Annotated in this window: 92 protein-coding genes, 2 tRNA genes and 1 pseudogene; 54 read left to right on the top strand and 41 right to left on the bottom strand. The window is 66.5% G+C overall.

Annotation, left to right across the window (positions count from 1 at the left end; genetic code table 11):
• Positions 1 to 7,768 (top strand): MBG domain-containing protein (locus A7W11_RS26125; protein WP_066421078.1); only part of this gene is annotated, 7,768 nt, incomplete at its 5' end.
• Positions 7,769 to 7,841: 73 nt separating this feature from the next.
• Here the strand turns inward: A7W11_RS26125 and A7W11_RS26120 are convergent.
• Together A7W11_RS26120 and A7W11_RS26115 are read right to left on the bottom strand one after the other, a co-directional pair.
• Positions 7,842 to 8,237 (bottom strand): hypothetical protein, encoded by a 396-nt coding sequence (locus A7W11_RS26120; protein WP_173678847.1) that lies wholly within the window; start codon positions 8,235 to 8,237, stop codon positions 7,842 to 7,844.
• A gap of 91 nt (positions 8,238 to 8,328) precedes the next feature.
• A complete protein-coding gene (locus tag A7W11_RS26115; protein ID WP_066421061.1) occupies positions 8,329 to 9,309 on the bottom strand; it encodes a Bug family tripartite tricarboxylate transporter substrate binding protein in 981 nt (326 codons plus the stop codon).
• 214 nt (positions 9,310 to 9,523) lie between these two features.
• On the opposite strand from A7W11_RS26115, the gene A7W11_RS26110 reads away from it, so the two are divergent.
• The 8 genes from A7W11_RS26110 (at position 9,524) to otsA (ending at position 28,487) form a co-directional block, all read left to right on the top strand.
• Positions 9,524 to 9,946 carry an HIT family protein gene (locus A7W11_RS26110; protein ID WP_066421060.1) on the top strand — a complete coding sequence of 141 codons (423 nt, stop codon included), beginning with the start codon at positions 9,524 to 9,526 and terminating at the stop codon, positions 9,944 to 9,946.
• 131 nt (positions 9,947 to 10,077) lie between these two features.
• Entirely contained in the window at positions 10,078 to 10,782 is a 705-nt protein-coding gene (locus tag A7W11_RS26105) for an STN domain-containing protein (protein ID WP_156523240.1), read from the top strand.
• Positions 10,779 to 11,366 carry an RNA polymerase sigma factor gene (locus tag A7W11_RS26100; RefSeq protein ID WP_066421055.1) on the top strand — a complete coding sequence of 196 codons (588 nt, stop codon included), beginning with the start codon at positions 10,779 to 10,781 and terminating at the stop codon, positions 11,364 to 11,366. Before A7W11_RS26105 ends, A7W11_RS26100 begins: the two co-directional genes overlap by 4 nt.
• Positions 11,367 to 11,427: 61 nt before the next feature.
• Positions 11,428 to 12,396 (top strand): FecR family protein, encoded by a 969-nt coding sequence (locus A7W11_RS26095; RefSeq protein ID WP_066421051.1) that lies wholly within the window; start codon positions 11,428 to 11,430, stop codon positions 12,394 to 12,396.
• Positions 12,397 to 12,563: 167 nt separating this feature from the next.
• Entirely contained in the window at positions 12,564 to 24,929 is a 12,366-nt protein-coding gene (locus A7W11_RS26090; RefSeq protein WP_066421048.1) for a filamentous haemagglutinin family protein, read from the top strand.
• A gap of 195 nt (positions 24,930 to 25,124) precedes the next feature.
• Positions 25,125 to 26,039: a polyphosphate kinase 2 gene (gene ppk2, locus A7W11_RS26085; RefSeq protein ID WP_066421046.1), complete on the top strand. Its 915-nt coding sequence runs from the start codon at positions 25,125 to 25,127 to the stop codon at positions 26,037 to 26,039.
• A gap of 183 nt (positions 26,040 to 26,222) precedes the next feature.
• Positions 26,223 to 26,999 (top strand): trehalose-phosphatase, encoded by a 777-nt coding sequence (gene otsB / locus A7W11_RS26080; protein WP_066421043.1) that lies wholly within the window; start codon positions 26,223 to 26,225, stop codon positions 26,997 to 26,999.
• Positions 27,000 to 27,059: 60 nt separating this feature from the next.
• The gene (otsA, locus tag A7W11_RS26075; RefSeq protein ID WP_066421038.1) at positions 27,060 to 28,487 is read left to right on the top strand and encodes an alpha,alpha-trehalose-phosphate synthase (UDP-forming); all 1,428 of its coding nucleotides are present in this window, start codon (positions 27,060 to 27,062) and stop codon (positions 28,485 to 28,487) included.
• Between the two features lie 63 nt (positions 28,488 to 28,550).
• Here otsA and A7W11_RS26070 read toward each other — a convergent pair whose 3' ends face one another.
• The 5 genes from A7W11_RS26070 to A7W11_RS26050 form a co-directional block, all read right to left on the bottom strand.
• Positions 28,551 to 29,597, bottom strand: coding sequence for an NADP(H)-dependent aldo-keto reductase (locus A7W11_RS26070; protein ID WP_066421037.1), 1,047 nt, complete (start codon positions 29,595 to 29,597; stop codon positions 28,551 to 28,553).
• A 164-nt stretch (positions 29,598 to 29,761) separates the two neighbouring features.
• Positions 29,762 to 30,223: a hypothetical protein gene (locus A7W11_RS26065; RefSeq protein WP_066421036.1), complete on the bottom strand. Its 462-nt coding sequence runs from the start codon at positions 30,221 to 30,223 to the stop codon at positions 29,762 to 29,764.
• A gap of 193 nt (positions 30,224 to 30,416) precedes the next feature.
• A complete protein-coding gene (locus tag A7W11_RS26060) occupies positions 30,417 to 30,920 on the bottom strand; it encodes a hypothetical protein (RefSeq protein ID WP_066421029.1) in 504 nt (167 codons plus the stop codon).
• Between the two features lie 89 nt (positions 30,921 to 31,009).
• Positions 31,010 to 31,600, bottom strand: coding sequence for a TetR/AcrR family transcriptional regulator (locus A7W11_RS26055; protein ID WP_066421026.1), 591 nt, complete (start codon positions 31,598 to 31,600; stop codon positions 31,010 to 31,012).
• A 625-nt stretch (positions 31,601 to 32,225) separates the two neighbouring features.
• Positions 32,226 to 33,167, bottom strand: coding sequence for a LysR family transcriptional regulator (locus A7W11_RS26050; protein WP_066421024.1), 942 nt, complete (start codon positions 33,165 to 33,167; stop codon positions 32,226 to 32,228).
• Between the two features lie 175 nt (positions 33,168 to 33,342).
• Here A7W11_RS26050 and A7W11_RS26045 point away from each other — a divergent pair, with 175 nt between their 5' ends.
• From A7W11_RS26045 to hutG, 3 genes are all read left to right on the top strand, one after another.
• The gene (locus tag A7W11_RS26045; protein ID WP_066421022.1) at positions 33,343 to 34,341 is read left to right on the top strand and encodes a Bug family tripartite tricarboxylate transporter substrate binding protein; all 999 of its coding nucleotides are present in this window, start codon (positions 33,343 to 33,345) and stop codon (positions 34,339 to 34,341) included.
• A 98-nt stretch (positions 34,342 to 34,439) separates the two neighbouring features.
• On the top strand, positions 34,440 to 35,435 hold the full coding sequence (locus A7W11_RS26040) for a hydroxyacid dehydrogenase (RefSeq protein WP_066421020.1): 996 nt from the start codon (positions 34,440 to 34,442) through the stop codon (positions 35,433 to 35,435).
• 4 nt (positions 35,436 to 35,439) lie between these two features.
• Positions 35,440 to 36,246, top strand: coding sequence for an N-formylglutamate deformylase (gene hutG / locus A7W11_RS26035; protein ID WP_066421017.1), 807 nt, complete (start codon positions 35,440 to 35,442; stop codon positions 36,244 to 36,246).
• Between the two features lie 30 nt (positions 36,247 to 36,276).
• Here the strand turns inward: hutG and A7W11_RS26030 are convergent, their stop codons facing one another.
• Entirely contained in the window at positions 36,277 to 37,221 is a 945-nt protein-coding gene (locus A7W11_RS26030) for a M14 family metallopeptidase (RefSeq protein WP_066421016.1), read from the bottom strand.
• A gap of 116 nt (positions 37,222 to 37,337) precedes the next feature.
• Between A7W11_RS26030 and A7W11_RS26025 the strand changes: the two genes are divergently transcribed.
• From A7W11_RS26025 to A7W11_RS26010, 4 genes are all read left to right on the top strand, one after another.
• Positions 37,338 to 37,577 carry a DUF3820 family protein gene (locus A7W11_RS26025; RefSeq protein ID WP_066421015.1) on the top strand — a complete coding sequence of 80 codons (240 nt, stop codon included), beginning with the start codon at positions 37,338 to 37,340 and terminating at the stop codon, positions 37,575 to 37,577.
• A gap of 189 nt (positions 37,578 to 37,766) precedes the next feature.
• Positions 37,767 to 38,261 (top strand): sigma-70 family RNA polymerase sigma factor, encoded by a 495-nt coding sequence (locus tag A7W11_RS26020; RefSeq protein ID WP_066421014.1) that lies wholly within the window; start codon positions 37,767 to 37,769, stop codon positions 38,259 to 38,261.
• An 83-nt stretch (positions 38,262 to 38,344) separates the two neighbouring features.
• A complete protein-coding gene (locus A7W11_RS26015) occupies positions 38,345 to 39,280 on the top strand; it encodes a FecR domain-containing protein (protein ID WP_235816972.1) in 936 nt (311 codons plus the stop codon).
• A gap of 116 nt (positions 39,281 to 39,396) precedes the next feature.
• A complete protein-coding gene (locus A7W11_RS26010) occupies positions 39,397 to 41,850 on the top strand; it encodes a TonB-dependent siderophore receptor (protein WP_082887487.1) in 2,454 nt (817 codons plus the stop codon).
• 206 nt (positions 41,851 to 42,056) lie between these two features.
• On the opposite strand, the gene A7W11_RS26005 is transcribed toward A7W11_RS26010, so the two are convergent.
• Entirely contained in the window at positions 42,057 to 42,758 is a 702-nt protein-coding gene (locus A7W11_RS26005; RefSeq protein ID WP_066421010.1) for a hypothetical protein, read from the bottom strand.
• A 737-nt stretch (positions 42,759 to 43,495) separates the two neighbouring features.
• Positions 43,496 to 43,677 (bottom strand): annotated as a pseudogene (locus tag A7W11_RS29185) (integrase core domain-containing protein); the annotation flags it as partial.
• A 231-nt stretch (positions 43,678 to 43,908) separates the two neighbouring features.
• On the opposite strand from A7W11_RS29185, the gene A7W11_RS26000 reads away from it, so the two are divergent.
• The 3 genes from A7W11_RS26000 (at position 43,909) to A7W11_RS25990 (ending at position 45,528) form a co-directional block, all read left to right on the top strand.
• Complete coding sequence (locus tag A7W11_RS26000; RefSeq protein ID WP_218188633.1) at positions 43,909 to 44,226, top strand: ArsR/SmtB family transcription factor; 318 nt, start codon at positions 43,909 to 43,911, stop codon at positions 44,224 to 44,226.
• A 61-nt stretch (positions 44,227 to 44,287) separates the two neighbouring features.
• Positions 44,288 to 45,400, top strand: a complete 1,113-nt coding sequence (locus A7W11_RS25995) for an alkene reductase (RefSeq protein WP_066421009.1) — start codon at positions 44,288 to 44,290, stop codon at positions 45,398 to 45,400.
• A gap of 51 nt (positions 45,401 to 45,451) precedes the next feature.
• Positions 45,452 to 45,528 (top strand) — tRNA-Arg (locus A7W11_RS25990).
• 91 nt (positions 45,529 to 45,619) lie between these two features.
• Here A7W11_RS25990 and A7W11_RS25985 read toward each other — a convergent pair.
• From A7W11_RS25985 to A7W11_RS25975, 4 genes are all read right to left on the bottom strand, one after another.
• Entirely contained in the window at positions 45,620 to 46,048 is a 429-nt protein-coding gene (locus tag A7W11_RS25985) for a VOC family protein (protein WP_066421007.1), read from the bottom strand.
• Positions 46,049 to 46,137: 89 nt separating this feature from the next.
• Complete coding sequence (locus A7W11_RS28210) at positions 46,138 to 46,287, bottom strand: hypothetical protein (protein ID WP_156523236.1); 150 nt, start codon at positions 46,285 to 46,287, stop codon at positions 46,138 to 46,140.
• 272 nt (positions 46,288 to 46,559) lie between these two features.
• Positions 46,560 to 47,423, bottom strand: coding sequence for a DMP19 family protein (locus tag A7W11_RS25980; protein WP_066421005.1), 864 nt, complete (start codon positions 47,421 to 47,423; stop codon positions 46,560 to 46,562).
• A gap of 76 nt (positions 47,424 to 47,499) precedes the next feature.
• Positions 47,500 to 48,303, bottom strand: a complete 804-nt coding sequence (locus tag A7W11_RS25975; protein ID WP_066421003.1) for an AraC family transcriptional regulator — start codon at positions 48,301 to 48,303, stop codon at positions 47,500 to 47,502.
• 186 nt (positions 48,304 to 48,489) lie between these two features.
• On the opposite strand from A7W11_RS25975, the gene A7W11_RS25970 reads away from it, so the two are divergent.
• The gene (locus A7W11_RS25970) at positions 48,490 to 49,740 is read left to right on the top strand and encodes an MFS transporter (protein ID WP_066421001.1); all 1,251 of its coding nucleotides are present in this window, start codon (positions 48,490 to 48,492) and stop codon (positions 49,738 to 49,740) included.
• Between the two features lie 15 nt (positions 49,741 to 49,755).
• On the opposite strand, the gene A7W11_RS25965 is transcribed toward A7W11_RS25970, so the two are convergent.
• Together A7W11_RS25965 and A7W11_RS25960 are read right to left on the bottom strand one after the other, a co-directional pair.
• Complete coding sequence (locus A7W11_RS25965) at positions 49,756 to 50,910, bottom strand: aminotransferase class V-fold PLP-dependent enzyme (RefSeq protein WP_066420999.1); 1,155 nt, start codon at positions 50,908 to 50,910, stop codon at positions 49,756 to 49,758.
• A gap of 26 nt (positions 50,911 to 50,936) precedes the next feature.
• On the bottom strand, positions 50,937 to 51,911 hold the full coding sequence (locus tag A7W11_RS25960; protein ID WP_066420992.1) for a Bug family tripartite tricarboxylate transporter substrate binding protein: 975 nt from the start codon (positions 51,909 to 51,911) through the stop codon (positions 50,937 to 50,939).
• Positions 51,912 to 52,150: 239 nt separating this feature from the next.
• On the opposite strand from A7W11_RS25960, the gene A7W11_RS25955 reads away from it, so the two are divergent.
• The 5 genes from A7W11_RS25955 to A7W11_RS25935 all read left to right on the top strand — a co-directional run bounded on the left by A7W11_RS25955 (position 52,151) and on the right by A7W11_RS25935 (position 67,883).
• Entirely contained in the window at positions 52,151 to 52,855 is a 705-nt protein-coding gene (locus A7W11_RS25955) for an STN domain-containing protein (protein WP_066420991.1), read from the top strand.
• The gene (locus A7W11_RS25950; RefSeq protein ID WP_066420990.1) at positions 52,852 to 53,367 is read left to right on the top strand and encodes an RNA polymerase sigma factor; all 516 of its coding nucleotides are present in this window, start codon (positions 52,852 to 52,854) and stop codon (positions 53,365 to 53,367) included. Before A7W11_RS25955 ends, A7W11_RS25950 begins: the two co-directional genes overlap by 4 nt.
• A gap of 97 nt (positions 53,368 to 53,464) precedes the next feature.
• Positions 53,465 to 54,442, top strand: a complete 978-nt coding sequence (locus A7W11_RS25945; protein WP_066420988.1) for a FecR family protein — start codon at positions 53,465 to 53,467, stop codon at positions 54,440 to 54,442.
• Between the two features lie 183 nt (positions 54,443 to 54,625).
• Entirely contained in the window at positions 54,626 to 67,696 is a 13,071-nt protein-coding gene (locus A7W11_RS25940) for a filamentous haemagglutinin family protein (RefSeq protein ID WP_412778756.1), read from the top strand.
• Positions 67,697 to 67,806: 110 nt separating this feature from the next.
• A tRNA-Arg gene (locus A7W11_RS25935) sits at positions 67,807 to 67,883 on the top strand.
• Between the two features lie 49 nt (positions 67,884 to 67,932).
• Here A7W11_RS25935 and A7W11_RS25930 read toward each other — a convergent pair.
• The 21 genes from A7W11_RS25930 to A7W11_RS25830 all read right to left on the bottom strand — a co-directional run bounded on the left by A7W11_RS25930 (position 67,933) and on the right by A7W11_RS25830 (position 82,985).
• Entirely contained in the window at positions 67,933 to 69,114 is a 1,182-nt protein-coding gene (locus A7W11_RS25930) for a tyrosine-type recombinase/integrase (RefSeq protein ID WP_066420984.1), read from the bottom strand.
• Between the two features lie 201 nt (positions 69,115 to 69,315).
• Positions 69,316 to 69,561 (bottom strand): hypothetical protein, encoded by a 246-nt coding sequence (locus tag A7W11_RS25925; RefSeq protein ID WP_066420982.1) that lies wholly within the window; start codon positions 69,559 to 69,561, stop codon positions 69,316 to 69,318.
• Complete coding sequence (locus tag A7W11_RS25920) at positions 69,554 to 70,246, bottom strand: hypothetical protein (protein WP_066420980.1); 693 nt, start codon at positions 70,244 to 70,246, stop codon at positions 69,554 to 69,556. Before A7W11_RS25920 ends, A7W11_RS25925 begins: the two co-directional genes overlap by 8 nt.
• Entirely contained in the window at positions 70,243 to 70,812 is a 570-nt protein-coding gene (locus A7W11_RS25915; protein ID WP_066420978.1) for a hypothetical protein, read from the bottom strand. Before A7W11_RS25915 ends, A7W11_RS25920 begins: the two co-directional genes overlap by 4 nt.
• On the bottom strand, positions 70,805 to 71,068 hold the full coding sequence (locus tag A7W11_RS25910; RefSeq protein WP_066420976.1) for a hypothetical protein: 264 nt from the start codon (positions 71,066 to 71,068) through the stop codon (positions 70,805 to 70,807). Before A7W11_RS25910 ends, A7W11_RS25915 begins: the two co-directional genes overlap by 8 nt.
• A gap of 3 nt (positions 71,069 to 71,071) precedes the next feature.
• Positions 71,072 to 71,368: a hypothetical protein gene (locus A7W11_RS25905; protein WP_066420973.1), complete on the bottom strand. Its 297-nt coding sequence runs from the start codon at positions 71,366 to 71,368 to the stop codon at positions 71,072 to 71,074.
• On the bottom strand, positions 71,365 to 73,080 hold the full coding sequence (locus A7W11_RS28630; RefSeq protein WP_218188632.1) for a hypothetical protein: 1,716 nt from the start codon (positions 73,078 to 73,080) through the stop codon (positions 71,365 to 71,367). Before A7W11_RS28630 ends, A7W11_RS25905 begins: the two co-directional genes overlap by 4 nt.
• Positions 73,077 to 73,472, bottom strand: a complete 396-nt coding sequence (locus A7W11_RS25895; protein ID WP_066420972.1) for a hypothetical protein — start codon at positions 73,470 to 73,472, stop codon at positions 73,077 to 73,079. The genes A7W11_RS28630 and A7W11_RS25895 overlap by 4 nt, the downstream gene beginning before the upstream one ends.
• Entirely contained in the window at positions 73,472 to 73,768 is a 297-nt protein-coding gene (locus A7W11_RS25890; RefSeq protein ID WP_066420971.1) for a hypothetical protein, read from the bottom strand. Before A7W11_RS25890 ends, A7W11_RS25895 begins: the two co-directional genes overlap by 1 nt.
• Positions 73,765 to 75,816, bottom strand: coding sequence for a DNA cytosine methyltransferase (locus A7W11_RS25885; RefSeq protein ID WP_066420970.1), 2,052 nt, complete (start codon positions 75,814 to 75,816; stop codon positions 73,765 to 73,767). Before A7W11_RS25885 ends, A7W11_RS25890 begins: the two co-directional genes overlap by 4 nt.
• Complete coding sequence (locus A7W11_RS25880; RefSeq protein WP_066420969.1) at positions 75,810 to 76,241, bottom strand: hypothetical protein; 432 nt, start codon at positions 76,239 to 76,241, stop codon at positions 75,810 to 75,812. The genes A7W11_RS25885 and A7W11_RS25880 overlap by 7 nt, the downstream gene beginning before the upstream one ends.
• Positions 76,238 to 77,404, bottom strand: a complete 1,167-nt coding sequence (locus A7W11_RS28625) for a dATP/dGTP pyrophosphohydrolase domain-containing protein (RefSeq protein WP_066420967.1) — start codon at positions 77,402 to 77,404, stop codon at positions 76,238 to 76,240. The genes A7W11_RS25880 and A7W11_RS28625 overlap by 4 nt, the downstream gene beginning before the upstream one ends.
• A gap of 7 nt (positions 77,405 to 77,411) precedes the next feature.
• Positions 77,412 to 78,110, bottom strand: a complete 699-nt coding sequence (locus tag A7W11_RS25870; protein ID WP_066420965.1) for a deoxynucleotide monophosphate kinase family protein — start codon at positions 78,108 to 78,110, stop codon at positions 77,412 to 77,414.
• Entirely contained in the window at positions 78,107 to 78,967 is an 861-nt protein-coding gene (locus A7W11_RS25865) for a DUF2303 family protein (protein ID WP_066420963.1), read from the bottom strand. Before A7W11_RS25865 ends, A7W11_RS25870 begins: the two co-directional genes overlap by 4 nt.
• On the bottom strand, positions 78,964 to 79,323 hold the full coding sequence (locus A7W11_RS28325) for a hypothetical protein (protein ID WP_162270312.1): 360 nt from the start codon (positions 79,321 to 79,323) through the stop codon (positions 78,964 to 78,966). The genes A7W11_RS25865 and A7W11_RS28325 overlap by 4 nt, the downstream gene beginning before the upstream one ends.
• Positions 79,324 to 79,353: 30 nt before the next feature.
• Positions 79,354 to 79,578: a hypothetical protein gene (locus tag A7W11_RS25855; RefSeq protein WP_066420958.1), complete on the bottom strand. Its 225-nt coding sequence runs from the start codon at positions 79,576 to 79,578 to the stop codon at positions 79,354 to 79,356.
• Positions 79,579 to 79,581: 3 nt separating this feature from the next.
• Entirely contained in the window at positions 79,582 to 79,863 is a 282-nt protein-coding gene (locus tag A7W11_RS25850; RefSeq protein ID WP_066420956.1) for a hypothetical protein, read from the bottom strand.
• On the bottom strand, positions 79,860 to 80,186 hold the full coding sequence (locus A7W11_RS25845; protein WP_066420953.1) for a hypothetical protein: 327 nt from the start codon (positions 80,184 to 80,186) through the stop codon (positions 79,860 to 79,862). Before A7W11_RS25845 ends, A7W11_RS25850 begins: the two co-directional genes overlap by 4 nt.
• A 116-nt stretch (positions 80,187 to 80,302) precedes the next feature.
• The gene (locus A7W11_RS28620; RefSeq protein ID WP_218188631.1) at positions 80,303 to 80,881 is read right to left on the bottom strand and encodes a hypothetical protein; all 579 of its coding nucleotides are present in this window, start codon (positions 80,879 to 80,881) and stop codon (positions 80,303 to 80,305) included.
• A gap of 903 nt (positions 80,882 to 81,784) precedes the next feature.
• A complete protein-coding gene (locus A7W11_RS27740) occupies positions 81,785 to 82,189 on the bottom strand; it encodes a helix-turn-helix domain-containing protein (protein WP_082887485.1) in 405 nt (134 codons plus the stop codon).
• 418 nt (positions 82,190 to 82,607) lie between these two features.
• Positions 82,608 to 82,985, bottom strand: a complete 378-nt coding sequence (locus A7W11_RS25830) for a hypothetical protein (protein ID WP_066420946.1) — start codon at positions 82,983 to 82,985, stop codon at positions 82,608 to 82,610.
• A gap of 336 nt (positions 82,986 to 83,321) precedes the next feature.
• Here A7W11_RS25830 and A7W11_RS25825 point away from each other — a divergent pair, with 336 nt between their 5' ends.
• The 5 genes from A7W11_RS25825 to A7W11_RS25805 are packed head-to-tail and all read left to right on the top strand — an operon-like array spanning position 83,322 to position 84,855.
• Positions 83,322 to 83,717: a hypothetical protein gene (locus tag A7W11_RS25825; protein ID WP_066420944.1), complete on the top strand. Its 396-nt coding sequence runs from the start codon at positions 83,322 to 83,324 to the stop codon at positions 83,715 to 83,717.
• On the top strand, positions 83,714 to 83,908 hold the full coding sequence (locus A7W11_RS25820) for a hypothetical protein (RefSeq protein WP_066420942.1): 195 nt from the start codon (positions 83,714 to 83,716) through the stop codon (positions 83,906 to 83,908). The genes A7W11_RS25825 and A7W11_RS25820 overlap by 4 nt, the downstream gene beginning before the upstream one ends.
• 10 nt (positions 83,909 to 83,918) lie before the next feature.
• On the top strand, positions 83,919 to 84,140 hold the full coding sequence (locus A7W11_RS25815) for a hypothetical protein (RefSeq protein ID WP_066420939.1): 222 nt from the start codon (positions 83,919 to 83,921) through the stop codon (positions 84,138 to 84,140).
• Between the two features lie 2 nt (positions 84,141 to 84,142).
• Positions 84,143 to 84,451 (top strand): hypothetical protein, encoded by a 309-nt coding sequence (locus A7W11_RS25810; RefSeq protein ID WP_066420937.1) that lies wholly within the window; start codon positions 84,143 to 84,145, stop codon positions 84,449 to 84,451.
• A complete protein-coding gene (locus A7W11_RS25805) occupies positions 84,448 to 84,855 on the top strand; it encodes a hypothetical protein (protein WP_066420935.1) in 408 nt (135 codons plus the stop codon). Before A7W11_RS25810 ends, A7W11_RS25805 begins: the two co-directional genes overlap by 4 nt.
• A 56-nt stretch (positions 84,856 to 84,911) precedes the next feature.
• On the opposite strand, the gene A7W11_RS25800 is transcribed toward A7W11_RS25805, so the two are convergent.
• The gene (locus A7W11_RS25800; RefSeq protein ID WP_066420933.1) at positions 84,912 to 85,094 is read right to left on the bottom strand and encodes a hypothetical protein; all 183 of its coding nucleotides are present in this window, start codon (positions 85,092 to 85,094) and stop codon (positions 84,912 to 84,914) included.
• On the opposite strand from A7W11_RS25800, the gene A7W11_RS28205 reads away from it, so the two are divergent.
• Positions 85,093 to 85,359 carry a hypothetical protein gene (locus A7W11_RS28205; protein ID WP_156523235.1) on the top strand — a complete coding sequence of 89 codons (267 nt, stop codon included), beginning with the start codon at positions 85,093 to 85,095 and terminating at the stop codon, positions 85,357 to 85,359. The genes A7W11_RS25800 and A7W11_RS28205 overlap by 2 nt on opposite strands.
• A 10-nt stretch (positions 85,360 to 85,369) precedes the next feature.
• On the opposite strand, the gene A7W11_RS25795 is transcribed toward A7W11_RS28205, so the two are convergent.
• From A7W11_RS25795 to A7W11_RS25785, 3 genes are read right to left on the bottom strand one after another with little or no spacing between them, the layout of a single operon-like run.
• A complete protein-coding gene (locus A7W11_RS25795) occupies positions 85,370 to 85,945 on the bottom strand; it encodes a hypothetical protein (protein ID WP_066420926.1) in 576 nt (191 codons plus the stop codon).
• A gap of 42 nt (positions 85,946 to 85,987) precedes the next feature.
• Positions 85,988 to 86,230, bottom strand: a complete 243-nt coding sequence (locus A7W11_RS25790; RefSeq protein WP_066420923.1) for a hypothetical protein — start codon at positions 86,228 to 86,230, stop codon at positions 85,988 to 85,990.
• Between the two features lie 60 nt (positions 86,231 to 86,290).
• The gene (locus A7W11_RS25785; RefSeq protein ID WP_066420920.1) at positions 86,291 to 86,518 is read right to left on the bottom strand and encodes a hypothetical protein; all 228 of its coding nucleotides are present in this window, start codon (positions 86,516 to 86,518) and stop codon (positions 86,291 to 86,293) included.
• Between the two features lie 161 nt (positions 86,519 to 86,679).
• Between A7W11_RS25785 and A7W11_RS27730 the strand changes: the two genes are divergently transcribed.
• The 23 genes from A7W11_RS27730 to A7W11_RS25675 all read left to right on the top strand — a co-directional run.
• The gene (locus A7W11_RS27730; RefSeq protein WP_328587238.1) at positions 86,680 to 87,555 is read left to right on the top strand and encodes a DNA adenine methylase; all 876 of its coding nucleotides are present in this window, start codon (positions 86,680 to 86,682) and stop codon (positions 87,553 to 87,555) included.
• On the top strand, positions 87,555 to 87,974 hold the full coding sequence (locus A7W11_RS25780; RefSeq protein ID WP_082887483.1) for a hypothetical protein: 420 nt from the start codon (positions 87,555 to 87,557) through the stop codon (positions 87,972 to 87,974). Before A7W11_RS27730 ends, A7W11_RS25780 begins: the two co-directional genes overlap by 1 nt.
• The gene (locus tag A7W11_RS25775; RefSeq protein WP_066420909.1) at positions 87,967 to 88,668 is read left to right on the top strand and encodes a hypothetical protein; all 702 of its coding nucleotides are present in this window, start codon (positions 87,967 to 87,969) and stop codon (positions 88,666 to 88,668) included. Before A7W11_RS25780 ends, A7W11_RS25775 begins: the two co-directional genes overlap by 8 nt.
• Before the next feature lie 356 nt (positions 88,669 to 89,024).
• Entirely contained in the window at positions 89,025 to 89,417 is a 393-nt protein-coding gene (locus tag A7W11_RS25770) for a hypothetical protein (protein ID WP_066420904.1), read from the top strand.
• A gap of 356 nt (positions 89,418 to 89,773) precedes the next feature.
• The gene (locus A7W11_RS25765; RefSeq protein WP_066420901.1) at positions 89,774 to 90,565 is read left to right on the top strand and encodes a hypothetical protein; all 792 of its coding nucleotides are present in this window, start codon (positions 89,774 to 89,776) and stop codon (positions 90,563 to 90,565) included.
• Between the two features lie 2 nt (positions 90,566 to 90,567).
• A complete protein-coding gene (locus A7W11_RS25760; protein ID WP_066420895.1) occupies positions 90,568 to 91,098 on the top strand; it encodes a terminase small subunit in 531 nt (176 codons plus the stop codon).
• Positions 91,099 to 91,100: 2 nt separating this feature from the next.
• The gene (locus tag A7W11_RS25755; RefSeq protein ID WP_235816971.1) at positions 91,101 to 93,158 is read left to right on the top strand and encodes a phage terminase large subunit family protein; all 2,058 of its coding nucleotides are present in this window, start codon (positions 91,101 to 91,103) and stop codon (positions 93,156 to 93,158) included.
• Position 93,159: 1 nt separating this feature from the next.
• Positions 93,160 to 93,375 carry a phage head-tail joining protein gene (locus A7W11_RS25750; protein WP_066420891.1) on the top strand — a complete coding sequence of 72 codons (216 nt, stop codon included), beginning with the start codon at positions 93,160 to 93,162 and terminating at the stop codon, positions 93,373 to 93,375.
• Complete coding sequence (locus A7W11_RS25745; protein ID WP_066420885.1) at positions 93,372 to 94,883, top strand: phage portal protein; 1,512 nt, start codon at positions 93,372 to 93,374, stop codon at positions 94,881 to 94,883. Before A7W11_RS25750 ends, A7W11_RS25745 begins: the two co-directional genes overlap by 4 nt.
• A gap of 17 nt (positions 94,884 to 94,900) precedes the next feature.
• Entirely contained in the window at positions 94,901 to 96,058 is a 1,158-nt protein-coding gene (locus A7W11_RS25740; protein WP_066420884.1) for a head maturation protease, ClpP-related, read from the top strand.
• 8 nt (positions 96,059 to 96,066) lie between these two features.
• The gene (locus A7W11_RS25735) at positions 96,067 to 96,705 is read left to right on the top strand and encodes a head decoration protein (protein WP_066420883.1); all 639 of its coding nucleotides are present in this window, start codon (positions 96,067 to 96,069) and stop codon (positions 96,703 to 96,705) included.
• A gap of 80 nt (positions 96,706 to 96,785) precedes the next feature.
• A complete protein-coding gene (locus tag A7W11_RS25730; RefSeq protein WP_066420879.1) occupies positions 96,786 to 97,805 on the top strand; it encodes a major capsid protein in 1,020 nt (339 codons plus the stop codon).
• A gap of 8 nt (positions 97,806 to 97,813) precedes the next feature.
• Complete coding sequence (locus tag A7W11_RS25725; protein WP_066420874.1) at positions 97,814 to 98,140, top strand: hypothetical protein; 327 nt, start codon at positions 97,814 to 97,816, stop codon at positions 98,138 to 98,140.
• Entirely contained in the window at positions 98,137 to 98,547 is a 411-nt protein-coding gene (locus A7W11_RS25720; RefSeq protein ID WP_066420869.1) for a hypothetical protein, read from the top strand. The genes A7W11_RS25725 and A7W11_RS25720 overlap by 4 nt, the downstream gene beginning before the upstream one ends.
• A gap of 8 nt (positions 98,548 to 98,555) precedes the next feature.
• Positions 98,556 to 98,759 (top strand): hypothetical protein, encoded by a 204-nt coding sequence (locus A7W11_RS25715; protein WP_066420868.1) that lies wholly within the window; start codon positions 98,556 to 98,558, stop codon positions 98,757 to 98,759.
• Positions 98,756 to 99,688 carry a phage tail tube protein gene (locus tag A7W11_RS25710; protein ID WP_066420863.1) on the top strand — a complete coding sequence of 311 codons (933 nt, stop codon included), beginning with the start codon at positions 98,756 to 98,758 and terminating at the stop codon, positions 99,686 to 99,688. The genes A7W11_RS25715 and A7W11_RS25710 overlap by 4 nt, the downstream gene beginning before the upstream one ends.
• A 25-nt stretch (positions 99,689 to 99,713) precedes the next feature.
• The gene (locus tag A7W11_RS25705) at positions 99,714 to 100,130 is read left to right on the top strand and encodes a hypothetical protein (protein ID WP_066420859.1); all 417 of its coding nucleotides are present in this window, start codon (positions 99,714 to 99,716) and stop codon (positions 100,128 to 100,130) included.
• Positions 100,131 to 100,261: 131 nt separating this feature from the next.
• Complete coding sequence (locus A7W11_RS25700) at positions 100,262 to 100,516, top strand: DUF1799 domain-containing protein (RefSeq protein WP_162270311.1); 255 nt, start codon at positions 100,262 to 100,264, stop codon at positions 100,514 to 100,516.
• Between the two features lie 8 nt (positions 100,517 to 100,524).
• Positions 100,525 to 103,509: a phage tail tape measure protein gene (locus A7W11_RS25695; protein WP_066420854.1), complete on the top strand. Its 2,985-nt coding sequence runs from the start codon at positions 100,525 to 100,527 to the stop codon at positions 103,507 to 103,509.
• Between the two features lie 5 nt (positions 103,510 to 103,514).
• A complete protein-coding gene (locus A7W11_RS25690) occupies positions 103,515 to 104,000 on the top strand; it encodes a hypothetical protein (RefSeq protein ID WP_156523234.1) in 486 nt (161 codons plus the stop codon).
• Complete coding sequence (locus tag A7W11_RS25685) at positions 103,993 to 104,505, top strand: hypothetical protein (protein WP_066420845.1); 513 nt, start codon at positions 103,993 to 103,995, stop codon at positions 104,503 to 104,505. The genes A7W11_RS25690 and A7W11_RS25685 overlap by 8 nt, the downstream gene beginning before the upstream one ends.
• Positions 104,505 to 104,855 carry a hypothetical protein gene (locus tag A7W11_RS25680; protein WP_066420842.1) on the top strand — a complete coding sequence of 117 codons (351 nt, stop codon included), beginning with the start codon at positions 104,505 to 104,507 and terminating at the stop codon, positions 104,853 to 104,855. Before A7W11_RS25685 ends, A7W11_RS25680 begins: the two co-directional genes overlap by 1 nt.
• Positions 104,852 to 107,467, top strand: a 2,616-nt coding sequence (locus A7W11_RS25675) for a host specificity factor TipJ family phage tail protein (RefSeq protein WP_066420840.1), incomplete at its 3' end; no start/stop codon positions are given. The genes A7W11_RS25680 and A7W11_RS25675, both read left to right, overlap by 4 nt.

The raw sequence follows: 107,467 nt of genomic DNA, 5'->3' as shown, positions 1-107,467 counted from the left end.
GGCGGCGGGGGCAACCTCCCCCCGCCTGTTCGGCGGTGACGGCTCGGCGGGCGCGCCCTGGCTGATCGGCGACGTCTACGGCCTGCAAGGCCTGAATGGGCTTGCCGTGACGGGTGGCCCCAATGGCGCGCAGAGCTTTGCGTTGGGCCGCGACATCGACGCCACGGGCACCCGCCTGTGGAACGATGGCGAGGGCTTTGTTGCGATCAGAGGCTTGGTAGGCGCCTTCGATGGCGTGGGCCATGTCATCGACGGCCTGACGATCAATCGTCCGGGCGCCGGCTATCAAGGTCTTTTCTACGACACAACCAACGCCAGCCTTCAGAACTTCGGCTTGACCAACGTGTCCATCGTCGGGGGCCAGACCACCGCAGGCGTTGCCGCAAGAATGAATGCGGGTTCGTTGTCCAATGTATACGTCACCGGATCCGTTTCCGGTGAAGGTTTGAATGGCGCCCTGGTGGGTCTGGCCGACCAGGTCAACTTCACGAACGTCACATCCAGCGCGAGCGTATCGGGCCTGGATGAAGTCGGCGGACTGGTGGGCCGCCTGCGCGCGGGCAGCATGACCAATGCCTACTTCACCGGCGCAGTGAGTGGCCGCCAGGGGGTGGGCGGACTGATCGGCTTCACTGGGCTGGGGTACGGCAATCCCATCCAGGGCGGGATACTGAGCAGCGTGTATGCCTCGGGCGCGGTCTCGGGCATCGCCGATGTCGGGGGACTCATCGGTTACGCGGGCACGGGTACATTGGCTGCCAATGCTTTTTGGGACGCTACCTCCACGGGGCGTGGTGCCGCCCTGGGCGCAGGAGGGGCCATCACCGCCACGGCGCTGAGTACCGCCAATGCCTATAGCCAGGCCAGCTATGCCGGCTTCGACTTCACCAATACCTGGTTCATGATCGACGGCTCGACGCGGCCCATGCTGCGCAGTGAATACTCGACCACGCTGCGCACCGCGCACCAGGTGCAGTTGATGGCGATGAACCTCGGGGCCGCCTACATTCTTGGCAACGACATCGACATGTCGGCCACGCGCTCGCTGTCCGATGTGTGGCGCGCCGACCGGGGCTTCGTGCCGATCGCCGGCTCGGGGGCATTGGTCTTCACCGGCTCGCTGGATGGCGCGGGCCATGTCATCGATGGCCTCTATATCAAGAGCGCGGGCAATGCGAGAGTCGGCTTGATCGGCTCCGGCAACAACGCGACGGTGCGACGGCTCAGCCTGACGAACGTGTCCATCGACGGGGGGGACGGCTCCCAGGTCGGCGCGGTCATGGGGCAGCAATCAGGGGGGGCGATCGAGGACGTCGACGTGACGGGCTCGGTGGTGGGCGGCAACAACACGGGCGGTGTCGTCGGGTATGTCTCCTCCAACGGTACTGTGAGCAACGCGCGCTCTGCCGCGACCGTCATGAACATGGGGGTAGCCGCGTATTCAGCGGGCGGGGTGGTCGGCTATATGTCCTCCGGCCTGGTGCAGGGTTCATTGGCATCCGGCAACGTGACCGCGAGGAACTATGCGGGCGGACTGGCCGGACTGATGCTCGGCAACATCGTGGACAGCGCCGCGACAGGGACGGTCGAAGGGCAGATCGCCGGCGGGCTGGTGGGAGCGATCAGCCTCGGCTCGGTCGTGCAGAGCTACGCCACGGGCTCGGTCACGGCGGTTCAGTCAGGCGGCGGGTTGGTCGGTGTTTTGAGCAGCGGCTTCATCAGCGACGCCTACGCGATGGGCGCGGTCTCGGGCGGCGGGAGTGCGGGCGGGCTGGTCGGGCAGTCCGATGGGACGGTCCAGAACAGTTACGCCACGGGCTACGTGTACGGCAGCGGCGTCAAGGGCGGACTGATAGGGAATGCCACGTCGGGTACAGGCGTCGTCATCTCCTCGTACTGGAACACAGCGACCTCCGGCCAGGCCACTTCGTCGGGCGGCGGCACGGCACTGACCACGGCGCAGATGCAGGGCATATTGCTGCCGGGCTTCGATCCGTCGATCTGGAGTACGGGCGCCGGGCTCTACCCCTACCTGCAATGGCAGTTCGCCGCGGGCGAAACCCCCAAGGCCGTCAGCGGCACCGTGACTGGGGCTGGCGGCGCGGTGGCCGGTGCGGGCGGCAGTGTGATCGTGGCGTCGCAGGGCGCGCAGGCGGGCCAGGGCTCGATCGGCGCCAACGGCTATTTCTATGCCTTGACGACCTCGGATGCCGTGGACAGCAACGTCCTGGCCTATCTGCACGGCACGACGCAGAAGGGGGCGACGTTCAACGACCAGGGCGTGACCACCAACCTGACGTTGAGCCTCGGCGAACTGGCCATCGACACGACTGCCAGCAGCGTATCGAATACCATTGCGGCGATCTCCAGCGCGGCGGGCGATCTGGCCGCGAGCGCCGACCTGGACTTCCTGGGACCGCTGGACGGCAGCGTGCTGGCGGCCGGCCAGAACGTCAATCTGAGGCTGACGGCCGATACGTCATCGTATCTGCTGGACAGCGACATCACGGCGGCCGGCGCCTTGTCGGTGGCTACCACCGGCGCCTTCGGCGTCAGCGGCGACATCGTGCTGACCGGCACGCAGGGGCTGACGCTCAGCGGCAACACGCAGTGGGCCGACGCTTCGTCGCTCTCGCTCGTCGCCCCGCAAGGCCTGACGCTGGCGGGCGCCATCGACGCCGCGGACGGCACCTTCAGTATCGATGCACGACAGGACATCGCACTGGTCGGCAACACGGCAATCAATGTCGATACCTATCGGCAGAGCGGCCCGGGCGCATGGCGCCAGGTGGGCAGCAGTCTGCCCAGCTTCTACGCGCGCGACTTCCAGCTGGACACGGACTCGGGCGCCAGCTTCCTGCGCGCGTTGGACGGCAACGGCGCCAGCGATACGCCGTACCGGCTGTTCGACGTCTATGGCCTGCAAGGCATCGTCGCCGGGGGCGGGGCCTACACACTGGCCAACGACATCGACGCCAGCGGCACCGTCAACTGGAATGCCGGCCGGGGTTTCGTGCCCATCCAGGCCTTCGACGGCTCGCTCGATGGCAACGGCCATGCCATCGATAGCTTGACCGTCGCGGACGGCACGCTCGCCGAGGCCGGCCTGTTCGCCAGCCTGACGTCCGCACAGATCAGCAACCTGGACCTGACCCGTGTCCGGATCGACGGCGGCGATGCCGCCGGTGCGCTGGCCGGGTCGATGGCGGGCGGCACGATCCAGAACGTCAACGTGACGGGCCAGGTGGCCGGCAGCGCAGGCGCCATCGTCGGCGGGCTGGTCGGTATCGCAACCGGGAACGCAAGCATCTCGAACGCGCATGTCCAGGCGACGGTATCCAACGGGGCTTTCGCGGGGGGACTGGCCGGCGTCGTCGCCAGCGCCACGGTGACCGGCTCCAGTGCCGCCGGCACGGTCGAGGGCACCGAGTTCGTGGGCGGCCTGGTGGGCACGTTGCTGAAAGAGGACGGCGTCACCAATCCGGCCCATGCGTCCATCACCGATTCTCATGCCACCGCGAACGTGTCCGGCGGACTCATGACCGGCGGGCTGGTGGGGCACGTCGACGGCGGCATCATCAGCGATACGTATGCAACCGGCACCGTCACGGTGTCCTCGCCGGGTGCCCTGGGCGCCGGCGGCCTCGTCGGCTACCTGGAGAACGGGTCGGTCGCCGACTCCCATGCGACGGGCGCGGTCAGCACCACGCCGGGGGTCGACGTCATCCTGGGCGGCCTGGTGGGATACGCCCTGCAGAGCAGCATCACGGATACCTACGCGACCGGCAACGTGGCGGTCTCGGGCAACGTGTTCGGCTATGCCGGGGGACTGGTCGGGTCCCTGATCGACAGCATGATCGACCGGTCGTTCGCCAACGGCGATGTTTCCGCCACGGTCTCCAGCAGCCTGCCTCCGGGCAGCAGCAGCGGCGTGGCCGCGGGCGGCCTGGTCGCGGTGATGGAGAGCGGGTCTGCCATCCGCGGGTCCTATGCCACCGGGGCCGTGTCCGGCCTTTCCGTTACGGCGACCGATGCGGTGGCGGGCGGGCTGCTGGGCGTGATGACGGGTGGGACCGTCCTGAACGCCTATGCCACCGGGGCCGTGTCCAATGCGGCGAGTTCGGCAGGCGCCTATGCGGGCGGCCTGGCCGGCCTCGTGCTGGACGGTTCCATCGGCAACGCCTATGCGACGGGCGGCGTGTCCGGGGCCGCGGCCAAGGGCGGCCTGGTGGGCGGCGTCGACGCGCTGGATCCGGCGCTTCCCCCCAGCATCACCGCCTCGTTCTGGCTGGACGACGGCAGCGGTACGGACAACGGCCTGGGCACGCGCCTGACGCTGGCCCAGTTCCAGGACCTTTCCACGTTTGCCGATGCCGGTTGGGACATCGACGATGCCGGCGGCACGGGCAAGGCCTGGCGCATCTATGAAGGACATACCGGCCCGCTGCTGCGCAGCTTCCTGACGAGCGTGACCGTCACGGCGGACGATGCGTCCAAGACCTACGACGGGCAGTCCTATCAACTCCCCTTCACTTACAGCCGTTCGGACGTCTCCGCCGTGCTGCAAGGTACGCTGGGCAGCGACCTGACGGATGCCGACGCCGGCACCTACACCATCGCCAATGGCCTGTACTCGGGCCAGACGGGCTATGACATCACGGTGCAAGGCGGTACGCTGACGATAGGCAAGCGCTCCATCACCGTTGCGGCGGATGACCAGTCGCGCGTCTACGGCGATGCCGATCCCACGTTCACCTACACGGTGGGCGGCAGTGGCCTGGTCGGTGGCGACACGTTGACAGGCGCGTTGTCCACCTCGGCCACGCAGGCCAGCGACGTGGGCAGTTACGGCATCCTGTTGGGCACGCTGGGGGCGTCGGGCAACTACGACATCACCGGCTTCACGGGCGGCACGCTGACTATCGGCAAGCGTGCGATCAGCATCGCGGCCGACGATCTGTCGCGCGACTACGGCGATGCGAATCCGGGGTTGACGTACACGGTGGGCGGCAGGGGGCTGGTCAATGGCGATACGCTGACCGGTTCTCTGGCAACGCTGGCGGGCCTGACCAGCAATGTGGGGGCCTACGGCATCACGCAGGGCACGTTGGCGGCGTCGGGCAACTACGACGTGACCGGTTTCACGGCCGGCACGCTGACCGTCGGCAGGCGTGCGATCACGATCACGGCGGACAATACCTCGCGTGACTATGGCGACGCCGATCCCGGCTTCGCCTATACGGTGGGCGGCAAGGGCCTGGTCAACGGCGATGCGCTGACCGGCGCACTGGCCAGCAACGCAACGCAGGCCAGCGGGGTGGGCAGCTACGGCATCCTGCAGGGCACACTGGCGGCCTCGGGCAACTACGACATCACCGGCTTCACGGGCGGCACGCTGACCATCGGCAGGCGTGCGATCAGCATCGCGGCCGACGATCTGTCGCGCGACTACGGCGATGCGAATCCGGGGTTGACATACACGGTGGGCGGCAAGGGATTGGTCAATGGCGATACGCTGACCGGCGCACTGGCGACGCTGGCGGGTCTGACCAGCAATGTAGGGGCGTACGGCATCACGCAGGGTACGCTGGCGGCCTCGGGCAACTACGACATCACCGGCTTCACGGGCGGCACGCTGACCATCGGCAGGCGTGCGATCAGCATCGCGGCCGACGACCTGTCGCGCGACTACGGCGATGCGAATCCGGCGTTGACGTACACGGTGGGCGGCAGGGGTCTGGTCAATGGCGATACGCTGACCGGTTCGCTGGCAACGCTGGCAGGCCTGACCAGCAATGTGGGCGGTTACGGCATCACGCAGGGCACGCTGGCGGCGTCGGGCAACTACGATGTCACCGGCTTCACGAGCGGCACGCTGACCATCGGCAGGCGCGCGATCAGCATCGCGGCCGACGACCTGTCGCGCGACTACGGCGATGCGAATCCGGGGTTGACGTACACGGTGGGCGGCAGGGGGTTGGTCAATGGCGATACGCTGACCGGCGCACTGGCGACGCTGGCGGGCCTGACCAGCAATGTGGGCAGTTATGGCATCACGCAGGGTACGCTGGGGGCGTCGGGCAACTACGACATCACCGGCTTCACGGGCGGCACGCTGACTATCGGCAAGCGTGCGATCAGCATCGCGGCGGACAATCTGTCGCGCGACTACGGCGATGCGAATCCGGGGTTGACATACACGGTGGGCGGCAAGGGATTGGTCAATGGCGATACGCTGACCGGCGCACTGGCGACGCTGGCAGGCCTGACCAGCAATGTGGGCAGCTACGGCATCACGCAGGGCACGCTGGCGGCATCGGGCAACTACGATGTCACCGGCTTCACGGGCGGGACGCTGACCGTCGGCAGGCGCGCGATCACGATCACGGCGGACAATGCCTCGCGTGACTATGGCGATGCCGATCCCGGCTTCGCCTATACCGTGGGCGGCAGGGGCCTGGTCAACGGCGATGCGCTGACCGGCGCACTGGCCAGCAACGCAACGCAGGCCAGCGGGGTGGGCAGCTACGGCATCCTGCAAGGCACGCTGGCGGCGTCGGGAAACTACGATGTCACGGGCTTTACGGCCGGCACGCTGAGCATCGTGCCGCGCGCCATCGTCGTCGATGCCGGCGGCCAGACGCGGGTGTACGGCGACGCCAATCCCGCGTTGACCTACACGGTGGGCGGCAAGGGCCTGGTCAACGGTGATACGCTCAGCGGCCAACTGGCCACGGCGGCGCAGCAGACGAGCGACGTCGGCAGCTACGGCATCACGCAGGGCACGCTGGCCGCTTCGCCGAACTACGTGCTGACCTACAACGGCGCGAGCCTGGCCGTCACGCCGCGCACGATCTCGGCGGTAGTCTCCGCCGATGGCAAGGTGTATGACGCCACCACGGCAGCAACCGGCAACGTCGGCCTGGCCGGCGTGCTGTTCGGCGACGCGGTATCAGCGGATGGGCGCTTCCTGTTCGCCGACATCAACGCGGGCACGGGCAAGCGGGTGGACGTGTCGGATATCGTGCTGGCGGGCGGCAAGGCGGGCAACTACGTGCTGGCGTCCAATACGGCGGCGACCTCGGCGGACATCGCGCCGCGCGTGCTGGTGGTCACGGCCAACGGGCTGAGCCGGCAGTATGGCCAGGCCAATCCGTTGTTGACGTATCTGCTGGGCGGGCAGGGCCTGGCCGGTGGCGATACGCTGGCCGGTGCGTTGGCGACCACGGCTGGCGAGCGCAGCGGCGTGGGCAGTTACGCGATCACGCAAGGCACGCTGTCGGCTTCGGCCAACTACGACGTGCGCTACACGGGTGCGAATCTGGTGGTCACGCCCCGACCGGTGACGGTGACAGCCGGCGACCAGAGCCGCATGACCGGGCAGGCGGACCCCGCGCTGACGTGGATGCTCAGCGGTGGCAGCCTGGCGTCGTGGGACAGCCTGGACAGCGTGTTCTCGGGCCTGCTGGCGCGCGCGGCGGGCGATGCGCTGGGCAGCTACGCCATCGGGCAGGGCACGTTGGCGGCGTCGGGCAACTACGCGCTGGCCTTCGTTCCGGGTACCTTCTCGATCCTGCCGGGAGGGCTGTCGCAGATGCCGGCCCAGCTATTGCGCACGCCTTTCGAGGACGGCAGCCAACCCGTGATCGAAGCGCAGGAGCCTGCCCAGCAGGATGCGGACAGCCAGTGCGGCCAGGGTGTCGCGGGGGGCGGCGTGCATCCCTGCAACCGCGCGCTGGGGGGCTGGCTGCGAATCAGCAGCCGGTAAATGGCCGAAGGCGCGCGGGCCGTTGCCTGACGCCGGATCCGGTACCGATCCGCCGCGACCGCGGCGGGCGGTATCAGATCGCCGCGTCCACCAGCAATTCGCCGGCCAGCGGCCGGACCCGCCGGTCCACGAAGTATCCGCCGCCTTCCACATATCGCAGGAACACGCGCCCGCACGTCGTGCATTCCCACACGTCGCTGCGGTTGGCCGGAAAGTAGCGCGGGGCGATGGGCGCCTCGGGCGACCAGAAATGCGTGCCGGCCGGATGGAATTCCTCGAACGTGGGTTCATCGTAGGCAGACTCGCGCAGCGTGCCGATCTGCCGCAACTGGGCCTCGGGGAACGACACCGGCTCGCTGGTCCATGCGGCGGATAGCGATTTCAGGCAGGCACACGGCTGCGTGACGGCATCGGAGCGGGCGGCCAGCGCGGCGACCGCGGCATGATCGAGAAACGGCTGCATGGAAATCCAGAAGGCGCGGCGCCGTACACCGGCGCCGCAATGAAAAACGGCGAGCCGACTATGCGCCGTCCCGCCGTCTTTCGTCAACCGGCGCGCGTCAGTCCACCGTGGCGCCCGAGGCCTTCACCGCCGCGCCCCATTTCACGATGTCCCGGGCGATGAAGTCCTGGTACTCCTTGGGCGTCATCATCATGGGTTCCACGCCCAGGTCGGCCAGTTGCTTCTTCACGTCCGGCGAGGCCAGCACCGCCTGCACTTCCTTGTTCATGCGCTGGGTGATGTCGGCGGGGATGCCGGCCGGGCCCAGCAGGCCATACCAGGGTTGCGCATCGAAGCCCTGGATGCCGCTCTCGGCCAGCGTGGGCACGTCGGGCAGCGCGGCCGAGCGTTGGGCGCCGGTCACGGCCAGCACCTTCAGGTTGCCCGCTTTGACCTGTTGCATGATGGGCAGCGGGTTCTCGAAGGCCATCGGCACCTGGCCGCCCACCAGGTCGTTGAGCAGCGGACCCGAGCCCTTGTAGGGGATGTGCTGGATCTTCGTCTTGGCGGCCACGTTGAACATCTCGCCGATGATGTGCTGCGGCGTGCCCGAACCGGCCGAGCCGAACGAGAGATCGCCCGTCTTTCCCTTGGCGATGATGTCGTTCAGCGAGGTCAGGCCGGATTTGGCGTTGACGGCCACCACGAAGCTGGTGCGCGCCAGCGGCGAGACGGCGGTGAAGTCGCTTTCCGGCTTGTAGTTCAGCCTGGAATACAACGTGCCCGCGATCACGATGGGGCCGCTGGCCGCCAGCAGGAAGGTGTAGCCGTCGGGCTTGGCCTTGGCCACCAGATCGGTGCCGATGTTGCCGCCGGCCCCCGCCTTGTTCTCGACGATGATGGTCTGGCCCAGCTTGTCGTGCAGGCGGTTGGCCAAGAGGCGCGCCAGGATGTCGGTGGTGCCGCCGGGGGCGTAGGGCGACACGATGGTGATCGGCCGGTCGGGCCATTTGCCTTGCGCGGCATGCGCGGCGGGCAGGGCGGCGCAGGCGAACAGGGTGAACAGCGCGGCCAGGCGGCGCAGGGGGATACGGCTCATGTTGTCTCCTGATGTCGTTGTGATAATGCGTCCCCATGGTACCGAAGCCCTTGGCGAGGGACATCAGGCATTACCCGCCGCCGGCGTCCGAATGGGGGACGCGGTGACGGCCGTGGCGAGCCAGCGGCGGTGCCGGCTTGCTACTATCAGGCCTTCGCGCGGGTGGCCCGCCGCGGGCAGCCTGCCATTCCAGAACATCCCCACAGGAGCAACCATGTCCGGCTACGACGACAGCAACATCTTCGCCAAGATCCTGCGCGGCGAAATCCCGTGCCACAAGGTCTACGAGGACGACAGTACGCTGGCCTTCATGGACATCATGCCGCGCACCGACGGGCATACGCTGGTGATTCCGAAGGCGCCGGCGCGCAACCTCTTCGACATCGCGCCCGAATCGCTGTCCGACCTGATCTTGAAGACGCAGCGCATCGCCATCGCGGCGCGCGCGGCGTTCCAGGCCGATGGCCTGACGCTGCAGCAGTTCTCCGAGCCGGCGGGCGGGCAGGTGGTGTTCCACATCCATTTCCACATCCTGCCGCGCTTCGAAGGCGTGGCGCTGCGCCCGCACACCGGCGAGATGGCCACGCCCGAACTGCTGGCCGAGCACGCGGCGAAAATCCGCGCGGCGCTGGGCTGATCGTGCCGCAATGACGACGGCGGGGCGCGGACGAGCTCCGACCGTCACGCAAGTGTCACCTCGCCGCCCTACCATGCGACACCTTCCGTCCGCCCGGGCACGGCCGCCAAGCGGCCTCGCGCTGCCGATCCGTGTTCTCGCATGGCTTCTCTACCCCCGCGCTGCATGCCTCCGGCCCCGACGTCCAACGACGCGGGCTGGCTGGGCTGATCGCCATGCTGTCGCTGGCCTTGTCGCTGGTGGCGCAGGCGCAGCCGTCCGCGCAGGCCTCCTTCCTGTTTGCGCTGCCCAGCCAGCCGCTGCATGACGCCTTGCTGCAGTACAGCCAGGTCACTGGCCGATCGGTGCTGTATGACACCCGGCACGTGCAGGGACGCATGTCCGCCGCGGTGGCGGGACGCCTGACGCCTGACGAAGCCCTGCGCCGCCTGATCGACGGCTCGGGAATGGAAGCCCACTTCGCCGGACCCGACGCTTTCATGCTGGTGCCCGAAGCCGCTTCCGCGCAGGCCGGCGGCAGGCGAACGGCGGGCAAGACGTCGGCCGAGGCGACGTTGCCGCAGTTCTATGGCCAACTGCAATATGTCATCGGCCGCACGTTGTGCGCGAATGCCGGCCTCTCTCCCGGCGCCTACCGGCTGGCATTGCGGCTGCGCATCGGGCCGTCTGGCGAGCTGGCAGAGGTGGCCGCGCATGCCACCGGCCATCGACAACTGGAGCCGCGCATCGTGCAGACACTGACCGGCATGCGGCTGGGCGTCGCGCCGCCGCCCGAGCTTCCCCAGCCCGTGCTGCTGCTGGTGCGTCCCGACAGCGGCCAGGGGTGCGCACCATGACCGCCAAGGGCTTGAGCGGCGAGTTGCGCCGCCTGTTCGTCGAGCGTTACGACGCCCTGAAAGCGCAACTGGTGCGTCGCTTCGGGTCGACGGAACTGGCGGGCGAGGCCTTGCAGGACGCCTACGTGCGGCTGGCCGAGCGCGAGGATACCGAGTCGGTCCGCCATCCGCAGGCCTATCTGCTGCACACGGCGATGAATGCCGCCATCGACCGGTTGCGGGGCGCGCCACGGCATCTGGTCGAAAGCGAAATCGAGGACCTCTACGACTATGCCGACCCGGCCGCCGGGCCCGAGCAGACCGTCGCGGGCCGCTACGACCTGCAACGCGCCGTGCAGGCGCTGGACGCCTTGCCGCCGCGCCAGCGGGACATCCTGTATTCGGCCCGGATGGAAGACACCACGCTGAAGGAGCTGGCCGACCGCTGGGGAATCTCGACCCGGCTGGTCAGCCGCGAGTTGCAGGTCGCGCACGAGGCCTGTGCCCGTTTCATGGCCGCCGATGGGAAAATTGAAACAAAAGCTGAAACGGGTTCGCAAACAGCGCGTGAAAAACGTCTAGAAAAACAACAGGATCGCGAGTGATCGTTTCTCTTTCCTTCCGCCGGGTGGCCCGGCGCTGTCATCCATGAATGGTCCATCGTCCATGACCGAGTCTGCCGCTGACGAGGCCTTGCTGGCCGAGGCCCGCGCGTGGGCGCGCAAGCTGGCCGTCGGCCGTCCGACCACGGCGGACGCGCAGGCCTTGCGCGGCTGGTGCGGCCAGAGCCCGGCCCACGCGGCCGCCTGGCGCCGCGCCAGTGCCGAGTGGCGCGAGATGGGGACGGTGCTGGCGGCGCATCGCGCGGCGCATCCGGAACCGGCTCGGCCTTCGGCGCGTGCGTCCAGGCGCAATGGCCGTCGCCTTTTCCTGGCGGGCGGCGGCGCATTCGCCACGGCGGTGGGCGCGGTGGCGTTGCTGCATCCCCCATTGGGGCTGTGGCCGTCGTGGTCCGAACTGGGCGCCGACTATCGCACCGCCACGGGTGAGCAGCGCGAGGTCGAGGTCGGCCCCCATATCCGCCTGGCGCTGAACACGCAGACCAGCGTGGCGTTGCGCGGCGGTGCGCGGCAGGCGCCCAGCGTCGAACTGATCGCGGGCGAAGCAGCGGTGCGCACCGATGGCGCGGCGCTGGACGTGCTGGCGCGCAACGGACGCGTGCATCTGGCCGACGGGGCGGTCGAGGTGCGCTGCCTGCCCGAGGGCGGCGCGGTGCGGGTGGTGTGCACCGAGGGGCGGGCCGAGGTGCGGCATGCCTCGGGCACGGCCACGCTGGTCGCAGGCCAGCAGGTGCGGTACGACGCACAGCGCCTGCATACGCCGGTGCAGCGGGACCAGGCGCAATCCGACTGGCGGCAGGGCGTGGTGGTGTTCCGCGACACGCCGCTGGACGAGGCCATCGCCGAGATCAACCGTTATCGGCCGGGCCGGGTGATGCTGATGAGCGACGCGCTGGCGCGGCAGCGCATCAGCGGACGCTTCGCCATCGGGTCGATGGACCAGGCGCTGGTGCTGATCGAACGGCTGTACCGCGCCCAGGTGCGGCAGGTCGGCGATCTGGTGCTGCTGACCTGATCGGTCGACGGGCGATGCGTGATGAACACCGCCCGAATACGCGTTGTAAGAAAAATTTCATCAATCGGCTGTTCCAGGTCGCGCAAGAACTCCCGTCTATACGGACATGGCACCTCGTGCCAGCACCACACCTAGACGTCATCGACCAGCCAGGATCGCCGAAAGCCATGTCCCAGTCTTCTTACGCCCGTTTCCCCGTCAGTCCTGCCCGGCGTCGTCCCGCCGTTCATCGCGCGTTGCGCCTGACGCCCGTGGCGTCGGCGCTGGCCGCGCTGCTGGTGGCGGGTGGGATGGCACTGCCTGGTGCGGCGCGGGCGGGCAATGGGGCCTGGTTCGCCACGCCGCAAGGACCGAATTCCCCTGCGATGCAGCCCGCCGGGGCGCGCCTGCAAGGCGTGGTGCCGGGACAGAGCGCGGCGGCTCGCCAGCAGGCGCAGGCCCGCCAGCAGTTGCAACGGTCGCTGGACAACGTCAACCGCTCGGCCGCCGCAATCGCCGCGGCGCAGTCGGCGCAGGCTGCCGCGCGCACGGCGGCACAGGCCACGACATCCGACGTGCCCGATGGTTACGTCCAGGGCGGGGTGTGGGACAGGGACGCTGCGGGCAATGTGCTGGCATGGACGGGGGCGAATCGCCCCGTGGTGTCGCGCAACGGCGCCAGCCACACGCTATCGATCCAGCAGACCCAGCCCCGCGCCATCCTGAACTGGGATACCTTCAACGTCGGGCGCAACACCACGGTGCAGTTCGAGCAGCAGGCCAGCGATGCGGTGCTCAACCGGGTGGTGGGCGCCGACGCCAGGCCCAGCCAGATCCAGGGCGCCCTCCAGGGCCGGGGCACGGTCATGGTGGTCAACCAGAACGGCGTGGTGTTCAGCGGCACCAGCCAGGTGAACGTGCGCAACCTGGTGGCGGCCGCGGCCAGCATCACGGACGAGCAGTTCACGGCGCAGGGCATCTACAGTCCACAGTCCTTCGGCACCTATACGCCCAGCTTCACCGATGCGCTGGGCGCGGTGCGGGTCGAGGCCGGCGCGCGGATCGCCACGCAGATTCCGGGCACAGTCACGCAGGGCGGTGGCTATGTGTTGCTGTTGGGCAGCGATGCCAGCAACGCGGGCAATATCGCCACGCCGAGGGGGCAGGCGCTTCTGGCGGCGGGGGAGACGTTCACGATCCGCCGCGGCGTGGGCACGGACACCAATCTGTACTCGACCACGCGCGGCAACGAAGTGGTGGCGCAGCCCGGCGCGACCAGCGGCACGGCCGCCAATACCGGCCTGATCCAATCGGCCGAAGGGGATATCACGCTGACCGGCCGCACGGTGCTGCAGGACGGCGTGGCGGTGTCGACCACCACGGTGAACAACCGTGGCACGATCCACTTGTCCACACCGGCCGGCGATGCCCGGGGTTCAGTGACGCTGGGCAGCGGGTCGACCACCGCCATCCTGCTGGACGACAGCGGCGGCACGGCGCTGGACAGCCAGCGCGACGCGCTGATCCTGGCTTCGGCGCAGCAGGACCAGGCGCGGCGCAAGGCCGTGGCGGACATCTTCACGAACCTGTCGAGGCAGGACGACCGGCGCGACCTGTCGCGCATCGAGATCGTGTCGGGCTCGACGGTGCAGTTCGCCGACGGCTCGATGACGCTGGCCACGGGCGGACAGGTGTCCGCCAGCGCCGGCGCGGCCGGCCGCAGCACGCTGGCGAATGGCTCGATCGTCGATGTATCGGGCGCCGTGGGCGTGCAAGTGGCGATGGAAGCCAACAACATCCAGATCAACGTGCAGGGCAACGAGCAGCGCGACGCGCCCGGCGCCCGCGATGCGAAGAACCTGAACAACAGCGACGTCTGGGTCGATCGCCGCACGCTGGTCCATGTATTGGCCGGCGTGGGCGGCTACGACAAGGAGCGCTGGTACACGGGCGGCGGCCTGCTGGAAGTCGGCGGCTACGTCGATCTGCAACCGCACCGCATCGGCGAGTGGGCGGCGCAGGGCGGCAGCGTGACCTTCGACGGCGGCGAGGTCGTGACGCAGCAAGGCTCGGTCATCAACCTGTCGGGCGGCACGCTGGACGTGCAGAGCGGCAAGATCCACATGAGCTGGATGCGCGGCGCCGAAGGCCGGCTGTACGAAGTCTCGACCGCGCCCGGGGACATCGTCTACCAAGGCCTGTACAAGGGCTACGAAGACACTCATGCCCGCTGGGGCGACGACGCCACGCGCTATTTCTACAACCCGGTGCTGGCGCCAACCCGCCGCAACGAACCGGGCTACACGGTGGGCCGCGATGCCGGCAAGCTGATCGTATCGACCACTTCGGCGGTGCTCGAAGGCGACCTGATCACCGACACCTATCAAGGCGCGCGCCAGGACGGCGCGGCCAGCGGCGACTGGGACGGCTATATCCAGTCGCAGACCGCGCTGGCGCGCGGCGCGCAGTTGATCCTGGGCAAGTACCGGACGGCCTACAACACCGATGCGAAGAACGGTCCGGTGGGCGTGTTCCACAACCTGAGCGCGGCGCAACAGCAGATCCTGTTCGGCATGCCCGAGGCTATCGCCGACACGCTGATGCCGCCGTCGCCCGCCGCAGGCGGCAGCGATGGCGCCAGCAGCGGCAGCGGCGAGCCGTCCCGCGCGCCGCTGCCCGAAGACCGCCGCAACACGGCGTACCTGGACAGCGCCGACGTCAACCGCTGGAAACTCGGCGCCATCATCGCCGTGGCCGGCGACGGCATCACCGTGGACGACGCGCTGCAAGTCTCGCCCGGCGGCAGCATCGAGCTGCACGCCCGGCGCATCGACGTCGACGCCGACCTGACCGCGCGCGCGGGCCGCATCGAACTGGGCAATATGCTGACCACGGTGAGCGACACCGGTGTGGCCAACCTGCAGGTGCTGTCGGCCAGCGGCACGGACCGGCCACTGGTCGGCGTGGGCGCGGACGTCACGCTGGACACGCACGGCTTCTGGAGCAACCTGGCCGGCGATCCCGATGATTTCCGTTTCTTGCCGTTCAAGAACGGCGGCTCCGTGGCGATTCTGCACTCCGGCGACGTCACGCTTGCGCAGGGCAGCGCCATCGACGTGTCCTCGGGCGCGGTGCTGAAGGCCGACGGCCCGCTCGACGGTGGCGCCGGCGGCGACGTGACGCTGTCGGCCGGATACTTGACGCAGCAGTCCGTGGGCGCAGCCCAGCAGGATGGCCAACTGACGCTGGGCGCCGAGATCCGCGGCTACGGGGTGGCAGGCGGCGGCACGCTGAACATGGAATCGAACGGCATCATCGTGATCGGCACGGACGCCAACGCCAACGCCAACGCCAACGCCGGGGCCGATGCAGCGATGCGGCAACCCCCGGAAACCGCGGTAATCACGCTGGATACCGGCCTGTTCCAGAGCGGCTTCGCGCATTATCGGGTGTCCGGCTATGACGGCGCCGAGGTGGCCGAGGGCACCGTGCTCGACGTGGCCATGCCCGTATTGCGCGCCAATCGCGATGGCCTGCGCGCCATCGCCACCGGCGCCGATCCGTTGGCCGCGCTGTCGCAATGGTTGCCGCCGCTGTATTTGGAAGATCCGCAGCATGCCGTGCTGACGCAGCGCGCCGGCGCCAGCCTGTCGCTGTCGGCGGGCCGGCAGACCGGGGCGGGCCAGGCGCCGCTGACCATCGGCCGCGGTGCGGTCGTCAGCGTCGATCCGGGCCAGGCCATCAGCCTGCACAGCGAGGGCCAGCTCACCATCGAGGGCCGCCTGAACGCCTGGGGCGGCAGCATCACGCTGGCCAGCATGCCCTTTTCACCGAGCTACGCGCCCGGCCGTTCGGTCTGGATTGGCGGCGACGCGGTGCTGGACGTGGCCGGCCGCGCCTACGTGGCCCACGACGCCTGGGGCCGCGCCTACGGCGTGGCGCCCGACGGCGGCAGCATCACCGCGGGCCAGAGCGATGCCTACCTCATCATCCGCCCGGGGGCGCTGCTGGACGCCTCGGGCGCGCAGGCGACGGTCGACGCGCAGGCGGGCGGCCCGGCCACGGCGGCATCGCAGCCGCTGCTGCTGGCCGGCAGCGGCGGCAGCATCGAATTGCACTCGGACAGCGGCATCGTGCTGGACGGCACGCTGCGCGCGGCCGCGGGCGGCGCCGGCGCGGGCGGCGGCTCGCTGGCCCTGTACCTGGACGACCGCATGTATTTCCAGGGACAGGACGCGGTGGATGCCAGCCTGAATCAGCTCTATACCATCACCGTTACACAGCACGGCGCGCCCAGCGGCCTGGCCGGCGACCTGGCGCCCGGCGAGCGCGACGCGGCCCTGGTGTTCGGCCAGGCGGCGATCAGCGCCGACCAGGTGGCCGCCGGCGGCTTCGACGCGCTGACGCTGTCGGCGCGCGACCGCATCCTGTTCGACGGCGACCTGGACCTGGCGCTGGGCCGCAGCCTGAACCTGCGGCGCGGCATGCTGACCGTGGCCGGCGCCACGCCCGATGCGCAGGTCCATCTGGCCGCGCCGTACATCCGCCTGGACGGCGGCTCCTGGTCGCCGAGGGCCAGCGAAACCCCGCACTTCACGCCCGGCCTGATCAATCCCACGCCCGGCCGGGCGCCCGGCGGCGCCAGCTTCCTGGCGTTGTCGGCCGACCTGATCGACATCTATGGCAAGGTGGTGTCCGGCGCGGCCAGCCAGCAAGGCGAGGGCACTCTCGGTTCGAGCGCATCCGTCAACCTGGACGGCTTCGCCGCCATCCGGCTGGCCAGCCGAGGCGACGTGCGCCTGGCCGGCGGCCTGAACAGCGTGGGCAATATCGAGGTCGACGCCGCGCAGATCTATCCGATGTCGGGCCAGTACGGTGCGATCATCGCCGGTACCCGCGCCGGCGGCATCGCGCCCGACAGCGTGCTGACGATACGCTCCAGCACCGGCCAGGTGCCGGACGTGCCGTACTCGGTGTTCGGCGAGTTGGCCCTGATGGGCGGCACGGTGGACCAGGGCGGCGTGGTGCGCGCGCCGCTGGGCTCGGTCTCGCTCAACAGCACCGGCGGCAACCGCGGCACCGACTGGCAGACCGGCGTGCTGATGCTGAACATAGGCGGTCAGGCGGTGGGGCCCGCCTCGGTGGTGATCCTGCGCAATGGCAGCCTGACATCGGTCAGCGGCGCCGGATTGGCCATTCCGTACGGCGGCACGGTCGACGGCGTGACCTACGACGGCATCGGCAAGTCGGGCCGTGAATACACGCAATATGGCCTGGCCGAAACCACGGTCGCGCGCGGCGACACTACCGGCAGCAAGGATGCGGATAACGGCGTGCTGGTGGCCGGCATCACCATCGATGCGGGGCAACTGGTCGGCGAGGCGGGCGCGGTCATCGACCTGTCCGGCGGCGGCGAATTGCGCGGCGAAGGCTTCGTGTCGGGCCGCGGCGGTTCGGTCAACGTGCTGAAGACGCCGCTGGCCAACGCCAACCCGGCGGTGCGCGGCTTCAGCCAGCCGGACGACGGCGTGTACGCCATCCTGCCGGGCTATGCCTCGGACTACGCGCCCGTGCTGCGGGCCAACGACAAGGGCGCGGGCGATCCGGATGTGGGCCGCCAGATCACCATTGCCGCCGGCGTGCCGGGCCTGCCCGCGGGCACCTACACGCTGCTGCCGGCCAGCTTCGCGCTGCTGCCGGGCGCGTACCGCGTGGAACTGGGCGGCCATGCTCCGCTGCGCCAGCCGGCCGGCGCCACGGCCGCGCCCAATGGTTCATGGGTGACCACCGCGATGCAGAGCACCGCCGGCACCGGCACGCGCGATGCGCTGGCCACGCAGATCCTGTTGACGCCGGGCACGGCGGTGCGCAATTACACGCAATTCAACGAGACCAGCTTCAGCCAGTTCCTGGTGCAGCAGGCCGATACTTTCAACGCGCTGCGTTCGCGCCTGCCCGAGGATGGCAAGCTCCTGCTGCTGCAGTTGCGCGCCAACAGCGACGTCTCCGACCCGCTGCAGTTCGCCGGCATGGTGCGCTTCGGCGGCGCGACCACCGCGCAGGCCACCGGCATGGCCGGCACCATGACGGTGACCAGCGGCAACGCGCTGCTGGAGATCCGCAGCCCGGACGCGGCGGCCACGCCGGGCACGGTGTCGATATCCGATACGTCGCTGAACGCCTTCGCGGCGTCCACGCTGATGCTGGGCGGCATGTGGCATTACTTCGACGGCGCGTCCACGGGGGGCGACAGCGCCCGCATCTACTTCGGCAGCGATGGCGTGGAGCACCCCGGCGTGGCGGTGCGCGGCGGCGCCACGCTGCGGGCCGGCCAGGTGTTCCTGGTGGGCAACGACATCGCGGTCGACGGCGGCGCCGCCGTCGACACGCGCGGCTTCGACAACACCGTCATCGACTCCACCCTGAGCTATGTCTACGCCAATGGCCTGAAATCCGTTCCCAATGGCTATGAGATCGCCGTGCTGGCCGTGGCCAATGGCCGCCTGGACTTCCTGCCTTCGGTCGGGCAGTCGCGCATCGAGATCGCCGACGGCGCCTCGCTGCTGACCGAGGGCACCATCGCCTTTGCGGCGCCGGGCGGGCTGCAGCTGGGCGAGGTGGACCTGGGGGCCCGCTATCTGCAGATAGCGCAGGACCAGATCAACATCGGCACCTCGGACAGCCTGGCCGCGGCCGGGATGGCCGGCGCGCTGCAGCCGGGCTGGCAGCTGACGCAGGCCGTGCTGGACAAGCTGCTGCGGCCCTCGGCCGCCGATGGCGTGCCGGCGCTGGAGCGCCTTACCCTGACGGCCGGCGGCGCGTTCAACTACTACGGTTCGGTCACGCTGGACACGGGCGATTCGCCGGTGCAGATGGTGTTCGCCACCCCGGCTTTCTATGGCTGGGGCGGCAGCGACGACGTGGTGCGCATCGCCACCGCCAATTTCCTGTGGAGCGGCGTGTCCACCGGGGATGGCTCGACCGGCAATCCGTTTCTCAGCCACGCGCCGGCGGGCGTGCGGCCCGGCGGCCCCGGCACGGGCGCCGGCCAGCTGGTGATCGACGCGCGCACGGTGACCTTCGGCTACGACACGCTCAGCCAGCCGCAGCGCCAGATAGCGCTGGACCGCCTGGCGCTGGGCTTTGCCGGGGTGACGATCGACGCGTCCGACCGCATTACCGCCAACAATGCCAACACGCTGACGGTGGGCGGCACGCAGGCCGGCGACGGCACGCGCTCGGGCGGCGGCCTGGCGCTGCGCACGCCGCTGCTGACCGGCGCGAACGGCTCGACGATGACCTACACGGCCGGCGGCAGCCTGAGCGTGGCGCGGCCCGACGGCGCGGCCGCGGCGGACGTCCCGGCCGTGGCCAGCCTGGGCGCATCGCTGACGCTGCAGGGCCGCGACGTGGCCATCGACACCGCGGTGGCGCTGCCCAGCGGCAGGCTCGTGGTCGAAGCCGACGGCAATGTGGCGCTGGGCGAGGGCGCGCAGATCGACCTGTCCGGCCGCACGGTGCAGTTCTTCGACGTGACCAAGTACAGCTGGGGCGGCGATGTCTCGCTGACCAGCAGGGCGGGCGGCATCACCCAGGCCGCCGGCTCGCGCATCGACGTGTCGGCCGCGCACAGCGACGCCGGCACGCTGGCGGCCAACGCCGGGCAGGGCGCGGTGGCGCTGGGCGGCACGCTCGCCGGCAGCGGCGGCGGCGTGGACAAGGACGGCACGCGCTACGAGGACGGCCGCTTCGGCCTGACGGCCGGCACGCTGGGCGACGACGCCTTCGCCGCGCTGAACGCGCAGCTGAACGATGCCGGCTTCTACGGCGCGCGCAGCTTCGCCGTGGAGAACGGCAGCCTGACGGTGCGCGACGGCGTGCGCGCGCACCAGGTCAACATCAGCGTCGATGGCGGCAGCCTGACGGTGGACGGCACCATCGATGCCTCGGGTGACCGGGTGGGCACCATCTATCTGTCGGCGCGCGACGACCTGAACCTGAGCGGGCGCGCCGTGCTCGATGCGCACGGCAACGTGCTGGCCGTCGACAGCTACGGCGCGCCGATCGACGCCTCGAACCGCGCGCGCATTTCGCTGACCGCCGCCAACGGCACGGTGCGGCTGGGCGCCGGCTCGACGATGGACCTGGCGACGCCCGACGGCGTGGCGCGCGGCCACGTGGAAATCAACGCGCCGCGCACCGGCGAGACCAGCGGCGACGTGCGCATCGAGGCGGGTGGCCCGCTGACGATACGCGGCGCGGCCAGCATCGCGGTCAACGCGTTCCAGACCTACCAGCCGCCCGGCGCGGACGGCACGGTGAAGCAGGACAACGGCGATGCCGGCGGCAGCCCGGTGGGCGCCGACGGCGTGATCGGCCTGGACCAGATCGACGCGCGCAACACGCAGTTCATAGCCGCGGCCTGGAACAACGGCGGCCTGACCGGCGCGAACGGCAGGCTGGCCGGCCTGATGGCGTACGGCACGGCCTTCCATCTGCGCCCCGGCGTGGAGCTGCGCGCCACCGGCGACCTGACGGTGGAGGGCGACCTGGACCTGTCGGGCTTCCGGTATGGCCCCCATGCCGATCCGGCGCAGCGCGGCTCGGGCGAGCCCGGCGTGCTGTGGCTGCGCGCCGGCGGCGACCTGAACATCCACGGCAACATCAATGACGGTTTCGGGCTGCCGCCCGGCTCGCCCGACAGCGCCCTGTTCGCGGACCTGCTGCCGCCCGGCACGGGGCTGCAGAGCGACTTCCTGGTGCCGGCCAGCGGCCTGATCCTGGGCACGAACACCCAGTTCAACAATTTCGGCACGCTGGACTTCGACATACCGCTGCCCGACTTCATGACCCTGGTGCTGTCGGACACCGACCCGCTGCCGGCCGACGTGGTGCTCGGCGGCTTCGAGTTCCTGTCCAACGAACTGCTGCCGGGCGTGGCGATCGCCGCCCCGATCATCCTGCCCGACGGCACGGTCTATGCCGCCGGCACCAGCACCGACGCCATCATTGCCCAGATCGGCCTGAACCTGCCGCCGGGCACGACCCTGAAGGCCGGCATGAACAATATCGCCGGCAGTTTCAGCATCTACGGCATGATGCCCGTCGTGAATACGATCTGGCCGGCGGGCGCCAGCCTGTCATTCTTCGAGTCCGGCTTCGGGCTGGGCGTGCCGGTCAACGTGCCGGCCGGGGCCACTGTGCCGGCCGGCACCTGGGTGGCCAGCGCGCAGGCGCAGGTGGGCGACAAGCCTGTCTGGGCGCTGGCGCCCATGCTGGCGCCGGGCAGCCAGTCGTGGTCGATGCGGCTGGTGGCCGGGTCCAACCTGACCAGCGCCGACTCGCGCGCCGTGCGTGCCGAGCGGGGCGCCGGCAACCTGGTGCTGAACGATCCCTATCTCGTCAACCTCGATGGCCATGGCGTGGGCACGCCGACCGCGGGCATCAGCGTGGTGCGCACCGGCACCGGCGATCTGGAGCTGTACGCTGCCGGCGACTACACGCAGCAGACTCCCTATGGCGTCTACACCGCCGGCACGGCCGTGGCCGGTACCACCGGGCGCGACTCGGTGTGGAATGCACCGCGCGAGCTGCAGCTGGACGGCACCGCGCTGGGCGCCGACGTGCTCGACCGCAGCTATCTCGACGCCATCAATGACCAGCGCATGTGGTACACGACCGACGGCGGCGATTTCACGCTGGCCGTGGGCGGCAACATCACCGGCCATGAGGATTCGATGTCCGAGATGGTGGGCAACTGGCTGTGGCGCCAGGGCGGCGCCGAGATCGGCCAGGCCACCGGCTGGGGCATCAACTTCGGCACCTATTCGCTGGACGGCGCCGGCCTGGGTGCGGAAAAGCTCGGCCTGGCGGCCTATTCCGGCATGGGAGCGCTGGGCGGCGGCAACGCGACGGTGCGCGCCGGCGGCGACATCGGCGCCGACGGCAGCGCCCAGCACAGCATCGTGGTGGCGGTGGGCGCCAGCGGCCGCGTGATCGACGGCGCCGTGCAGCAGACCGGCGGCGGCAGCCTGTCGGTGCAGGCGGGCGGCCGCATCTACGGCGGCGAGTACGACGGGCTGCGCGGCGATACCGGGCTGCGCGCCGGCAGCGTGGGCATCGTCAAGCTGGACGACTACGGCGTCAGCATGCAGGACGACCCGCGCCGCCTGGACAACCACATCGCCTACTCGGCGCAGAGCCGCGGCGGCGCCAACTTCGCGCCGGGCGACGGCGCGGTCAGCGTGCGCACGCTGGGCGACCTGGTGATGGGCAGTGTGATGGATCCCGGCCGCGCCGCGGAGCGGGTGGAGACATTGGCGAGCCTGGCCGGCGGCCAGGCCATCAACGCCGCCACCTGGTTCCTGTTGTGGACCGGCGACACGGCGATCGACCTGTACTCGGCCGGCGGCAATGCCTCGCCGCTGGGCAGCGGCGCCAGCCAATCGGCCACGAGTTACCTGCCTTCCACGCTGCGCGTGGTGGCTACCGGCGGCAGCATCTACTATGCGCCGCGCAGCGGCGGCATCGGCGCCGATTTCCTGCTGCCATCGCCTACCGGCCAACTCGAGCTGCTGGCCGCCGACCGCATCTCGGGCGGGACCTACAACAACTCGTCCAACAACGGCGGTGTCTTCGGGCTGGTGGGCGCGCCGGCCTGGACGCTGACCACGCCGCTGACGCCGGCCTGGCGCACCGCGCCGGCCAGTCCGTACGATCCGTCGCCGCTGGCCGCATCGAACTACTGGGCGTCGAACTCATCGATCGACGGCCTGCTGTATGGAGGCATCTACGGCGTGGGCTACTCCGTATACGGCGATCGCTACGGCGGCGGAGGCGGCACGCCGTTCATGTATGGTTCGTTCAACAGGGTCGACGACAGCATGGAAGGCGACGGCACGCCCTCGCACATCTATGCCCTGGGCGGCGACATCCAGAACGTGCAGTTCGGCAACCTGCGCACCGCGGGCAGTCTCACCGACGGCATCGTCCTTACGCAGTACGCGGCTTCCAAGCCGGTGCGCATGATCGCCGGCGGCGACATCATCAACAGCGGCGGCCTGTTCGCGCATGGCAGCGCCGACGACGTGTCCATGATGGCGGCGGGCGGCAATATCTTCTTCACCTCGGCCACCGGTCTTTCCATCGTGGGGCCGGGCACGCTGGAAGTCTCGGCCGGCGGCGATATCTACCTGGGCAATGGCGCCAACTTCACCAGCGTGGGGCCCGTGGCCACGGGCGACAAGCGCCCGGGCGCCGACATCGTGGTGCAGGCCGGCCTGGGCGCGGGCGCGCCCGGGGTGGGGCGGACCGATTTCGACGGATTCGCCCGGCGCTACCTCGACCCTGCCAACCAGGCCGACCTGAGCCCCGGCCATCCGCTGGCCGACCAGCCCGGCAAGGTGGCCAAGACCTACGACGCCGAACTGGCCCAATGGCTGGGCGAGCGGTTCGGCTATACCGGCGGCACGGCGGCCGATGCGCTGGCGGTTTTCCTGGCCCTGCCGGCCGAGCAGCAGCGCATCTTCGTGCGCCAGGTGTTCTACGCCGAACTGCTGGCCGGCGGCCGCGAGTACAACGACGCGGCCAGTCCGCGCCTGGGCAGCTATCTGCGCGGCCGCGAGGCCATCGCGGCGCTGTTCCCCGAGAGCGATGCGCAGGGCCGGACCATCGTCCGTTCCGGCGACCTGACGATGTTCCAGGGCACGATCACCAACGCCGGCATCCGCACCATCGCCGGCGGCGACATCCAGACGCTGACGCCGGGCGGCCAGACCGTGATCGGCGTCGAAGGAGTGACGCCGGCTGTCGGAACCAACTCGGTCACCGGCCAGCCATATCCGCCGGTGGGCCTGCTTACACAGGGCGAGGGCGACATCCGGATGTACTCGCAGGGCAGCGTGCAGTTGGGGCTGTCGCGCATCATGACGACCTTCGGAGGGGGCATCCAGGTATGGTCGGCCGAAGGCGACATCAATGCGGGCCGGGGCAGCAAGACCTCCCAGGTCTATACGCCGCCGCGGCTGGTGTACGACGACCTGGGCAACGTGACGCTGTCGCCGAACGTGCCGTCGACGGGTGCGGGCATCGCCACGCTGAATCCGATTCCCGAGGTGCCGCCGGGCGACGTGGACCTGATCGCGCCGCTGGGCACGATCGACGCGGGCGAGGCGGGCATCCGCGTGTCGGGCAACATCAACATCGCGGCCTTGCAGGTGGTCAATGCGGCCAACATCCAGGTGCAGGGGGAATCCAAGGGCATCCCGGTGGCGGCGGTGGTGAACACCGGGGCGTTGACCTCGGCCAGCGCGGCGGCCACCTCGGCCGCCACGGCGGCGCAGGACGCGGTGGCGCGCTCGCGGGCGGCCTCGCAGAAGGCGTTGCCGTCGGTAATCAGCGTGCAGATCCTGGGCTTCGGCGGCGAGCCGGCTGCGCCCGCGCCCGCCGCGCCCGCGCCGCGCCGCGATCCGGTCAGCTACCGGCCGGACGGTATGGTACAAGTGGTGGACCGTAGCGCGCTGTCCGCCGAAGAGCGGGAGCACTTCGGGATGTAGCGCGGATAGGTCTGCCGGAGGCCGCCAGCCCCCCGATCCCGTTGCGGCGGCCGGCCGATTCACAGGAATGTCATCCCCCCGCCATAAATTGGGCGGGCGCATCATGCCGCCGGCGGACGGGCCCTGTGTCTCCCGCCGGTTTTTCACTCCGCCGGGCGCATGCGCCAAGCCCGGCCTACACGCCTTTCCGACACCATGAGCGACCGCGACAATCTCTCCGAACAGACCCGCCGCCTTTATGCAGAAATGATCGACAGCCTCGACGAAGAGCTGGAGATGGAGCTGGACGATGCGCGCCTGGACGCGCTCACCGGCGCCGCAGGCGAGGGCGACACCGACATCGACCGCCGCATCTATTTCCGCGAGCTGCTGCGCCTGCAGGGCGAGCTGGTCAAGCTGCAGGACTGGGTCGTGCACAAGAAGCTGAAGATCGTCGTGCTGTTCGAAGGCCGCGACGCGGCGGGCAAGGGCGGCGCCATCAAGCGCATCACGCAGCGCCTGAATCCGCGCGTGTGCCGCGTGGCCGCGCTGCCCGCGCCCAACGACCGCGAACGCACCCAGTGGTACTTCCAGCGCTACGTGTCGCACCTGCCGGCGGGCGGCGAAATGGTGCTGTTCGACCGCAGCTGGTACAACCGTGCCGGCGTCGAGCGCGTCATGGGCTTCTGCACCCCCGACGAATACGAAGAGTTCTTCCGCAGCGTCACCGAGTTCGAAAAGATGCTGGTGCGCTCGGGCATCATCCTCATCAAGTACTGGTTCTCGATCAGCGACGAAGAGCAGAACCGCCGCTTCCTGGCCCGCGTGCACGATCCGCTGAAGCAGTGGAAGCTGTCGCCGATGGACCTGGAGTCGCGCCGCCGCTGGGAGGCCTACACCAAGGCCAAGGAAGAGATGATCGAGCGTTCGCACATCCCCGAAGCGCGCTGGTGGGTGGTCGAGGGCGTGGACAAGAAGCGCGCCCGCCTGAACTGCATCCAGCATCTGCTGGAACAGGTGCCGTACGGCGAAGTCGAGCATCCCAGCATCGTGCTGCCCGAGCGCGAGCATCACCCCGACTACATCCGCCAGCCGCTGCCGGGCGACATGTTCGTGCCGTCGAAGTACTGACGGCACGCGGGATCGGCGCCCAGGCTTCGCCATCGCATCCCGGATCCCTCAGGAAGTCGGATACGCCTCGATACGCCTTGGTGGTGGCCAGGGCGTTACCCTGTTACATCAACAGGGCGCGCGACGTCCGCCATCTTGCTGCTGTCGTTCCTCGCGCGCCGTTCATCGACGCGCAGGAACCTCATGCTGGCATCCCCCGAATCCCGCCAATCGGCCGTTTCCGCTCCCCCTCCGTTGCCCGATCCGGCGCGCACCGCTTTGTTCCTGGACGTGGACGGCACCCTCGCCGAGCTGCGTGACCAGCCCTCGCAAGTGATCGTGCCGGCGTCCACCGTGGCCGTGCTGGGGCGCCTGCATACGGCCTTGCACGGCGCCGTCGTCATCCTCTCGGGCCGATCCGGCAGCGGTATCGACGAACTGCTGCGTCCCCTGGCCTTGCCCTACGGCGCCAACCATGGCGCCGAGCGCCGCGATCTGACGGGCCGCATCCATCGTATCGATCCTCCGCCAGGCCTGCCAGCGGCGCTCGAGGCCCTGCGCCAGGGCGCGGCTGGCTGGGATGGCGTGCTGGTCGAACCCAAGCCACTGGGCGTGGCCGTGCACTACCGCATGGCACCAGACCGGGGCGAAGCCGTGCACAAGCTGGTGCAGGCGGTCGCCGCGAGGCATGCCGGCCAGTTCGACGTACAGCCCGGCAAGATGGTCTTCGAGCTCAAGCCCCGTGGGGTGGACAAGGGCGGCGCATTGCGTGAATTCATGCGCGGCACGGTACTTGCTGATCGGATTCCCGTGATGGCCGGCGACGACCTGACGGACGAGTCGGCCTTCGCCGCGGCGCAAGAGGCCGGCGGATTCGGCATCAAGGTCGGGACGGGGGATTCCATCGCGCCTTGGCGATTGAGCGGTCCCGCCGATCTGGCGCGCTGGCTGGGCGCGCTGTGCGCAAAAAGCGGTCTGTGATCCGCCGGGCCGTCCTACCCGCCAGCGCTTTCATCCAAGAACAACGAACGGGAGTGCACCATGAGCAGATTGATCGTCGTATCGAATCGCGTCACTCAGGCCGCCTCGGGCAAGGCCACCGGCGGCCTTGCCGTCGGCGTCTACGATGCCTTGCGCGGTTCCGGCGGCATGTGGCTGGGCTGGAACGGCGAGGTCGCCGAAGACGGCGCGCAGATCGAGGTATCCCAGACCTCGCACGACGGCATCGACTACTGCACCTTCCCGTTGGCCAAGCGCGATTACGACCGCTTCTACCGCGGTTTCTCCAACGCCACGCTGTGGCCCTCTTTCCACTACCGCGCCGACATCAGCAGCTACCAGCGCAAGGATTACGAAGGCTATCTGCAGGTCAACCGCGATTTCGCGCGGCGCCTGGCGCCGCTGCTGAAACCCGACGACATCATCTGGGTGCACGACTATCACCTGCTGGCGTTCGGCCGCTTCTGCCGCGACCTGGGCATCCAGAACCGCATCGGCTTCTTCCTGCACATTCCGTTCCCCGGTCCGGAAGTGTTCCGCACCGTGCCGCCCAGCCGCGAACTGGCGCAGGCGATGTGCGCCTACGACCTGCTGGGTTTCCAGACCGAGGCGGACCAGCAGGCCTTCGGCGATTACTGCGAGCGCTACCTGCAGGCGCAGCGTGCCGGCAATGTGCTGTCGTTGCAGGGCCGCCTGGTGCGCACGGGCGCGTATCCCATCGGGATCGATCCCGAGTCGGTCACCGAGATGTCGCGCGCCAACCGGTCGCGCCAGGTCGTAGCCTTGAAGTCGGGCCTGGCCGATCGCAAGCTCATCATCAGCGTCGACCGGCTGGACTACAGCAAGGGCCTGGTCGAGCGCTTCAACGCGTTCGAGCAATTGCTGGAGCACGGCCCGGGCCATCGCGGGGCGGTGTCCTTCGTGCAGATCGCGCCGTCGTCGCGCTCCGACGTGCTGGGCTACAAGGAAATCCGCCGCGAACTGGAGCGTACCGCCGGCCGCATCAACGGCAAGTGGGGCGAACTGGCCTGGACCCCGCTGCGCTACATGAACCGCTCGTACGAGCGCTCCGTGCTGATGCCGCTGCTGCGCGCCTCGCAGGTCGGTTTCGTCACGCCGCTGCGCGATGGCATGAACCTGGTGGCCAAGGAATACGTGGCCGCGCAGCCGCCCGATGATCCCGGCGTGCTGGTGCTGTCGGAGTTCGCGGGCGCGGCGCGCGAGATGGAAGATGGCGCGCTGCTGGTCAATCCCTACGACATCGAAGGGATGGCGCTGGCGCTGGACCGGGCCTTGCGCATGTCCCTGGCCGAGCGGGCGTCGCGCTACGAGTCGCTGATGAAGCGGCTGAGCGGCTATGACCTGGCGAAGTGGCGGGACAGCTTCCTGGCCGATTTGCGCGACGCCAGGCAGCCGCGCATTCTGCCCGGGGATAGGGCCGCCACCGAGTTGAAGGCGGTGGGGCTGTAGCGAGGGTGGGGTCATGAAGCGCGAGCGCCGCGTGACGCGGCGCTCGCTGCCTTGCCCCCGCGCTTACGGCGCCGGGTTCGGGTACTTCGTGTGAATCGCTTCGATGCCCTTCAGGACGTCCTCGTCCAGCGTCACGTCCACGCTCTCGATGTTTTCCTTCAACTGTTCCAGCGTGGTAGCGCCGATCAGGTTGCTGGTGACGAACGGGCGCTGATTCACCCAGGCCAGCGCCATCTGCGCGAAAGACAGGCCGTGCTGCGTCGCCAGCGCCGCGTATTCTTGCGCCGCCGCCTCCACCTGCGGATTGCTGTAGCGCGTGAAGCGCGTGAACAGCGTCAGGCGGGCGCCTTCGGGGCGCGCGCCGCCCAGGTACTTGCCGGCCAGCACGCCCATCGCCAGCGGCGAATAGGCCAAGAGGCCCACGCCTTCCCGATGCGAGAACTCGGACAGGCCGATCTCGAAGATCCGGTTCAACAGGCTGTACGGGTTCTGGATCGACGCCACGCGCGGCAGGCCGGCTTCGGCATGCTTGATGAACTGGCCCAGGCCCCACGGCGTTTCGTTGGACACGCCCACGTGGCGCACCTTGCCGGCGCGCACGAAGTCCTGCAGCACTTCCAGCGTCTCGGCCACCGGCACGGTGTGTTCATCCTCTACCCACGGATAAGCCAACTGACCGAACGTATTGGTGGTGCGGTCGGGCCAGTGCAGTTGGTACAGATCCAGGTAGTCCGTCTGCAGGCGTTTCAGGCTGGCGTCCAGCGCGGCGGTCAGGTTCTTGCGGTCCAGGAAGGTCTTGCCGTCGCGGATGTGGCCGGGGCGCTTGGGATCGCGCACCGGACCGGCCACCTTGCTGGCCAGCACGATGTCCTGGCGGCGGCCCGTTTTGGCCAGCCAGGTGCCGATGTAGGTCTCGGTCAGGCCCTGGGTTTCGGGCTTGGGCGGCACGGGGTACATCTCGGCCACATCCACCAGGTTCACGCCGCGCTCCAGCGCGTAGTCCAACTGGGCGTGCGCGTCGGCCTCGCTGTTCTGTTCGCCCCAGGTCATGGTGCCCAGGCCGATCAGGCTGACGTCGAGATCGGTACGGCCGAGTTTGCGGTATTTCAAGGGAAGCTCCGGAGGGAATGAGGTAAGGCGTGCGCAGTGGCCACGCCGGTAGCCGGATGGTACTCCCGTCGTCGCAATGGCAACCTGAACGCGGCAGCCGCGCCGTCCATGCCTTGCACACCGCATGCGGCGCGGCTTCGCGTCACGCTCTTTCTGTTATTTGCTCAGAACCCGGCGGCCGTGCGGCGGCGTTGGCGCGCGCGTTCGAAACCGTCGTCCAGGCCGGCGCCTTCGACACGGGGCACGTCCAGGCGCCGCGTCATGGGCGCCAGCATGGCGCCGAAGCTTTCCACGGGCGGATTGCCCACGGCCACGCGATAGGGTTGCAGCGGCAGCAAGGCGTCGGCCGAACCCGATTGCGCGGCGCTGTACTGCGCCGCGGTGGGTTGGTACTCGGCAATCGCGCGATGCATGCGCTCATCCGCGTATTGGTCGCGCAGCAGGTCCTGGTTGATCGGCGCGGTGTCCGAGATGTCGATGGGCGCGGCCACGGCGTTCGTCCGTGCGGCTTCCTCGGCCGCCTGCTGTGCCGCGACGGCGGTGGCGGCATCGGCCGCGGCCGTGCGGCGCACGGCGCGTGTCGCGTGCACGTAGGGGCTTTCCAGTGGAGCGATCGGTGACAGCATGGCGACCTCCTGCTTGGGGTCTGACGCGGGAGGACGGCGTCAGGACCCTGTTTCATCCATGGACAGTAAACCTGAAATGGCGCGGGGAAAACGTTTCATTTTGGAAGCGCGGAATACGGCGCGTCTCGTTGGCGTGTCATGTCCGCTCCGGCGCACAACTGGCCAGGCGGGCGGCATCGTCTGCCTGGCGGCTTCAGCCAAAGGAACGCGCCTTGCGTTGCGACCGGATCCACCACGCCTGCACCGCCGCGCCCAGCACGAAAATGGCCAGCCATGCCAGCAGCGCGCCTTTCACGACTGGCGATTCCGGACTGTCCGCGAACGGATGCGCGGCCGGCAGCCGTCTCAGCGTTTCGCTGATGCCCGGCACCAGCAGCAGGAAGAAACTGAACGACAGCGCGAACGCCGACAGATAGGCCTGGAAGCGGCGCAGGAACGGGATGCGCGACACCAGCAGGCCGCCACAGACGACCAATAGCGCCAGGATGCCCAGCGCATGGCCCGCATTGAAACCGCCGGTGCTGGACAGGCCGAATGCGGTCAAGACCGATAGCGCCAACCCTGCGAGATAGATTCGCCCGGCCGTCGTGGCGCTTTCGATCCTGCGATAGCGGACGAAGCTGTAGAGGCCGGCGGCCATGGGAATCAGGCTGACCAGGGTATGGCCCAGGCCTAGGGCAGAGATGGGATTGGGCATGACGGTGGCTCCTTTGGCAATCAACTAGTTGGTTGATTGTGTGATTCAAAAAAACCGGGCAATGTCCCGGCACGGATAAAGCAGTGTTTTCAGGCGGGCGCGGCAAGCCGCCCGATGGCCGCCTGCGTGATCGTTTCAAAGGTCTCGGGATGGCCGAATGCCCGCGCCGACAGCATCGCGCCATGCACCGTGGCCATGAAGGCGTGGGCTTCGACGGCCGGCGCATCCTTCAGGCGGAACGTGCCTCGTTCCGCGCCCAATGCCATCACGGCGGTCAGCCAGCCGGACAGTTCCTCGAAATACGTGCGGACCTCGTGCGCGATCTCGCTGGGAATGGCGGGCAGCTCGGCGGCCAGCATGGCGCAGATGCAGATGGGCATCGAATTGTCGCGGATGCACTGGGCCCAGTACCCCGTATAGGCGTTCAGCCGGGCCTGCGGGTCGTTCACCTGCTGATTCAGCGCGGCAAGGCCGGCCCTGGCCTGGGCGCGGTGCATCCTGACCACGGTCAGCACCAACTCGGCCTTGCTGGGAAAGTGATGGTGGATGCTGGCCTTGCCGATGCGCACGCGATCGGAAATGTCCGCGTAGCTGAAGCCGTTGTAGCCGCCGGCGGCCAGCAATGCCTTGGCGTGCTCGGCGATTTCTGCTGCGCGGGGGGAGAGTTCGGGGGCTTCCATGGTCTGTTTCTGTTGGCGTGCCGGGGCTTGTCCAGCGGCCGGATGGTCACGGGAAGCGAGTCCGGGCGATGGAAATGTGAAGTCAATCTACTAGTTGGTTGATTGGCTGTCAAGCGCCTTCCCACTTTTCGGGATCGCAGGCCGCCGGGGCCGGATCACCGGGGGCAGCCCAAGGGTCTCCTTGCCGCAGTGGAGGTCAGGGCGGACGCGGGCCGGTATCAGTTGCGATTGACCTGATCCTGTGCTTCTCGCACGAACCAGGGAAGGTTCAGTCTTTCCCCTTCACCCGACTGTATGGTCAGGCGCGGGCCCGATGCCCCTGGCGCGTTGTCCGTATCTTGCGTCGTGGAAGACGAACGACTCCGGTAGTCGATGCCGGTGGGTTGCCGGGGGGACGTGTTCGTGCAGGCCGTGATCGACGCGAAAGCGACCGCGGCCAGAACGGGCCGCAACAGGGCTGATCGAAGTGTCTTCATGATGTCTGCTCTTCATTGCCGCACGGGAAGCGCCTGGCGGCCTCGTCTGGACGCTCTTAGCTTACTCGCAAGCGCGTGGGCCATCCTTGCGATGCCCGCCGGGATCGACCGCGGGTCATTCTGGCCAGCGACCGCAGAGGATTCGCGTCTCAGAGCGCGGCGTCCTCCAGGTGCGCCAGCATCCAGTCGCAGAACACGGCGACGGCCAGCGATTCCGGCTCGTCGCGCCACAGCAACCCCATCGACCGGATGGTGTCCCGGGTCGGCACATCGAGAATGCACACCCGGCCCGCCGCCAGCGCCGGTCCCGCCAGGCTCAGGGGCAGCAGCACCAGCGCATCGCTTTCCGCGACCATCGTCGTGATGGCGGACAGCGAACTGGTCGTGATGTTGACCACCCCCGGACGTACCGGACTGTCTTCGAACCAACTGTCGAACACGATGCGGCTGGTCATGCTTTGCGGGAAGGTCAGCCATTGCTCCCTGGCCAGTATCGGCAGGGTGACGGGACGGCCCGCCAGGCGGTGGCCCGCCCGTGCCAGCACCACGGGCCTGTCGTCCAGGATCGGCGCGAAGCGGTAACCCTGCGGTATCTGCGAGGGTTGGCGGATGAGCAATACGTCCAGCGTGCCCAACGCCAGTTCCTCGAGCAGCACGGCGCTCTTGTTTTCATGCAGGTGAAAGTGGATCTCCCGGTGCGTCTGCGCGAAATGCGACAACGCGGACATGATGGGGCCATGGCACGCCGCGGGCATGGCGCCGACATGCACGACGCCGGCCGCGCCGGATTGAAGGTCGGAAAGCGTTTGCGAGGCCGCCTGGGCCACGCGCAACATGCTGCGCAGAAACGGCAGCAGCGCGCGGCAGGCCGGCGTGGGGCGCATGCCCCGCGCATGCCGCTCGAAAAGCCGGGTCTGCGCCAGTTGTTCCATGTCGAGCAGCATCTTCACGACCGTGGGCTGGCTGATGCCCGCCTCCTCGGCCACCTTGTGCGTGCTGCCCAGGTCGGCGATCAGCACCACCAGTTGGACGTGCCGAAGCCGGACCTTGCCGATCAGCCGGTTGAGCAGGGTGCGTGCATCCCTTGCCATCGCGTATTTCTCCAGGAATCGATGTTCGTCCTCCAAGGGGCGAGCGATGCCATTTTGGCATCACTGACCGCGATTTGGTTTTGCTCTTTGAATAAGGCAGGGGAACAATGCTGGCGGCGCGTTCCTGGCAGGAGCGTGCCCAAGGGGTTGATTCAAAACGATAAGGAAGTCTTCGATGCCTATTTCAGTGAAAACTCGCCAGCGCCGCCTGCTGCTCTGTGCCACCGCCAGCGCGGCGGCATGGGCCATGGGCATGGCCGCACCGGCGCAAGCCGAGTCATTTCCGTCCTCGCGCGTCACCTTGACGGTGGCGTTTCCGGCGGGCGGCACCAATGATGCGGTGGCCCGCTATCTGGCCGAGCCGCTGGCCAAGAAGCTGGGCCAGCCCGTGGTCGTGGAAAACGTGGGGGGCGCTGCCGGCGCGATCGGCGCGGCGCAGGTCACGCGCGCCGCGGCCGATGGCTACACCCTGCTGCTGGGCTCGGTCAACGAGACGGTGCTGGCGCCCATCACGAACCCGGCCGTGCGCTACAGCTACAAGGATTTCACGCCCATCGCCAAGGTGGGCAGCACGGCCTTCGTGATCGTCGGCCGCAAGGACCTGCCCGCGGGCAACATCGACGAGGTGCTCGCACTGGCGCGCAAGAAGCCCGATTCGCTGACCTTCGGCAGCACGGGCGTGGGGTCGTATCAGCAGGTGGTCATGGAAAGCATCCAGCGGATCGCCGGGGTTTCCATGGTGCACGTTCCCTATCGCGGGGGCGGCCCGATGCTGACGGACCTGCTGGGCGGCCAGATCGACCTGGCCGTCAGCCTGCCCACCACGATGCTGCCGCAGATCAACCGGCAGACGGTCAAGGCCATTGGCGTGACGGGCCAGAAGCGCGATCCCGCCGCGCCCGAACTGCCGTCCGTCAACGAAAGCCGCGACATCAAGGGCGTGGACTTCGTGTTCTGGTTCGGCGTCTTCGCGCCCAAGGGCCTGGACGAGGACCGCCGCGCGCGCCTGCAGGCCGCGGTGACCGACGTGCTGGACGATCCCACGGTGCGCAAGCAGTTGCAGGCCGCCGGCCTGGCCGTCGCCACGCCAGCGGAGCAGACGTCGCTGCCTGCCTTCCTGGCCGAAGAAGACGCCAAGCTGCGCGCCGCCGCAAGCGGCATCAAGTTCCAGTAATCGCCGGCGATCATGGGGGCCCGTTTCCAGCGGGCCGCCGTGTCCTGGCCTGTTTCGTCCTTGGCGGCCTTCGTTCGCCGTGTTTCAGGAAGCCCGCCTTGCCGACCTGCGTCATCGCCCAGCCCATTCATGCCATCGCCGCACGCCTGCTGAGCGAGGCCGGCATCGAGCCGGTGCAGGCGGCCGGCACGGACCTGGCGGCGTTGCGTCAGGCCATTGTGTGCGCCGATGCCGTGATCGTGCGCGATGCCTTGCCCGCGCCCGTGATGGACCTGGCGCCGCGGCTCTGCGTCATCGCCAATCACGGCACCGGCACGGACAAGATCGACGTGCGCCATGCCACCGCACAGGGCATCCCCGTCGTCTTCACGCCCGACGCGAATGTGCGATCGGTGGCCGAGCACGCCCTGATGCTGATGCTGGCGACGGCGCGGCAGGCCGCCCAGGCCGATGCCGCCAGCCGGGCGGGCAACTGGCGATTCAAGTACGAGCAACCCATGCAGTCCTTGCATGGCAAGACGCTGGGCATCATCGGCCTGGGCAAGACCGGCCGCCTGTTGTGCGAGATGGCCGGCCAGGGCCTGCGGATGCGTACGCTGGCGTGGTCGCCCAGCCTGCCGGCCGACGCGCCGCTGCCGCCGGGCATCGAACGCGCCGACACCCTGGCCGACCTGCTGCGGCAGGCCGACGTCGTGTCCCTGCACCGGCCGCTGCGCGCCGACACGCGGCATACCTTGAACGCCGATGCGATCGCGCTGATGAAACCCGGCGCCATCGTGGTCAACACGTCGCGCGGCGGCCTGATCGACGAACCCGCACTGGCCGATGCGCTGCGCGATGGCCGCCTGTTCGGCGCGGGCCTCGACGTTTTCGCCGATGAACCGCTGCCTGCCCAGTCCGTTCTGGCCGGCCTTGCCAACACCGTGTTGACGCCCCATGTCGCGGGCTCGACGCAGGAGGCGCTGATGGCCACGGCCAGCGGCTGCGTGGCCCAGATCATCGAGGTCCTGTCGGGACAGCGTCCCGCGCATCTCGCCGACCCTTCCGTGTGGGCAGGCCGCCGCCTGCCCGCCAGTCCTCTATTGCAGGTCTAGCCTCATGACACCTCCTGTCGTCGCCGTAGAAAAGGGCGACATTCCCCTGGTCATCTCGATTCCTCATGGCGGAGAGTTCCTGCCGGAGGAGTTCTCCCGGCTGATGACGCCCGCCGCGCGCACCCTCGCCGACACGGACTGGCACCTGGCGCGCCTGTACGCCTTCGCCGCCCAGATGGGCGCATCGTTCGTGCGCGCCAACTACTCGCGCTACGTCATCGACGTGAACCGCCCTAGCGATGGCGCGGCGCTGTACCCGGGACAGACCACCACCACACTCTGTCCGGTCGCCACCTTTCACGGCGAGGCGGTGTACGCGGATGCCGGCGACCAGCCCGACGACGCAGAGGTCGCGCGGCGGGTGCGCCTGTACTGGCAGCCCTATCACGACGCGCTGCAAGCGGAGTTGGCGCGTGTGCGAGCGTTGCATGGCCGGGTGCTGTTGTGGGAGGCGCATTCCATCGCCAGCGTGTTGCCCTATCTGTTCGAAGGACGATTGCCCGACCTGAACATCGGCACCTTCAGCGGCGCGGCCTGCGCGCCGTCGCTGCGCGAGGCGGTCATCGGGGCCGCTGGCGCAGGGCCGTTCAGTTGGGTGGTCGACGACCGCTTCAAGGGCGGGCACATCACGCGGCACTACGGCAAGCCGGAATCCGGCGTGCACGCCATCCAGCTGGAGATGGCGCAGTGTCTTTACATGGATGAGTCCGCGCCGTTCGGCTATCGCGAAGACCTGGCGGCCAAGGTGGCGCCGACGGTGCAGGCCATGGTGACTGGCGCCCTGGATGCGTTGCGGCAGTTGCCGGCGTAGGGCGAGGGGCCGCGCGCGCGGCCCCTGGCTTCAGATCGCCAGCGTCAGGTAGACGGCTTCGCGGCCGATCACCGGCGCCTGCGTGGGCATGAAAATGGTGCAGTCGTCGCAGGGCGACCGGATTTCCTCGGTGCCGTTCATCGCGATCAGCTCGTCCTTGTCGAACGTTTCGAAGCCGATCACGGGGCGCGTGAAACGGAATGCCTCGCTCTTGACCATGTGCACTTCCAGCAGGCGATAGCGCCGGGGTGCGGGTGGGGCAGGGGCGTCGGCAGGCTTGTCGATGAGACCCGTGTGCGCCAGCAACCGGAGACAGACGTCGGTGGCCAGCTCGGAAGCGGAATGGGCGAAATGATGCCCGCATTCCACCACCAGCGAGCCGCCGCTGTTGGATTCGGGATCGCCGTGGCGGCCGTATCCGATGACCGCCGTGCCTGGAAACCGATCCTGCGGCATGACCATGTGCACCACCGGCGCGCCGACGGCGGTGGCCAATGCGGCGTTGCGGTCCATTTCGTTGTAGACCCAGAAGGGCTGCACCGGGGTGCGCGTGGAGTGGATGTCCAGCACGATGTCCGCCGCGTCCACGACATGCCGCAACTCGCGGGCGCGGCGCAGTTCGGGGCTCTGCTCCGCGCCGTCCAGCATGTCCGCCGACCAGATGCGGTTCAGGTTGTGCACCAGTTGGCGGTTTTCGTAGGGCTGCTCGATGTCGAAGGCCTCGTAGGCTTCGACGTGGGCAAAGCTGATGGTCAGGGTGCCGATCCTGGGGCGTATGCCCGTGTCCAGCAGGTGGGTGGCTGCCACCATGCCGCAGATCTCGTTGCCGTGCGTGATGGCGTTGATCAGGACGTGCGGGCCGGGGAGGCCTGATTCGAAGCGGTAGACGTAGGGGATGCCGGTGTTGCCCTCGCGGTAGGCGGAGAGGTCGCGGGGCAGGACTTCGAGGGGGTAGGGGTTGGAGTCGGTGGTCATCGGGGTTGTCTGGTCGCGTTGATGGTCGATGTACCGGGGGAGAGCACGGCGGCTTCCCCTTGGCCTTGTATGATCGATAGCCTGAAGGTTACGCCTCCTGGCAACAGTACACCGCCGTGAACGCCGAAGATCTCGAACTGCTGGTCACCTGGGCTATGCCCTATGGCAAATACAAGGATCGCTTGCTGGCGGATCTGCCTGGGCATTATTTGACCTGGTTTGCCCGTAATGGCTTCCCGGAAGGGAAGCTGGGTCAGTTGCTGGCGTTGATGCATGAGCTGGATCACAACGGCTTGAAGCCGCTGCTGGATCCTCTGCGCGGTAAAGGAAGACCGCGCGGCGATATGAAGGGCTAGATCCCCGGTACACACCGCCGATTCCGGCAGGCCGACGTCTCCGTGCCGTTGCTGGCGATGCAGCCATCAAGGCCGATGCCCGGCGCAGGGCAGCGAGGATCCCGCACGCCTCGGACACGAATCAGCGCCTTAAGGCATAATTAGCACTGTTTCTCATTACCGTTTGGTGCCTGGGCAAGGCTGTCGGCTGTGCGCGATCATCGTTCTTCGCTTGAAATCGAGGCGCTCTACCACGCGCATCATGGCTGGTTGCATGGCTGGCTGCGCGGCCGCATGGGCAACAGTTTCGATGCCGCGGATCTGGCCCAGGACACCTTCGTGAAACTGCTGGCCCACGAAGAGCCGCTGAGCATTCGAGAGCCTCGGGCGCTGCTCGCCACCATCGCCAAGCGCGTGGTCGCCAACTTCTACCGGCGGCGCAAGGTCGAGGAAGCCTATCTCGCCGCGCTGGCCCTGTTGCCCGAACCCGAGGTGCCGAGTCCCGAGACGCGCGCATTGCTGCTCGAAACCCTGCTCGAGATCGACAGGCGCCTGTCGCAGCTGAAGGTGTCGGCGCGCAAGGCGTTCCTGATGCATCAGGTCGAAGGCATGACCCAGGTGGAGATCGCTCAGGCGCTGAGCGTGTCGGTGGCCACCGTGCAGCGCTACCTCGAACGCGCGGTGCATCAAGTCTGCTTCGGCTGATCGCGATGGAGACACCCGCCAACCTTCCGACGATGCCCCGCCTGCAGGGGGCCCCCATTCCGGTTGCGGTCAGCAAGGCCGCCGTGCGCTGGCTTGTCGCATTGGATGCGCCGCAGGCGACGCAGCAGACCCGCGAGCAATGGCGCGCCTGGCTGCAGGCCGACAGTGCGCACGCCCGCGCCTGGGCGCACTTGCAGGAGATGGGCTTGTGCCTGCGGCAGGTCGACCCGGCCATCGCCCACTCGACGCTCTTGCCGCCCGATACCTCGATGAGCCCCGGCCGCCGTCGGGCGCTGCGCATGCTGGCGGGCGGCGCCGTATCCGTGGCAGGCGTGTGGGCGCTGCAGGGCAGCCCTGGCTGGCGGGCATGGCGGGCCGACTATCGCACCGCCGTCGGAGAGCGCCGCCGCATCGTCCTGGCCGATGGCGGCGAGGTCGTGCTCAATACCGACAGCGCCATCGATATCCGCTTCGACGAGCAACGCCGCCTGCTGCATATGCTGCGCGGCGAGATGCTGGTGACCACCGGCCAGGACCGGCAAGCCTCCCCGGCCATGCGGCCCTTCCTGGTCGAGACGGCCCAAGGCCGGCTGCGTGCCCTGGGTACGCGCTTCACCGTTCGCCAGCTCGAGGACGAGTGCCTGCTCAGCGTCCTGGACGGCGCGGTCGAGGTCAAGCCCGCCGATGCGCCCGCCCAGTCCTTCGTGGTCGAGGCGGGCAGGCAGGTGCGCTTCGACCGATGGCAACTGCTGGACAGCGCGCAGGCCGATCCTGCGGCGGGCGCCTGGTCCAACGGCATGCTCGTCGTCCATCAGATGCCGCTGGGCGAGTTCGTCGCCGAACTGGCGCGGTATCGCAGCGGGCACCTTGATTGCGACGCCTCGGTTGCCGCGCTTGCCGTCTCCGGCATCTTCCCCGTGGACGACACGGAGCGCGTGCTGGACATGCTGCGCAGGACGCTGCCGGTCACGGTCAGAACCCGGACCCGTTACTGGGTGACCGTACAGGCTGCGACCTAGGCCGATTGCTTCGTTACAAATTTCTTGGCTTTGCCGCCCCGGAAATTGAGGGGTTTTTCACGAGCTGGGTGACATACCAGGCAGAAATCACTCTGTTTCGTTGGAAGACAAGCCTGATGGGTCAATTCATGCATCGCGCGCGAGCGCGCACCGCCGCCATCTCCGTGGCGGCTTTTTCAATCCTGCCGGTCACGCTGCTGTCCCTGGCCCCGCGTGGCGCGCAGGCCCAGGACGTGCCGGTGCCGCAGACGCGGGTCTACGCCGTCGCGGCGGGTAACCTGCAAGCCGTGCTGAGCGCGTTTGGCCAGGCCAGCGGACTGATGATCTCGTATTCGGCCCAGGACATCGCCGGCAAACACAGCGCGGGCGTCAATGGCCGATATGCCGCCAAGGATGCGCTGGCCGCCGTGCTGGCCGGTACCGGCCTCGGGGCGATCGCGCAGTCCAATGGCGGCTATTCCGTGGTGCCTCTGCCCGGCAATTCCGGGGCGGCGGTGGAGCTGGCGCCGGTCAGTGTGGTCGGCAGCGGAAATCTCGTCACGACGGACGGCGTTCCCTCTTATGCCTCCCCGGCGGTCTCCATGTTCAAGGGCGCCACCTCGTTGCGTGACATCCCGCAGTCGGTCTCGGTACTGACCCGCCAGCAGATGGACGACCAGAACCTGACCACCGCGGCGGCGGCGCTGAACCAGGTGACGGGCGTCAGCACCACCGGCTATGACCGGACCGAATCCATCATGGTGCGCGGCTACGCCGCCAATGCCCAGACCGATGGCGTGCCCGTGGTCGGCATGACCAACAATCCCTTTACCGACATGGCGCTGTACGACCGCGTCGAAGTGCTGCGCGGTCCCTCGGGCCTGCTGACGGGCAGCGGCGAGCCGGGCGGCACCGTCAATTTCGTGCGCAAGCGGCCGTATACCGAACTGGGCGGCTCGGGGTCGCTGTCCACGGGCTCGAACAACCGGCGCCGTGGCGAGATCGACCTCAACACGCCGTTGAACCAGGACGGCTCCCTGCGCGCCCGCACCGTGCTGGTCCGGCACGATGAGGACAAGTTCTACGACGATGCCAAGAGCCGCGACGAAGTCGCCTATGGCATCGTGGAGTACGACCTGACGCCGAACACCACCCTGGGCGTGTCGGGCACGTATTCCAAGTGGACCACGAACACCTTCTGGGGCCTGCCTCTGATGAGCGACGGCAGCCTGCCTTCGCGCCGCACGTTCATGGGGTCCGACCAGGATTCGATCTACCGCATCAAGGAGACCTCGGCCGATCTGACCCACCGCTTCGCCAATGACTGGACCGCGCGGGCGGCCTACGGGCATCGTGAGCTGGATGGCGATTACCTGGGCATCGTCACGACGGCGCCGGTGGATGTCACGACGGGACGTGCGGACACGTCCAGCGCGTATGGGTACTACCAGAAGCAGACGAAGTGGGACAGCGCCGACTTCAACGTCACCGGTCCATTCAGCGCCTTTGGCCAGCGGCACAAGCTGACGGTCGGGTACAACCTGTCCAAGTCGGACAATCTGCTGGGTTCCACGTCGTTTAGCGCGAAGAACTGGGACGTCTTCAACGACCACGACTACAGCGCCCTCATCAATCGCAACGTGACCTCGCGCCGCCAGACCGTGACGGAGCAGTCAGGCCTGTACACCTCCGCGCAGATCGCACTGGCGGATCCGCTGAAGCTCGTGCTGGGCGGCCGCTGGACCAGCTATCGCAGCAAGAGCCGGACCGTGGCGGCCACCAACACCGACTGGGTGCGCAGCGCGGGCAAGGCGAGCAAGGAGTTCACCCCCTACGGCGGCCTGCTGTGGGACGTGAACGATCGCGTCACGCTGTACGCCAGCTACGCGGACACCTTCGTGCCGCAGACGCAGGAGGATTACCAGGGCAATGTCCTGGATCCTCGCGTTGGATGGCAGACCGAGGTGGGAGCGAAGGTGCAGTTGGTTGAGGATCGGTTGTTCTTCAACGTGGCCTTATATCGCATTCGAGACAAGAACCGCTCGATGGTAGATGGGGACCACGTGGGTTGCGGAGGCTCCAGCACGGGCGCGTGCTATCGCTCGGCCGGCCAGGTGCAGAGCGACGGCATCGACCTGGAACTGGTCGGCAAGATCACGCCGAACTGGGACATCTCTGCGGGCTATACGTATACGCGTGCCAAGTATCTCAGCGATTCCAATGCCGACAATGTCGGCAAGCGGTTCAATGCCGACCTGATTCCCCGGCAGATGTTCAAACTGTGGACGAACTACAGCTTCAGCCCCGAGGACTTCGGCGGCGCCCTGTATGGGTGGAGCGTGGGGGGCGGGATGAATGCACAGAGCGATATCTACACCAGCAGTGCGCGACAGGGCGGGGTGATGCGTGGTGGTGGGTATGCGGTTTTCTCGGCCAGGGTCGGGTATCGGATCAATGCCAATTGGGATGCGTCGCTGTTGGTGACGAATCTGTTCGATCGCACGTATCTGCGCAACGTTGGGTACGGCGGGTTCCTGAATTTCTATGGGGATCCGAGGGCGGCCATCGTGTCGGTGCGTGGGCGGTTTTGACGGTGTAGCGGGTTTGGCGCGGGTGGTTGATGCATGACGGCCGATAGGCAAGGCCGCTGTCCTAATCACCTGCGGTCTTGCGGCTCTGACCACGGCGGGGAGGAACGTGCGGAGCCCCGAATGCTTGCTTCCGGTACGTCTGGTACCGCCGATCCAGCCTTCGCCTTACCGCATAAAGCGGCACGAATTTACTGTCAGGCCCCCGACTAAGCTAATGGGCGGGAAGACGCTTCAGTGAACTCTTCTTCTGACAGCAGCGACCACGCATATCCGGCTTGCTTCGCATACTGAGCGAGGGATTGCAGCAAGGCATCACGGAATTGACGGGTCAGGAACAGCACGGCGAACACATCTCCGTCTACCCCTGGGCGGAGCACCCCGACGACACCCATCTCTCTCAGTTCGGTCAGGTGCTCGTTCCATTCACCGTGAAAAATGGAAATCAACGTGTCTCGCGAGATGCTGGGCGGTGCAGCGTCTGGTGCCGAGAGTAATACGAACTGCCCTTGTTGCCACCATGGCCACTGACCAACGTCAAATAGAGCGGCGGCCGTTTCAGATCGTTGAGTCGACACCATATTGATGCCAGACGGCGCGCGCTTGAGGACCAGTTGGGCAAACTTCGATTGATTTGGGTCGGGAAGCGTCCGCACCAAGTCGCCATCCTCGGTTGACCATTCTGTCGAATTAAGGCGGGCGACTTCGTCCCTCTGAAAAGTTACGCGAGCGACTGATGTCAACGCCTTAGCTATGAGCGCGCTGACCTCCGCTGGTATGCCGTCGTCAATCTGTGCACCGATGTTCCAGCCGAAAAGTACGATATCTCCCGCGCCGGAGGGGAGCAACTCACTGAGTTGCCATTTGGTCTCGCGTGGCTCGGCGCAAGCGAAGAGCGCTCTATGCATCATTCGGCAGAGACCTCAGGCAACGGCGTGAAGTAAGCATCGGCCCAGTCGTACACTGCGCCGCCAGCGGCCGAACCTACGCGATAGCCTGCATAGCCACCAATAATGCACCCGCTTACTCCACCGACAGCGGTTCCGATGGGAGATGCTAGAGTTCCAATTGCTGCTCCGCCTGAGCCAGCCAGTCTGCAAAAGCCCCAGGCGAGGCTCCATGCGCTTACAACCTCAGTAGTGCGCTTTATCGGCTTGCTGGCCAATACGATGGATACCGCATCCATCGACATCCCGAGAATTGCCAACTTTCGCCCTGCATAAGCAAAGTATTTTGCTGTGTTGTAGGCAACCGCGCCAACCGTTCCTACGGGAGTATGTCCAGAAATTTCGAATTTTTCGTAGGTGCCTTTCTGGTTCCAGTGGTAATCGACTGTCTTTGTTATTTCGTTGATGCCGTAGTCGAGTCGAAGATGCTTCTTGCCCGACATGCCTTGAAAAAACAGCGTGGATGTGGAGCCGCTCTTGGGTTTCCATCCTCTAGGCTGAAATTCAATGCAGAGTCCGTTTGTACCAGGGATAGGGATACGCAGCACGCTCGGCATGCCCAATGAAAAAGGAATGCTTCCGCTGGCAGGTAGGTTTTCGTCCATTCTTGCCCTTTGAAAGTGTGTATTCCAAATGCCGCGCTGGATTTTTGGCATCTCCCAAATCTCTGAAGTGGGTCCGGGCATGCTCTGACCTGCTGATTTTGCTTGGCGCAACGACAGGAACCAATGCTCGTTCAAGCATTCATCGTGGAATTTCCCATTGAATCTCTCGATGTGGGCGTTTTCCATGGGGTTCCCCGGCCTGATGAATGATACCTTCACACCGACCTGGTAGGTCCAAGCGTCCAAGGCCTGCCGGCAAACTCAGGGCCGTTGTCCACGGTGATCGGCAGAGCTAATCGACGCAATTCCGAGAGCCGTTGCAGAACCTGTGCCCCCTGCAATCCTGGCAGCGATGTATCGACCTCGATGGCAAGGAATTCTCTTGTGTAGTCATCGACGACAATTTCGTACTAATCAAGGGGAGCAGGTCACTGCTCACATGGGACATCCCTCGCCCTTGCATATCGAATCCTAACGATATAAGATTCGCAAAATCCCAATACACCGATATGTCACCCTCCACCCCTCCCACCATCGACCCCGACAGCATCCTCAAGGCCCTCGCTCATCCCGTGCGCCGGGAGATGTTGAACTGGCTGAAGGACCCCGCCCACCACTTCGCCGATCAACAGCATCCGCTGGATTTCGGCGTCTGCGCCGGCATGTTCGAACGCTGCGGTCTTTCCCAATCCACCGTCTCCACCCACCTGGCCGTCCTCCAACGCGCCGGCCTGGTCAAGACCCGGCGGGTAGGGCAGTGGGTGTTCTTCCGGCGCGACGAGGACGTCATCGCGGCGTTTCTCGCCCAGTTGGGCCGGGATATCTGATCTCTCTCCTCCCGACGCGGACCCCCGCCCGCGTCATCCTCATCTCCCGAAGAGGTATGCAATGCCCACGCTATTCGAACCGACGACCGCTGGCGACCTGAAACTGGCCAACCGCATCGTCATGGCTCCCTTGACGCGCAACCGTTCGCCGCGCGCCGTGCCCAAGCCCATCACCGCCACCTACTACGAGCAGCGCGCCACCGCCGGCCTGCTGATCACCGAAGCCACCGCCATCTCGCACCAGGGCCAGGGCTACGCCGACGTGCCCGGCCTGTACTCGGACGAGCAACTCGCGGGCTGGAAGCGTGTGACCGACGCCGTGCACAAGGCTGGCGGCAAGATCGTCGTGCAGATGTGGCACGTGGGCCGCATCTCGCACACCACGCTGCAGCCCAACGGCGGCGCGCCCGTGGCCCCGTCGGCCATCCGCGCCAACGCCAAGACCTACATCATCAATGCCGATGGCACCGGCGCCATGGTCGACGTGTCCGAGCCGCGCGCGCTGGACATCGATGAACTGCCCGGCATCGTCGAGGACTACCGCCGTGCCGCCCGCGCCGCCATCGACGCCGGTTTCGACGGCGTCGAGCTGCACTCGGCCAACGGCTATCTGCTGGACCAGTTCCTGCGCTCGGGCAGCAACACGCGCACCGATGCCTACGGCGGCTCGATCGAGAACCGCGCCCGCCTGATGGTCGAAGTGATGGACGCCATCACCGCCGAGATCGGCGCGCGCCGCGTCGGCATCCGCATCTCGCCGGTCACGCCGGCCAACGATGCCAGCGACGACCAGCCGCAACCGCTGTTCACCTACGTGGTGCAGAAGCTGGCCAAGTACGACCTGTCGTATGTGCACGTGATCGAAGGCGCCACCGGTGGTCCGCGAAATCACCAGCAGGGCAGCGCCCCGTTCGACTACGTCGCGCTGAAGACGGCCTACCGCGCCGCCGGCGGCAAGGGCGCGTGGATGACCAACAACGGCTACGACCGCGAACTGGCTGACCAGAAAGTCGAAAGCGGCGAAGCCGACCTGGTGGCCTTTGGCCGCCCGTTCATCTCGAATCCGGACCTGGTGCGTCGCCTGAAAGAGAATGCCCCCTGGAACGAGGGAGACCGCAGCACGTACTACGGCGGCGGCGAGCACGGTTATACCGACTATCCAACCCTGCCCTGAGGGGCCAGGCTTGCGCACGTTTTTAAAAGTGTGCTATAGTTTCACCTCTCAGCGCCCGTAGCTCAGCTGGATAGAGTACTTGGCTACGAACCAAGGGGTCAGGAGTTCGAATCTCTTCGGGCGCGCCAGATTAGCAGTACGCAGTAATAGAAACGGTCTGAAGGTTTTCCTTCAGGCCGTTTTTGTATTGTGTCCCTGCAGAAACAATCTGCGAAGCAATCAGAACGTCACTCTCACCGACGCCGCGCTGCGCGTCGCCGGCCCGTGGAACACGATCTCGATGTTGTTCCCATCCGGATCCAGCACGAATGCGCCGTAGTAGGCCGGGTGGTATTCCCGCAGGCCAGGCGTGCCGTTATCCGTTCCGCCATTGGCCAGCGCCGCGTCATACGCCGCCCGCACCATCGCTTCATCCTTGGCCTGAAAGGCCAGATGGCAGCGCCCGGTAAGTTTGCCTTGAGAGGCCGGGCTGTCCACGCTGGACACCACCAGCTCGTCGGCCCAGAAGAATCCTTCGCCGCTGCCGCCCAGCGGCACGTGCAGCGTATCCAGCACCGCCTGGTAGAACCGTTGGCTGGCGGGCAGGTCGCGGACCACCAGTTGCAGATGATCGATCAGGCGACCGCGGTGCAGTTCATTGATTTCCATGTCTTGCCTCCAGGGTGTTCAGCTTTTATTCAGATAAGAATCCAAGCGTACCGCAGGGCAAGGCACAACAGGATGGCAGTTCGGCCGCGTCAGCCGAAGAGCCAGTTCAGGCCGGTGCCCGTGACGATCAGCGCGGCGGCGATGCCCAGCAGCCACAGGAAGGTCTGGCCGTTCTCGTTATCCGGCTGGACGTCCGTGACGGTGTACTCGGACGCGTCCTTGTTGTTGGTCTCGTTCATGTTCCCGCCTCCTTTGATGCAGTTCGTAAAACTGCGAACAGATCAAGGAAAACACCCCTATCCTGGGGCGTCAACACGGGAAAACGGTGCCTGAGTCAAGCTTTGTGATTTTCGCGGAAATGCGGGTTTTCGCTGCGATCTGGCAGCAAATGCTTACAAATGACAGAAAACCGGCGGATGATTCATGCATTCGTCATGCTGCAGTGCAAGAAACAGATTTGCCTGATTCTCCGAGATCCTGGGCCGCGCGGTGGCGGTCCGGGCTGTCATGTTCAGCCAGAAACGTCCAACTCGGCCACCTGCTTGCGTGTCTGAGCGTTGAACATCACGACGTTGCTCTCGCCCTGCGCCATGCAGTGCAGGCCGGCATCGGTGATGAAGAACCAGACGATCGGGCCGACGGGCTCGTCGTCTTCGCGATCGCGCAACTGCTTGCCGTCGTAGACGGTGTTGATGTCGCCCGCCGTGACGCGTTCCAGCGTCTGCCCGGCCTGTTCGCACAGCGCGCGGATCTGCTTGATGTACAGCGGTTCGCTCTCCTTGGCGGCCTGCTCGCGCGCCTGACGGTCCGGCACCGCGGCGGCGCGGCGGTCCAGTTCCTGCTGCAATTCGTCCAGCGGCAGGGCGCGCAGGTCGGGATGTTGCCGCAGCCAGACGGCGTTCAGGGCGATCAGGTCTTCCTGCTGCGACAGCTCGTACGACGGCGTACCCACTTCGTCCAGGCGGTCACGCACCTCGTCCTCGCCGAAATACTGGCCGCTCAGGTAGGCCGCAAAGGCCTCGCCGCCAAGCTCTGCGATAACCGCCGCGCCCGCGTCGAACAACGCCAGGTGGCCGGCCGCGCCCATGCCCTGCAGGCCCTCGCGCACCATGTCGACCACCTCGTCGCTCCAGCGCGAGTTGAAGACGAACTGCGAGAAACCGCCGTTCTCGAGCTGCGCATAGTAGTAATCGACGTAGTAGCTGGTCAGCGCCGCGCGGCTGACTTCATGCGTCATCAGGTGCGCCTCGAACAAGGCGTTGAGGAACGCGATGTTCGATTCGATGATGTCGTAGGTGTCTTCGCTGTCGAACGCGTTGCGGGACACGAGGATCGCGTCTCGCGGCGACAGGATTTCGCTTGCCGGACTTGTCATGGAGAAGCCTCCCTTCAACGACAGAGGGGACTATATCAAAGCGTTTTTGCGGGCCCGCAGGGCCGGCCAGGCCTCCTTACAGGATGTGTTCGGAGCGCACCTGCTGCGGCGTCGTGCCCAGCGCCCGCCGGAACATGGCGCTGAAGGCGCTGGGGCTGCTGTAGCCCAGCTCGGCCGCCACCCGGGCCACCGGCTGCCCCAGGGCCAGCCGGTGCAGCGCATCGGACAGCCGCACCTGTTGCACCCACTGGCGGTAGTTCAGGCCCAGCTCGGCCTGGAACAGGCGGATCAGCGTGCGCCCGCTGGCGCCGACCTCGCCGCCCCAGTCCTCCAGGCGGCGGTCCAGGCCGGGCTGGTCGAGGAGGGCGCGGCAGATGGCCTGCAGGCGGCGGTCCTGCGGCCAGGGGATCTGGATGGGAACGACGGGCGCGCTGCGCAATTCGGTCAGCAACAGCGTGGCGATCTGGCCGGCGCGGCCTTCGGGGGCGTAGGCGATGGGTTCGCCCGTCAAGGCCAGGATCAGTTCGCGCAACAGGGGCGGCACCTCGATCACCTGGCAGCGGTCCCACAGCGAGACATCGGCCTGCACGTACAGCGTGCGCATCGACACCGAGGTGAGCATTTCCACCGCATGGCGCACGCCAGCGGGCACCCACAGCGCGCGCAGCGGCGGCAGGGTCCACAGGCCGCCGGGCGCGGTGACGCGCATGGCGCCCGACACGGCATAGATCAGTTGCGCGCGGCGGTGCGTGTGCGGGCCGGTCTGGTCGCTGGAGACATACTCCTTGGCCATGGCCGTGACGATCTGCGGCAGGTCCTGGTAGTCGTCGGCGCTGCGGCTGCGTGCCTGGTCGATGGGAGCGGAAGAAGGTCGGCGCATGGGTGGGCCTGGCCATATTGGGCCAGGCGTCCTGGAGCAGTAGGAATGGCACGCGCCATGTGGCAGCGCGGCAAGGGATGTCATTTTAGCGACGAAACTTGGCATTCCCGTGTGATTCAGCCTTCCTACACTGTCGGTTTTCCTCCGCGACAGTGGATTTTTCACCCACCTCGACCCCGTAACGCTATGACCACCCCGCAAGCCTCCGTCGCCGCGTCGGCGCCGTCCACCACCTCGTTCAAGGTGCTGGGCGCGATCAGCGTGGCGCACATGATGAACGACATGATCCAGTCCATTCTGCTGGCGATCTATCCGATGCTGAAGGACTCGTTCCAGCTCAGCTTCGCCGAGATCGGGCTGATTACGCTGGCCTATCAGATCGCTGCGTCGTTGCTGCAGCCGTGCATCGGGCTATACACGGACAAGCGGCCCACCACGTATTCGCTGCCGGTGGGCATGGGCTTCACGCTGGTGGGGCTGCTGATGCTGGCCTATGCGCCGTCGCTGCCGTATCTGCTGGTGGCCGCGGTGCTGGTGGGCACGGGCTCGTCGGTGTTCCACCCCGAGTCGTCGCGCGTGGCGCGCATGGCCTCGGGCGGCCGGCATGGGCTGGCGCAGTCCTTGTTCCAGGTGGGCGGCAACGTGGGCTCGGCGATGGGCCCGCTGCTGGCGGCGCTGTTCATCATTCCGCACGGGCAGGGCAGCGTGGCGTGGTTCTCGCTGGCGGCGCTGTTCGGCATCGTGGTGCTGATCGGCATCGGCCGCTGGTACGGCGCGAACCGCGCGCTGCTCAAGCCGAAGGCACGCGTGGCGCGGCCGGGCGGCGAACTGAGCCGCAACCGCGTGCTGGGCGCGCTGGCGGTGCTGGGCGTGCTGATCTTCTCGAAGTACTTCTACCTGGCCAGCCTGAACAGCTATTTCACGTTCTACCTGATCGACAAGTTCGACCTGTCGGTGCGCTCTGCGCAGCTATATCTGTTCCTGTTCCTGGCCGCCGTGGCGGTGGGCACGGTGGCGGGCGGCCCGATCGGCGACCGCATCGGCCGCAAGATCGTGATCTGGGTGTCGATCCTGGGCGTGACGCCGTTCACGCTGATGCTGCCGCACGCCAATCTGTTCTGGACGGGCGTGCTGGTGGTCATCATCGGCCTGATCCTGGCCTCGGCCTTCTCGGCCATCGTGGTCTATGCGCAGGAGCTGGTGCCGGGCAAGGTCGGCATGATCGCCGGGCTGTTCTTCGGCTTCGCGTTCGGCATGGGCGGGCTGGGCGCCGCGGCGCTGGGCCATCTGGCCGACGTGACCAGCATCCGCTATGTGTACGAGGTGTGCGCGTACCTGCCGTTCCTGGGCGTGGTGGCGATTCTGCTGCCGGATACCGAAGGCCGCAAGGCGCCGCCCAAGAAGGATGGAATGCCGGCGCAGATGGGCGCGCGTTGATGCGGAACAGGCGTTCTAGTGTGTGTCGCGCAGCCGCGCCAGCAACGCGTCCAGCTCGTCTTCTGTGTTGTAGAAATGCGGCGCCACGCGCACGCAGCCTTCGCGCGCCGAGGTGACGATGCCGGCGTCCAACAGGTATTGCCGGCATCGCGCGGCGTCGCCATCGGGCGGGATGAACGAGACGATGCCTGCGCGAAATGCGCCGCGGTCCTTGCCGCCGCGCAGACGATGGCCTTGGCGTAGCAAGCCCTCGGCAAGATACGCCGTCAGATCAAGCAGTCTGGCCGCCGCGCCCTGCGCACGCGCTGCGCGCAGCAACTTCAGGCTCGCGGCCGCGCCCGCGATCAGGTGAAAGGGCAGGATGCCCGTTTCGAGCCGCGCCGCGCCCGGCAGCGGATCCAGCTCGAAATCGGCATAGGCTTCGCGCGGCACCACGCTGCGCGGCCCCGCGCCCGGCAGGGCCAGTTGGTCCCGCAGGTTGTCGGCCAGGTACAGCCAGCCCACGCCTTGCGGGCCCAGCAGCCACTTGTAGCTGTGCGTGGCCAGCGCATCGATGGGCAGGCCGGCCACGTTCACGTCCAGCGCGCCCACGGCCTGGATGCCGTCCACCACGAACAGGATGCCGCGCTGCCGGCACGCTTCGCCCAACTGCACGACATCCAGCACGCAGCCGCTGCTGAACTGCACCCATGATGCGCACACCAGCCGCGTGCGTGGCGTGCAGGCGGCAAGCAGTTGTTGCGCATCGACCCGGCCGTCGTCGCAGGGTACGCGGTGCACGCGCACCCCATGCCGCTGCAAGGTCATCCAGGGCAGCACGGCCGAGGGGAAGTCGATGGCCGGCACGACGATCTCGTCGCCTTCGCGCCAGTCCAACCCCGAGGCCAGCAGGCTCAGACCGCCCGAGGTATTGGGCGTGTACGCGACCTGATCGGCCCGTGCCCCGATGTAGGCCGCGAACTCGGCGCGGGTGGTCTCGGCCAGCTCGTGCAGCAGGGGATGCTCCAGCGAGCCGCGGCGCGACTGCGCCGCCAGCCGCGCCGTGATGGTCTCCAGGCTGCGCGCGGGCAGGGGGCCCATGCTGGCGTGGTCCAGGTAGATCAGTTCCTGCGTGACGGGAAACTCGGCCCGCCAGCGGACCGGATCATAGGCAGTGGACGCGGGATCCATGGGTGCGGGGTTCCTATGCGAAGGGTTCAGTCGGCACGCATGTGCCCCTTGCTGACGACCTCGCCCAGGCGCTTGCGCTCGTCCTGGGCGAAGGCGGTGAAGTCGGCGCGCGAGCCGCCGCCCGGTTCGATGCTGCTCTGGGCCAGCGCGTCCTGCACTTCCTTGGTTTTCAGGGCATCGTCCACCGCGCGGGCCATCTTGTCCAGCACCGCGTCCGGCGTGCCCGTCGGCGCATACAGGCCGGCCCAGTGGCCGATGCGCACCTGTGGAAAACCTTGTTCCGCGGTGGTCGGGATGTCGGGGGCGGACACCAGGCGCTTGTTCCAGGTGGTGGCCAGGGCCTTCAGCTTGCCGCTTTTCACCAATGGCAGCGTGACGATGCTGGCTTCGGACGTCAGGTCGGTCTGGTTGCCGATGACGGCGGTCACGCCTTCGGAACCGCTTTTGTACGAGATGGCTTCGATGGGCAGGCCGGTGTTCTGCTTCAGCATCTCGCTGACGAAATGCGGCGTGCTGCCGGGGCCGGCGGTGGAGAAGGTCAGGCGGTCCACCTTCTTGCTCTTGGCGTTCTCCACCAGGCTTTTCAGATCGTGGGCCGCGTTGTGCGGGTTGGCCACGATGACCGACGGCGTGACGGACAGCAGCACCACCGGGGTCAGTTCCTCGTCTTTATAGGGCTGGTCGGAACGGATCAGGCTGTTGGTGACGGTGCCGTTGCTGCCCACCAGATAGGTGTAGCCGTCGGGCGCGGAACGCGCGACGTGGGCCGAGCCGACCACGCCGCCCGCGCCGGGGCGGTTTTCCACGATGACGGATTGCTTCAGTTGCGCGCCCACGGCCTTGGCGATGATGCGCGCCACCAGGTCGTTGGCGCCGCCCGCCGTGAACGGCGCCACGAAGGTGATGGGCTGGCTGGGCCAGTCGGCCGCCTGGGCCGGGGCGGACGTGCAGGTGGCGGCGGTCAGCAGGATGGTGGCCGCGGTCTTGTATGCGAATGGCATCGCAACACTCCTTTGATCGTCGGCGCCCGGATGTGGCCTTGTTCTTCGGCCTTGGCCCGGGCGCGCGGTTTGGCGATCCCCGCCTGTATGGTAGCGCCATGCACACACGCGTCATGTCTGTGTAACTTTTCGGTCATGACGCGTCCGTACCATGCGGTCTCCTCCCCGGTCGCCGTCCGTGGTCCGCATTCCGCTTCGCGTCTTTCCATGAACCGAATGTCCGCCTTGCTCCTGCCGTCATGCGTGTGCTGCGCGTGCGCATGGCTGCGCTGATCGCCGTGGCCGGGATGGGCGCTGCGTGCCTGGCTCCGCCCTCCGCATGCGCATCCCAGGCGCTGGCGGAAGTCCCCGCGCGGCCTGATCCGGTTTCGTCGGACACGCAGGCTTTCGACCTGCCCGCCGCGCCGCTGCATGAGACCTTGCAGCGTTTCGGCCTGCTGACCGGCCTGTCCGTCCTGTACGAGGCCGGCCTGGTCGCGCAGCGCCGATCCGCGCCGGTGCGGGGCAGCATGAGCGCCGACACGGCGTTGCGCCGCCTCCTGGCGGGGTCGGGCGTGCGTGTGGGCTATGCCACGGGCCAGGTGTACACCCTGTTGCCCGAGCCTGCCGCCAGCAAGCCGAAACCAGATCCGGTGCTGACGGACGCCGACCGGCAACGCTATTACGCCCGCCTGCAAGGCCATGTGCTGCGCGCGCTGTGCGCCGATCCGCTGCTGCACACCGGCAGCTATCGTGTGGCGCTGCGTTTCCGTATCGATGGCCGGCCGGCCATCGACCGCCTGCTGGTCGCCGCCACCACGCGGCCCGAGATGGAGCCGCGCATTGCCGCCGCCCTGGCAGGCCTGCCGGTGCTGGCGCCGCCGCCAGGCCTGGCCCAGCCCATCACCATGCTGCTGGCGTCGGGCGCCGGGGGCACGCAGCGCGCCTGCGCAGGCACGCCATGAGCGGCAAGGGCCTGGCGCAACTGCGCGACCTGTTCGCGCAACGCTACGACACCCTGCGCACCCGCGTGGCGCGCCGGCTGGGCAATGCCGGCGACATGGCGGGCGATGCCCTGCATGAGGCCTACGTCCGGCTGGCCGAGAAGGGTGATCTGGACGAGGTGCGCCATCCGCAGAGCTATCTGCTGAACACCGCCGTGCACGTCGCCATCGACCGGTTGCGGGGCGAATCGCGCGTGCTCAGCGAAAGCGAGATCGAGGATTTCCTGGACGTGCCCGACGACACGCCCGGGCCGGCCGAGACCGCCGAGGCGCGCGGCGAGATGCAGAACGTCTTCACCGCCCTGGAGGCCTTGCCGCCGCGCCAGCGCGATATCTTCCTGTCCGCGCGCGTGCACGAGGTGTCGCGCGAGGAACTGGCCAAGCGTTGGGGCATCTCGGTGCGCCAGGTCGGCCGCGAGCTCCAGGCCGCCCACGAGTTCTGCCTGCAGGCGCTCCAGGGGCGGGACGATTGATGGAAAAATTTGCAAGCATTGGTGTCGGCAAGCCATTTTCATGGCCGATCCGCAAGGTGCCAATCGTCTATCCGTATAAGCCGAGCCGTAAGCCCGCATGAACACCGAACCCGTCCATCCCGATCCGAGTACGCCGGACTGGGCCGCCCTGCAGCGGCAGGCCCATGCCTGGGTGCGCGAGTTCGCCACGGGCAAGCCCACGGTGGCGGACATGGCGCGGGTGAAGCAATGGCGCGGACTAAGCGCCGAGCACGAGCGCGCCTGGACGCAGGCCTGCCGCGACTGGAAGGCGCTGGGCGCCCATGCCGAAGCCTTCGCCGAGCAGCGCCCCGAACTGGCCCGGCCACGGCCCCGGCGCATCGACCGGCGCGTCTTCCTGGGCGCCGCGGCGTCGGCCTTCGGCACGCTGGCCGTGGTCGGCGTGGTGCGTCCGCCGCTGGGCCTGTGGCCCTCGTGGCGGGAATGGCAGTCGGACTACCGCACGGCCACCGGCGAGCAGCGCCAGTTCACGCTGGCCCACGACATCCGCCTGAACCTGAATACGCAGACCAGCGTGGCCCTGCGCGGGCAGGGCGACCAGCCGGTGTTCGAGCTGGTCTCGGGCGAGGCGGCCGTCTCGGCGGCGGGCGCGGCCTGCGAGGTGCTGGCCGGCCAGGGCCGCGTGCTGCTGACGCGCGGCGAGGTCGAGGTGCGCCGCCTGCCGGGCGACCAGGTGCGGGTGCGCTGCACCGAAGGCAGTACGGAAGTCTGGCATCCGACGCGCCGCATCACGCTGGTGGCGGGGCAGCAGGTGACCTACGACCCGAACAGCATGGACGACCGTGTGCGGCCCGCGCCACCGGTGTCGGCCTGGCGGCAGGGCATGGTGGCCTTCGACGACCAGCCGCTGTCCGACGTGGTGGACGAGATCAACCGCTATCGGCCGGGCCGGGTGGTGCTGATGAATGACGCCCTGGCGCGCCGCCGCCTGAGCGCGCGGGTCAGCGTGCAGGCGCTGGACGAGGTGGTCGAGCACATCGAGCGCCTGTACGGGGCCAGCGTGCGGCGCGTGGGCGATCTGGTCATCCTGAGCTGATCGGGCGTGGCCGGCTCGGACGGATGGGTGGGCCGTCTTATGCGCGTTGTCAAAAAAAATTCATCTTTCGGGATGGCCGATCCGCGAGGCCCCAGACGACTAGGACAACAGTAGGGCGCCCGGCCGCATCGGCGGCAAGAGGGGCCCGCCTCTGTCCAAGCTCAGGATTCCCGTCTCATGTCCATGCCTGCCCCGACTTCGATTGCTTTGTCCCGCGTGTCCTTGCCCGGAAGCGGCGAGTCCCGCCCACGCCTGACGCCCCTGGCATCGGCCCTGGCCGTCCTGCTGATGGCAGGCGGCCTGGCCGGCACCGCGCAGGCGGCCGGCGGCGCCTGGTTCGCGCAGTCGGGGGCCGGCAAGACCCATGCGGCGTCGGGCGTCAGCCGTGCTCAGCAAGGGCTGCCGTCGTCGCGCAGCACGGCCGAGCAGCAGGCGCAATCGCGCCAGCAGTTGCAGCGTTCGCTGGACAACGTGAACCGCACGGTGTCGGCCATCGCGGCGCAGCAGGCCGCCCAGGCGGCGGCGCGTGACGCGGCGTCGGATGTGCCGGACGGCCTGGTCAAGGGCGGCCTGTGGGACAAGGATGCCGCGGGCAATGCGCTGGCCTGGAGCGGCGCGGAGCGCGCCCAGCAGACCGGCAACACGGTCAACATCAAGCAGACGGCCAGCCGCGCCATCCTGAACTGGGACACCTTCAACGTGGGCCGCAACACCACGGTGCAGTTCCAGCAGCAATCGACCGATGCGGTGCTGAACCGCGTGGTGGGCGCCGACGCCAAGCCCAGCCAGATCCAGGGCGCCATCAAGGCCGATGGCACCGTGATGGTGGTGAACCGGAACGGCGTGGTGTTCGGGCCGAACAGCCAGGTGGATACGCGCAATCTGGTGGCGGCGGCGGCCAGCATCACCGACGATCAATTCCTCAGTGGCGGCCTGTACCGCGACAGCGGCCCCACGTTCACCGATGCGCTGGGCGCGATCCGCGTGGAGCGCGGCGCGGCGATCGGTACGGCCACGCCATCCTCGGCCACGGACGGGGGCGGTTATGTGCTGCTGCTGGGGGCTGAAGTGGCCAACGCAGGCGCCATCACGACGCCCAAGGGGCAGACGGTGCTGGCCGCGGGCGACCACTTCACGATTCGCCGGGGGCAGAGCACGGACGGCAATGCCGCGTCCACCACGCGCGGCAATGAGGTGACGCCGGTCTTCGTGGCGGACAGCCTGGCGGGCGCCGTCGAGAACAGTGGCCTGATCACGGCGGCCACGGGCGACGTCACGCTGGCGGGCCGCAACGTGACGCAGCGCGGCGCGCTGCTGTCCAGCACCTCGGTGGATGCGCGCGGCACGATACACCTGAAGGCCGCGGGCGCGGGTGCCTCGGTCACGCTGGCCGAAGGCGCGACCTCGGCCATCCTGATCGACGCGAATGGCGGCGCCGCGCTGGACAGCCAGCGCGCGGGCCTGCTCGCGCCCGCGGTGGCGACTTTCAATAGCGATGCCTATGCCGCTGGCGACGACATCCGCTACCAGCCGCGCGTGGAAGTGACCAGCGCCGGCACGGTCGAGTTCCAGAACGATTCCATGACGCTGGCCACGGGCGGCCAGATCGTGGTGTCGGCCGCGCAGCGCACGCTGGTGCGCGACGGCGCCAGGCTCGACGTGGCGGGCGCCTTGGGCGTGCAGGTGGCGATGGCCTCGAACACCATTTCGGTCAACATCCAGGGCAATGAACAGCGCGACGCCTCGGTCAACCGGGATGGCGCCAAGCTGAACAACAGCGACGTGTGGGTCGACGTGCGTGACCTGGTGTTCGTGCCGGCCGGCACGGGCGGTTATGCGTCGGATCGTTGGTACACGGCGGGCGGCCTGCTGGAGGTGGGCGGCTACCTGGGCACGCGCAACCGCACGGTTGGAGAGTGGCTGGCGCCGGGCGGCACGGTACGCTTCGGCGGCGATGGCGACCTGGTCACGCAATCGGGTTCGCAGATCAACCTGTCGGGCGGCACGCTGGACGTGCAGAGCGGCTACGTGAACCTGTCCTGGCTGCGCGGCACCGACAACCGCCTGTACGAAGTGTCGCGCGCGCCGGGCGATCTGCTGTACCAGGGCATGTACCTGGGCTACGAGGACACGCACGAGCGCTGGGGGCACACCACGTATTACCGCAGCCCGCTGATCGCGCCGGAGCGCCGCTACGAGCAGGGCTACACCGTGGGCCGCGACGCGGGCACGCTGGTGGTCGACGTGGCCCATGCGGTGCTGGAAGGCGAACTGGTCGGCGATACGTATCAGGGCCCGCGCCAGGACCAGGCCGCGCAGATCGACGTGGACGGCTTCCTGCAGGTGCAGCGCGCGGTGGCGCGCGGTGCGCAACTGGTGGTGGGGTCGTACGAAGCGTACTACCTGAAGAACAGCGGTCGCCTGCAATATGCGCTGGGCGCGGGCGATATTCAGAACGTGGTGTTGGGCGGCAACGCATCGGCCATCGCCGACGCGCTGGACCTGACTGCCGCCTTGCCCCAGGAGCGCCAGAACCAGGTCTATCTGGACACGGGGTTGTTGAACCGCTTCAAGCTGGGAGCGATCCGCATCGGCGCGGCCGATGGCATCCAGGTCGATGGCGCGCTGGAAGCGGCGCTTGGCGGCGAGATCGTGCTGTATGGCAATACGGTCACGGTCAATGCCGACCTGACGGCCCGCGCCGGCACGATCCGCGTGGGCAATGTGCTGAAGCAGATCGGCGAGAACAGCATCGTCGAAGATCGTGCCGTGACCGCCGGCGTCGCGCCGGGCACGGTCACCATCGGCCAGGACGTCATGCTGGACGCCAGCGGCCTGTGGGGCAACCTGCGCCTGGCTCGGCAGGAGGGTCGGGCCGCCTTGCCGTATCTGAACGGCGGCACGGTGGCGGTGCGAGGCATGGGCGATGTGACCCTGTCCGCGGGCAGCGTGGTGGATGTGTCCTCGGGCGGGGCCATCCTGGCCAACGGCAAGCTGCGAGGGGGCAAGGGCGGCAACGTCAGCCTGATGGCGGACACGGGCGGACTGGGCGATGCCGGCGGCCTGCTTACCCTCGATGGCTGGATCCGCGGTTACGGCGTGTCGGGCGGCGGCACGCTGCAACTGGAGTCCGGCTCGTCCATCGCCATCGGCGGCGAATTGCTGCAAACCGCGGGCGTGTTGGGGGCGGGGGAAGCCGCGCCGGTGGATCTGGTCACGTTGCAGGACATCACCCTGCAAGCGGGAACGGTGCTGCCCATCGATACGGCGTTCACCGTGGACGTGGTGCTGCCGGGTGTCGCCATGCCCGCAGCCAGTCTGCGAGCTTCGGTCGCGGAACCCCTGGTGCTGGCGGCGGACTGGCAGCCGCCGCGTCCCGGCAGCTCGGGAGGCAATTACGGCTTTTTCCTGGCCAATGGCGGCTCCGTCAGCGTGCAGGTCACGGGCGATATTCCGGTCATTCCCGCGGGAACGGCCATCACAGGCTTTTTCGGCAGCATCGGCCAGGGCATGCAGTCCTACGTGCCGTCCGCCGACGTCTTCCCCAACGGCATTCCCATCCAGGCCTCGCCGGTGGTGTATCGAGCGGGCGCGGTGGCGCCGCAGGCCGTCACCTACGCATCCGGTACGCGCCTGCCGGCGGGCGTGCAGCTTGGCCAGGCGGTTCAGGTGCAGTCGCCGATGGCGTTGGATTCGACTGTCTTGCAGACCGGCTTCGCCGCCTATGACATCAATGGCCATCTGGGCGTGGGCGTGGCCCGTGGGGCCCGGGTCGCCGCGGTGATGCCTGTCTATCGGCCCACGGCGGGCGCGCAACTGGCTGGCAGCGCGGCCCAGGCGCTGGAGGTCTGGACGCCGCCGGTCTATCTCGAGGATCCTGCCGCGGGCGTGTTGACGCAGCGCCAGGGCGCCGACCTGACGCTGCGTGCCGAGCGCTTGAGGGTAGGCGGCGGCCTGTCTGTCGGCCAGGGGGCCGTGCTCGGCGTGGATCCGGGCGCAACGCTGTCCTTGCTGGGCGGCACGGGCACCAGCGTGAACATCGAGGGCACGCTGCAGGCGTGGGGCGGCACGATCCGCATCGGCATCGATGAATTGCCGCTGGGGCCCGACACCCTGTCGGCGTGGCACCAGCGCGCCATCCATGTGGGCGGCAATGCCGTGATCGACGTGGCCGCGCGTGCACAGGTGCGGCAGGACGTGCAGGGCAACTGGTACGGCGTCGTGCCCGATGGCGGCAGCATCCAGATCGGTGGTGAGCAGGACTGGGCGGACACCGGCGAGGCGCAGGCCCCGCAAGTGGCCATCGTGGTGGACCGCGGCGCGTTGCTGGATGCGTCGGGAGCATCCGGCGCGCTGACGATGTCGGGCAATACCGCAGTGGCGGCCAGTGCGGGCGGATCCATTGTGCTGAAGTCCGCATACAGCCTGTACCTGGATGGCACGATGCGCGCGGCGTCGGGCGGCGCGCAGGCCGAAGGGGGCGTGCTGGCGGTGGCGTTGGAAACGCCCCTGCTGGCAAACCTGCCGGCGGCCGAGAACCGCATCCGCACGCCGCGCGAGTTCATCCTGTCGCAAGCCTACCGCGACAGCTCGCCGGGCGATGAGCCATTGCGGTATGGGGTGGCCAGCCTCAGTGTGGACCAGGTGCGGGCGGGCGGCTTCGACAGTCTGTCGTTGCTGGCCGATGGCATCCTGTCCTTCGACGGCGATGTGGCGCTGGATATGCGCCGCAGCCTTGAACTCTATGCGGGCGCCTATGCGCTGTCCGACTCGGCGTCCGATGCGTCGCGCATCGCGCTGTCCGCGCCGTACGTGCGCCTGGCCGCGCCTACGCGTGCAGCCGGCGCCACGGGCAGCAACAACGAGATACTGCCCACGGTCACGGCCAAGGCGGGCGACCCGACGCGACTGAGCGCCGCCGTCATGTCCATCTCGGCCGACATGATCGATGTGCGCGATCGCGTTGCCTTCGGCGTCAGCGGGACGCTGAGGCAAGCCGGTCCCGACCTGCTGGTGGACCGGCGCGGCTTCGAGCGCGTGGACATCTCGAGCCGGGGCGACCTGCGCCTGTTGGGCGGATCGTCCCTTAACGGCCTGGGCGGCGACTTCACGACCGAGCTGGCCTCGGCGGGCGACCTCTTCCTCACCGCCGCGCAGATCTATCCGGCCACCGGCGTCGTCGCGCGGATCCGCGCGGGAGGCGCGTTGTCGATCGCCCGGGCCGAAGGCGCCACGCCGGACGTGCCCTGGTCCGTCCTGGGCAGGCTGACCCTGTCGGCCGACGAGATCCTGCAAGGCGGCATCGTGCGCGCCCCGATGGGCTCGCTGACGATCGGCGTGCAAAGCACGAAGCGTATCGAGCTGCTGCCGGGCAGCATCGCCTCGGTCAGCGGCGCGGGCCTGCTGATGCCTTATGGCGGCACGGTGGACGGGCAGAGCTATCTGTACGCGGGCAACGAGGTCCGGGAGGCGCTGGACACCAGAAAGGGCGAAGGCGCGCTGGGCATCTCGCTGATGGCGGGCAGCATCGTGGGTGATGCCGGCTCCACATTGGACGTGTCGGGCGGCGGCACGCTGACCGGCGCCGGTTTCGTGACCGGCCGTGGCGGGTCGGTGGACGTGCTGAGCACGCCGCTGGCCAGCGTGAGTCCGGCCTATGCCTATAGCGATGCGGGCAATGCGGTGTATGCCATCGTCCCCACCGCCACGGCGCGCTATGCACCCCTGGCCGCCGAGGCGGGCGCCGGAGATCCCGCGATCGGGCAGCAGATCACGCTGGCGCAGGGCGTTCCTGGCCTGCCCGCCGGCACCTACACCTTGCTGCCGTCCACCTACGCATTGCTGCCCGGCGCGTTCCGCGTCGAACTGGGTGGCGCGGCGCTTGGCTCATCTCGCCAGGTCGCGCTGCGCGACGGCTCTTACGCGGCATCGGGCACGCTGGGCTATGCCGCCACGGATATCAAGGCCGGCATTCCCACGCAAGTGCTGCTGACGCCCGCCGATACGGTGCGCAAGCTGGCCACCTACAACGAAACCGGCCTGAACAGCTACCTGCGCGAGGCCAGTACGCGCCTGGGCGGCCTGCGGGGCTGGGTCAGCGACGACGCCACCACGCTCACGTTGAACTACACCCAGGTCATCCGCCAGGAGGGCCTGCCCATGCTGGCGTTCGACGGCATCGCGAGATTCGCCGCCGTGGCCAATACCGATGGCCGCAGCGGCACGCTGGCCGTGGCGGGCTCCAAGATCGACATCTATGGCGGCAGCATCGAGCCGGCCTATGTCGATGAGGGAACCGAAACCTCCGTCCCGAAGACGGCCGTGATCGCCGCCGATGCCCTCAATGCTTTCCATGCTCCGCGCCTGATGGTCGGCGGTACGCTGGCCATGAACAGCGGCGACACCTATGCAGAGATTTCCGGAACCGGTGCGGTGCGCCTGCGCAGCGGCGCGACGCTTGCCGGCACGGAAGTCTTCGTCGTGGGCAATGCGATCACCGTCGAGCAGGGGGCGGTCATCGACACGCGGGGCCGCGGCCTGCCCGACTACGACAGCGACAGCGGCGTCACCTACGCCACCGACGGCAGCAACCCGACCTCGGTCCTGGTGGTCTCCAATGGCCGGATCAATGTGCTTGCGCCCGCCAGCAGCGGCAACACGGTGACCATCGGCAATTGCCTGGACACCTCCTGCACCGGCGCCACGGCCTTCTACACCGATGGCACGCTGGCCCTGGCCACCGGCGGCAGCCTGGCGCTGGCCGACAGCGTGCGCTATGGCGCCAAGCACCTGGTGCTGTCGGCATCGTCGATCAACCTGGGCGGCACGCAGGCCCTGGCGGATGCGGCCGCCGCGGGCGCCTTGCCCTCTGGCCTGACGATGAACCAGTCCGTGCTGGACCGCCTTCTGGCGGGCAATGCGGGCGAGAACATCGCGGCCTTGCAGTCGCTGACGCTGAACGCGCGCGAATCGGTCAATGTGTACGGCGCCCTGTCGCTGGACACGACGTCCGCCTCGGGTTCGCTGGGCAGCCTGATGCTGGGCACGCCGGCCATCTATGGCTACGGGCAGGCGGGCGACGTCGCGTCCATCCGTACCGGGGAGTTCATCTGGGCGGGGGCCGTGGCCTCGCGCGTCAACGCGGTGGACTTGCCCGCGTACACCGGCGCGGCCATGGCCGACCGCCTGGGCACGGGTACGCTGGATATCTTCGCGCAACGTATCGTGCTGGGCGATCTTCCCACCAGCCGGCCCGACGACACCCTGCAGGCCGAGCGCATCTCGCTGGGATTTTCTGCACTGAACCTGAACGCCAGCGAGCGGTTCTCGGTGGGTGGAAACGGCGTGCTGCAGGTGTTCCGGCAGCAGGGCGAGTACGTGGCCGGGCAAGGCTATACCCGCACGGGCGGTGCGCTGAACATCGTCACGCCGCTGCTCACGGGCCAGTCGGGGGCGGTGGGTGCGATTACCGCAGGCGGCAGCATTGCGCTGTCGCGCAGCGGCGGCATGGCGGCTGCGCAAGCGGTGAGCGACCTGGGCGCGCGCCTGTCGCTGACCGGGCAGTCCGTTTCCATGGACACCACGGTGGCGTTGCCGTCGGGCCGGCTGACCGTGTCCGCCGAGGGCGGCGTGTCGCTGGGCAGCCAGTCGCTCATCGACATGGCAGGCCGCGAAACCGTCCTGATCGATGTGTCGCAATACAGCTGGGGCGGCGACGTGACGCTGACCAGCACCAACGGCGCGGTGACGCAGGCGGCGGGTTCGCTCATCGATCTGCACGCCATCAATAACCGTGCCGGCACGTTGGCGGTGACCGCACTGGGCGACGGCGGGCAGGTGTCGCTGGATGGCGACTTCCTGGGCGCGGCTTCGGGGCAGTACGCCACGGGCGGCAGCGTGGTGCCGTACGCCAATGGCCAGATCACGGTGCGCGCCAATACGCTGGCCGACTTCACGGGTCTGAATACGCGACTGAATGCCGCGCAGATGACCGGCGCGCGCAGTTTCCAGATCCGCCAGGGCGACCTGGTGGTGGGCGACGAGGTGCGGGCGTCGGAGGTCTCGATCAGCGTCGACAACGGCAGCCTGACCGTGAACGGCCGCATCGACGCCAGCGGCTGGGAGGTCGGCAGCATCCGCCTGGCGGCGGGCCGCGACCTGGTCGTCAACGGCACGCTGGACGCGCATGGCACGGGTCTGCGCGTGGACAGCTACGGCAAGATCATCGACAGCCCCAACCGCGCCATCGTCGACCTGACCAGCCGCGACGGCACGCTGACGCTGGCCACGGGTGCGGCCATCGACCTGCGCGCGGGCACCGGGGTGGACGTCGGCGCCGGGGCTGGCCTGAACGACGGTGTGGCGCGTGGCACGCTGGACCTGAACGTGCGGCGCGTGGGCACGAACGACGCGGCCATCCAGGTGGGCACGCCTTCGATCCAGGGCGCGTCGCTGATCGCCGTGAACGCCTTCCGCACCTATGGCGATGCGGATATGACGCAGGCCACCGCGCCGGATGTTTCCGGCACGCGGCCGTACCTGATCGACCAGGCGTTTTTCGACACCAAGGCGGACCGGGACAACACGGACTACATGAACGCCGCGCTGGCCAACACCGCGTTGGCCTCCCGGTTGTCTGGCCTGGGCAGCTATCACCTGCGCCCTGGCGTGGAAGTCAGCGTCAGCGGCAACCTGACGCTGACGGGCGACCTCGACCTGTCGAACTATCGTTACGGCCCCGATGCCAACCGCACCAACGCCGCGCTGCGCGGCTATGGCGAGCCGGGCGTGCTGGTGCTGCGCGCCGGTGGCGACCTGACGCTGAATGGCAGCATCAACGATGGCTTCGCGCCGCCGTCCAGCGCGGACAACGTGCGAGCCGACGACGGCTGGATCCTGACGCAGGGAAACATCGTGGATAACGTGCCCGAGCCGACCGTATTCGGCAACGGGGTCGTCGTTCCCATCGACGGCGTGCAACTCGAGACGGGCACGATTTTCCCTGAGGGAAGCACGTTGAACTACGACTTGCCCGCGCAGGGCGCCGAGCTGCCCAACGGCACCGTGCTGCCCGTGGACATGACGCTGGCGGGTGCGATGACCTTGCCGGCGGGCACGGTGCTGGCCGGCACGATCTACGCCGCCAATGGTTCGGTGGCCTATCCCGCGGGCACCGTGTTGTCGCAGTCCCTCACGCTGTCTTCCGGCATGAAGGTGGGCGCTGGCACCACGGTGCGCGGATTGACGGAATTTGCCCCGTTCACCTGGCCTCGCAATGTTCCCCTGCCGGTCGCGTTGAAGGCCGATGGCCGGCTGACGCTGGCGCGCGGATCGCTGATTCCGTCGATGACGCGCTTGCTGCTGCCCGATGGCGAGCCCATCAATCTGCGTCCGGATGCGGGCGAGCATCAGGGGGCGAACTGGGCCGTGGCGCCGATGCTGGGCGCGGGCGCCAGCAGTTGGGATCTGCGCCTGGCCGCCGGGGCGGATCTCGAGGCCGCCGACACGCGCGCCACGAGGCCTGGCAAGGGCGCGCTGGTGCTGGGGGATGCCCACGTCATGTCCGTGAAGGCAGGCGGCGGCACCGGCCTGGTCTGGGGGCCGGACGGTGCCGCGTGGTGGGGCTTCGAACTGGGTTCGCCGGTCCCCCAGGAATTGCTCGACGCGGGCTGGTGCGATGGCAGTGATGCCCTCTGCGTGGTCGATCCCGCTCGTATCTCGTACGTCTACGGGCCAGCGGGGCCGGAGCAGGGCGGCGTGCCGGGCGAGCCCGTGGATCAATGGTTGATCGACGCCGAGTACTGCTCCTGGTATGTCGATCTGTGCGTGGAAAAGATCAATCCCGTCAAACTCGTCCTCACCCCCATGTCGCCCCTGTTCAGCGTGGTGCGCACCGGCGCCGCCGACCTGGATCTGGTGGCGGGCGGCGACATCCGCATGGAGTCGGCGTTCGGGGTCTATACGGCGGGCCGGCCGTCCGCGGCGCTGACCAATGCCGCGGGCGAGAATCCCTATAACCTGGCGCGGGCGGCCCAGGCCGCAGGGCAGAACAGCAGTCAGTACCAGGGGACGCTGGACGCCTGGCAGGCCTGGTATCCGGAACAGGGCGGCAACCTGATGGTGCAGGCCGGTGGCGATCTGGTCGGCGACATCTGGGGCAACACCTCCCAGAAGAACACGCACAGCGCCAGCTCGGCCGTGGGCAACTGGCTGTGGCGCCAAGGCACGGGCAGCACGGAAGGGGTGGAGGACATCGCGACGGCGTGGTGGATCAACTTCGGCGCCTATGCGCGGCCGCGCGCGGCGACGAACAACGACTTGCCGGTCGTGGTCGGTTTCACTGGCCTGGGCACGCTGGGCGGTGGCGATGTCTCGATCTCCGTGGAAGGCGATGCCGGCATGCTGACCCGACGCGGCGACGACCGGGGTGAGACGCAGCCGCGCAGCCAGGGTCTGGTGGTGGCGGTGGGTTCCACAGGCCGCGTGACGGACGATGGCCAACTGGTGCTGACAGGCGGTGGAGATCTGTCGCTGCGTATCGCAGGCAGCCTCAATCCGGCGCTCGCGGCGGCGCAGCTCAACGAGTACAACAACACGCAGAACAGCGATCTGAACGGCGTGATCACCAACCTGCGCGGCCTGACCGCGGTACAGGCTGGCGCCGTGGGCGGCGTGCAACTGGCTTATCGCTCAGGCGTCAATGTCTCGTTGGGCAATGCCGCCGACTTCATGGAGACGCGTACTGTAGACCCCTACGTGGCCACGCTTGCCAACAGCCAGGCCGGTATCACGCTGATTCCGGGCGACTCGGCCATGCATGTGGATACGCTGGGTGACCTCGTGCTGAACACGGCGGCCGATGCCGGGCGGGTCTCCACAGCCAATCTGTCGTCGCTGCAGGTCAATGGCACGTCTTACGCCACCGGCCAATCCTGGTTCTCGTTGTGGACGCCGAACACGGCGCTGCATCTGTTTGCCGCCGGGGGCAACATGACGCCGAACGCGTCGCCCACGGACATCCGCACGACCGTCGAGGGCACCAACCTGAATCGTGCCGATGGCGTGATCGTCTATCCGTCGATTCTCGAGGCCACTGCCGCCACGGGCAGCGTCTACCTGGGCTATTCGACCACGAGCACCATCAACCGGGCCAGCGCGCTGCCCGGTCTGCTGCTGGCGCCGTCGTCACAGGGCTCGCTGTCGCTGCTGGCGGGCGGCTCCATCTACGCCGGCGGCTATAGCCTGGGCCGTTCCGGCGCGGATACGGCGCTGCCCACGCCCCTCGATCCTGCCTTCGCGGTGTTCGCGGGCAGTGACGTGGTCACCAATGCCAGCCTGCAAGGGCCGCTTGAAAACAGCGGCATGCCGCTACGCGCCGCGCAGGATGCGATGCCCCTGTTCGCCTTCGGCGCCGATACCGCGGGCGAGGTGAACGTCAACGGCGGCGTCACGCGTGTGTATGCCCGCGATGGCGACATCATCGGCTTGAATGTGGGAACGGTGAAGACCTACGCCGCGACCACGGGCCGCGTGCCGCTGACCTGGTACCGCTCGGCAGGCGTGCTGTCCATGCAGGCTGGCCGCGACATCGTGCAATCCAACGTCGTCGCGATCAACGGCGACGCCACCGATGTGGCGCGCGTCGCGGCGGGCCGGGACCTGATCTACAGCACGCTGACGGTGGCGGGCCCTGGCTTGCTGGAAGTCAGCGCGGGGCGCCACGTCCTGATGCAGGACAAGGCTTCGATCACCAGCCTGGGGCCCGTTGTGGCGGGGGATACGCGACCGGGGGCCGGCATCACGGTGCTGGCGGGCATGGGGACGAACGGGCCGGACTACGCGGGTTTCATCGACCGCTACATTGATCCCGCCAACCAGGCCGTCACCGGTGTCGCACTGGCCGACCAGCCGGGCAAGGTGGTGACGTACTACGGTGGCGAGCTGACGCTGGCGCAGTGGCTGGCGCGCGAGTTCGGCTACGACGAAGCGCGCGACGGCGATGCGCAGGCCTATCTGCGCATGCAGCAGGCCGTGGCGGACGCGCGCTACCAGCAGGCCACGGCGTCGGGTGAATCCGCCAGCCGCCGCGACCTGTCTCGCGAATACACCCAGGAAGGCCAGTCTCATCTGGTGAACTGGCTGCAGACCCGCTTCGGCACGGCCAACGGCGAGGGTGTGGTTTTCGACGCCGCCACGATGGATGCCCGTGCCTTCTTCGACGCCCTGCCGGCCGCGCAACGCAACGTATACGCACGCCAGGTCTACTTCGCCGAACTGAAGGCGGGCGGACGCGAGTACAACGATGCCGATGGCGTGCGCTACGGCAGCTACCTGCGCGGCCGCAACGCCATCGCGGCGCTGTTCCCCGAACAGGCGGCATCCGGCGATGCCGTGCGCTACGACGGCGACATCATCATGTATGGCGGCTCGGGCGTGCACACGGCCTTCGGTGGCGATATCCAGATGCTGACCCCGGGCGGCCGGCAGGTGCTGGGCATCGAAGGCGTATCCCCGCCGTCCACGGCCGGCGTGGTCACGCAAGGGCAGGGCGACATCCAGCTGTACTCGCTGGGCAGCATCCTGCTGGGTCAGAGCCGCATCATGACGACCTTCGGCGGCAGTATTCAAGCCTGGTCGGCCACGGGCGACATCAACGCGGGCCGGGGCTCCAAGACCACGGTGGTCTATACGCCGCCCAAGCGCGTGTACGACGACGCGGGCAACGTGACGCTGTCGGTGGACGTGCCCAGCACGGGCGCCGGCATCGCCACGCTGGCGCCGATTCCGGATGTGCCGCCGGGCGATGTGGATCTCATCGCGCCGCTGGGCACCATCGATGCGGGCGAGGCAGGCATCCGCGTGTCGGGCAACGTCAACATCGCGGCCTTGACGGTGGTGAACGCGGCCAACATCCAGGTACAGGGCGAGTCCAAGGGCATCCCGGTGACGGCGGTGGTGAACACCGGCGCATTGTCCAATGCCAGCGCGGCCGCCACCAGTGCGGCCTCGGCCGCCCAGGATGCCGTGGCGCGCACGCGTGCCGCGGCGCAGCAGGCGCTGCCGTCCATCATCAGCGTGCAGGTGCTGGGCTTCGGCGACGGGTCGGCGGCAGGCGGTAGTGCGCCTGCGGGGCAACGTCGGGAGCCCGTGTCGTCCCGGCAGAGCGGGGCGCTGCAGGTGGTGGGGGCGGGCGAACTGAGCCCCGCTCAACTGGCGCGCCTGTCGCCTGCCGAGCGGGAGCGCCTGGGGTTGTAAATGGGGACGAGGAAGAGACGAATGCAGCGCATGCCGGACTATTTTTTCCGTAGCATGACGAATCATTGGACAAACCAAAAAACGCTGCTATAATTTCGCCTCTTCACAAAGCGCCCGTAGCTCAGCTGGATAGAGTACTTGGCTACGAACCAAGGGGTCAGGAGTTCGAATCTCTTCGGGCGCGCCAGAATTTCAGTTGTATATCAGTACCTTGAGCGGTCTAACGGTTGCCCCCGTTAGGCCGCTTTTCTTTGTGCGGGGGACTCGTGGGGGACCGCCGCCTGGATCTGCATACTGCGGACCAGGGCGTGCAGGTTCAACGATTCCCCAGCAATGCTGGGTTTTGCGATCAGTTCCAATGCATCGTAGAGCTCGCCCAGCTGGGCGACGGCATAGTGCGACGTCATGCCGTTTCCCTTCGAATGCCACAGGATTTCGTCCTGTGTTCGCTCACTTACACCGGCCTCGCGCAGGCGCATCCCCACGGTATGCCGTAGGTCATGCACGTGTAGGTCCCCCAGCCCGGCCTTGGTCCGTGCCTTCTGCCAGGCCGTGTTGTTCATCGAGTTGACGGGGCGGTGTTTCGGGTTTTTTACTGATCTGGAGTAGGTGAATACCCGCTCCGGATGCAGCCCCCGTTGACTGTCCACAACCGATTGCGCGACTGAGTTGCAAACGACGATGCGTTCCCGCTTGCGGCCCTTCACGTAGCGCCGGGGTACCACGAAGACTGAGACGGCCAAACCTGGCCGCAAAATGACCCTGGCCTCCCAATCCCAGCGCAGTTGGCACAACGGTTCTTCGCGCAGCCCCGTATTCAGGTCGAAAAGCGCCATCCGGCAAAGATGACCAGGCAACCTCGGCATTAGCTGTAGACGCTGTTCGTCCCACGATATAGGGCGAGGCGGGCGCGCATCGGTAACCTCCAGCTTCGTGAGCTTCGGGGCGACTTCCAGCCATGTCATGTTGTTCGGCCACCGCCATTCGCCAGCCGCTCGGTTGCAGATGGTTTGGACAATTCCGATTGCTTCGTTGATGGTGTTCGATTTGAGGCCTGCCGCGCGTCGCAGATCCACGAACGGTTTTAGGGTCGCATCGTTCACTTCATCCAGGTATAAAGAGCCGCACAACTCCACGACAGGCTCAAGCAGGTATTTGTCAGTTTCCCAGCTCGGCTTGTCGACTTTCAGGTCTAGATGGTTCGCAGCCGCCTCGTCGAGTGTCACCCTTGGCCTGGTCCCGGCCTGGGTGCCCCTCGCGATCGCTGCTTTCCGGTCGATCAGGTAGCTTTCCGCGTCTGCGAGCCGCGTGAAACCGCGTCGGCGAATGCGCTCCTTCCGGTACCAGGCATCGACCTCGTACGTTCCGTCCTTGCAGGTGTAGACGCCCTGTGTGCGCGTTTTTGTTGAACTTCCCATGGAATTTCCTTATCCGCGGGCTGCTCAACTCCCGCCGCGAGTTTATATCGGTCCCAGGCTTCGTCGATATCAGTCCGCTCGTACACGACCGATGTGCCGGCGCGAACGCCTTTCCCAGTGAGTAGGGGGGCCAGCTTGGTTTCAAAGAAGCGACGGCGGACGCCGAGGTACTGCTGCGCCTCCTGCGTGCTATAGCAGCGCTTATCCATCGCATCCTCCCTCCTCCTGCTGGCGAGCGCGAAGGTCGGGCAGCAACTGCATTGGCGCGAACGTGTCTTGCTTGCCGCTGTCCAGTTGCAGCACGACCTCATAGCCGCCAGCGTGCCTCAGAGCGATGATGGCTATGACCTGGCCGAATTGGCCGGCGCGGCGGTCTCCGGGCCCGACGAGGTATCGCGGCCCGTTCTCGACGATCTCACATCGAACAAAGCGAGAGAGGTCAATCATGGCTTCTCCTCCTGGGGCGCTGCCCGTCGGTTCGCTTGAACTCGACCGCCCACACCCAGGGGTTGGCTTGCCACGACTCAGCGCCGTTGATCGATTCCCACAACTCGCGGAATGCCCGGATAGCTGGCGGCCGGTCAGCGCCGGCGCAGTACCCGATCTTGTGGCACTCCTCCACAATGACGCCCTCGGCGCGTGCGTCGGCCTCGCTGATGGTCTGCAGTCGCGCCACGCGCACGCCGGTAATCTCCAGCATGATGCGGCAGGCCCAGCGCGGCATGTGAATGGCAGGGCGCAGCTTGCCGGGTACCGTCACTATCGGCAGCGTGTCGAACCCATGCCATGCGCCCGCGCGTGCGCCGTCGGCCTCGAACTGCGTAGGTGCCCACGGCGTGCGATAGCCGGCATCAAGTGCCGTCTCGCCCACGGCGTTTGGGGCCAGGCCGTCCAGGCTTGCGGCGAAGCGGTACGACTCGCGGACCCATAGACGGTCGCCGGGTTGGCCATAGGGGCATGAGCGTTCAATGACGTGCTGCGGCTCGCGCTCCAGCACCAGGGCGCCAGGCGAATACACGTTGCCCAGGTCGGGGTGCCGCACGTCCTTGGCGATCCGCCGCGTCTGCGTCTTCGTGCCGGCCAGCAGGGCGCGAACCATCGGGCCGCTGAACAGAATAGGGCGCTCTTTCATGCATCCCCCTTGGCGCGCTGGGCGTCGGCCTTGATCGTCAGCTGTTTGGTGCCGTTCCGATAGCCGTTCCAGTGATCCAGTCGATATCCGTCCGGCAGCAACAGGCGCATGCTTTCGTTCCACCACACCACTTTCCAGCCGTCACCGTTCACGGGCTCGCGCACCGCGCCTGCGACCTGGCGCTGGGCACCTGCGGGTAGCGGCGACCATTCGGTGCAGTGATAGTCCGCCACCAGGACCGAGCCGTTGTAGTGGACGACGTTGGCGCACGTGCCGTCCTCGTAGTGCTTGACCATCCCGGCCACCGGAGCCTCGCGCGGCCCCAGTAGGATGCGCAAGCCGGCCGGCGCTGTCTCGATGGGCTGCCACTGCTGCCGCTCCTCCCTATCAGCGAGGACGGCGGCGCGCACCTGGTCGGCGGTGTACATGGCAACCGGGCCGGATGCCAGCGGCACCACGTCGACTACCGCCTGAGCCTCAGCCGGGCTGTAATAGACCCCGTACAGGGCGGCGCCGTGGAAAACGGCATGCCAGTCACTTTCTGGCAGCTTGATGTCTTCAGGCATGGGATGTCTCCGGTGTGTCGAACAGCTGTCGCTGCGGGGACGCTTCGCTCGCGATGCGCGCCTGAATCTCGCGTTCGATTCCGTTGGCCGTTTCTTCGTAGAGCGCAGCGTTGTGGCTGGCAGTCGTCGTGCTGCCACAGCAGAGGCCGTGCTCGATGCGGAATCGTTCGTGGGCGGCGGCGGTGCGCCAACCGATGACTGCCTGCTGCATCTGCTCGATGCTGGCCGGCGGGTGAGGGATCAGATAGTTGCTCATGGCTCACCCCTCCCGCCCGGCGGCCACGTCGCACAGTTCAACCTGCGCAGACCACCACTTGGAGGTCTTCCCCGACGCACTGTTTCGGACAACGACCCGTGAGCCGTCCGCATCCCATCCCGTGACCACGCCGTAGAACTCGCCGCGATGGTGGAATACGTGGACATCAGCGTCCAGCGGGTATGACTGTTTCAGCGTATCTAGCAGCGCCCGTTTGGCGGCGTACACCGCATCGCCCGCCTGTTCAACGGCAACGCTGTAGCCAGGGGCGAAACCGGGGCCTTGGTATCTCCTGTTCATGGCTGCACCTCCCGCCCGGTGGACATGGCGGCGCGGTCCAGGCGCTCGATCTCGGCCAGACCCATCGCTACGGCCATGACGAGTTCCTTGCGGCGCGGCTGGTTGTGCTCGGCGTGCCAGCCTTCGGGCACGATGGCGCGGCCCCAGGTATCGCCGTACCCCGTTTCCGTGGCCGGCCACTGGCGTGCGGCGGGCGGCATCATGTAGAGCGTGGCCAGGGCCGCGATCTCGTCGTTGACGTGCTCGTCATCGTGGGCGGCGTCGTAGCCGATCTCGACCTGGTGCTGGCGCTCGGCCAGCACATCGCGCGCGGCCTGCGTCAGCGCATCCCCAGCGGCGGCCGGTGCCTGGGGCAGCGGCGAGTGCCGAGGCTTCGCTGCCTGCTTGGCGCGGATCTTGGCGACCGTCTCCGGCACGCTGATGCGGGCCAGCTCGCGTTCGCCGGCCTCGTACATATCCAGACCATTCGCCAAGCAGAGCGCGGCCAGCGTCACCATCACGCCGCCGGTTTCCTGGGCTGGCTCGCCTACCGGACGGCCAAAAACGTAATCGACCAGTTGATGCGCCTCAGTGGCCGTGCAGCCGCACGCCTGCACCAGCTCCAGCGCTTCCTCCAAGAAGCGGTGATTGCGCTCCTCACGGTCGGCTGAGATCTCGGCGCCGAAGCACTCCATCATCCAGGGCTGCACGCGGGCCTGGAAGGAGGCCGGTGCCTGGGCGGCGCGAACCTGCCATGCGGCCCATGCGGCGTTGGTGCGTGCGCTGGCGTAGTCGTTGGTGCCGGGGCTCCAGGTCAGGCCGCCGACAATCAGCCACGTCTCGGACTGAGTCCTGGCCCAAGCCTCAAATTCCGCCCGCTCGTCCTGCGGTGCCTGGGCACCCGGTCCTGCCACATGCTTGCGCCACACCGTCGCTGCTGCGAACAGGTCGCTCTGCGCCTGCGATCCGGCCGGCTGATCGTCCGCCATGCTGTCCAGGCGATCGGCGATCGTCGCACCCAGGTAGACGGGCTGCGGTGCCTGGGCGGTAACGGGGGCAACGGGGGTAACGTGGAGCGCCGTGGACAATGCCTTGAATTCATCCAGTAGCGGGGCGTTCAGTTTGATGAGGCCGATTCCCCTGCGGTACTTCGCTCGATACGCGGCCATGAGGGATTCAGCCGCAGCCCGCACCGGCTCCGCGCTCGCGGCAGGCTGCGCCGCCAGTACAGCCTGCGTATCGGCGACCAAGTGGCGAGCGAGTCGCTGCCCGGTGCCGAAATCCAGCCAGCGGCGCAGCAGATTGGAATGATCGGCGGCAGGCTGCGCACCGTAGCGGGAAAGGGCAGCAATGGCGGCATCCAACGCGGCGGCTCTGAGCGCGCTCACTGGCCCATGGCCAGGGTTGTAGCTCTCGCGCAGGATCTTCAGTGCAACGATATGACCGTCGCTCGGCTCAGCCTTCTGCGCCGCTGCCGGGGAGACGAATACGTCCGGCTCCCGGCCGATCTGCTCACGCAATCGCTTGACCTGGGCGCCGCCTCGGCTGAACGCCCGGATGCGTTCGCCGTCGTCGGACCACCAGACGTACAGGCTCGGTACCGCCTGCCCGCTGGCCTGGGCCTGGAGGGCGTCGTTCAGCCATGCATACAGGTCGCGCGATTCGACGCAGTCGCCCGCGCCCAGCAGGCGCTGTACAGATTCCGGCAATGCCGGCTTGTTCTCGTTCGTCATTTCTGTTGGTCTCCAGTGCTCTTCTGCTCGCTCGCGGTTGCTGCGGTCCACTCGTACGGCATCGTGTCAGTGCGGGTGACGGCGCCAGTCTTGTAAAGCGCCCGAAGTGCGCCGGCTACCTCTGATGCCTGGCCGCGCGCATTGTCTGCGACAAAGAAGCTAGTGCTTAAGAGGGCGCGGATATCGACGATCTTCCTGGCGCCGTGTTGGCGAAGAACCGACAGCACGCCCTCCCGCAGCTCGGCCTGGGCGGCTGGCACGCTGATCGTGCTTCCATCCAGGCGCTGAACGAGCGGTGGCGGCCGGCGGCTGATGCGCCGAGCAACCGGCGCGGCCTTCGCTGCCCCGCTGGGGGAAATAGCCTGCGCGGCCATCCATGCGATAGCGTCCATCAATGCATCTCCTTTCGTGCGTCGGGCCTGAGATAGATGAACTGGATGCCGCTGTCGGTGGCTTGCAGTTCGGCGCGGCCGCGCAACTGCAGCCAGTCGAATGCCTCCAGGATCTCCGGGGCGGCCTCCATGAGTTCGGTGACGTGCGAGTTCACGACGTTGACCAGGCCGATTGGTCCGCCATGCGCCACCAGTTCGCTTGCGGCGCCCTCCGTGGCCCCGTACCCCAGCAACAGTTCGACCATGGCCTCGTCGGCGATCCTGAATGCGCGTGCGGTCAAATCTTGATCCGTCATGCCGCTTTCCTCAGGAGCAATTCCCGCGGCGCGTTGGCGGCGATCAGGGCGATGGCTGGGGGAGGGCTGACGCTGTTGCCCACCATGTGCACCTGCTGTGACTTGGTGAACGCGCGCCCGTCGTGACCGTGGGTGATCGTGTAACCCTTGGGGAAGCCCTGCAGGTCGTAGAGTTCGGCCGGCGTCAGCATGCGCAGGCGGATATCCACGATCACGTAAGGTGTGCCCTGGATGTGGACAGTGACCAACGCTAGGCGGTCGCGGGTGGTGAGCGTGCTGGCGGGCTCGCGGAGGTCGCCCCATTGGCCGCCCTCGCCGTAGTAGCGCATCAGGAACGCGGCCACGCGCAGGGCGCCGGCCTCGTCCTCGGGCGCCAGGTCGTACTCGACCAGGCCGTACCTTGCTGCGCCGGCGAGGATCGTCTGCGCGGGATCGCGCGGATCTGAGCCCGTGACGTTCTGGCTCATGGCGGTCAGATGGGCGGCCACAAGGCCGTGGTGTTGGCCGCCTGCCGAGATCCCGGCCACCGGCCCATCAGCCTCGGTGCCGGTACTGTGGCGGCGCAGCGTGCTCACGTGCGCGGTGATCAGTTGCTGCTGGCTGCCGGTGTTGGTGATGGTCGACGCGGAGCGGCGCAGATCGTGCGCGGGCGTGGCGTTGTAGCCGCCGTTCGCCTGCACCATGAACGCGGTGGCCGCGGCGAACGTGGCGCTGCCTGCCGCGAACGTTCCTGCCGGTTCCTGGGCGCTGCGTGCCCCCGTGCCCCATCGCTTCGCGCCTCCCGGTTTGCCTTCGCCATGGGATGCTTGAACAAGGCAGCCTGACGCCAGCGCGTGCTTGATGCCGCCTGCGGTGACGGTGCCTAGCGGTTGCTGCAGGTTCAGTGACCGCGGGGCTTGCCCTTCGCGCTCGCCATAGCCAGCCTGCACCAGGACGGGCGCCGACAGCATGAACTCGCCGCGGTGAGCGGCAGTGATCGTCCTGGCGGGCTCTCGGGGGTCATAGGCGCGATCTGCGCCATGGTGCGTGGCGGGCACCAGAGCAGGCGACACCACCGCATGCGCACCGCCGCGAGGCTTCGCCGTGATGGTGCTGATGGGCTGGCTTGCAGCATGGGACCCGTCGCGACTCCAATTGGCGATGGGCACGATGAACGGGGCTGCGCTGTTCAGGACGTATCGATCCATGCCGCGCGCGATGCGGCGCATCGTGGCGTCCGCCAGTTCCTTCTTGCGGCCGAAGATCGAGTTGCCTTCAATGCTCCAGTCGATACCGTCGGCGGCCGGGCGCCACCCGCGCTGGCCCTTCGTGGGCTTCTTGTGGTGCGTAGCCTGCGGCCAGACGATGGGCAGGCCGTCGCGGCGGGCCATCATGAACAGGCGGGTGCGGGTGGTGCCCGCGCCGAAGTCTGCCGCGTTCAGTTCGCGCCATTCGACCGTGTAGCCCTGGCTCCGCAGAATGGCAACCAGCCTGTCCCAGTGGCGGCCCAGGCCTTTCGGGTCGGGCACGAGGTACTGGTTCTGCACCGGCACGCGCTCGCCGGGATCGGCCACGCGATGCACCATCTTCTGGGTATTCGGATCCATCACCATGTCCAGCGTGACAACGCGGCCGGTGGCCGGGTCTCGCTTGGCGATCAGACGGCCCCACTTCAGGATCTGGACGACGTTCTCCAGGCTGATGATGTCCGGCCGCACGGTGCCGGACCAGCGCACGGTCACCCAGGCCAGGGCTCGCACGTTCGCGTCGCGTGGCTGGCCGCCCTTAGCCTGGCTGTGATCGGTGCAGTCCGGCGATAGATGCAACCAGCCGACAGGGATGCCCCCAGTCGCCTGGCGCGGGCACACTTCGCGCACGTCAGCGATCAGGTGCTTCGCCTGCGGGTGATTCACCTCGTGCATGCTCAAGGCGTTCGGATTGTGGTTGATGGCGATGTGGACGTGCTGGCCGGTGGCCTGCTCGTACGCCGTCGACCAACCGCCACCGCCAGCGAAGATATCCACCACCAGCTTGGCGGCGATGCTCAGGACGAGTTGCGGGGTCAGCATGCCAGCGCCTCCGCTTCCTGCTCCGTCATGTACTCCAGCTGCCGCATCGCCACGTAGAGATCGGATGCGTTCAGCTTGCCCAGCAGGCCGTCGATGGTGTTGATCGCCGCGCGGATGATTGCGCTCTCGTCAGCCGTCGGCGACTCGCCTGCGGCCACGCGGTCCATGACCGCGATCAGCGCACCGGCGCCCAGGTTGATCGTCGAGGCCTCGGCCGTGTGGCGGCGGTCATTCTTCAGCGCCAGTCCTACCGTGTTGAACAGGCCGGCCAGGTTGTTGAAGGCGTCGGTGGTCGGCTGGGTGTCCAGGCTGCGCAGCGACGTGTGTAGCACCATGGCCAGCTCATCACGCAGGGGCGCGGTGATCGGGATTCGCTTGAGCATGGCCGACTGGCGGCGTGCGCGGCGGTGGTGGCCCTTTCTCATGGCTGCACCTCGGGCATTTCGTTTTCGCGGATGTGTTCGATGGGCGTGCCATCTGGCACGGACCGCCAGTCGGGCCACACCCGCGTCTTGTTGATCCCGAGCTTCGCCACGAGCGCGTCAGCCACCTGTTCGGGCGTGCGGCCACCCGCCGATCGCAGGGCGCCATCCAGGCCCAGCAGCACGAGGTCAATCCATGCCTCGGTGCTGTCCGGACTGGTCTCGGCGTCCCAGAGTTCCTTGCGAAGATGGGCGATCAGACTGGCGGCACGGGGGCCGGGCCCGAACGTGGCCAGCGAGAATGCCTGCTGTGCGGACAGGAGGGCGATCAGGCTAGACGTGCTGCTGTCGGCGACGGGCGCCGACGTGGCGGCTTGTTTCGCCTCTGGCGGCTGGCCGGCCGTGGGTGCTTCTTTCTTGGGCGTGCGCTGCTCAGACTTCTGCGCCTTCGCCATGTGTTTCGGCGTGGCCCGTGTCTTGCCTTCGCTCTTCGCCTTGGCAATCCCGTCGGCCAGAACTGCGCCAGCGTTCGCCCCGTGCGTTTTCAGAACCTTGCGTGCCGTGGTCGCTGCGACCAAGCCGTTGCGAATCGGATCTCGCACGTCGGCCGGGGCTGCGATCAGGTCCAGCAGGTCGCGGACGTACCCGACGTCCAGGTCCAGACGCTTGGCCACTTCCGCCTCGTCGCGCCCGCCCTGGATCAGCCGCTTGCATAGCGCGGCCAGTTCCAGCGGCTGCAGCGGCGAGCCGGTGTTGCTCTTGTAGAGCCCGACATTCATGTCTTCGAGGTTGGTGCCGCGCGGGTGGATGGCCATCGGCAGCTTGTTGTCCCCGTCGTAGCCTTCGGAGACCGCCAAATCGTATCCATCCAGGCGGGTATGCCCGTCGGTCACGCAGATCTCTTCGGTGCCGTCCTCGCGCTTGCGCACGAAGCCGGACATGGGCTTGTGCGGATAGAAGCCTTCGGCCTTGATGGAGTTGGCGATCGTCCGGACGTTCGCCTTGTAAAGCTCGCTGTCCTTGTCTCGGACGTTGAACCCGGGCATGACCACGATCCGATCGCGCGGCACTTTCCAGCCGTCGGCGGACTTCGCGCCAGCCGCCGCCATTGCTGCCTTGACGTTGCCGTTCATCATCGGCAGGGAGAATTCGATACTGATCGCCATATGCGCCTCAGTTGGGTTGAGTTGCGGGCTGGCTTTCCGCCGCGCCCAGGAAATGCTCGTGGCTGGCCCGCAGTACCTTCGCGGTCAGATAGGTGGTGTGAGCGGCGCCGGCCAGGTCCGTCAGGCTGCCCTCGTTGCAGATCTCGCGGTCCGGCAGAATCAGCTCGACTTCGCGTTCGCTGTCGTGCGTCGCCGGCACGCTGTCCGTGCTGCTGCGGCGGACCCGCCAGATCTCGCCGCCCAGCTGGTGGAGGTACGCGGCCTCGACGAGGTGCCGAAGATCCGTGAACACCACCCGGCGCCAGCCATGCCGGATGGCCTGCTCATACGTCTCGTGGGCCTGACGCACCCAGTAGTCGTCGCCGAAGTGGCTGCGGCGGAACTCCGTGGCCCACAGGCGCATGGCCAGGCGCGGGCTCAGCGACGTGTCGCCCGAGTAGCCGAGGGCCCGTGCCAGGTCTATGAAGAGCGGCTCGTTGCAGCGGCTGACGCGCAGCTCGTTCGTCGGCGTCTCCTTGTGGGTGCGTTCGATGAACAGGCGGATGTCGACGCCGAAGGAGTGCGCCAGTTCGACGCGCACCGCGTCCGCGAACGCGATGCGGGCGAAGCCGTGCGTGTGTGTCAGTACGTCCGCGCAGGTGTCCTTGCCGGCGCCAGCGCGTCCGGCAAGGCCCACCGGCATGAAGGGGCCGGTGGTGGGCATCATTTCGCGATCGACCCGAACACGAGCGGCACGCCGGTTTCCTTGGTGGCCTGCTCCGCCATCGCGTCGACCGCGGCGTCGATCACCAGATCCGGACGCACCAGGTCGTACCAGATCGTCAGCTTGCCCTCGCGCACGCGATAGCGCAGACGGGCGTCCAGCTGGTACGCCAAGCCGCGCCAGAAGGCCGGGATGCCCAGGGTGAAGCGGTCGAATGCTTCCATGCGCGCCGCCGTTTCGGCGTTGTCGTTCTCGACGTACTCGATGGACACGCCGCCGCTTTGGACCCGCGTGCTGGCGCGAATCTTCTTGTCCTGCGTGATTTCCATGTTGATGGCCATCTGCAACATCATTGCGCCGGTGGGATGGCCTTCGACGTCTGCGATGTCCTTCAGGTTGTCGTCGATGAACTCGGCGAACGCGGCCTGTCCCAGGGCTTGGCTGTTGTTCTTGCTCCAGAGCAGCCATTCGTGGCTCGGGCGCGGGGCGAGCACGGCCGAGAAGTCCTGCCATCCGGCGAAGTCGCCGGACATGTCCACACCCTGCAGGTGGTCGTTGAAGACCGCCGTCAGCACCAGCGGCTGCGCGGCATTGTCGCGGCTCACGACCGCATAGATCACCGTCTGCGGCGTCTTGTGGAAGTTCACGTACTCGCAGAAGGATTCCAGTGTCTGCGTGACCACCTTGCCGCGCTTGCGGGAAGGCGTCTGCTGGAGGGGCAGCAGCTTCTCGTCGGTTTCCAGCGTGTAGCCGCTGGGCACTGCGATCAGGTTGTGCTTGCCCATCTCCAGGATCGGAAACGGCTTGCGTGCGATCGCCTCGACGGACTCGGCGATGTTGGGCTGTTGCGGGTGGTTCATTGGGCTTGTGCTCCAGCCACCAGACGCACGGCGTTGGCAGCGGTGGGAAGGGCGTCCGGCTTCTGCAGGTCGAGCGCACCCTGGCGCCCATCGCTGGAGATCAGGTTGCCCTCGGGGGTGGAGAAGAGCAGCGTGGTGGACTGCTGCTCTTCGGGGATCTTCGCGGTGACCTTGTCGATCAGCTCCAGGGCGCCGCTGCGGCTGAGCTTCTTCACGGTGATTTGCACCGTGAGGGTGCCGGGCTTGCCAGTGGATTCCACGGCCTTCACGATTTCGGCAAGCCGCGCGGCGGCCACGTCGGCGCATTCGCCGCCGCGCAGGCGGTCCAACGTCTGGGAGAACGGTGCGAGAGACATCGTCGATTTCCTATAGGGAGGGGAGGGGGATCAGCTGTCGCCGGCCGCGCGTGCGCGCCAGTCGGCCTTGCCAACGAACCGCCGGAGGCGGTCGGTTTCAGCGGTTTGATGCTTGCGGGCCAGCGCTTCGGCGCCGTTGATCAGGCACTTGCGCAGCGTCGGGTCCTTCAGGGCCGTATCCAGATCGACCTTGCAGCGGGACTCGTGCAGAACCTGCTCAAGCTGGGCGCGGGTGGGTTCGATCCGGTCGGTCATGGGTTACCTCGACGAGGTCAGCAGCACCAACGATTCAGGGATAACGTCCAGGGCGACCTGGCCGTGCGGGGTCTGGTATGCGCAGGCGTAGCGACCGGACTGTGGTTGCGCCCATAGCTCGCTGTTCTTGCCGCAGGCGCGGGCCAGCATGGTCATGCGCTTCTCGTCGTCGACGTGAAACAGGCGGTCGTCATTCCGGGTGACAATCTGGGCCCAGGCGAACAGCCCGGCCACGATCAAGACCAGGCAGCTGCATGCGGCTGCCATTGCAATGGCCCGCTTCATGACCATGCCTCCAAGACCACTTCCCGCGAGCGGCGGGCCAGGAATCTGATCTCGTTGATCGCAGCTTGCAGCTGCAGCGCTGCGTCGCCGTCCGGTTGCAAGAAGTTGACGAGCAACTGAGTCGCGCGCAAACGCTCCAGCTCCGGCTCGTACTCCGCGTAGTGAACGGCTTCGCCTGCAAGTCGGCGGCGGAGGGCGATGTGCCGCATCGAGCGCAGTGAGCTTTGCGCGAGAAGCCCGGCATAGCCAGTTGCGTTGTCAACGCGGCGGGCGAGGTCGTGTGCAGCCATGGCAATCTCGGATGTTGTCGGAACGGGCTTCATGCTCGAACTCCGGTAGGGATGTGGTGGATGCGTCGCCCCTCAGGCGAAGGCGTTTCAGCGCGGGCCCTTCGCCGTGCTTGCGCGCGCTGGACGTCCTCGCCTCAGGGGTGATGCGTTCAGGCTTCGAGGGGCGGATTGGGCGGCGGGCTGCCGCTGCTGGAGCTGGTGCTCGCGGAATCGCCGGGCGTGCTTGGCGAGGTGGGGCGCGCAGTGATGCAGACCGTGACGGGGCCGTAGCGCTTGTGCCCGGTCAGCTGCCCGTCCAACGCGTTCTGCTCGGCCCGGGTCATGTTGGTCCACTTGCTGATCGCATGCTGATCGGCGCCCCACATGAGGCCGATGGGCAGGCCGCCTTCCATGCGGCCCATGGCGACGTCGTTCTCGCGGCACCATGCCTCGGCCTTGCGGAAGGCTTCGAAGTCGCCTGCGCCCTCGAAGGTCAGATGGTGCGCGCCGGGGCTGGTGACGGGCGTGCAATGCAGGATGGCGACGCAGCCGCTTTTGCCTTCCAGCCACACCACGGCCGTGTGGCCGCTCAGCACCTCTGCGGGCGTCTTGGTCTTGAAGGTCCGGACTGGGTCGCCGATGACTTCGGCGTACTCGACTGAGTCGCCCACGTTGACCTGGGCATTCCAGCGGTCAACTTGGGCCTGAGGGTTGGGCCGCTTGGCGCGGGCCCGGTTAAGCATAGACATGTTCAATCTCCCAGCGCCGGCGCGGTGCTCAGGCAACGCGTACCGACAGGGCTAATTAAACATGGTGTTTATTTATAAGTCAACATGGTGTTTATTTTAGCGTGGCTTTTCGGCCGAAGCGGCCCGCCCAGCGTTCCGGCGCAAAAAAAGCCGCCCATGGGCGGCTTGTTTGGAGATTGGTCTCAGTCTGCTCGACTGGTTCAGAGTTGACTTGCTCCCTCAGTGGCCTTCTGGCGCGACTTCTTCGCGACTTCTTGCCAATAGGGCCGGTCGCTTATGCGAGCTTCGGATGTGTCGACTCTGTCGCTGCGCTTCTCGACGACAATTCTGACTTTCGGCCCGAGCCATTCGGCGGTGTGATTGTCGTACGAGGCTCCGGCCCTACTCTGGACCGTGCTGGACTCGACGCTGTGGGGTGGGCCGTACCTTGAGGTGAACGCCTCTAGAAGCCGAGAATAATTGTCACTTGAAGTGGTCAGGACGAACGAGACGGGAGTCCCTTTGTCCATCATGATGTTTGTGTTGTAACCGAACCCCAACTGAGGCATGTTGTGAAGCTCGCCATAGCTATCTCGACTGAGTCCGCCATAGCAGAGACCAAGTCCGGCCAACTGTTCATAGGCAACGCCGCCGAACCTGGATCGGGGGCAATCACGGATCGTCGCCGGCAGTGGTTGCCCGAATTTGATTCCGACGAACCCATCAGGCTCCTGTTTCCAAGGTGCCTTGGAATTACGTTCCTTTGTTGCTGCTGCTGATGTAGTCGACGGGATTGTTAGAACGGCAACTGCGCACACTGTCAAAGCGCCGGCTACTCCTCTAAGCCATGCTGGCTTCATATCGGTTCCCTAACTGATGTATCGGCCTTCGGACCAAACCAACTTAGGCCACTTCGGCCTGGATTTAGGCGGCTGCACCGCCGCTTTTGACTGCGCCAACTCTTGCTTCGGCGGTTTCGATCGCTGATTCCAGCTTTCCTTCGACGAAGGATCGTTCAAGTGGGTCAAGCCGTAGCACTCGCCGAATATCGACCCTGTGGAAGGGCCAGAGCGAATCCGATGGGGCGGCGCCGCCTACAAACATAGGCCCCTTTCCGGTAGCAACCCACGTTGCATTGACGTCATAAGAAAACTGCGCTTGAAGCATTGCTTCCTTCGACGGTCCGCGCGATTCCCAGTTATTTACGTTCTGGGGAGCGACGTTCAGCAATTCAGCGAGTTCGCGTTGATCGGCCGTCCCGCTTAAGCGCTTAGCTGCTCGGGCGGCCTCGTAAAGGCGTGCCATCTGTACATGCATGGGTTTCATCATTGAATTGTTGCCAAGGTCAACGCCCTGTTGATACACGCCATGTTGATTTTTAAATAAACACGGTGTTTAATTGCGGCATGAACACAGCCGATCTTGGTCTTCGTCATCCCGATGCTGACGTCATCGACCGCCTTGGTGGACCGACAAAGGTGGCCAGCCTCATGGGAATTCTTTCCAGGCCGGGAGCTGTCCAGCGCGTCAGCAACTGGAAAAATCGTGGGATTCCGTCTCGCGTGCGTCTGGGCTTTCCTGAGCTGTTCGGGCGGCCAACTGGTGCGGATCAGACAAGTGCTCGGGAGGAGGCCAGTCATGCGTGACGTGATTGATCGTCTGAAGGCAATACGCCCGTCTTGCGGGGTTATTCGCAAGCCGTATAGGCGCGGCAAAGGATCGCGCGTCTTCGGTCGTTCCCAAACGCTTACCGCACTTCGGGGATTTTTGATTTGCGTCGAGGCCTCGCAGTGGAAAGAGCCGCCTGAGCTCGCTCTGCTGCGCGAATCCGTAAGAGCAACGTCTGCTCGTCTGGATGCAGCATTGTTTGCAGACCAAGGTGCATCCCATGGAGAACCAAGCGTGCCGCGCTGTCTATGCTCGGTCCTAGACCTGAATCCACCTGGAGTTCGTGGAGGATGAGTTGCTTGAATTTTTCCACCTGTTCGCTCTCGTCCTTGATCAGGGCTCCCAGGATTTGCCCAGCTACAAACCCGGCGGCCTGCTTCGAGTTGTTGATGCAGTCGTTGAAGAAATGCGAGTTCTTCAACAGATCGTCGAACTGCTGCTGTGCTGTCTTTTCCATGCTCGGCTCCTCGAATCGGAAGGCTGGTAGGGGTGAGAGCCGCCAGTTTACGAGGCTGGAGTTGGGCGCCCCATTCCGGGCGTTGCGTCGTGTTCATGCAAAGAATTCTGCGGCACGGCAATGCTGTTAGTGATGCTGTTAGTTAATTGTTTTTTTCTAAGCGGAGAAGTCTCCGGACATGGCTTGGAAGACGTTTTTTAAACGCTTTTCCCCGATTTTCTCGCGGTCATTGTTTCCCATAGGAACGATTTGGTCGGAGCATCGTGGTAACTGGGGCGTTGATGCTGTTAGTGACGCTGTTAGTCGATAGATTTTCCCTAAGGCGAGAAATAGAAAATGCAGCCCAATCAGGCCCTTGATGTGCGCCCGACTCCGGTATTCGCCCCTGTGCCGCGACGGCTTGTCAGCAGCGCACAGATCGCTGCGTGTGCCACCTATCGAGAGGTGGTGCGCCTCGCCTGGCGCTGCCGTGCGCGGCCGGGCCTGACCCAGGCAATGCTGGCTGCGGCGTGCGACCTGCATGCGCAGCACGTCAGCAGCTATCTGCACGAGGATGAGATGTTTCCTAACGGCTCGCGCCGCCTGGAACTGCCCCCATCGCGTATCGCCGCTTTCGAGCAGGTCGTTGGCAATCACGCTGTCACCCAGTGGCTGGTGCGCCAGGCGTGCCTGACCCTGGTCGAGCAGATGCTGGCTGAGCGCAGCGTTCCTGACGTGAGGCAGGCTGCATGACCACCGGCGAGGCATACGCCTACGCGGGGCGGGTCAAGGCTGAACTGGAAGGGCAGTGCGGTGGTGCATCGCGGGAAGTGCTCCTGCAGGCGCTGCTGAAGCGTACCCAGTCGGACGAGAAATTCTTGGAGGCGTGCTTGATCATGAGCTACGCCGAGATCGACAAGCAGCAACGGGCCGAACGGCACTGAGGGGAACAGAATGGATGCCGTAACGGCCGTCACTCACATTTGGGGCGGGGACCGCGTGCGTCTGCCGTCCGGCAAGACCGGCAAGGTGGTGCGCTGGCGCACCCAGTGCAACGCCGACATCCAGCGGCCCGATGAGCGCGTGGCCATCGTTGCGTATGACGATGGCGGCACGGCGGACCTGAGCGAGCGACTGATGCGCCGCGCGGTCAAGCTCGAATCGGCGGAGGCGTAGCCATGCCGCGCGGACTGGGACCGATAGGGCAGGCCATCGTGGCCGCGGTGCGTGACGGCGGCCCGATGATCGTGCGAGATCTCGCGGCGCTGGTGTGCGAGCCGAAGGCGGACGATGGTGGGCAGGCAGGTGCTGGAGGGCGGTCGTACACGCTGCGCGACGTGGAGCGCACCTGCTCGCGACTGGCAGCCCGAGGCGTTCTGCGCGTGGCTGAGCATGTACGCCGAGCGCATGCGCGCCGGCCGCTGGCGCTCTATGCCTATGCCGGCGCTGGGCCGTCCTTCGTCGATGTGTCGGCGGTGTGGCGATGACGCGCGACCTGTTCGGGACCGTGCCCGGCGCCATGGCGGTGCGCCGTGAATCAGGCCAGGCCGTCGCGGTGATGACCGATCAAGAGCGCGCCGAGCCTGTGAAGGCGCAGTTGCCGAGCATCACGACGTTCTATCGGGCCGGCGGTCGGTCGTTCACGCGGGAAGAGCTGTTGCGGATGTCAGGCTGGCACGAGCAGTGCCGCCAGGATCCGCAGGGGCACTACGCCGTCATGTTCACCGTTGAGGGTGACCGGTACAGCACGGCGTTGATCAAGCTGGTGGTAGAGGATGGCGGCATGCCGGCTGGATGGCGGCATGGGGAGATTGCGCAGGTGTGGATTGAGCGGCCTTCGCAACAGCCCGCTGCAAATGCCGGGCATGCAGCCCGATCAGAGAATCGTTGATGCGTACGGCCAGGATGTCGCCGCCCATGTGCCCGCTCATCGCAAGGCTTCCATTGTCAAGTGCGCGCGGGGAGGGCGACTCGCGCCCTGATCTCTGCTTTGCTGCTGTCGTCGAATTCAAGCGAGTCAATCTGAACGCGCAACTCAGTGCCGGTCAGCTCGCTCAGCGCTTTCGCGATCGCGTTTTCAATTGCCGCCGTCGAGTGTCCCTTCAACTTCGAGCCCAGTCGGATTTCCATGGATAAGCCTTATTTTGATGTCTCACGCCCGGCAGCGTTGCTGAGTGCGGCGGGTGAAATTTTTGGCCGCCCGTTGAGTGGCGATGCGGTCATAGCATACTTCGTTGCAGTGGGTTGCACCGATGAGGTCGCCCTGTGTAAGGCATTGGATGCCGCACTTCGCCAGGAGAGCGAATTTCCTGTTCCGGCGCGCCTACGTCAGCTTCTGTCGGCACTCGATCAATTGGGGTCTGATGTGTCAGGGGCGACAAGTGCTGCAGTTTGATCAACTCCGATCAGAGGGGCACTCGGCGGGATTTGCGAGAATCCAGGTATGCGGCGGTGTGCATGCTCACGACGCCCCAGGCGCGGTTGGCGATCGCTTGGTGTTGGTCGATGGTCTTGGCTTGAATCTGCCACAACGCGTCGAATCGAATGTCGTTCACTGCACTTCGGAGTCCGCCGGCAATCGCCTGCATGGCTTCAACGGAAGCTCGCAGCAACGCCAGCGCATCAAGCAGCCGCGCGTCGTTGATTGCTTTCAGGTCAATCGCATCAAGCGCCCGCGCCGCACCATTCAGGCGCGCGACCAGCGCAAGATTCATCAGCGCGTCGCGAGCGGTGCCAGGAAGCTCGGCTGCGGTCCCTGGCACGTCCTTGATCGCCTCATAGGCGTTCAGTGCCAGGCGATGCACGGTCTCTTTGTGCTCGTACTTCTCGTTCCAGGCGCGCTCCTCGGCAGCCTCGCGTTCGTGGCGTCGGCTTCGGGCGGCGTGCCAGAAGCCGACGACGATAGCCAGAATTGCGCCGGCGGCTTGGACCCATGCGGCAACGCCGGGGTGGCCTTCAATCCAGGAAAGAAGTTCGCTCATTACGATTCGGCTGCCGCCCGATTTGGAAGCGGCGTTGTTCGATTACAGCTTCGCTGGGAAATGCGCTCGTTCCAGGCGCAGTGGCATGCCGGTGATGTGCGGACCTGGCCTAGTTCGTGCTGCCGCTTCGATCAGGTGGAAGTTCGCAGCGGCGATCGCGTGATAGTCCGCTTTGCTGTGCAGGTCATCGCTGTCAGCGAGATGATCAAGCACTCGCGTGGAAACCTCGCAGACGACAGCGGTGCCGTCTATATAAACCATCACTTCGACGTAGGCAGGGCGCATATCGAACTCCGTTGGATGCAGCGATCGTACTCGATGCTCAACGGATGTGTCAGCTTGCGTCTAGTGCCTTGTCATTGCTGTGAATCGGCACCATTCCAGGCTTATGGCGGTCAAGGCTCCCTCCAGATCGGCGGCCCGTTCAAGCTCGGTCTCGGTGAGGTTGATCCGGCTGTTCAGGTAGGTGGAAAGGTTGTCGCTTGCGAGTGCAAAGTCTCGGCTGAAGCGCCTCAGGCGCTCCACTCGTTGTTGACTGGTCATACTGATTACTGTGGATTGATTTTTCTCCATAAAAGGCTTTCTCCTGTAAAAGTTGGAATATGTCGAACCATTCGACGCCGCCATGGTAAAGCGAAAATTTTCTGTATAAAAGAGGCGGGAATATCATTTTTTCAACCGAAGGTTTTCCGCATTAATTCTCACTTTTCAGTGCAGGAAAAGTCGGGGTGCGCATGGGCGTAATCCGACCGGTTATGCGATATCACGGCGGGAAGTTTCGGCTTGCCCCTTGGGTAATCCGGCATTTCCCCCCGCATCGTTGCTACGTGGAGCCGTACGGCGGTGCGGCCGGTGTGCTGGTTCAGAAAGATCGTGCGTATGCCGAGGTCTACAACGATCTGGATGGTGATGTCGTCAACCTGTTCCGAGTGCTGAGGTCGCCATCTGATCGTGCGCTACTCGTCGAGCAACTGACGTTGACACCATATGCACGCGACGAGTTCGAAGCGGCTTATGAAGTTGCCGAAGATCCGGTTGAACGCGCGCGGCGCACATTGATTCGAGCGGAAATGGGATTCGGATCTGCCGGCGCAACGAAGGGGGCCACTGGCTTTCGCGTCGACACCCGGCGCGTGTATGGGACGGCCCAAGACCTGTGGCGACGCCTGCCTGCAACGCTGTCTGCCGTTGGTGAGCGGTTGTCGGGCGTCATGATCGAGAATCGGCCAGCGCTGGACGTGATTCGCCAGCATGACGGGCCCGACGTCCTCTTCTATATCGATCCCCCATACATCCCCGAGGCACGACAGCCTGGGCGGTTCTATGCGCACGAGATGTCCAGAGAAGATCATCTCGCGCTGTTGGACCTTCTTACTGGGGGGGGGGCTCGCTGGCATGGTGATATTGAGCGGGTACCCAAGCGGGCTGTATCAGAACCATCTTGCCAGTTGGCAGATGAATACGACCACAGCCCGCATTGCCGCCGCTCGTGGCGCTGCCGTGCGGACGGAGTGCTTGTGGCTCAACCCGGCTTGCGCTGCGGCGCTGGATGGTGGCGGTCTCTTCCGGTTGGCTGGGCCGACCGATGCTGTATTGGAGGGCAGAACTGATGCAAAGTGATCTCTTCGGCGAGGGCTCATCAAGTGAGCCTGAACAGGCAGCCCCTGCCTTCGACGCCTTCTGGGCCGTGTGGCCGCGTCGCGTGGCGAAGCTGGAGGCCCAGAAGGCCTGGAAGAGCCTCAACGCCGCAAAGCAGCGTGCCGCGTTGGCCGCGGCACCATTGCATGCCCAAGCGTGGGCGGCTTCGCGCCGCGACAAAGGGCTGATCCCTCATGCCGCTACCTGGCTGCGCGGGGAGCGATGGGAAGACGATATCGAGCACGTGTCGCCGCCATCGCGCGGCCTGGTGGCCGCTGGGCAGCGATTTGCGCCTGGCCAGTCGGCCGGCCAGGACACCGAAGTTCGCCAGCGCGTAAATGACGACGCGCGGCGAATGCTCTTTGGCCGCGGGGCGACCGTCAATGGGTGAGGCCGACTTCGACGCCTTTGCCGAGTTGCTGGACGATATCGCGGAGCTGCGTCAGCTGCCTGTGCTGAGCGCCAGAGCGAAGGCCTTGTTCTTCCGTGCTGTTGCGCACTTCCCTTTGTCGGTCGTCCAGCGTGCCATCGAGGCGTACCTGGTCGACCCTGAGGAAGGGCGCTACCGCACGATGCCGCAACCCGCGCACGTGCTGTCCCAGATTCAGCGGGCGGCAGAGCGCGACGGACGGCCCGAGGCAGACGAGGCGTGGGCGATCGCGTTGTGCGCCCAGGACGAGGATGCGTCCGTCGTCTGGACCGATGAAATGGCACGGGCCTTTGCAGTCGCGCGGGGCGTCTTCGCCAGCGGCGACGAGGTCGGTGCCCGTGTGGCCTTCCGGGCCGCATACAACCGCGCCGTGCATGCGGCAAGGCATGCGTGCCAACCCATGCGATGGCTGCTGTCGCCTGGCCGTAATCCGACGATGCGCGATGACGCGATGCGGACGGCAGTCATGGAAGGAAAGCTCAAGGCCAGCGATATCGCCGGCCTACTGGCGTCGCCGCAGCCTGGCGACCCAGAGACCCCCGCAATCGACCACCAAGCGCTGCGCAAGCTGCGGGCCATGGTGTCGGGCACCTACATCAGCGCGGAAGCGCTGCAGCTCGCCGAACAGGCGGATACGAGGCAGGCCATGACGTAATCCTCTGCGGGCTCCCCACGCTACTGCAACTGGGCCTGAATGGGCTGGCAGGGAGGAGTACACCGAGGCACCGATGCCTCGACACAACCGGTACTGGGGGCGTGCTGCGGCACGCCTAGGGGGGCAGTTCCCCAAAAATCCAGCGGGCGGCCGAATCCACGCGCCCGGGGGGTGCGCTCGCCTGCGCACTGGCGTGGATCCGCGAATGCGGGCTGGTATTCCTCCCTGCTCCAGGGCAATGCGCCGCTGGGGTAGGGGGGGCCTTTGGCTGGTGAACCAGGGTTGTTTAGGACGTAGGGCGATGCATGCAACCCAATTTCGTCCAGCGAATGCTGGCGGCGATGGAGGAATAGGCGATGAGCGAGAAGGGGCGGGATCAGGTGGTCCAGCGACGGCTGGACGCGTGGGGCGAATGGCTGCACGCGCCAGGGCGGACGGGTGCCGCGCATCCGCTCGCGAGGCTGATGGATGGGGTGGCGCCTGGGGATGACGACTGCAGACCTGCGCCGAGCGCGCGCATCCCCATCAATGAGATCGAGTGCGGGCTGACTGACCGGGCTGTGCGTGCGTTGCCAACCGAACTGAAGGCGGCGGTGACCGTATGGCATGCGGGAACGGCCCGCACCATGGAGCACGCTGCACGCGAGCTGGGCGTGGTGAAGACTACGCTCTGGCGGCGCCTGGCGCAAGCCGACCTGCGCATTGCGGAATGGCTGCGCGAGTACCGTGCGCGCAACACGCCCCTGTAACATTTGGAATTATGAGAGGTAAACCGGATTGGGCAGAATCCGGTACATTCCTGCGGAGCTTGCGACGAAACGCGACGATGAAGGGCCCGACGACCACGCCGGGCCCTGTTCTTTTACGTCGTCCTGCTGGCTGCTCGCGTCATCGATGACTGAGTCGGCGATGCGGGCGCGGGGCCGGGCGGGTTGGTCGGGGCCTGTCGCCCCTTCGCGCAGATGAGATCGAATCTCATTTGCGGCCAGCCAGGGCCGGGGGCCCCTGGGAAAGCCCTCCAGCAAGGGTAATTCGAACCCCGCAAACTCCGCAGTCACAGGTCATTCCCTAGGGGGTTATGCCATGGGGAAGGGGAGGTGCGCCGATGTTCAAGGCTGGCAGATTGGTGGGGGTGGCTGCGGTGCGCGACGAGTTCGGGTCAGCCGCACGGCAGTTGCCGTATGCGACGGCGCTGGCTCTGAACGAGACCGCGAACGCGGCCAGTGCGGCGATCAAGGCAGCGATGCCTCAGGTGTTCGACCGGCCCACGCCCTACGCCGTGAATGCGGTACAGGTGTTGCGCGCTTCGCGTGAGAATCTCTCAGCAACGGTGAGGTTCCGCGACTCGGCAGGGAAGAACACGGCGGCGGACAAGTTTCTCGGGCCGCAAGTTCAAGGCGGCGCACGCGGCAGCAAGCGGTCGGAGAACGCTTTTCGTAGGGCCGGCCTGCTGGCCCCCGGGCAGTTCATCTATCCGGGCGCCGCAGCGGATCTTGACCAGTACGGCAACGTCTCGCGCGGCCAGGTCGTGCAACTGCTGTCGTATCTGCAACTGTTCGGCGAGCAGGGCTATCGGGCCAATGCGACGGCACGGTCGCGCAAGGCGCGCGAGAAGCGCGGTAAGACCGCTGAAGGCTACCGGACGATCAACGGCGTGGCGTACGTTGTGTCGCGCGGCCGGGGCATGTGGTACGGACGGCAGCAGCATCTGCCAGCGGGCGTGTGGGCCAAGCGAGGTACGCATGGGGCCGATGTCCGGCCTGTGTGGCTGTTCGGCAAGGCGCCGTCATATCGCCCGCGGCTGGACTTCTACGGCATCGCCGACCGAGTGCAGAACGAGCAGTTCTCCACCAACATGGACGCGGCGCTGGCGAAAGCCATGTCGACCGCGAGATAGGCATGGATCTTTCACAGCCGGTTACCCAGGCCGCATTCGGCTCGCTGGTCGGCATCTCGCAGCCCGCCGTCAGCGATCTGCTGTCGCGCGGGGTGCTGACGCAAGACGAGCCGGCTGCTGTCTGGCTGGTGGAGTACTGCACGCATCTGCGAGAGGTGGCGGCAGGGCGGCAGGGCGATGACGGCGGCCTTGACCTGGTCAGCGAACGTGCGCGGTTGGCCGCGGCGCAGGCGGATAAGTTCGAGATGGCCAACGCCGTGACGCGAAAGGAGCTGGCGCCGGTGGCTTTGATCGAGCAGGTGCTGAGCAAGGCGGGATCCAGAGTGGCGGCGATCCTGGACGCGATCCCTGGCAACTGCAAGCGATTGCAGCCCGAGCTGGGGGCAGCGGCCATGCACAGCATACGGAAAGAAATTGCACGGGCGCGTAACTGCGCTGCAGCAGTGTCGCTGGATGACCTGGTTGAGGAGGAAGTGCCGGGCGACGAAACAGAGGGTATGGCCTCCGATGGGGAGGCGCTGATGGAGGGTTGAGCGTGCACCACCGAACTGACGCGTCGGTGGTGCGGAGCTATCTGGCGAAAGGTCTATCGTCGTTTGCCGTACCCGAGCCGATGACTCTGGCCGAATGGGCTGCCAAGAACTTCTATCTGAGCGCCGAGTCGTCGTACGTCGAGCAGCGCTGGGAAGCGTGGCCGTTTCAGCGGGCGATCATGGCTTGCATCAGCAATGATGACATCCGTGAAGTGGATCTGAAGAAGTCGGCGCGTGTCGGCTACACCAAGATCATCCTGGCGGCGGTGGGGTACTTCGCCGAGCACAAGCGGCGGAACCAGGCGCTATGGCAGCCTACCGACGATGACCGCGACGAGTTCGTCAAGACTGAGCTGGACCCGATGTTGCGCGACGTCGCGGTCATGCGCAAGGTGTTCCCTTCGTACCTGGCCAGGCACAAGGACAACACGCTGCTGCAGAAGAAGTTCTTGGGCAGCCTGTTGCACTTGCGGGGTGGCAAGGCGGCGAAGAACTACCGCCGGATCTCGGTGGACACTGCGTATCTGGACGAAATCAGCGCGTTCGATTCGGACATCGATAAGGAAGGCGACGCTCGGTCGTTGGCGGCAAAGCGGGTTGAAGGGGCGACGTTCCCGAAACTGGTCTGTGGGTCTACACCAAAGCTCCGAGGCTTTTGCCAGATCGACGCTCGTCACCAGGCGGCCAAGGTCCGCTACGCGTATCACATTCCCTGCCCGCACTGTGACGACCATCACGCGCTCACTTGGGGCGGCAAGGATCAGGGGCATGGGTTCAAGTGGGCGGAGGGGGACCCTTCCTCAGTCCGGCATCTGTGCCCGCACTGCGGCGTGCTGATCACGCAGGCTGAGTACCTGGCCGTTGCTGAACGAGGGTTTTGGTATGGCGACGACAAGTCGACCATCGACCATCACGGCGTATTCCGGAATGAGGCGGGCGAGATTGTCGATCCGCCCGACCATATCTCGTTTCACGTATGGACGGCCTACAGCCCGCGTCCGGCGTGGTCGGTGCTGGTGGCCGAGTTTCTTGCGGCATTCCGCAAGGCGCAGGAAGGCGATGACTCGGCGCTCAAGGCGTTCTGGAACACGACCCTGGGCGAAACCTGGGAAGGTGAGATTGAGCGCACCGAGGCGCAGGAATTGCAACAGCGTGCGGAGCCGTTCCCTCTCCAGGTGGTGCCGCGCGGTGGGCTGCTTTTGTTGGCCGGGGCAGACACGCAGGACAACCGTGTGGAGGTTTCGGTCTGGGCCTACGGCCGTGGTGGGGAACTGTGGACCGTAGATCACAAAGTGCTCTTCGGAAACCCGGCGCAGCAAGAGCTATGGGACCGCGTCGGTGCGTTCTTGTTCGAAACCGAGTATCCGCACGACGCCGGCCCGCCGATGCGGATTTACGCGACCGCCATTGACTCGGGCGGGCATCACTCGCATGCCGTGTACGAGTTTGCTCGCAAACATGCGGGACGACGCGTGTTCGCTGTGCGCGGGCGGCCGTCCGGTGAGAAGTCGATCAAGGACGGCGCCACCGCTGTTGATATCGACTGGAATGGTAAGCGGGTCAAGAAGGGCGTCGTGTTGTGGCACGTTGGGACGAACCTGGCGAAGGACCTGCTTTACGGGCGTATGTCCGTCGCAACGCCGGGGCCCGGCTACGTCCACTACTCGAACCAGCTGTCGCTTGAGTGGTTCCAGCAGTTCACAGGCGAGGCTCGCGCAGTTCGCAAGACGCTGACGGGCAACCAGACGCGTTGGACCGCTGAGCGCAAGCGGGTCGAGACCTGGGACTGCGCCACGTACATGGTGTGGTTGGAGCACCACTTGGAGTTGCAGCGCAAATCCGACGCGTGGTGGGACGCGCTGGAGGCGAAGGTTCAGCCAGCGCAGCATGACCTGTTCGCCAGCCCGGCTTCGACGGTGGCGGCCGCTCCAGGCGTCCAGCAGGAAGACGACCCGCCGCCGCCCAGGGCGCCGCCTCTGGTCCCGGCGGCTGTGGTCGCGCAGCAAAAGCGCCCGGCTCGCCGGGCATCTCAATCAACTCATCTGAGCAGGCGCCGTTGATATGGCCTCTTACACCCAGCAGGACCTGGAACGGATCAACAAGGCGATCGCCAGCAGCCAGCTCGAAGTGCAGTACCGCGACAAGCGTGTGAAATACCGCGATATGGACGAGCTGATCAAGGCGAGGACGGTGATCCAGAACGATCTCGACAGCGCGGCCGGTAAGCGGCGGCAGCCGTTCGTTCGCCTGCGCAGCGCGGGCAAGGGGGTTCGATGAGCAGGTATGTACCCCAGGTGCGGTCCGGGCTGTTGTTGCCTCAGCGGCTGTCCGCGCAGATGAATTCGGCTTACGAAGGGGGCAGCGCCAGTGGCAGCCGCGTTCGGAACTGGAATCCATCCGGTGCCGGGCCCAACGCGGCGGCCACGCAGTCGTTGGGATTGATGCGTCGGCGGGCCCGTGACGCTACTCGAAACGATCCGTGGGCGCATACGGCGGAGAGCCGTTGGAACTCGAACGTCGTCGGGACAGGCATCCAGCCCCACCCGCAACACCCGGATCCCACGGTGCGCAAGGCCCTGAAAACGCTGTTTGCAGACTGGGTGTCGCAGGCTGATGCTGATGATCGTCTGGATTTCTACGGCCTGCAGTCCCTTGCAGTTCGCGCCATCTTCACCGACGGCGAGACGCTGACTCGGATGAGGCTGCGGCGCCCGCAAGATGGCCTGGTGGTCCCGCTGCAGTTGCAGGCGTTGGAAGGGGACTATCTGCCGATTGGTCTGACGCAGCAGGCGGCAGGCGGCAACGAGGTCATCGACGGTGTCGAGTTCAACCAGATCGGCAAGCGGGTGCGCTATCACCTGTATCGCAGCCACCCCGGCGAGTATGGGCGCGGGTGGCGGGGCGCTGAAACGACACCCGTCCCTGCAGACCAGGTGGTGCATGCCTATCCGGTCCTTCGGGCCGGCCAGGTCCGCGGGGTCACCGCGTTGGCCTCGGTGTTGTTGCGGCTCAAGAGCATCGACAACCTCGATGACGCCGTGATGTATCGGCAGGAAGTCTCCAACTTGTTCGCGGGGTTCGTGACGCGGCCTGTTGAAAGCGGCTTGCCGCCCGACCCGCTGAATCAGGCTCCGTATGGAGTGGACGTTGATGGCACGCCGATGGTGTCCTTGGAGCCGGGGACGATGCAGGAGTTGGAGCCCGGCCAGGAGGTGACGTTCTCGGCACCGCCGGACGCCGGCGCCAACTATGGGGAGTTCATGCGTCAGCAGTTGATGGCGGCATTCGCTTCGACGGGCATTCCCTACGAGATAGCCGCGGGCGATCTGCGTGGGGTCAGTGATCGCACGTTGCGCGTCATCGTCAACGAGTTCCACCGTCTGGTCGAGCAGTTCCAGTGGCACTGCGTCATTCACCAATGGTGTCGCCCGATCTGGGCTGCGTGGCTGGATGCGCTGATGCTGTCGGGCCGCTTCCCGATGCCGGACTTCTATCGCAATCGACACCTGTACCTCCGCGTGCAATGGGTGCCGCAGGGCTGGCCGTACTTCAACCCGACGCAGGACATCGAGGCGAAGCGCAATCAGGTGCGGGCCGGCTTCACGTCACGCGCGGCAGTTGTGCTCGCCCAGGGTGATGACCCCGACCAGTTGGTCGAGGAAATCGCTGCTGAACAGGATGAAGCCGACAGACGCGGCTTTGTCTTCGACAGCGATCCCCGTCGTACTGATCGTAGCGGCGGCCAGGTCGATGCACCCTCCGACCCCGGCGACGGGGCAGTCTGAACAGAAAAGGAGCCGAGATGGCTAAGAAGGGCAATTTCTACTCCATCGGCGTGTCGATGGAGGCAAGCGAGCGTGTCGTCACGCTGCGGATCTATGACGACATTGGCTGGTGGGGTAAGACGGCGGCGGATTTTGCCGCCGAGCTGGCCGCTGCCGCCGAGGGTGCCTCGAAGATCATCGTGGCGATCAACAGTGGCGGCGGTAGCGTCTTCGATGCGTTTGCGATGTACAACGAGCTGCGCCGCTATGCTGGCCGCACGGTAGGCCGGGTGGATGGCGTGTGTGCTTCCGCCGCCACGCTGCCGCTGATCGCCTGCGACACGATCGAGATGCCCGAGAATGCGCAGCTCATGATCCACGAGCCGACCACCGTCACCTGGGGGACGCTGGCGGAGCTGAAGGCCAGTATCCGGATGATGGAGAACATCATCGACAGCGTGATCGCGGCCTATGTGCGGCGTAGTGGCCTGCCCACCGAGAAGATCGTCGAGATGATGGAGGCCACCACGTGGCTCTCCGCGCTTGACGCGCAGGCGTTGGGCTTTTGCGACACCATCATCGAGCCTGTGGCGATGGCGATGTCGGCGTCGTCCCTGGACCTGATCTCCAAATTCGCCAACCTGCCCGAACCCATCGCGCGGCTGGTGGACGCCGCCGAGACGCCGGTACAGACGGCTGCAAGCCCCGCGGCGCAGCAAGGGGGACAGCCGCCCGCTACGACGGCAACACCCGTCGCCGCAGCGCCGACTGTGGCGGCGCCGCCGCCGGAGCCGGCCGCAGTGTCGGCTGCAGCGGTCATGGCGGCGGGGGATCTGGCTGCCCATGTTTTCGCTACCTGCCGCAGTGCGCAGATCCCGCACCTGGCCGAAAGTGTAATGTGCAGCGGCGGGATGATGGGACGTGAGCAGGCTGACGCGCGCATCAAGGTCGCGCAGGAGATTGCCGGTCTGTGCATGGCCGCAAAGTTGCCTGACATGGCGGCGGAGATGGTGACCGCGGGCCTGGGCGTAGAGCAGGCCCGCGCGCGTCTGTTCGACGACGTGACGCAGCGTGCCGTCACGGAAATCAATAACAAACAGCAGTCCGACCCGGCTCCGGTGGCGAAGCGCTCCGGGGCGAACCCCCAGGCGATCTACGCAGCTCGCCGGGAACAATCCGCAACCCCCCGAAACTAGGAGCCACCATGGGCTTTACCAATCAACTTCCCCGCGCGGCCGATTTCATCCTGTCCGAGGCGAACGGCGAGCTGTCCCGCCAGGTCGTGGTCATCAGCGCTAGTGCTGGCATCTTGCAGGCCGGCCAGTTGCTTTCCGTTCTCACCGCTGCGAACGCCGCGACCGTCACCCCGAAGGTTGGCGGGAACACCGGCAACGGGGCGGTCGGCACCGTCACCGTGAGCAGCGAAGCCATCACGGGTACCTACGTCGTGCGCATCATCGGTGCCGCCGCCAACGGTGGCGAGTTCGAAGTGATCGATCCCACCGGCGATACGGTCGGCGATGGTCTGGTCGGCGAGGCGTTCCAGGCCGGCGGTCTGTCGTTCACCATTGCCGACGGCTCGACCGACTTCGCTGTGGGCGATGCCTGGAACGTTGCCATCAAAGCCGGCCTGGGCGAGTACGTGGCCTACGACGACGACGGCACCGACGATGGCCGCCGCACGGCCTCCGGCGTGCTGTACGCCGCCGTGGACGCCACCGTGCATGACGTCAAGGCCACGGCCATCGTGCGCCAGGCGGAGGTGGCCGGCGAGTTGCTGATCGGCCTGGATGCCGCCGGCCGCGTCGACCTGGCCGCCAACGGCGTGATCGTGCGCGAATAGTAGCGCCACACAAAACCGCTTTTTCTCAACAAGCCTTGTTCGGCCGCCTCGTGCGGCCCTTTTCATTTCTAGGAGCCGCAATGGCCGAAATCACCATCTTCCAGGACGAGGCGTTTTCCGTCGAGAACCTGGCCGCCGCGATCAGCGAACAACCCTATGTGCCCGGCCGTATCGGCCGGCTCGGGCTCTTCACCGAAGCGCCGATCACCACCACGGTCGTCCAGATCGACTACGACGGTCAGAAAATCGGTCTCGTGGCGGCCAAGCCGCGCGGCGGTGACGCCCAGCCCGTCGTGCTGGCCGGTCGCAAGAAGATTCCGTTCAACACGGTTCACCTGCCCGAGCGCTCCACCATGATGGCGGACGAAATCCAGGGCATCCGCGCCTTCGGATCCACGACGGAGCTGGAGTCCGCCGTGCAGCGCGTGGCCGCGTATCAGCGCACGCACCGCCAGCAGTTGGACATGACGCACGAATGGCAGCGCGTGGGCGCTATCAGCGGCAAGGTGCTCGACGCCGACGGCGAGACGGTGCTGCTCGACCTGTATGCGACCTTCGGCATTGAGCAGGCCGTCGTGTATTTCGACCTGAACAACTCCAACACCCTGGTGCGCGAGCGCAGCGAGGAAGTGAATGATCAGATCGAAGATGCGCTGGGCGCGTTGACGAGCACTGGCGTGCGCGCGTTCTGCGGTCGCGAGTTCTGGCGCAAGCTGACCAATCACAAGTCGGTGCGCGAGACGTACCTGAACACGGTACGGGCCGCTGAGCTGCTGGGCAAGACCGCCGAGACGTTCGAGATCGGCGGCATCACCTACGAGCGCTATCGCGGCAAGCGCGGCACCGCGCCCTACATCCCCAACGACGAGGCCATCGCGGTGCCGGAAGGCGTGCCCGAGCTGACCATCACTCGCTTCGCGCCGGCGGACTACCTGGAGACGGTCAACACCGAGGGGCTGCCGTACTACTCCAAACTCGAGGTGCTCCGGTTCAACAAGGGCGTCGAGATCGAGTCCCAATCGAACCCTCTGCACCTGGTGACGCGCCCGAAGGCGGTCATCCGCCTGAAGATCGGCGCCGGTGCCGGGGCAGGCGAGTAAGGCTCGGCATGGACTGGGACAACGGCATCTTCGACGAGGCTGCGGACCAGGCCGGGATGCGCCAGCGGATCGATATCGTCGATTCGAGTCCGCCGGCGCATTTCATGGCGGACTTCCAGTGCCCCGATGAGATCGACGAGATCGGCGGCCTGCAGATTCACGGCGCTCGGTACGAGATCGAGTTCACGACCGCTGACGTAAGGGGTCTCGTCTTGATGGGCACGAAGTTGGCGATCCTCGCTGGCGCGAACACGGGTCAGTACAGAGTGCGTCAGGTGCCCACAGCCGTGGGTGATGGCTACTGGACGCGAGCGCAACTGGAGAAGCTGGCATGACGACTCGTCTACAGCAGTACATCGCCGGGATATCCGACGCGCTTACCGTCGCAGGCCTGAAGGTCGAAGGGTCTCCGATCCAGGCTCTCCAGCGGCAGGATTCGCAGGTCTGCACGCTGTTGCCCGGCCAGGAAGACGTGGAGGCCTCGCCGGTGGGCCGCTCCACTCGTGGGCGCCTGATCCGGCTGGCCGTGCACACGGCGGGCGATGATCACCTCGCGGAAACGGAGGCGGTTTTCGAGGCGGCGCATCCCGTGATCATGGCCTTCGTCGCGGATGGGCTGGTCTCGATCGTCGAGCTGGGCACGGACGAACCGCAGTACGTCGCGACCGACCTCTCCCGGCAGATCACCGGCAAACGCTACCTGGTCACGTACCAGACCGATGAACACTCCCTGAGCGCATAGGAGGCGCCATGGACGAAACCACGCAGGATGCCGCCCAGCCCGATCCCTACGCGGGGCAGGGCGGCTCTTACACCTTCGACCCGGCGACGGGCCAGCGCACCCTGGTGGCGCGCACCAATCTGTGCGTCGGTTGCAACGACGAGGCCAGCGGCGCAAATGCGTCGCCGGGTGTCGTCGCGGCCGTCAGCGACGAACCTTCGGAGCCACAATGAGCAAGTCGATGCGCAACCAGCTGATGCTGGTAAAGATCCAGGCCGAGGCTGGCACGGATCCCGTTCCCACCGCGGCGTTGAACGCCATCCTGCTGCGTAATGTCACGCACACGCCCATCGCGGCCGAGTACGTGGACCGTGCGCTGCTCAAGCCCTACATGGGCAACATGGGGCAGATTCCGGTCAGCCAGTATGCGCAGGCCGAATTTGAGGTCGAGCTGGCCGGCGCCGGGACCGCGGGCGATACCCCCGCCTGGGGTCCGCTGCTGCGTGGCTGCGGATTCAGCGAGACGATCGACGTGGGCGAAGAGGTGACGTACGCGCCGGTGTCCACCAACCAGGAACTCGTGACGCTGTACTACTACCTCGACGGGCTGCTGCACAAGATCACGGACGCACGGGGCTCGGTGTCCTTCGATATCAGCGCCAAGGGCATTCCCTTCATGCGGTACCGGTTCATGGGGACGTACGTACCGATCGTTGACGAGGCATTTCCCGTCGGTGCGGACTTCAGCAGGTTCCAGATTCCGCAAGGCGTCACGAAGGCGAACACCCCGATGTGGCAGCTGGGGGCCTACACGGGGTGCTTGCGGTCGCTGCAAGCGGATATCGCAAACCAGTTGGTGTGGCGTGCCTTGATCGGTTGCGAGGGCGCGGCCATCACGAACCGTACGCCGACCGGCCAGCTGGTGCTGGAGTTGCCCTCGATCGCGCAGCTGAACTGGCCGCAGATGGTGCTGGATGCCAGCGATCAGGCGCTGATCCTGTCGCATGGTGTCGGCGCCGGCCGCATCGTGCAGTTGCGCATGCCCACCACCCAGGTGAACACCCCGACGTACTCCGATCAGGATGGCGTCGCCATGCTGAACCTGAACTTCAACCTTCAGCCCAGCCAGGGCAACGACGAAATCGAGATCGTCGTTAAGTAAGCGCACCTTGCGCAAAGGACTCGCAATGCCTTTCGTTAAAGCGAAACGCTCCACCGCGGCCACGCCGATCGGCCTGACCGTCCGTGGTGATGATGGCAAACCCGCTCAGATTGCGTTCACCGCGAAGTATCGCCGCCATTCGCTGGAGGATCTGATCGACCTGAACGACATGATCCAGAACAAGTCCCGCCTGGCCGCCGGTCTTTCTCCGTTGCTGAAGCCAGACGGCAGTGCTGTCCCGGCTTGGCCGTATCCGAGTGACATGGCCTTCATCGAAGAAGTGCTCATCGGTTGGCATGACGTCGCCGATGGAGATGGCGCCGCAGTCGCGTTCTCGTTGGGCGAACTGCGCGCCACCGTCAGCGACTACCCCGAACTGGTCATCCCGCTTTTCAATGGTTTCTTCGAAGCGCACCAGGCGGTCCCCCAAGTAAAAAACTGATCGAGGCGGCCGAGTTCTGGGCGCATCGGACGCGCCCGAGGGCTGCTGGTTTCTCCATCGACCAGGGTGTTCTGGATGACATGCGGAAGGCCGGCGCCCCACCGCAGCTCTTGGCGGCGGCGGAAGCCAGCATGCGCAAACAGGGCGACGAGGCCGAGTTCGAGGTATGGCCTGAGAACTGGGCCGTCTTAGAGATATTCCTTTCACTGGCGACCTGTTGGACCTGGGTGGCGCCAGGCTTCGGCACGCCGGTACGTACGGGCATTCCAGCGCAGGAGGTGCAGGCGGCGATGACGCTGCTGGGCATTGATCGCGATGAGTGGCCGTTGACATACCGGCGTGTGCGCGACATGGAGTCGGCTGCGCTGGCTGTATTCGCGCAATAGGGGCAAGTATGGATCAGCGTCGAATCGGGGTCGTTTTTACGGCGGACCCGGGTGAACTCCTGCGCGCTTTCTCCGCGTCGTCTGCGGCCACCATGCAATTCGGTGCTCAGACTCAGTCTGTAATGGGGCATGCTGCCCAGGCCTCAGCCGGCCTGGCGGGTCAGCTGGGAACGATGACCCGGGCGGTAAGCACCGCCAGCGCAGGTGCCCAGGCGTACTCGATTGCCGGGAACCAGTTCATCCAATCGCTGGAGCGCCAGGCGGCGGCCGCTGGCAAGACGCAGTCCCAGTTGCTGGAGTTGCGCGCGGCGGAACTGGGGGTATCGCAGCAGGCATCGCCCTACATCCAGGCGCTTCGGGCGCAGGAGACGCAGCTGGCACGCTCGGGTACTCAGCTGAACAAGTATGGTGTGTCGGCGGCGCAGACCGCTGCGGCGATGCGTGGTGTCCCTGCTCAGCTGACCGACATCGTCGTGTCGCTGCAGGGTGGGCAGGCCCCCCTGACCGTGCTGCTGCAGCAGGGCGGGCAGTTGAAAGACATGTTTGGCGGCATTCGCCCTGCCGCTGCGGCGCTTGCCCAGACTGTACTGGGCATGATCAATCCGTGGGTGTTGGCCGGTGCGGCCATCGGTGCCGTCGCATATGCGGCGCACCAGGGCAGCGTCGAGATCGAGCGGCTGAACCGGTTGGTGCAGCTATCCGGCAACTACGCGGGTACAAGCGCGGCGGGCATCCAGCAGATGGCCGCTCGTGTGGCTGGCGCGGATGGGTCTCGGTCGGCCGCGCAGTCGATGATTGAGGGCCTGGTTGGTGATGGTCGGTTGTCGGCACAGACCATCGAGACCCTGGCCGGGACCATGCAGCAGTTCGCGAAGGTCAGCGGACAGTCCAGCGACGATGTGCTGAAGGACTTCCGCGGCATGGCCGACGGTGTGCTGAAGTGGGCAGAAGACCACAACAAGTCCATGCACTTCATGGATCTTGCCACGTGGGAGCGGATTCGAACCCTGGAGGAGGCGGGTCAACGCGAGGCGGCTATCCAGGTCTTGTCGCAGTCGCTGCACGAGCACCTGGGGACGAAGGCCGCGGCGCAGGTGGGAACGTTGGAGCGCGCCTGGCGGGGATTGACGGGTGCCATCCAGACGGCATGGTCCGCGATGAAGGAGTGGGGCGTTGAAAGCGATCCGCGCGTGTCTGCGGTTCAGGCGCTCGAAAAGCAGGTACGCGAGCGCCAGGCGATTGTTGACACGGTCGCTGCTTCCGGCGGAACGGTCTCAGAGAATGAGCGGTCGCGACTCTCTGCCTTGCGTGCTCGGGCGGAAGACCTTCGTACTCAGTTGGCACTGGAGGAAGCGGCGGCACAGGGCGGGGGCATCAACGCCGCCGCGCGTGATGCAGCTGTGGAAGCTGCTGCGAAGCTTCACCAGTTGGATCTGCAGACAAGCAAAACCAAGCAACTGAACAAGGCCTTGGAGGAAAACCGGCGCTTGGAGGCTGCCATAAGGGTTGAAAGCCCGAACAGTGATCTGGTGACGCCCGAGGCGATTCGCGACCGGGAGGCTGCGACGCGCAAGAAGTTCGAAGACAGGGACGCCGCTGGTGCAGGTCAGAACGCCCTTGGTGGGCAACTGGCAACGTTGCAACAGGCGGCGAAACAGCGCGAAGAGGCGCTCAAGATCGAGTACGCAACGCTGGAGCGCCTGCGGTCGATTGGCTATTTCTCTGAGGTGGAACTCATCCAGCGCCGTGGTGAGGCCCAGCGGGCCGCGCTGAGTGATGAGCTTGCGATCGCTAAGCGGCAGGAGGAGCTGGCTGGTGGGCGTAAGCAGTTGGCCGAGCGGGAAAGGTATGCCGGACGCGTAAAGGAGATCCAGGCCGAGATTGTGCGGTCCCAAGAGCAAGAGGCCGCGGCGATCGAGAAGTACGGAAGCCAGATCCGCGACGTCTGGATGGCCACGCGACTCGACCTGGAGAACTATCAGGAGACTCGCGGGCTGCAGGCCTCGCGGTCCCTGAACGCTTTGACGATGGGGGGAGACCAGCGGTCGCTGGTTGACGCCTTGAATCAGGCCACGGATCAGTATCGCAGGGTGCGTGATCGATACACGGAGCGGGTTCGCCGGATTGGCGGCGACGGTGCGCTTGGGTCGGACGAGTACAAGGAAGGCGTCGCTGGGATCGACGCAGCGATGGAGGTCTCCCTCGAGCGCGAGCGCGAATATGCAAGGCGACGTGTCGAGATCCAGGGCGACTGGCGCAATGGCGCTTCGCGCGCGCTGGCGGATTGGCAGGACGACACGGCCAACGTCATGGGGCAAACGCAGCGCATCTTCACCAACGCCTTCGGTGGCTTCTCTGACGCCTTGACCGAGATGATCACGAATGGGAAGGTGAATTTTCGTGGTCTGGCGACGAGCATCATCGCCGACATCGCGCGCATGCAGGCTCGGGCTGCCACGTCTCAGTTGTTCGGTTTTGCCATGCGCGCTGTTGGCCTGGTGGCTGGTGGTGCTGGTGCGACGGCCGGGGCGGACATGCCTGGCATCGGAGGGACTGGCGGCGGGCTGCTGGACGGCATCCAGTTCGCGAAAGGCGGCGTGTCTGACAGTCCTGACCTTTCTCGGTACTCAAACGGGGTTTACAACAGCCCGAAGTTCTTCGCGTTCGCTGCCGGCGCGGGTGTGTTCGCGGAAGCGGGGCCCGAGGCCATCATGCCGCTGAAGCGCGGCCCGGACGGCGTGCTGGGCGTCCGGGCGTTGGAGCCGAAGTGGGCGGCGCCATCACAGGTGGCTGCGGCTCCCAAGGTCACAGTGCACAACTACGGCGGCAGCGAGGTGAATGTGCGGCAGATGAGCGACGGCGAGTTGCTGTTGGAAGTCGATCGCAAGCTGGCAAATGGGGTGCCTCGGATCATGGATGCAGAGCTACGCCGCTCGAACAGTCGTGGTCACAAGGCGATGACTGAAACTTTCAACGTATCTCCTCGACGATGAACCTGATGAAGATTCCATTCCAGCCGTTGAAGGCTGGGTACGGCGGGGAGCCAGCCTTCGGCGTGTCGCGTATCGAGTTGGCGGGTGGTCCGGGGCGGTATCGGGCCACGCCGGAGCCGCAGGAGCACATGTTGACCGCGTCCTGGCTGCTGCAAGAGCACGAGTACAGCGCCTTCATGGGTTTCGTGAGAAGCGTCGCTCGCACGGGCGGTGCGCCGTTTCTTGCCGACCTGATCATCGATGACGCAGCGGTCCGGGAGTATGCGGCTCGGATTGTTCCTGGAACGCTGCGGCTCGTCAGCATCGCGGGGAACGTGTACACGGTGTCTGCCCAACTGGAGGTCGAATCGCTTCCGGAAGTTCGGGATCCCAGTACGGACTACTGGGCCTCGGTCATCTTGTTCCTGGCCGTTTATGGCAGCGTGGCGGCAGCCCGTGAAGTCTGGGACTTGCTGGCAAAGTTGGTGAACGAGGATCTGCCTCATGGATAACTGGTCGGATCAGGTGGATTTCTACCTGGGTGATAGCGGGTCTGCTGCCAAGCTTGAGACCCTGCACATAAGTCAGCCCAGCTTCTCCCGCGAGTATCGCTTCCAGCCCTACTACCGCGATGGGCTATGGCTGCGCGATGAGTCCGGCGAGCAGCAGTTCTTCGAATGGATGCCGATGCAATTGCGGCCTATGGCGGAAATGGGGGACCTGGATTTCGGGATCTCCGTGACGTTTGGTGATCTGGGCGAGGTTCTGCCCGCTGAGATCGCTCGGGCACGGCAGGCCGGGACGCTTCGGACCCATCCTGCCGTGGTTGTCTATCGGGTGTATCGGTCCGACCGGCTGGACAGGCCGATGTATGGCCCGTTGCGCCTGGAGGCGCCGACGATTGTGCGTGGCCAGGATGGCGCCCAGTTCGAGGCTCGTGCCCGGAGCTTGAACATCAGCCGAACCGGAATGCTCTACCGCACGGATCTGTTCCCTGGGCTGTTGGGGTTTCTGTGATGAAAAGCATCGACGAGTTGCTGGGTCGCGAGTACGACCGTAAGCATTATCACTGCCTTCACTTCGCGGCGGATGCCTGGGAATTGCTCACAGGTGATACGCGGCTGGCGCAGATCGATGAGCAGACATTCAGGGCTGCGCGGGTTCTCTCGCTTTTTCGGGGGATGCGTCGGCAGCTTGGGCCCACCGAGAGTCCGTCGATTGCGTTGATGGAAGAGGTGGGTACATCTGACCTGCACATCGGCGTCTGCTATCAGCGACGGCTTCTTCACCTCAATGAGGGTGGGGCTTGGTTCGTGCTGATGGAGGTCGCGGAAATACAGTACCGAAACATGAGATTCTGGACATGAGCATCATCGTCTATCTGTATCGAGCGCCGGACGCCAAGCGGGAGACGCATACCGTCTCGGACCTGGCGTCGTTCCTGCGCAGTACCTTCGGCCGCACGTTTCCGGCGGGCGGGCGCATCGTTGACATGGCGACCAACCAAGTCGTGACGCCGGCCAGTGAGGCCGATGAGGGGCGGTTGCGGCAGTATCCGGGTCCGTTTGTGGTGGAGGTTTTCCCGAGGGAGCCAATACAGATCTTCGTCGCGATCGCGATGACTGTAGCGTCGATGATGTTGCAGTCGGCGCTTGCGCCGGATCCCCCGGTCAGCACCGAGAGAAACGTGCGTTCCGAGTCCCCCAATAACGGGTTGTCGGAGCGCGTCAATCAACCGAGGGTGAATGGCCGTGTGCCGGATATCTACGGGACGGTACGGAGCACACCTGATCTGCTGGCGCCCTCGTACCGGGTGTTCCAGGATCACGTCGAGAAAGAAGTGTCTTTCATGTGTATTGGCCGCGGCGCCTACTCTATACAGGACGTGCGGGATGACACGACGCTGGTGCAGGAGATCTCCGGCACCAGTGTGGAGGTGTACGCGCCATTCACCTCGCCGAACAGCGGGCATGCGCCGCAGTTGCGTATCGGGAATGCGATTGGGTTGCCGGTGCTTGCAGCGAAGCGCGTCAATAGCGTCAACGGTCAGACGCTCCAGCCACCGGATTCCGGACGGGTGATACGACGACCTACCGTATTCCAATCGCCCAATCTGATACTCAGTCAGGATGCGGGCATCGACTTCACCGAGTATTTCTTGCCTGGCGATGTTATCCAGGTGAGCGGTGCAAGGCAGACTGACGGCACGTTCTCGTACAGCGTTCCGCTCGATGCGGGTCTATTTGATACGGGTGGATCTTCAGGGCAGGAATGGGGTGAGATGGCGTGGCCTGGCGATCACTCCGGGGACTGGGCTGCTGGGCAGTTGGTCACGATGAGCAACGCCGTAGTCCGCTTCGAGGTGCTGGGTGGTGGGGATGCCGGCAACAACATGTCGGTATCGGTCAATCTAGCCGGGCTCTATCCGGTGCTCAGTGTGACGTACACGCCGCCGGATGAGTTCTCGGGTGCGGAGGGTTTTACGACGCTGCGGTTTGATGTAACCCAGAACAGCTCGGCATGGCGCGAGCTGAGGTCGCGTGTATCTCCTGCGACGGGAAACCCGACCTTGAGCAGGCCGTCCGGTGTGATCCTGTTCGACCTTTCAGGGCAGTACACAATCAACACGGTCGTAGGCGACAAGATAACGCTGAATGATCCCGCTGGCAGCAATGCAGATTGGACGGTGATGGCGACTCAGTTTGGCGGGCAGTCGGTGACGTTGTTTCCCGACTTGGCAACCACGGCGGAGCGCTGGATTGGCTGGTTTACCGTGCGGTCGGAGCGTCCTATTCGCCGATTGATCGCCAACGTGGTCGCGTTGAACGGGCTGTACTCGGACTCCGGGCAGCAGCAGTACCGGAGAAACGTGGCGTTTCGATTGGAGGCCGAGCGATTGGACGCGAACGGGGTGCCGTTCGGTGGCGTTCACCGTTTCGATGCCACGGTGATCGGTTCTGGCACATCACGGTCGACGCGGGCGCAGACGTTGGATGTGGTGCTGACGAACACGCCTTGGGCGACGTGGAGAATCAGGGCACGACGGCTGACGGCGACCGATACGGAATTCGTTGGGCAAACCGTCGATGAAATCAAGTGGCGGGACATGTATGCCTGCGGATACGTTGACCAGGCCCACTTCGGGGACTTGACGACAGTGCAATCGGTGACGTTTGCGACGGATGGTGCGCTGGCGGTTAAAGAGCGTAAGTTGAATGCGCTGGTCACCCGCAACTTGCCCAGGCGGGTATCGGGGTCGCAGTTCACGACTGAGCTGTATGCCACGAACAACGTCGCTGACATCGTGGCGGCAATTTGCCTGGATCCGCTGATCGGGAACTGCGTGCCGGAGGAGGTGGATTTCGACAACGTTTACCAGACGGCGGAGGATATCAGGCAGTACTTCGGCGTCGATGTCGCCCAGTTCAACTACACGCTCGATAAGTCGAATTTGAGTTTCGAGGAGACGCTGTCGATGGTGGCTGCTGCTGTGTTCTGCAATGCGTATCGGCGCGGGAGTGTCATACGGCTGTTCTTCGAGCGGCCTGCAGCCAGCAGCACGTTGCTGTTCAACCACCGGAACAAGGTGCCTGGGTCAGAGCAGCGAACGGATGGCAGTGATGTGGACAATGACGGCATCGAGTACCAGTGGATCGACCCCACGAACGACGCTCCGCAGACGATCTATCTGCCGGGGGACCGATCGGCGATCAATCCCCGTCGGATAGAGTCGGTCGGGGTCAGGCTGAGTCAGCAGGCCTACATCCATGCGCACAGGGAATACAACAAGTTGCGGTATCAGGACTGCGCTACACGGTTCACTGCGTTGCCTGAGGCGAATCTGCTGGTGCGGTCGGAGCGATTTCTATCGGCTGACAATGTAGGCGATCGGGTGGATGACGGTGATTTGATTGCAGCTGATGGCCGGCTCGTATCTCTATCTCAGCCGATGGAGTGGAAGGCTGGTGCTGCCTATTGG

It is taken from the genome of Bordetella ansorpii, from assembly GCF_900078315.1.
GTDB classification, from domain to species: Bacteria; Pseudomonadota; Gammaproteobacteria; order Burkholderiales; family Burkholderiaceae_B; genus Bordetella; species Bordetella ansorpii.
This window is presented reverse-complemented; position numbering and strand designations above follow the sequence as displayed.

Excerpts from the sequence above, each read along its gene's own strand:
- A7W11_RS26115 (WP_066421061.1), bottom strand. The coding sequence starts at position 9,309 with ATGAGCCGTATCCCCCTGCGCCGCCTGGCCGCGCTGTTCACCCTGTTC.
- A7W11_RS26110 (WP_066421060.1), top strand. The coding sequence starts at position 9,524 with ATGTCCGGCTACGACGACAGCAACATCTTCGCCAAGATCCTGCGCGGC.
- A7W11_RS26100 (WP_066421055.1), top strand. The coding sequence starts at position 10,779 with ATGACCGCCAAGGGCTTGAGCGGCGAGTTGCGCCGCCTGTTCGTCGAG.
- A7W11_RS26095 (WP_066421051.1), top strand. The coding sequence starts at position 11,428 with ATGACCGAGTCTGCCGCTGACGAGGCCTTGCTGGCCGAGGCCCGCGCG.
- A7W11_RS26090 (WP_066421048.1), top strand. The coding sequence starts at position 12,564 with ATGTCCCAGTCTTCTTACGCCCGTTTCCCCGTCAGTCCTGCCCGGCGT.
- ppk2 (WP_066421046.1), top strand. The coding sequence starts at position 25,125 with ATGAGCGACCGCGACAATCTCTCCGAACAGACCCGCCGCCTTTATGCA.
- otsB (WP_066421043.1), top strand. The coding sequence starts at position 26,223 with ATGCTGGCATCCCCCGAATCCCGCCAATCGGCCGTTTCCGCTCCCCCT.
- otsA (WP_066421038.1), top strand. The coding sequence starts at position 27,060 with ATGAGCAGATTGATCGTCGTATCGAATCGCGTCACTCAGGCCGCCTCG.
- A7W11_RS26065 (WP_066421036.1), bottom strand. The coding sequence starts at position 30,223 with ATGCTGTCACCGATCGCTCCACTGGAAAGCCCCTACGTGCACGCGACA.
- A7W11_RS26060 (WP_066421029.1), bottom strand. The coding sequence starts at position 30,920 with ATGCCCAATCCCATCTCTGCCCTAGGCCTGGGCCATACCCTGGTCAGC.
- A7W11_RS26055 (WP_066421026.1), bottom strand. The coding sequence starts at position 31,600 with ATGGAAGCCCCCGAACTCTCCCCCCGCGCAGCAGAAATCGCCGAGCAC.
- A7W11_RS26050 (WP_066421024.1), bottom strand. The coding sequence starts at position 33,167 with ATGGCAAGGGATGCACGCACCCTGCTCAACCGGCTGATCGGCAAGGTC.
- A7W11_RS26045 (WP_066421022.1), top strand. The coding sequence starts at position 33,343 with ATGCCTATTTCAGTGAAAACTCGCCAGCGCCGCCTGCTGCTCTGTGCC.
- hutG (WP_066421017.1), top strand. The coding sequence starts at position 35,440 with ATGACACCTCCTGTCGTCGCCGTAGAAAAGGGCGACATTCCCCTGGTC.
- A7W11_RS26030 (WP_066421016.1), bottom strand. The coding sequence starts at position 37,221 with ATGACCACCGACTCCAACCCCTACCCCCTCGAAGTCCTGCCCCGCGAC.
- A7W11_RS26010 (WP_082887487.1), top strand. The coding sequence starts at position 39,397 with ATGGGTCAATTCATGCATCGCGCGCGAGCGCGCACCGCCGCCATCTCC.
- A7W11_RS26005 (WP_066421010.1), bottom strand. The coding sequence starts at position 42,758 with ATGATGCATAGAGCGCTCTTCGCTTGCGCCGAGCCACGCGAGACCAAA.
- A7W11_RS26000 (WP_218188633.1), top strand. The coding sequence starts at position 43,909 with ATGTCACCCTCCACCCCTCCCACCATCGACCCCGACAGCATCCTCAAG.
- A7W11_RS25995 (WP_066421009.1), top strand. The coding sequence starts at position 44,288 with ATGCCCACGCTATTCGAACCGACGACCGCTGGCGACCTGAAACTGGCC.
- A7W11_RS25985 (WP_066421007.1), bottom strand. The coding sequence starts at position 46,048 with ATGGAAATCAATGAACTGCACCGCGGTCGCCTGATCGATCATCTGCAA.
- A7W11_RS28210 (WP_156523236.1), bottom strand. The coding sequence starts at position 46,287 with ATGAACGAGACCAACAACAAGGACGCGTCCGAGTACACCGTCACGGAC.
- A7W11_RS25980 (WP_066421005.1), bottom strand. The coding sequence starts at position 47,423 with ATGACAAGTCCGGCAAGCGAAATCCTGTCGCCGCGAGACGCGATCCTC.
- A7W11_RS25975 (WP_066421003.1), bottom strand. The coding sequence starts at position 48,303 with ATGCGCCGACCTTCTTCCGCTCCCATCGACCAGGCACGCAGCCGCAGC.
- A7W11_RS25970 (WP_066421001.1), top strand. The coding sequence starts at position 48,490 with ATGACCACCCCGCAAGCCTCCGTCGCCGCGTCGGCGCCGTCCACCACC.
- A7W11_RS25965 (WP_066420999.1), bottom strand. The coding sequence starts at position 50,910 with ATGGATCCCGCGTCCACTGCCTATGATCCGGTCCGCTGGCGGGCCGAG.
- A7W11_RS25960 (WP_066420992.1), bottom strand. The coding sequence starts at position 51,911 with ATGCCATTCGCATACAAGACCGCGGCCACCATCCTGCTGACCGCCGCC.
- A7W11_RS25955 (WP_066420991.1), top strand. The coding sequence starts at position 52,151 with ATGCGTGTGCTGCGCGTGCGCATGGCTGCGCTGATCGCCGTGGCCGGG.
- A7W11_RS25950 (WP_066420990.1), top strand. The coding sequence starts at position 52,852 with ATGAGCGGCAAGGGCCTGGCGCAACTGCGCGACCTGTTCGCGCAACGC.
- A7W11_RS25945 (WP_066420988.1), top strand. The coding sequence starts at position 53,465 with ATGAACACCGAACCCGTCCATCCCGATCCGAGTACGCCGGACTGGGCC.
- A7W11_RS25940 (WP_412778756.1), top strand. The coding sequence starts at position 54,626 with ATGCCTGCCCCGACTTCGATTGCTTTGTCCCGCGTGTCCTTGCCCGGA.
- A7W11_RS25930 (WP_066420984.1), bottom strand. The coding sequence starts at position 69,114 with ATGGGAAGTTCAACAAAAACGCGCACACAGGGCGTCTACACCTGCAAG.
- A7W11_RS25925 (WP_066420982.1), bottom strand. The coding sequence starts at position 69,561 with ATGATTGACCTCTCTCGCTTTGTTCGATGTGAGATCGTCGAGAACGGG.
- A7W11_RS25920 (WP_066420980.1), bottom strand. The coding sequence starts at position 70,246 with ATGAAAGAGCGCCCTATTCTGTTCAGCGGCCCGATGGTTCGCGCCCTG.
- A7W11_RS25915 (WP_066420978.1), bottom strand. The coding sequence starts at position 70,812 with ATGCCTGAAGACATCAAGCTGCCAGAAAGTGACTGGCATGCCGTTTTC.
- A7W11_RS25910 (WP_066420976.1), bottom strand. The coding sequence starts at position 71,068 with ATGAGCAACTATCTGATCCCTCACCCGCCGGCCAGCATCGAGCAGATG.
- A7W11_RS25905 (WP_066420973.1), bottom strand. The coding sequence starts at position 71,368 with ATGAACAGGAGATACCAAGGCCCCGGTTTCGCCCCTGGCTACAGCGTT.
- A7W11_RS28630 (WP_218188632.1), bottom strand. The coding sequence starts at position 73,080 with ATGACGAACGAGAACAAGCCGGCATTGCCGGAATCTGTACAGCGCCTG.
- A7W11_RS25895 (WP_066420972.1), bottom strand. The coding sequence starts at position 73,472 with ATGGACGCTATCGCATGGATGGCCGCGCAGGCTATTTCCCCCAGCGGG.
- A7W11_RS25890 (WP_066420971.1), bottom strand. The coding sequence starts at position 73,768 with ATGACGGATCAAGATTTGACCGCACGCGCATTCAGGATCGCCGACGAG.
- A7W11_RS25885 (WP_066420970.1), bottom strand. The coding sequence starts at position 75,816 with ATGCTGACCCCGCAACTCGTCCTGAGCATCGCCGCCAAGCTGGTGGTG.
- A7W11_RS25880 (WP_066420969.1), bottom strand. The coding sequence starts at position 76,241 with ATGAGAAAGGGCCACCACCGCCGCGCACGCCGCCAGTCGGCCATGCTC.
- A7W11_RS28625 (WP_066420967.1), bottom strand. The coding sequence starts at position 77,404 with ATGGCGATCAGTATCGAATTCTCCCTGCCGATGATGAACGGCAACGTC.
- A7W11_RS25870 (WP_066420965.1), bottom strand. The coding sequence starts at position 78,110 with ATGATGCCCACCACCGGCCCCTTCATGCCGGTGGGCCTTGCCGGACGC.
- A7W11_RS25865 (WP_066420963.1), bottom strand. The coding sequence starts at position 78,967 with ATGAACCACCCGCAACAGCCCAACATCGCCGAGTCCGTCGAGGCGATC.
- A7W11_RS28325 (WP_162270312.1), bottom strand. The coding sequence starts at position 79,323 with ATGTCTCTCGCACCGTTCTCCCAGACGTTGGACCGCCTGCGCGGCGGC.
- A7W11_RS25855 (WP_066420958.1), bottom strand. The coding sequence starts at position 79,578 with ATGACCGACCGGATCGAACCCACCCGCGCCCAGCTTGAGCAGGTTCTG.
- A7W11_RS25850 (WP_066420956.1), bottom strand. The coding sequence starts at position 79,863 with ATGAAGCGGGCCATTGCAATGGCAGCCGCATGCAGCTGCCTGGTCTTG.
- A7W11_RS25845 (WP_066420953.1), bottom strand. The coding sequence starts at position 80,186 with ATGAAGCCCGTTCCGACAACATCCGAGATTGCCATGGCTGCACACGAC.
- A7W11_RS28620 (WP_218188631.1), bottom strand. The coding sequence starts at position 80,881 with ATGTCTATGCTTAACCGGGCCCGCGCCAAGCGGCCCAACCCTCAGGCC.
- A7W11_RS27740 (WP_082887485.1), bottom strand. The coding sequence starts at position 82,189 with ATGATGAAACCCATGCATGTACAGATGGCACGCCTTTACGAGGCCGCC.
- A7W11_RS25830 (WP_066420946.1), bottom strand. The coding sequence starts at position 82,985 with ATGGAAAAGACAGCACAGCAGCAGTTCGACGATCTGTTGAAGAACTCG.
- A7W11_RS25825 (WP_066420944.1), top strand. The coding sequence starts at position 83,322 with ATGCAGCCCAATCAGGCCCTTGATGTGCGCCCGACTCCGGTATTCGCC.
- A7W11_RS25820 (WP_066420942.1), top strand. The coding sequence starts at position 83,714 with ATGACCACCGGCGAGGCATACGCCTACGCGGGGCGGGTCAAGGCTGAA.
- A7W11_RS25815 (WP_066420939.1), top strand. The coding sequence starts at position 83,919 with ATGGATGCCGTAACGGCCGTCACTCACATTTGGGGCGGGGACCGCGTG.
- A7W11_RS25810 (WP_066420937.1), top strand. The coding sequence starts at position 84,143 with ATGCCGCGCGGACTGGGACCGATAGGGCAGGCCATCGTGGCCGCGGTG.
- A7W11_RS25805 (WP_066420935.1), top strand. The coding sequence starts at position 84,448 with ATGACGCGCGACCTGTTCGGGACCGTGCCCGGCGCCATGGCGGTGCGC.
- A7W11_RS28205 (WP_156523235.1), top strand. The coding sequence starts at position 85,093 with ATGGATAAGCCTTATTTTGATGTCTCACGCCCGGCAGCGTTGCTGAGT.
- A7W11_RS25800 (WP_066420933.1), bottom strand. The coding sequence starts at position 85,094 with ATGGAAATCCGACTGGGCTCGAAGTTGAAGGGACACTCGACGGCGGCA.
- A7W11_RS25795 (WP_066420926.1), bottom strand. The coding sequence starts at position 85,945 with ATGAGCGAACTTCTTTCCTGGATTGAAGGCCACCCCGGCGTTGCCGCA.
- A7W11_RS25790 (WP_066420923.1), bottom strand. The coding sequence starts at position 86,230 with ATGCGCCCTGCCTACGTCGAAGTGATGGTTTATATAGACGGCACCGCT.
- A7W11_RS25785 (WP_066420920.1), bottom strand. The coding sequence starts at position 86,518 with ATGGAGAAAAATCAATCCACAGTAATCAGTATGACCAGTCAACAACGA.
- A7W11_RS27730 (WP_328587238.1), top strand. The coding sequence starts at position 86,680 with ATGGGCGTAATCCGACCGGTTATGCGATATCACGGCGGGAAGTTTCGG.
- A7W11_RS25780 (WP_082887483.1), top strand. The coding sequence starts at position 87,555 with ATGCAAAGTGATCTCTTCGGCGAGGGCTCATCAAGTGAGCCTGAACAG.
- A7W11_RS25775 (WP_066420909.1), top strand. The coding sequence starts at position 87,967 with ATGGGTGAGGCCGACTTCGACGCCTTTGCCGAGTTGCTGGACGATATC.
- A7W11_RS25770 (WP_066420904.1), top strand. The coding sequence starts at position 89,025 with ATGAGCGAGAAGGGGCGGGATCAGGTGGTCCAGCGACGGCTGGACGCG.
- A7W11_RS25765 (WP_066420901.1), top strand. The coding sequence starts at position 89,774 with ATGTTCAAGGCTGGCAGATTGGTGGGGGTGGCTGCGGTGCGCGACGAG.
- A7W11_RS25760 (WP_066420895.1), top strand. The coding sequence starts at position 90,568 with ATGGATCTTTCACAGCCGGTTACCCAGGCCGCATTCGGCTCGCTGGTC.
- A7W11_RS25750 (WP_066420891.1), top strand. The coding sequence starts at position 93,160 with ATGGCCTCTTACACCCAGCAGGACCTGGAACGGATCAACAAGGCGATC.
- A7W11_RS25745 (WP_066420885.1), top strand. The coding sequence starts at position 93,372 with ATGAGCAGGTATGTACCCCAGGTGCGGTCCGGGCTGTTGTTGCCTCAG.
- A7W11_RS25740 (WP_066420884.1), top strand. The coding sequence starts at position 94,901 with ATGGCTAAGAAGGGCAATTTCTACTCCATCGGCGTGTCGATGGAGGCA.
- A7W11_RS25735 (WP_066420883.1), top strand. The coding sequence starts at position 96,067 with ATGGGCTTTACCAATCAACTTCCCCGCGCGGCCGATTTCATCCTGTCC.
- A7W11_RS25730 (WP_066420879.1), top strand. The coding sequence starts at position 96,786 with ATGGCCGAAATCACCATCTTCCAGGACGAGGCGTTTTCCGTCGAGAAC.
- A7W11_RS25725 (WP_066420874.1), top strand. The coding sequence starts at position 97,814 with ATGGACTGGGACAACGGCATCTTCGACGAGGCTGCGGACCAGGCCGGG.
- A7W11_RS25720 (WP_066420869.1), top strand. The coding sequence starts at position 98,137 with ATGACGACTCGTCTACAGCAGTACATCGCCGGGATATCCGACGCGCTT.
- A7W11_RS25715 (WP_066420868.1), top strand. The coding sequence starts at position 98,556 with ATGGACGAAACCACGCAGGATGCCGCCCAGCCCGATCCCTACGCGGGG.
- A7W11_RS25710 (WP_066420863.1), top strand. The coding sequence starts at position 98,756 with ATGAGCAAGTCGATGCGCAACCAGCTGATGCTGGTAAAGATCCAGGCC.
- A7W11_RS25705 (WP_066420859.1), top strand. The coding sequence starts at position 99,714 with ATGCCTTTCGTTAAAGCGAAACGCTCCACCGCGGCCACGCCGATCGGC.
- A7W11_RS25700 (WP_162270311.1), top strand. The coding sequence starts at position 100,262 with ATGCGCAAACAGGGCGACGAGGCCGAGTTCGAGGTATGGCCTGAGAAC.
- A7W11_RS25695 (WP_066420854.1), top strand. The coding sequence starts at position 100,525 with ATGGATCAGCGTCGAATCGGGGTCGTTTTTACGGCGGACCCGGGTGAA.
- A7W11_RS25690 (WP_156523234.1), top strand. The coding sequence starts at position 103,515 with ATGAAGATTCCATTCCAGCCGTTGAAGGCTGGGTACGGCGGGGAGCCA.
- A7W11_RS25685 (WP_066420845.1), top strand. The coding sequence starts at position 103,993 with ATGGATAACTGGTCGGATCAGGTGGATTTCTACCTGGGTGATAGCGGG.
- A7W11_RS25680 (WP_066420842.1), top strand. The coding sequence starts at position 104,505 with ATGAAAAGCATCGACGAGTTGCTGGGTCGCGAGTACGACCGTAAGCAT.